Origin of the sequence: Streptomyces sp. SM11 (genome assembly GCF_002910905.1) — a bacterium.
In the GTDB taxonomy this organism is placed as follows: Bacteria; Actinomycetota; Actinomycetes; order Streptomycetales; family Streptomycetaceae; genus Streptomyces.
The window spans coordinates 69,983-152,119 of sequence record NZ_NEUE01000298.1; the positions used below are offsets into that span (position 1 = coordinate 69,983).

At 72.0% G+C, this 82,137-nt stretch carries 76 protein-coding genes and 10 pseudogenes (1 of these 86 running past the window's edge); 49 read left to right on the forward strand and 37 right to left on the reverse strand.

What is annotated here, in order from left to right; genetic code table 11:
• The 4 genes from B9S58_RS33480 to B9S58_RS39755 form a co-directional block, all read left to right on the forward strand.
• Positions 1-991: the 3' portion of a nitronate monooxygenase family protein gene (locus B9S58_RS33480; protein ID WP_103535650.1), read on the forward strand. 119 nt of this gene lie to the left of the window's left edge; 991 of the gene's 1,110 nt are visible here — the last part of the coding sequence; the start codon falls outside the window, past its left edge; its stop codon occupies positions 989-991.
• Positions 988-2,538, forward strand: coding sequence for an acyl-CoA synthetase (locus B9S58_RS33485; RefSeq protein WP_103535651.1), 1,551 nt, complete (start codon positions 988-990; stop codon positions 2,536-2,538). The genes B9S58_RS33480 and B9S58_RS33485 overlap by 4 nt, the downstream gene beginning before the upstream one ends.
• 205 nt (positions 2,539-2,743) lie before the next feature.
• Complete coding sequence (locus tag B9S58_RS39750) at positions 2,744-2,953, forward strand: hypothetical protein (protein ID WP_258045188.1); 210 nt, start codon at positions 2,744-2,746, stop codon at positions 2,951-2,953.
• A gap of 30 nt (positions 2,954-2,983) precedes the next feature.
• Positions 2,984-3,121 (forward strand): hypothetical protein, encoded by a 138-nt coding sequence (locus B9S58_RS39755; protein WP_258045189.1) that lies wholly within the window; start codon positions 2,984-2,986, stop codon positions 3,119-3,121.
• A gap of 240 nt (positions 3,122-3,361) precedes the next feature.
• On the opposite strand, the pseudogene B9S58_RS40095 reads toward B9S58_RS39755, so the two are convergent.
• Positions 3,362-3,758: pseudogene (locus tag B9S58_RS40095) on the reverse strand (penicillin acylase family protein); the annotation flags it as partial.
• Positions 3,759-3,847: 89 nt separating this feature from the next.
• Positions 3,848-3,916, reverse strand: a pseudogene (locus B9S58_RS40365) (hypothetical protein); the annotation flags it as partial.
• A 314-nt stretch (positions 3,917-4,230) separates the two neighbouring features.
• On the opposite strand from B9S58_RS40365, the gene B9S58_RS33500 reads away from it, so the two are divergent.
• Entirely contained in the window at positions 4,231-5,730 is a 1,500-nt protein-coding gene (locus B9S58_RS33500) for an acyl-CoA synthetase (protein WP_103535652.1), read from the forward strand.
• Between the two features lie 299 nt (positions 5,731-6,029).
• Here B9S58_RS33500 and paaK read toward each other — a convergent pair whose 3' ends face one another.
• Positions 6,030-7,325 (reverse strand): phenylacetate--CoA ligase PaaK, encoded by a 1,296-nt coding sequence (gene paaK, locus B9S58_RS33510; protein ID WP_103535653.1) that lies wholly within the window; start codon positions 7,323-7,325, stop codon positions 6,030-6,032.
• A 169-nt stretch (positions 7,326-7,494) separates the two neighbouring features.
• Between paaK and B9S58_RS33515 the strand changes: the two are divergent.
• Positions 7,495-9,017 (forward strand): annotated as a pseudogene (locus B9S58_RS33515) (alpha/beta fold hydrolase).
• Positions 9,018-9,213: 196 nt separating this feature from the next.
• The gene (locus B9S58_RS33520) at positions 9,214-10,176 is read left to right on the forward strand and encodes a helix-turn-helix domain-containing protein (protein ID WP_258045190.1); all 963 of its coding nucleotides are present in this window, start codon (positions 9,214-9,216) and stop codon (positions 10,174-10,176) included.
• Positions 10,177-10,380: 204 nt separating this feature from the next.
• Here B9S58_RS33520 and B9S58_RS33525 read toward each other — a convergent pair whose 3' ends face one another.
• A complete protein-coding gene (locus tag B9S58_RS33525; RefSeq protein WP_103535655.1) occupies positions 10,381-12,003 on the reverse strand; it encodes an acyl-CoA synthetase in 1,623 nt (540 codons plus the stop codon).
• A gap of 167 nt (positions 12,004-12,170) precedes the next feature.
• Between B9S58_RS33525 and B9S58_RS33530 the strand changes: the two genes are divergently transcribed.
• The 7 genes from B9S58_RS33530 (at position 12,171) to B9S58_RS33560 (ending at position 18,893) form a co-directional block, all read left to right on the forward strand.
• Entirely contained in the window at positions 12,171-12,971 is an 801-nt protein-coding gene (locus tag B9S58_RS33530) for a crotonase/enoyl-CoA hydratase family protein (RefSeq protein WP_103535656.1), read from the forward strand.
• A gap of 59 nt (positions 12,972-13,030) precedes the next feature.
• Positions 13,031-13,996 carry a Zn-ribbon domain-containing OB-fold protein gene (locus tag B9S58_RS33535; protein ID WP_103535657.1) on the forward strand — a complete coding sequence of 322 codons (966 nt, stop codon included), beginning with the start codon at positions 13,031-13,033 and terminating at the stop codon, positions 13,994-13,996.
• Entirely contained in the window at positions 13,997-15,049 is a 1,053-nt protein-coding gene (locus B9S58_RS33540) for a thiolase domain-containing protein (protein ID WP_103535658.1), read from the forward strand.
• Positions 15,042-16,208, forward strand: coding sequence for a thiolase domain-containing protein (locus B9S58_RS33545; protein WP_103535659.1), 1,167 nt, complete (start codon positions 15,042-15,044; stop codon positions 16,206-16,208). Before B9S58_RS33540 ends, B9S58_RS33545 begins: the two co-directional genes overlap by 8 nt.
• A gap of 76 nt (positions 16,209-16,284) precedes the next feature.
• Positions 16,285-16,785 (forward strand): hypothetical protein, encoded by a 501-nt coding sequence (locus B9S58_RS33550; RefSeq protein ID WP_103535660.1) that lies wholly within the window; start codon positions 16,285-16,287, stop codon positions 16,783-16,785.
• Between the two features lie 218 nt (positions 16,786-17,003).
• Positions 17,004-18,254 carry an MFS transporter gene (locus B9S58_RS33555; RefSeq protein ID WP_103535661.1) on the forward strand — a complete coding sequence of 417 codons (1,251 nt, stop codon included), beginning with the start codon at positions 17,004-17,006 and terminating at the stop codon, positions 18,252-18,254.
• 81 nt (positions 18,255-18,335) lie between these two features.
• A complete protein-coding gene (locus B9S58_RS33560) occupies positions 18,336-18,893 on the forward strand; it encodes a TetR/AcrR family transcriptional regulator (RefSeq protein ID WP_103535717.1) in 558 nt (185 codons plus the stop codon).
• Positions 18,894-18,972: 79 nt separating this feature from the next.
• On the opposite strand, the gene B9S58_RS33565 is transcribed toward B9S58_RS33560, so the two are convergent.
• The 3 genes from B9S58_RS33565 to B9S58_RS33575 all read right to left on the reverse strand — a co-directional run bounded on the left by B9S58_RS33565 (position 18,973) and on the right by B9S58_RS33575 (position 23,658).
• Positions 18,973-21,186: a Geosmin synthase gene (locus B9S58_RS33565; protein WP_103535662.1), complete on the reverse strand. Its 2,214-nt coding sequence runs from the start codon at positions 21,184-21,186 to the stop codon at positions 18,973-18,975.
• Positions 21,187-21,337: 151 nt separating this feature from the next.
• On the reverse strand, positions 21,338-22,012 hold the full coding sequence (locus tag B9S58_RS33570) for a transglycosylase SLT domain-containing protein (RefSeq protein WP_103535663.1): 675 nt from the start codon (positions 22,010-22,012) through the stop codon (positions 21,338-21,340).
• 509 nt (positions 22,013-22,521) lie between these two features.
• A complete protein-coding gene (locus B9S58_RS33575) occupies positions 22,522-23,658 on the reverse strand; it encodes an aminoglycoside phosphotransferase family protein (protein ID WP_103535664.1) in 1,137 nt (378 codons plus the stop codon).
• 231 nt (positions 23,659-23,889) lie between these two features.
• On the opposite strand from B9S58_RS33575, the gene B9S58_RS33580 reads away from it, so the two are divergent.
• The gene (locus B9S58_RS33580) at positions 23,890-25,380 is read left to right on the forward strand and encodes a hypothetical protein (protein WP_103535665.1); all 1,491 of its coding nucleotides are present in this window, start codon (positions 23,890-23,892) and stop codon (positions 25,378-25,380) included.
• 56 nt (positions 25,381-25,436) lie between these two features.
• On the opposite strand, the gene B9S58_RS33585 is transcribed toward B9S58_RS33580, so the two are convergent.
• Complete coding sequence (locus B9S58_RS33585) at positions 25,437-26,867, reverse strand: PP2C family protein-serine/threonine phosphatase (RefSeq protein WP_103535666.1); 1,431 nt, start codon at positions 26,865-26,867, stop codon at positions 25,437-25,439.
• 310 nt (positions 26,868-27,177) lie between these two features.
• On the opposite strand from B9S58_RS33585, the gene rpmG reads away from it, so the two are divergent.
• Together rpmG and B9S58_RS33595 are read left to right on the forward strand one after the other, a co-directional pair.
• Positions 27,178-27,342: a 50S ribosomal protein L33 gene (rpmG, locus tag B9S58_RS33590; RefSeq protein ID WP_103535667.1), complete on the forward strand. Its 165-nt coding sequence runs from the start codon at positions 27,178-27,180 to the stop codon at positions 27,340-27,342.
• Between the two features lie 25 nt (positions 27,343-27,367).
• On the forward strand, positions 27,368-27,667 hold the full coding sequence (locus B9S58_RS33595; RefSeq protein ID WP_103535668.1) for a type B 50S ribosomal protein L31: 300 nt from the start codon (positions 27,368-27,370) through the stop codon (positions 27,665-27,667).
• Between the two features lie 404 nt (positions 27,668-28,071).
• On the opposite strand, the gene B9S58_RS33600 is transcribed toward B9S58_RS33595, so the two are convergent.
• Positions 28,072-28,572 carry a tetratricopeptide repeat protein gene (locus B9S58_RS33600; protein WP_103535718.1) on the reverse strand — a complete coding sequence of 167 codons (501 nt, stop codon included), beginning with the start codon at positions 28,570-28,572 and terminating at the stop codon, positions 28,072-28,074.
• Between the two features lie 99 nt (positions 28,573-28,671).
• Between B9S58_RS33600 and B9S58_RS33605 the strand changes: the two genes are divergently transcribed.
• Both B9S58_RS33605 and B9S58_RS33610 read left to right on the forward strand, forming a co-directional pair.
• Positions 28,672-29,289 carry a VanZ family protein gene (locus B9S58_RS33605; protein ID WP_103535669.1) on the forward strand — a complete coding sequence of 206 codons (618 nt, stop codon included), beginning with the start codon at positions 28,672-28,674 and terminating at the stop codon, positions 29,287-29,289.
• A 112-nt stretch (positions 29,290-29,401) separates the two neighbouring features.
• Positions 29,402-30,190: a DUF4389 domain-containing protein gene (locus B9S58_RS33610; protein ID WP_103535670.1), complete on the forward strand. Its 789-nt coding sequence runs from the start codon at positions 29,402-29,404 to the stop codon at positions 30,188-30,190.
• Here B9S58_RS33610 and B9S58_RS33615 read toward each other — a convergent pair.
• Positions 30,187-31,185: a YafY family protein gene (locus tag B9S58_RS33615; protein WP_103535671.1), complete on the reverse strand. Its 999-nt coding sequence runs from the start codon at positions 31,183-31,185 to the stop codon at positions 30,187-30,189. The two genes, B9S58_RS33610 and B9S58_RS33615, sit on opposite strands and share 4 nt — an antisense overlap.
• A gap of 138 nt (positions 31,186-31,323) precedes the next feature.
• Here B9S58_RS33615 and B9S58_RS33620 point away from each other — a divergent pair, with 138 nt between their 5' ends.
• The 6 genes from B9S58_RS33620 (at position 31,324) to B9S58_RS33645 (ending at position 36,193) form a co-directional block, all read left to right on the forward strand.
• On the forward strand, positions 31,324-31,893 hold the full coding sequence (locus tag B9S58_RS33620; protein WP_103535719.1) for a DinB family protein: 570 nt from the start codon (positions 31,324-31,326) through the stop codon (positions 31,891-31,893).
• A 90-nt stretch (positions 31,894-31,983) separates the two neighbouring features.
• The gene (locus B9S58_RS33625; RefSeq protein ID WP_103535672.1) at positions 31,984-33,084 is read left to right on the forward strand and encodes a winged helix DNA-binding domain-containing protein; all 1,101 of its coding nucleotides are present in this window, start codon (positions 31,984-31,986) and stop codon (positions 33,082-33,084) included.
• A gap of 133 nt (positions 33,085-33,217) precedes the next feature.
• A complete protein-coding gene (locus B9S58_RS33630; RefSeq protein WP_103535673.1) occupies positions 33,218-33,922 on the forward strand; it encodes a DUF4230 domain-containing protein in 705 nt (234 codons plus the stop codon).
• A gap of 169 nt (positions 33,923-34,091) precedes the next feature.
• Entirely contained in the window at positions 34,092-34,766 is a 675-nt protein-coding gene (locus B9S58_RS33635; protein WP_103535674.1) for a TNT domain-containing protein, read from the forward strand.
• A 6-nt stretch (positions 34,767-34,772) separates the two neighbouring features.
• On the forward strand, positions 34,773-35,006 hold the full coding sequence (locus B9S58_RS33640; protein WP_103535675.1) for a hypothetical protein: 234 nt from the start codon (positions 34,773-34,775) through the stop codon (positions 35,004-35,006).
• Between the two features lie 158 nt (positions 35,007-35,164).
• Entirely contained in the window at positions 35,165-36,193 is a 1,029-nt protein-coding gene (locus tag B9S58_RS33645) for an alpha/beta fold hydrolase (RefSeq protein ID WP_103535676.1), read from the forward strand.
• Positions 36,194-36,220: 27 nt separating this feature from the next.
• Here the strand turns inward: B9S58_RS33645 and B9S58_RS33650 are convergent, their stop codons facing one another.
• Positions 36,221-36,586 carry an iron chaperone gene (locus tag B9S58_RS33650; RefSeq protein WP_103535677.1) on the reverse strand — a complete coding sequence of 122 codons (366 nt, stop codon included), beginning with the start codon at positions 36,584-36,586 and terminating at the stop codon, positions 36,221-36,223.
• An 83-nt stretch (positions 36,587-36,669) separates the two neighbouring features.
• Between B9S58_RS33650 and B9S58_RS33655 the strand changes: the two genes are divergently transcribed.
• The 3 genes from B9S58_RS33655 (at position 36,670) to lepB (ending at position 38,378) form a co-directional block, all read left to right on the forward strand.
• On the forward strand, positions 36,670-37,179 hold the full coding sequence (locus B9S58_RS33655; protein WP_103535678.1) for a DinB family protein: 510 nt from the start codon (positions 36,670-36,672) through the stop codon (positions 37,177-37,179).
• Positions 37,180-37,290: 111 nt separating this feature from the next.
• Complete coding sequence (locus B9S58_RS33660; RefSeq protein WP_103535679.1) at positions 37,291-37,581, forward strand: hypothetical protein; 291 nt, start codon at positions 37,291-37,293, stop codon at positions 37,579-37,581.
• 92 nt (positions 37,582-37,673) lie between these two features.
• Positions 37,674-38,378: a signal peptidase I gene (lepB, locus tag B9S58_RS33665; protein ID WP_103535680.1), complete on the forward strand. Its 705-nt coding sequence runs from the start codon at positions 37,674-37,676 to the stop codon at positions 38,376-38,378.
• A 23-nt stretch (positions 38,379-38,401) separates the two neighbouring features.
• Here the strand turns inward: lepB and B9S58_RS39765 are convergent.
• From B9S58_RS39765 to B9S58_RS33695, 6 genes and pseudogenes are all read right to left on the reverse strand, one after another.
• Positions 38,402-38,606 (reverse strand): annotated as a pseudogene (locus B9S58_RS39765) (protein phosphatase); the annotation flags it as partial.
• 60 nt (positions 38,607-38,666) lie between these two features.
• Positions 38,667-38,939 (reverse strand): HPr family phosphocarrier protein, encoded by a 273-nt coding sequence (locus B9S58_RS33675; RefSeq protein WP_030082147.1) that lies wholly within the window; start codon positions 38,937-38,939, stop codon positions 38,667-38,669.
• Between the two features lie 53 nt (positions 38,940-38,992).
• A complete protein-coding gene (locus B9S58_RS33680; protein WP_103535681.1) occupies positions 38,993-40,999 on the reverse strand; it encodes a fructose-specific PTS transporter subunit EIIC in 2,007 nt (668 codons plus the stop codon).
• A gap of 103 nt (positions 41,000-41,102) precedes the next feature.
• A complete protein-coding gene (gene pfkB, locus B9S58_RS33685; RefSeq protein WP_103535682.1) occupies positions 41,103-42,050 on the reverse strand; it encodes a 1-phosphofructokinase in 948 nt (315 codons plus the stop codon).
• Positions 42,047-42,808: a DeoR/GlpR family DNA-binding transcription regulator gene (locus B9S58_RS33690; RefSeq protein ID WP_103535683.1), complete on the reverse strand. Its 762-nt coding sequence runs from the start codon at positions 42,806-42,808 to the stop codon at positions 42,047-42,049. Before B9S58_RS33690 ends, pfkB begins: the two co-directional genes overlap by 4 nt.
• A gap of 206 nt (positions 42,809-43,014) precedes the next feature.
• Positions 43,015-43,263, reverse strand: a complete 249-nt coding sequence (locus B9S58_RS33695) for a DUF6296 family protein (protein WP_103535720.1) — start codon at positions 43,261-43,263, stop codon at positions 43,015-43,017.
• 197 nt (positions 43,264-43,460) lie between these two features.
• On the opposite strand from B9S58_RS33695, the gene B9S58_RS33700 reads away from it, so the two are divergent.
• On the forward strand, positions 43,461-44,243 hold the full coding sequence (locus B9S58_RS33700) for a PepSY domain-containing protein (RefSeq protein WP_103535684.1): 783 nt from the start codon (positions 43,461-43,463) through the stop codon (positions 44,241-44,243).
• A gap of 88 nt (positions 44,244-44,331) precedes the next feature.
• Here B9S58_RS33700 and B9S58_RS33705 read toward each other — a convergent pair whose 3' ends face one another.
• The 4 genes from B9S58_RS33705 to B9S58_RS39770 all read right to left on the reverse strand — a co-directional run bounded on the left by B9S58_RS33705 (position 44,332) and on the right by B9S58_RS39770 (position 48,653).
• Entirely contained in the window at positions 44,332-45,471 is a 1,140-nt protein-coding gene (locus tag B9S58_RS33705; protein WP_103535721.1) for a serine hydrolase, read from the reverse strand.
• A 274-nt stretch (positions 45,472-45,745) separates the two neighbouring features.
• On the reverse strand, positions 45,746-46,249 hold the full coding sequence (locus B9S58_RS33710) for a GNAT family N-acetyltransferase (RefSeq protein WP_103535685.1): 504 nt from the start codon (positions 46,247-46,249) through the stop codon (positions 45,746-45,748).
• 71 nt (positions 46,250-46,320) lie between these two features.
• Positions 46,321-48,354: a regulator gene (locus B9S58_RS33715; RefSeq protein ID WP_103535686.1), complete on the reverse strand. Its 2,034-nt coding sequence runs from the start codon at positions 48,352-48,354 to the stop codon at positions 46,321-46,323.
• A 131-nt stretch (positions 48,355-48,485) separates the two neighbouring features.
• A complete protein-coding gene (locus B9S58_RS39770) occupies positions 48,486-48,653 on the reverse strand; it encodes a hypothetical protein (RefSeq protein WP_258045191.1) in 168 nt (55 codons plus the stop codon).
• Positions 48,654-49,047: 394 nt separating this feature from the next.
• Here B9S58_RS39770 and B9S58_RS33725 point away from each other — a divergent pair, with 394 nt between their 5' ends.
• From B9S58_RS33725 to B9S58_RS33740, 5 genes and pseudogenes are all read left to right on the forward strand, one after another.
• The gene (locus tag B9S58_RS33725; protein ID WP_103535687.1) at positions 49,048-49,749 is read left to right on the forward strand and encodes an alpha/beta fold hydrolase; all 702 of its coding nucleotides are present in this window, start codon (positions 49,048-49,050) and stop codon (positions 49,747-49,749) included.
• A gap of 2 nt (positions 49,750-49,751) precedes the next feature.
• The gene (locus B9S58_RS33730; RefSeq protein ID WP_103535688.1) at positions 49,752-49,955 is read left to right on the forward strand and encodes a hypothetical protein; all 204 of its coding nucleotides are present in this window, start codon (positions 49,752-49,754) and stop codon (positions 49,953-49,955) included.
• 76 nt (positions 49,956-50,031) lie between these two features.
• Positions 50,032-50,571, forward strand: a complete 540-nt coding sequence (locus tag B9S58_RS33735; protein ID WP_103535689.1) for a hypothetical protein — start codon at positions 50,032-50,034, stop codon at positions 50,569-50,571.
• 168 nt (positions 50,572-50,739) lie between these two features.
• The gene (locus tag B9S58_RS38330; RefSeq protein ID WP_181009544.1) at positions 50,740-50,901 is read left to right on the forward strand and encodes a hypothetical protein; all 162 of its coding nucleotides are present in this window, start codon (positions 50,740-50,742) and stop codon (positions 50,899-50,901) included.
• A gap of 743 nt (positions 50,902-51,644) precedes the next feature.
• Positions 51,645-52,996, forward strand: a pseudogene (locus tag B9S58_RS33740) (ABC transporter substrate-binding protein).
• A gap of 150 nt (positions 52,997-53,146) precedes the next feature.
• Here the strand turns inward: B9S58_RS33740 and B9S58_RS40370 are convergent.
• Positions 53,147-53,380: a hypothetical protein gene (locus B9S58_RS40370; RefSeq protein WP_181009545.1), complete on the reverse strand. Its 234-nt coding sequence runs from the start codon at positions 53,378-53,380 to the stop codon at positions 53,147-53,149.
• Between the two features lie 146 nt (positions 53,381-53,526).
• On the opposite strand from B9S58_RS40370, the pseudogene B9S58_RS33750 reads away from it, so the two are divergent.
• The 4 genes and pseudogenes from B9S58_RS33750 to B9S58_RS33765 form a co-directional block, all read left to right on the forward strand.
• Positions 53,527-54,157, forward strand: a pseudogene (locus tag B9S58_RS33750) (carbohydrate ABC transporter permease); the annotation flags it as partial.
• A 148-nt stretch (positions 54,158-54,305) separates the two neighbouring features.
• Complete coding sequence (locus tag B9S58_RS33755; RefSeq protein ID WP_103535690.1) at positions 54,306-55,907, forward strand: glycoside hydrolase family 13 protein; 1,602 nt, start codon at positions 54,306-54,308, stop codon at positions 55,905-55,907.
• 194 nt (positions 55,908-56,101) lie between these two features.
• Positions 56,102-56,767, forward strand: coding sequence for a 1-acyl-sn-glycerol-3-phosphate acyltransferase (locus tag B9S58_RS33760; protein WP_103535691.1), 666 nt, complete (start codon positions 56,102-56,104; stop codon positions 56,765-56,767).
• 483 nt (positions 56,768-57,250) lie between these two features.
• Positions 57,251-58,048, forward strand: coding sequence for a VOC family protein (locus B9S58_RS33765; protein ID WP_103535692.1), 798 nt, complete (start codon positions 57,251-57,253; stop codon positions 58,046-58,048).
• 24 nt (positions 58,049-58,072) lie between these two features.
• Here B9S58_RS33765 and B9S58_RS33770 read toward each other — a convergent pair whose 3' ends face one another.
• The 4 genes from B9S58_RS33770 to B9S58_RS33785 all read right to left on the reverse strand — a co-directional run bounded on the left by B9S58_RS33770 (position 58,073) and on the right by B9S58_RS33785 (position 62,265).
• Complete coding sequence (locus B9S58_RS33770; RefSeq protein WP_103535693.1) at positions 58,073-58,939, reverse strand: endo alpha-1,4 polygalactosaminidase; 867 nt, start codon at positions 58,937-58,939, stop codon at positions 58,073-58,075.
• Between the two features lie 54 nt (positions 58,940-58,993).
• Complete coding sequence (locus B9S58_RS33775; RefSeq protein ID WP_103535694.1) at positions 58,994-60,331, reverse strand: sensor histidine kinase KdpD; 1,338 nt, start codon at positions 60,329-60,331, stop codon at positions 58,994-58,996.
• Entirely contained in the window at positions 60,331-61,002 is a 672-nt protein-coding gene (locus B9S58_RS33780; protein WP_103535695.1) for a response regulator transcription factor, read from the reverse strand. The genes B9S58_RS33775 and B9S58_RS33780 overlap by 1 nt, the downstream gene beginning before the upstream one ends.
• A 234-nt stretch (positions 61,003-61,236) precedes the next feature.
• Positions 61,237-62,265: a LysR family transcriptional regulator ArgP gene (locus B9S58_RS33785; RefSeq protein ID WP_258045192.1), complete on the reverse strand. Its 1,029-nt coding sequence runs from the start codon at positions 62,263-62,265 to the stop codon at positions 61,237-61,239.
• A 67-nt stretch (positions 62,266-62,332) separates the two neighbouring features.
• Between B9S58_RS33785 and B9S58_RS33790 the strand changes: the two genes are divergently transcribed.
• Positions 62,333-62,944: a LysE/ArgO family amino acid transporter gene (locus B9S58_RS33790; protein ID WP_103535696.1), complete on the forward strand. Its 612-nt coding sequence runs from the start codon at positions 62,333-62,335 to the stop codon at positions 62,942-62,944.
• A gap of 319 nt (positions 62,945-63,263) precedes the next feature.
• On the opposite strand, the gene B9S58_RS33795 is transcribed toward B9S58_RS33790, so the two are convergent.
• A complete protein-coding gene (locus B9S58_RS33795; RefSeq protein ID WP_103535697.1) occupies positions 63,264-63,902 on the reverse strand; it encodes a ScbR family autoregulator-binding transcription factor in 639 nt (212 codons plus the stop codon).
• Between the two features lie 156 nt (positions 63,903-64,058).
• On the opposite strand from B9S58_RS33795, the gene B9S58_RS33800 reads away from it, so the two are divergent.
• The 4 genes from B9S58_RS33800 to B9S58_RS33815 all read left to right on the forward strand — a co-directional run bounded on the left by B9S58_RS33800 (position 64,059) and on the right by B9S58_RS33815 (position 67,525).
• Positions 64,059-65,003 (forward strand): ScbA/BarX family gamma-butyrolactone biosynthesis protein, encoded by a 945-nt coding sequence (locus B9S58_RS33800; protein ID WP_103535698.1) that lies wholly within the window; start codon positions 64,059-64,061, stop codon positions 65,001-65,003.
• A 13-nt stretch (positions 65,004-65,016) separates the two neighbouring features.
• Positions 65,017-65,886, forward strand: coding sequence for an NAD(P)H-binding protein (locus tag B9S58_RS33805; protein WP_103535699.1), 870 nt, complete (start codon positions 65,017-65,019; stop codon positions 65,884-65,886).
• A gap of 296 nt (positions 65,887-66,182) precedes the next feature.
• Positions 66,183-66,893 (forward strand): ScbR family autoregulator-binding transcription factor, encoded by a 711-nt coding sequence (locus tag B9S58_RS33810; protein ID WP_103535700.1) that lies wholly within the window; start codon positions 66,183-66,185, stop codon positions 66,891-66,893.
• Between the two features lie 200 nt (positions 66,894-67,093).
• A complete protein-coding gene (locus tag B9S58_RS33815; protein ID WP_103535722.1) occupies positions 67,094-67,525 on the forward strand; it encodes a hypothetical protein in 432 nt (143 codons plus the stop codon).
• Here the strand turns inward: B9S58_RS33815 and B9S58_RS33820 are convergent.
• A complete protein-coding gene (locus tag B9S58_RS33820; protein WP_181009546.1) occupies positions 67,488-68,417 on the reverse strand; it encodes a helix-turn-helix domain-containing protein in 930 nt (309 codons plus the stop codon). The genes B9S58_RS33815 and B9S58_RS33820 overlap by 38 nt on opposite strands.
• A gap of 161 nt (positions 68,418-68,578) precedes the next feature.
• Between B9S58_RS33820 and B9S58_RS33825 the strand changes: the two genes are divergently transcribed.
• Positions 68,579-69,619, forward strand: a complete 1,041-nt coding sequence (locus B9S58_RS33825; protein WP_103535702.1) for an NAD(P)-dependent alcohol dehydrogenase — start codon at positions 68,579-68,581, stop codon at positions 69,617-69,619.
• A gap of 210 nt (positions 69,620-69,829) precedes the next feature.
• On the opposite strand, the gene B9S58_RS33830 is transcribed toward B9S58_RS33825, so the two are convergent.
• Positions 69,830-70,951, reverse strand: coding sequence for an AI-2E family transporter (locus B9S58_RS33830; RefSeq protein WP_103535703.1), 1,122 nt, complete (start codon positions 70,949-70,951; stop codon positions 69,830-69,832).
• Between the two features lie 89 nt (positions 70,952-71,040).
• Positions 71,041-73,254: an AAA family ATPase gene (locus tag B9S58_RS33835; protein ID WP_181009548.1), complete on the reverse strand. Its 2,214-nt coding sequence runs from the start codon at positions 73,252-73,254 to the stop codon at positions 71,041-71,043.
• 399 nt (positions 73,255-73,653) lie between these two features.
• Between B9S58_RS33835 and B9S58_RS39780 the strand changes: the two are divergent.
• A pseudogene (locus B9S58_RS39780) lies at positions 73,654-73,930 on the forward strand (polyketide cyclase); the annotation flags it as partial.
• A 32-nt stretch (positions 73,931-73,962) separates the two neighbouring features.
• On the opposite strand, the gene B9S58_RS33845 reads toward B9S58_RS39780, so the two are convergent.
• The 3 genes from B9S58_RS33845 to B9S58_RS33855 all read right to left on the reverse strand — a co-directional run bounded on the left by B9S58_RS33845 (position 73,963) and on the right by B9S58_RS33855 (position 75,706).
• Positions 73,963-74,175, reverse strand: a complete 213-nt coding sequence (locus tag B9S58_RS33845) for a hypothetical protein (protein ID WP_103535705.1) — start codon at positions 74,173-74,175, stop codon at positions 73,963-73,965.
• Positions 74,141-74,527: a hypothetical protein gene (locus tag B9S58_RS37665; protein ID WP_181009547.1), complete on the reverse strand. Its 387-nt coding sequence runs from the start codon at positions 74,525-74,527 to the stop codon at positions 74,141-74,143. Before B9S58_RS37665 ends, B9S58_RS33845 begins: the two co-directional genes overlap by 35 nt.
• A gap of 87 nt (positions 74,528-74,614) precedes the next feature.
• The gene (locus B9S58_RS33855; RefSeq protein WP_103535706.1) at positions 74,615-75,706 is read right to left on the reverse strand and encodes a MerR family transcriptional regulator; all 1,092 of its coding nucleotides are present in this window, start codon (positions 75,704-75,706) and stop codon (positions 74,615-74,617) included.
• Positions 75,707-75,798: 92 nt separating this feature from the next.
• Between B9S58_RS33855 and B9S58_RS33860 the strand changes: the two genes are divergently transcribed.
• Positions 75,799-77,346, forward strand: a complete 1,548-nt coding sequence (locus B9S58_RS33860; RefSeq protein ID WP_103535707.1) for a S9 family peptidase — start codon at positions 75,799-75,801, stop codon at positions 77,344-77,346.
• Positions 77,347-77,470: 124 nt separating this feature from the next.
• Here the strand turns inward: B9S58_RS33860 and B9S58_RS33865 are convergent, their stop codons facing one another.
• Positions 77,471-77,881: an Ohr family peroxiredoxin gene (locus B9S58_RS33865; RefSeq protein ID WP_103535708.1), complete on the reverse strand. Its 411-nt coding sequence runs from the start codon at positions 77,879-77,881 to the stop codon at positions 77,471-77,473.
• Positions 77,882-77,993: 112 nt separating this feature from the next.
• Between B9S58_RS33865 and B9S58_RS33870 the strand changes: the two genes are divergently transcribed.
• On the forward strand, positions 77,994-78,482 hold the full coding sequence (locus B9S58_RS33870) for a MarR family winged helix-turn-helix transcriptional regulator (protein WP_103535709.1): 489 nt from the start codon (positions 77,994-77,996) through the stop codon (positions 78,480-78,482).
• On the opposite strand, the gene B9S58_RS33875 is transcribed toward B9S58_RS33870, so the two are convergent.
• Both B9S58_RS33875 and B9S58_RS33880 read right to left on the reverse strand, forming a co-directional pair.
• On the reverse strand, positions 78,476-79,012 hold the full coding sequence (locus B9S58_RS33875) for a TetR/AcrR family transcriptional regulator (protein WP_103535710.1): 537 nt from the start codon (positions 79,010-79,012) through the stop codon (positions 78,476-78,478). The two genes, B9S58_RS33870 and B9S58_RS33875, sit on opposite strands and share 7 nt — an antisense overlap.
• Before the next feature lie 35 nt (positions 79,013-79,047).
• Positions 79,048-80,110: pseudogene (locus tag B9S58_RS33880) on the reverse strand (MFS transporter); the annotation flags it as partial.
• Between B9S58_RS33880 and B9S58_RS33885 the strand changes: the two are divergent.
• Positions 80,102-80,503, forward strand: a pseudogene (locus tag B9S58_RS33885) (hypothetical protein); the annotation flags it as partial. The pseudogenes B9S58_RS33880 and B9S58_RS33885 overlap by 9 nt on opposite strands.
• 28 nt (positions 80,504-80,531) lie before the next feature.
• Here B9S58_RS33885 and thpR read toward each other — a convergent pair.
• On the reverse strand, positions 80,532-81,161 hold the full coding sequence (gene thpR / locus B9S58_RS33890) for an RNA 2',3'-cyclic phosphodiesterase (RefSeq protein WP_103535712.1): 630 nt from the start codon (positions 81,159-81,161) through the stop codon (positions 80,532-80,534).
• A 222-nt stretch (positions 81,162-81,383) separates the two neighbouring features.
• On the opposite strand from thpR, the pseudogene B9S58_RS39785 reads away from it, so the two are divergent.
• Positions 81,384-82,137 (forward strand): annotated as a pseudogene (locus tag B9S58_RS39785) (IS3 family transposase); the annotation flags it as partial.

An 82,137-nucleotide genomic window follows, 5' to 3' on the forward strand; every position in this document is an offset into this window, starting at 1 on the left:
CCGCTACACCGCCCCCGAGGCCCTCGCGCGTGACCTGGACCGCCTGCACGAACACGCCGACGGCAAGCCCTACGGCCTCGACGTGGTCATGCCGGCCAAGAAGGTCGAGGGCATCACCGAAGCGGACGTCGAGGCGATGATCCCGGACGAACACCGCGGATTCGTGCGGGAGCTGCTGACCCGCTACGGCGTGCCCGAACTCGCCGAGGGCGAGGCGTCCGGCTGGCGTATCACCGGCTGGATGGAGGAGGTCGCCCGGGGCCAGCTCGACGTGGCCTTCGACTACCCGATCAAGCTGCTGGCCAACGCCCTCGGCTCCCCGCCCGCCGACGTCATCGGGCGCGCCCACGACCACGGGGTACTCGTCGCCGCCCTGGCCGGCAGCGCCCGGCACGCCCGGCGGCACGCGGAGGCGGGCATCGACGTCGTCGTCGCCCAGGGGTACGAGGCGGGAGGTCACACCGGGGAGATCGGCTCCATGGTGCTGGTCCCCGAAGTCGTCGAGGCCGTCGCCCCGCTGCCCGTGCTCGCCGCAGGAGGCATCGGCAGCGGCGAACAGGCCGCCGCGGGGATCGCCCTCGGCGCGCAGGGCGTCTGGCTCGGCTCCCTCTGGCTCACCACCGAGGAGGCCGACCTGCACTCCCCGGCCCTGACCGCCAAGCTCCTGGCCGCCGGCTCCGGCGACACCGTCCGCTCCCGCGCCCTCACGGGGAAACCCGCACGCCAGCTCCGTACCGCATGGACCGACGCCTGGGACGACGGGGCAGGACCCGGCACCCTGCCCATGCCGCTCCAGGGCCTGCTGGTCGCCGAGGCCGTCTCCCGGATCCAGAAGTACGAGGTCGGGGAGCTACTCGGCACGCCCGTCGGGCAGATCGTCGGCCGGATGACCAGCGAACGCAGCGTCCAGGCCGTGGTCGACGACCTGACCCGCGGCTTCGAACGGGCCGTCACCCGCATGAACCGCATCGCCGGAAGGAGCGCCACGTGAACCAGCCGCCAGGCGGCTTCTGGGCCCAGGCCACCGCCCACCCCGACCGCACCGTCCTGATCGCCCCCGACGGCGAGGAGTGGAGCGCGGGCCGGCTGCACGCCGACGTCAACCGCATGGTCCATGGACTGCGCGCGGCGGGACTGCGCGAGGGCGACGCGTTCGCCGTCGTGCTGCCCAACGGCGTCGAACTCCTCACCGCCTACCTCGCCGCCTCGCAGGCCGGCTTCTACCTCGTCCCCGTCAACCACCATCTCGTCGGTCCCGAGATCGCGTGGATCGTCGCCGACTCGGGCGCCCGAGTCCTGATCGCCCACGAACGCTTCGCGGGTACCGCGACGGCCGCCGCCGACGAGGCGGAACTGCCCGCCACCCACCGCTACGGCGTCGGCACGGCCCCCGGCTGTCGGCCCTACACCGAACTCCTCGAAGGCCACCCCGGCACCCCACCGGACGGCCGGACCCTCGGCTGGGTCATGAACTACACCTCGGGCACCACCGGCCGCCCGCGCGGTATCAGGCGCCCACTGCCCGGCCAACGCCCCGAGGAGACCTATCTCGGCGGGTTCCTCGGAATCTTCGGCATCCGGCCGTTCGACGGCAACGTCCACCTGGTGTGCTCGCCGCTCTACCACACAGCCGTCCTCCAATTCGCGGGTGCCGCGCTGCACATCGGCCACCCGCTGGTCCTGATGGACGGCTGGGCCCCGGAGGAGATGCTGCGCACCATCGACGCTCACCGGGCCACCCACACCCACATGGTCCCGACCCAGTTCCACCGGCTGCTCGCGCTGCCCGACAATGTGAAGGCGCGGTACGACGTCTCCTCCATGCGGCACGCCATCCACGGGGCCGCCCCCTGCCCCGACCACGTCAAACGCGCCATGATCGACTGGTGGGGGAGCTGCGTCGAGGAGTACTACGCGGCCAGCGAGGGCGGCGGAGCGTTCGCCACCGCCGAGGACTGGCTGAAGAAGCCCGGCACCGTCGGCAAGGCCTGGCCGATCAGCGAACTGGCCGTCTTCGACGACGACGGCAACCGGCTCGCGGCGGGCGAACTGGGCACCGTCTACATGAAGATGAGCACCGGCGGCTTCAGCTACCACAAGGACGAGGCCAAGACCCGGAAGAACCGCATCGGCGACTTCTTCACGGTCGGCGACCTGGGTGTGCTGGACGAGGACGGCTATCTCTTCCTCCGCGACCGCAAGATCGACATGATCATCGCGGGCGGCGTCAACATCTACCCCGCCGAGATCGAGTCCGCCCTGCTCACCCACCCCGCCGTCGCGGACGCCGCGGCATTCGGCATCCCGCACGCCGACCGGGGCGAGGAGGTCAAGGCCGTCGTCGAACCGGCCGAGGGCCACGTGCCGTCGGAAGCGCTTGCCGTCGCACTCCTCGCCCACTGCGAGGAGCGGCTCGCCGGATACAAACGGCCCCGGAGCCTCGACTTCATCACCGCCATGCCCCGCGACCCCAACGGCAAGCTCTACAAACGACGGCTGCGCGAACCGTACTGGGAGGGGCATGAGCGCCCCCTGTAGAGCCCCGGGTCCACGAGAGGGCCCCACCCGCCGCTCGCGGGCCCGGCGGTGCTCACCGACGCCGTCCCGCCCGGCGGACGGCAGTATGGGCGGATGGCGATGAGCGAGACGGAACTGCTGGCCCTTCTGCGTGAACTCGATGACCCCGAGCGGCAGGAGTGGCCGCTGCACTACGAACCCTCCGCATCCCGCCGCTCGCGGGCTCGTGCGCCGGCTCGGGACGGACTTCGGGGTCCCGTGCGAGTACGAGCACGACGCGCAGGACACCAGCGAGTACGGGCGCGTCCGTGTGCAGGCCGAGGGGACGGTCTGCGGGACGCGGATCGTGGTCTGTGTGAGCGAGTTCGGCTCCCTCGCCGAGATCTGTGCCGACAACCCGGGAGCCTTCCTCGGTACGGAAGACGCCCGGGAGTAGGGGGCGCTGGACCCCGCCGACCTCGCCACCGTGGAGCGAAGGCTTGCCGACCTCTGCTACGTGAACGTCCCCGAGGAACTGCTGGAACGCGACTACGAGGGACCCGGCGCACTTGAGGACTACGACGCGCGGTCCACCTGGTGGACACGGCCCTTCGGCATGACGTGATCCGCCCGCCCGGCGGGTCCTCGCAGTGAGATCCGAAAGAGCCAGCCCACGCCCTCCGGCCGGTCGTCGGGCAGCAGAGCGTGTGCGTCGCACGGATGCTCAGGGGAACGGTCTCCGGGGCCTTCGACGGCTCGCGGAAGACATCCCCCGGGAATGCTGTCACGACACGTCAGCGGCAAGGGCGCCCGCCGAGGCGGACGCCCTTGCCGTCGCGGCCGGGCGAATCCACCCGGTCACGCGCTACCGCCGCTCGTGCACCCGCAGAGCCGGCGAGCGTGCGATGTCCTTCTCGCGGAACCGGGACGTCACCCAGCGCTCACCCGCTGCCGTTCCGTACGACGAGCTGGTGCTCGCCCAGGGGCGCGTCGAGCGTGATGCCCGCCGCCCGCAGCTCCGCCACCGCGTCCGCCAGGTCCCTGCCCACTCCGGGCGAGGCGGTGTTCAGACCGCGCGGGGTGCCCACCGGGTCGGCCGGGTCGAACGGGGTCCTCGACAGTTCGGCGGCGGGTACCGCCGACGCCCTCCGCCAGAACCGGTCGAAGAGCAGCGCGCCCCGGCTGTCGCTGTCCACGCTCCGGTCCCAGTGCCGCAGCACCCGGCGCTCCGCCGACACATCGACCGGCGTTCCGTCCGCGCCCAGTGGGGACGCGCCCTCCCGTTCAGCTCGCCGGGGATGGTCTGCTGCGCCTGCCGGAAGCGGCGTCCGCCCTGCCACGGGTAGTGCGGGTTGCCGAGCAGCAGCCCGCGCCCGTTCGCCGTGGCGGAGCCGTCGAAGGCCACCGCGTTGGAACCCATGCCGGCGTTGCGCGCCGACAGCAGCCGCTGTGCCGCCGTCGCGGCCTCGTCGGGCGGGACCACGGCCGCCGGGGGATCGGCCGGCCGGCGGCAGCGAGGCCGGCGCGGTGAACAGGGCGAGACCGGCGACCCCGAGCAGTCTCGGACGGTTGCGTGACGTCAAGGTGTTCCTCCCCGCGGAACGGGTGGCACGGCGGCCGGTCCGGACCGTCCGGACAGCCACGCGCCACTCAGCCAAGGAGCCCGAGCTGTCAACCGTCCGGTCGGTATCCGGCCTCTTGACCCCCGGGGCCCGGGCCGCACAGGATCACGCCATGACAGGTGTACGCAGCAGCACAGTCGACGGCGTCCTCACCCGCAGCGCCCGGCGCATCCCCGCCCGGACCGCCGTACGGTACGCAGACCGGACCTGGACCTACCGCTCCCTGGACGCAGCCGTCTCCACGGCCGCCGCCGTCCTCACCGAGGAGCACGGCCTCACCCCCGGCGACCAGGTGGCCGCCTACGCGCACAACTCCGACGCCTATCTGATCGGCTTCCTCGCCTGCGCACGGGCCGGATTCGTCCATGTGCCGGTCAACCAGAACCTCACCGGCGACGACCTGACCTACCTACTCGACCAGTCCGGCTCCTCCCTCGTCCTGACCGACCCGGACCTCGCCGGGCGGCTCCCCACCGGACTCCCGGCGCGGGCTCTGCGCGACGCGCCCGGCTCGCTGCTCGACGCACTGGCCACGGAACGTTCCTTCACCCCGGAGCGCCCGCCCGCCTCCGACGACCTGGTGCAGCTGCTCTACACCTCCGGCACCACCGCCCTGCCCAAGGGTGCGATGATGACGCACGGGGCGCTGGTCCACGAGTACGTCAGCGCGATCACCGCGCTCGGCCTCGACGCCGCCGACCGGCCCGTGCACTCCCTGCCGCTCTACCACTCGGCACAGATGCATGTCTTCCTGCTGCCCTATCTGGCGGTCGGCGCCGACAACACCATCCTGGACGCGCCGGACGCCGCCTCGATCTTCGACCTCGTCGAAGGAGGCCTGGCCGACAGCCTGTTCGCCCCGCCCACCGTCTGGATCGGCCTCGCCAACCACCCGGAGTTCGCCACCCGCGACCTCGCGGGTCTGCGCAAGGCGTTCTACGGGGCCTCGATCATGCCCGTGCCCGTCCTGGAGCGACTGCGCGAACGCCTCCCGCACCTGGCCTTCTTCAACTGCTTCGGCCAGAGCGAGATCGGCCCGCTGGCCACCGTGCTGGGCCCCGACGAGCACGAGGGCCGGATGGAGTCCTGCGGCCGTCCCGTCCTCTTCGTGGAAGCCCGCGTCGTCGACGAGAAGGGCGCAGACGTCCCGGACGGCACCCCCGGCGAGGTCGTCTACCGATCACCCCAACTGTGCTCCGGATACTGGGACAAGCCCGACGAGACGGCCGGCGCCTTCCGCGACGGCTGGTTCCACTCCGGCGACCTCGCGGTCCGCGACGCCGAGGGCTTCCTCACCGTCGTCGACCGGGTCAAGGACGTCATCAACTCCGGCGGCGTCCTCGTCGCCTCCCGGCAGGTCGAGGACGCCCTCTACACCCATCCGGCCGTCGCGGAGACCGCCGTCATCGGCCTGCCGGACGACCGGTGGATCGAGGCCGTGACAGCCGTGGTCGTCCTGCGCGACGAGGCGAGCGACACCGAACTCATCGCCCACGCCCGTGAGAGGCTCACCACCTTCAAGGCGCCCAAGCGCGTGGTGTTCGTGGACGCCCTGCCGCGCAACGCCAGCGGGAAGATCCTCAAGCGGCAGCTGCGGGACGAGCTGGCCTGACCCGGTCTCCTGTTCGGTGCGCAGCGCCGTGGCCGTCCGGGTGAGGCTGGTCGTCCCCACCTGCGCGCCGAGCTTCACGTCACATGCCCGGGCAGCTGGGTGGCGAGCTCTCCGGGCGCGCAGGAAGCCGTCGCACCGGAGGCCTGGTCCGGTGTCTTCCACTCCGCCTGTGGGGCACCGCCCCTGAGGGCGGCGCGGAGGAGGTGACCGGGGACCGGTCGGCGAGACGCGCAGCGGGATTCCGCAGTGCCCGGCACACGGTGAGCGCGGCCCCCCCCCGACCTGTCCAGGGGGCGTGCTCACCGTGTGCCGGGCTCCCGCAGATCCACGATCCGCCGGATCTTGCCCACCGAGCGTTCCAGCGACTCCGGGTCCACGATCTCGACCCCCACCGACACCCCGACGCCGTCCTTCACCGCTGCCGCGATGGCCGGCGCGGCCTTCTCCCGATCGGCCGCGGTGGCGTCCGCCCGCGCCTCCGCACGGACGGTGAGCGCGTCGAGCCGCCCCTGTCGGGTCAGCCGCAGCTGGAAGTGCGGGGCGACGGCGGGAGTGCGCAGCACGATCTCCTCGATCTGGGTGGGGAAGAGATTGACCCCGCGCAGGATCACCATGTCGTCACTGCGGCCGGTGACCTTCTCCATCCGGCGGAACGTCCGCGCCGTCCCCGGCAGCAGCCGCGTCAGATCCCGGGTGCGGTAGCGGATCACCGGCATCGCCTCCTTGGTCAGCGAGGTGAAGACCAGCTCCCCCTCCTCACCGTCCGGCAGCACCTCACCGGTGATCGGGTCCACGACCTCCGGATAGAAGTGGTCCTCCCAGATGTGCAGCCCGTCCTTCGTCTCGACGCACTCCTGTGCGACCCCCGGTCCCATCACCTCGGAGAGCCCGTATATGTCGACCGCGTCGATGGCGAACCGGTCCTCGATCTCCCGGCGCATCCCCTCGGTCCACGGCTCCGCGCCGAAGATTCCGACCTTCAGGGACGTCGATCGCGGATCGACACCCTGCCGCTCGAACTCGTCCAGCAGCGTCAGCATGTACGACGGCGTGATCATGATGATCTCGGGCCGGAAGTCCTGGATCAGCCGCACCTGGCGTGCGGTCATGCCCCCGGAGGCCGGGATCACCGTGCAGCCGAGCCGCTCCGCCCCGTAGTGTGCCCCGAGCCCGCCGGTGAACAGACCGTACCCGTACGCCACATGGACCTTGTGGCCCGGCCGGCCGCCCGCCGCCCGGATCGAACGGGCCACCACGTCCGCCCAGGTGTCCAGATCTCGTTCGGTGTACCCGACGACCGTCGGACGCCCGGTCGTGCCGCTGGAGGCGTGGATCCTGCGCACCTCGTGCTCCGGTACGGCGAACATCCCGAAGGGGTAGTTGTCCCGCAGATCCGTCTTCGCGGTGAACGGGAACCGGGCCAGACCGGCGAGCGTACGGCAGTCGTCGGGCCGGAGCCCCGCACGGTCGAAGGCCGCCCGGTAGAAGGGGACGTTGTCGTACGCGTGCTGCAGTGTGGACCGGAGCCGCTCCAGTTGCAGGGCCTCCAGTTCGCCCCGGCCGAGCCGTTCCGCCGCGTCCAGCATGGCCGTCATAATGGCCCTTCCTCTCCCGAAGCGGGCGACCGATCATTCGGTCGATCTTCCAGGGAGCAGTAATTCAGGAGGCCGGGGGCGCTGGCAAGAGGGGCGCACGTATCACTCCGGATCAGCTCCCCGCGAAGTCCCGTGCGCCTGCTCGCGGGTTCCTGTTTGGATGGGGCGCATGCCGATCCTCTCCGCGTACGACACGACCCCGCTCGCCTATAACCTGGTGGGGGAGGGGGAGCCGCTGATCTGCCTGCCCGGCGGGCCCATGCGGGCGAGCGAATATCTGGGTGACCTCGGAGGGCTCGCCGCCCGGCGGCAGCTCGTCCTGCTGGACCTCCGCGGCACCGGCGACTCCGATGTGCCCGAGGACCCCTCGACGTACCGCTGCGACCGCCTCGTCGACGACGTGGAGGCACTGCGCGAACATCTGGGCCTCGACCGGATCGACGTACTGACACATTCCGCCGGGGCCGACCTTGCCCTGCTGTACGCGGCCCGCCATCCGGACCGGCTGCGCACCCTGACCCTCGTCACGCCCAGCACCCGGGCCGTGGGCATCGAGGTGAGCGACCGGGACCTGCGCGAGGCCGCCGAGCTGCGGCGCGACGAGCCCTGGTATCCCGAGGCCCGGGCCGCTCAGGAGGCGCTGCTCGCCGGCGGGCCGTTCGCCGAGCTGTGGCCCGCCGTCCGGCCCCTCACCTACGGCCGCTGGGACGAGACGGCCCGCGCGCACGCCGAAGCCTCCGCCGGGCAGACCAACGCGGAGGCGCGCGGCCAGTATGCCGGGGACGGCGCGTTCGACCCCGCCGCCACCGTCGCCGCCCTGCGCGAACTGGCCGTGCCGGTACTCGTCCTCGCCGGGGAGTACGACGGTCACCCGAGCCCGGACCGGGCCACGGAGCTCGCCGCGCTCTTCCCGGGTGCCGAGTTCGTCGTCCAGCGCGGCGCGGGCCACTTCCCGTGGCTGGACGACCCCGGTGCCTTCGCCCGGGCGGTGGAGGCCTTCCTCGACCCGGGGTCCTGAGTGTGCAGGCGGGCGGGGTCCGGCTGGCGTACCGGGTGTGGGGCGAGGAGGCGTCACCGGCCGTCGTCCTCCTGCACGGCCGGGCAGGCTCCAGCGGGACCTGGACCCGGATCGCGGAGGAGCTGGCCGCCGGTCACCGTGTGTACGCCCCCGACTTCCGGGGCCACGGGCTGAGCGACTGGCCCGGCCGCTACTCCTTCGAGATGTTCCGCGACGACCTGCACGCCTTCCTGGAGGCCCGCAACCTGGCCGGCGCGACCGTCGTCGGGCACTCCATGGGCGGGGTGGCCGCCTACCTCGTGGCCCAGCGGGAACCGGGCCTGATCGGGCGGCTGGTCATCGAGGACGCGCCGCCCCTCCTTCCGCTCGACCCGCCCCGGCCGCGTTCCGTCCGCCCGGAGGGCGCTCTCGACTTCGACTGGCCCGTCGTCCCCGACATCGACGCGCAGCTCAACGACCCCGACCCGGCCGTCCGCGAACGCTTCCCGGAGATCACCGTGCCCACCCTCGTCATCGGCGGCGGCCCCACCAGCCACATCGACCAGGGCCAACTCGCCCGGATGGCCGGAGCCATGGCGGACGCCGAGCTGGTCACCATCGACGCGGGGCATCTGATCCACACGGACCGGCCGCGGGAGTTCCTCGCGGCGATCAGGGCGTTCGGGCTCGCGTGACCCCGGGCCTCCGGCGTGGCCGGCTCCGGCACCGGTCCCGGCCGGGGTGATCAAGTCCACCACCAGCGGCGGCGGTGGTTGTCGAACCGGTAGCGATGAAAGATCCTGAAGGGGACGACCGCGCGGGGGGAAGCCGCGCGAGGCGCGAAGGGGGAGGCGGCACGTGCTGACCGAAGGACGGTTCCGGACCGATGCCATGCCGCGGAGTGATCGGTTCGCCGGCTGGCAGCAGTGCATGACCGACGTCGTCGCGCCCATGGAGATCACCAGCCCCCACGCCGACGACTTCTGGGCCGACCACCGGCTCCTGCGCATCGAGGACACCCTGCTGTGGCCCACCCGCCTGCACGCGTCCCGCTACCGGCGCACGCCCCGGCTGATCCGGCAGTCCGACCCGGGACTGCTCCACATGACGCTGGTCCTGCCCGGCTGCGGGAAAATGCTCGTCGAACAGGGCGGGCTGCGCAGCGCCGTCGAACCGCACGACCTCTACGTCCTCGACATGTCCAGGCCCTGCGACGTCCGGACCGATGACGAGCCGATCGTGGGAGTGGGCGTGGACATCCCCCGGTCGCTGCTGCGCCTTCCGATGAGCACGTCCCTGGACCACGTGCTGGGCCGGCGGCTGCCCGGCCGGCACGGCTTCGGTGCGCTGCTCACCCAGTTCATCACGCAACTGGCGGACCCGTCCGACGTCTACGGTCCAGCCGACGCGCCCCGGCTGAACCGGGTCCTGCTCGATCTGGCGGCCGGACTGCTCTCCCGCGGGCTCGACCGGGAGACGGCCCTTTCTCCGGAGACCCGTACCCGCAACCTCGTCCTGACCATCCGCTCCTTCATCGGCGGCAACCTCCACGACCCCCGGCTCACCCCGGCGGCCGTCGCCGCCGCGCACCACATGTCCACCCGGCACCTGCACCGGTTGTTCCGGCGGGAGGGCACCACGGTGGCCGCGCTCATCCGGAGCCAACGCCTTGACCGGGCCCGCCGGGACCTCGCCGACCCCGCCCTGGCCCATACACCGCTGCACACGATCGCGGCCCGGTGCGGCTTCGGCGCGCCCGCCCACTTCAGCCGGGTGTTCCGGGCCGCCCACGGCATGTCCCCCAGTGACTACCGCGAGGTCAAGCTCCGGGAGGGAGCGGAGCCGGTGCGCTGACCACGCTCCCGGACCTCGACCGCGTTCGCCGCCGGTCCCGTTTCCCGTACAGGTGTCAAGGCGCGACGGTGTGGGGCGCTCGGCGCACCCCCGTGGCACCGGGCACCCCGACGCCCACCAGTCTGCGGATCGATTCCCGCCCTGTCCTTGACGATCGGCGACGGGGCGTTGACGATCAGCGCCCGAGCCCGAACGGGCGGCCCCTCAACTCCTAGCGGCCCCCGCCACCACCGCTTTCGCCCACCGGTAGTCCGCCTTGCCGCTCGGCGACCGCTGGATCCGGTCGGCGAGCACCAGTGCGCGGGGGATCTTGTAGCCGGCGAGCCGGGACCGGCAGTGCGTCTGCAGCGCCTCCAGGGTCAACGCCTCTGCGCCCTCGCGCAGTTGGACCACCGCGGCCACCCGGTTGCCCCAGCGTGCGTCGGGGACGCCCGCGACGAGCGCGTCGTACACGTCCGGAAGGGACTTGAGTGCCTGCTCGACCTCCTCCGGATACACCTTCTCGCCTCCGGTGTTGATGCACTGGGAGCCCCGGCCGAGCACGGTGACGATGCCGTCCGCGTCCACGGTCGCCATGTCGCCCAGCAGTACCCACCGCTCCTCGCCCCTGCGGAAGAAGGTGTCGGCGGTCTTGGCCGGGTCGTTGTAGTAGCCGAGCGGGACATGCCCGCGCTGGGCGATGCGGCCCGGCTCGCCGGGTGCCACCGGCTCGAACGTCACCGGATCGACCACGGCCGTACGGGCGTTGACCTGAACCCGGAAGCCCTTCTCCGGTCCCGAGTCGGCGGTGGCCGTGCCGTTGAAGCCGGACTCGGAGGAGCCGAAGTTGTTCAGCAGCATCACCGTCGGCACCAGCGCCTGGAACTCCGCCCGTACCGAGTCCGACATGATCGCCCCGGAGCTGGAGACGGAGAACAGTGACGAGCAGTCCGTCCCGCGCAGTGGTCCGTTCAGGCAGTCGATCAGCGGGCGCAGCATCGCGTCACCGACCAGCGACACGCTGGTGACCTTCTCCTTCTCGATCGTTCGCAGTACCTCATCGGGTACGAACTTGCGGTGCACGACGACGCGTTGGCCGAAGTTGAAGCCGATGAACGCGGTGAGCGTCGAGGTCCCGTGCATCAGCGGCGGGGTGGGGAAGAAGGTGATCCCGTCGCCGCCGGCCGCTACCCGCTCCGCCAGCTCCTGCGGGGACCTCACCGGCTCACCGGTCGGTGCCCCGCCGCCCAGGCCCGAGAAGAACAAGTCCTCCTGACGCCACATCACGCCCTTCGGCATGCCGGTCGTGCCGCCGGTGTAGATGATGAACTGGTCGTCGGCGGAGCGGGGCGCGAAACCGCGCCCGGACCCACCCGACTCCTCCGCCTCGGTGAAGGACGCGACCGGCAGGGTCGGGGGAGCGGCGGGGGCGGGCCCCACCCGGACCAGATGGCGCAGGCCCGGGGCCTGCGGGGCGGCCGCCGCGACCCGCTCGTCGAACTCGCCGTCGAAGACCAGTGCCGCCAGGTCCGCATCCCGGTAGAGGTAGACCAACTCCTCTTCGACATATCGGTAGTTGACGTTCACCGGGACGATCCGGGCCTTGAGGGCCCCCAGGACCGTCTGGAGGTATTCGACCCCGTTGTAGAGGTGCAGCCCCAGATGCTCACCCGGCCGGATCCCCGCGTCGGTCAGGTGGTGGGCGATCCGGTTGGCGGCGGCGTCCAGCTCCGCATAGGTGAGCCGCCGCTCCGCGCCCGTACCGGGATGGTCGACGTACAGGAGCGCCTCGCGGTCGGGCACCGCGTCGACGACCGATTCGAACAGGTCGGCAAGGTTGTACTCCACCGTTCCTCCTGACCCCGGGTGACTGGCGACTCGGCCGTCATTAGAGCGCCGGGTGGCACAAGTGGGAAGGGGTGGCGTCGAAACAATCTGACGATCTGTCAGATAACTATTGAACTGCGTCCACTCCTCCTGCAACCTGTTCCGGGTCTGGAGAACAGGAGTCGGTCATGGGCGGTACGGAACACCTCGTCGTGCGGCGCGAAGGCGCCACGCTGGTGCTCACCTTGAACAGACCACAGGCCAGGAACGCGTTGTCACTGCCGATGCTCGTCGGCCTGTATGACGGCTGGCTCGCGGCCGACGCGGACGACACGGTCCGCTCGGTCGTCCTGACCGGCGCGGGCGGCGCGTTCTGCGCCGGCATGGACCTCAAGGTCCTCGCGGGCGGTGGAATGGCGGGGGAGGAGTACCGGGAACGGATGACGGCCGACCCGGACCTCCACTGGAAGGCGATGCTGCGCCACCACCGCCCGCGCAAACCGGTGATCGCCGCCGTGGAGGGCCCCTGTGTCGCGGGCGGCACCGAGATCCTCCAGGGCACCGACATCCGCATCGCCGGAGCGGGCGCCGCCTTCGGGCTCTTCGAGGTCCGCCGGGGCCTCTTCCCGATCGGTGGCTCCACCGTCCGGCTGCCCCGCCAGATCCCCCGCACCCACGCCCTCGAAATGCTCCTCACCGGCCGCCCGTACACCGCCGACGAGGCCGCCGCCATCGGACTCATCGGCAGGGTCGTGCCCGACGGAACCGCACTGGAGGAGGCCCTCGCCGTCGCCGAGCGGATCAACGCCTGCGGGCCGCTCGCCGTCGAGGCCGTCAAGGCCTCGGTCTACGAGGGCGCCGAGCTGACCGAGAGCGAGGCCCTGGCCGCCGAACTCAAGCGCGGCTGGCCCGTGTTCGCCACCGAGGACGCCAAGGAGGGAGCACGTGCGTTCGCCGAGAAGCGCCCCCCCGTCTACCGGCGCGCCTGAGCACCCAGCTCCCAGCCCTCAGTCCTGAGCCCTCGGCCCGAACCAAGGAGGCAGCAGCCATGACCGACGTCCTCAGCGCCCCGCTGGTGGTCGAATTCCCCTTCACCCGCTCGCTCGGGCCCGTCCAGAGCGCCTTCCTCACCGGACTGCGCGAAGGCACCGTCCTGGGCGTCCGCACGGAGGACGGCACGGTGCTCGTGCCGCCCGTCGAGTACGACCCCGTCACCGCGAACGAGCTCCGCGACCTCGTCGAGGTCGCCCCCACCGGCACCGTCACCACCTGGGCCTGGAATCCGGCCCCGCGCCGCGACCAGCCGCTCGGCACCCCCTTCGCCTGGGTGCTCGTCCGCCTCGACGGGGCCGGCACCGCGCTCCTGCACGCCCTCGACGCACCGGGACCGGACGCCGTGCGCACCGGGATGCGCGTCCGGATCCGCTGGGCCGAGACGCGCACCGGCGCCATCACCGACATCGCCTGCTTCGAACCGTACGGGGGTGACCCCGGCGGCTTCGAACCCGCGCCGCACACCGGCCTGTTCGCCGACCCCGTCACCGGCATCGTCACCCCGGCCCGCCTCGACTACGTCCACACCCCGGGCCGCGCCCAGAGCGCCTACCTCACCGCCCTCGAAGGACACCGCACCGTCGGCGAACGCTGCCCCGCCTGCAGTAAGGTCTACGTCCCGCCCCGCGGGGCCTGCCCCACCTGCGGGGTCGCCACCGCCGAACAGGTCGAGGTCGGTCCGCGCGGCACGGTCACCACGTTCTGCATCGTCAACATCAAAGCCGCTCATACGGCGAATCTCGATCTCGAAGTCCCTTACGTCTACGCCCACATCGCCCTCGACGGGGCCGACCTCGCCCTGCACGGACGCATCGCCGGAATCCCGTACGACCAGGTGCGGATGGGGCTGCGGGTCGAGCCCGTCTGGACCGGTGCTGGTCAGGGGCCCCGCCACCCCGACCACTACCGGCCCACCGGGGAGCCCGACGCCGACTACGACACGTACAAGGAGCTGGTGTAGATGCGGGACGTGGCCATCGTCGCCTTCGCCCAGACCGCGCACCGTCGGCGCACCGACGAACTCTCCGAGGTCGACCTGCTGATGCCCGTCCTCCACGAGGTCCTGGGTGTGACCGGCCTCAAGGCGAACGAGATCGGGTTCACCTGCTCCGGCTCCGCCGACTACCTCGCGGGGCGGGCCTTCTCGTTCACCATGGCGCTCGACGGCGTCGGCGCCCATCCGCCCATCTCCGAGTCCCACGTCGAGATGGACGGGGCCTGGGCGCTGTACGAGGCCTGGGTGAAGATCCAGACCGGCGAGGCGGACACCGCGCTCGTCTACTCCTACGGCAAGTCATCGCCCGGCCGGGTCCGCGACGTCCTCACCCGCCAGCTCGACCCCTACTACCTCGCCCCGCTCTGGCCGGACTCCGTCGCGCTCGCCGCCCTCCAGGCGCGGGCCCTCATCGACGCGGGCGCCACCGACGAACCCGCCCTCGCCGAGGTCGCCGCCCGCAACCGCACCGCCGCCGCCGACAACCCGCACGCCCAGCTCACCGGCGACGTCCCCGCCGGCGACTACCTCGTCCATCCGCTGCGCACCGGCGACTGCCCGCCCATCGGCGACGGCGCCGCAGCCGTGATCCTCGCCGCCGGGGACACCGCCCGCGCCCTGTGCGAACGGCCCGCCTGGATCCGGGGCATCGACCACCGCATCGAGGCGCACGGCCTCGGCGTCCGCGACCTGACCGACTCGCCCTCTGCGCGGCTCGCCGCCGAGCGCGCCGGAGCCTTTGAGCGACCTGTCGACACCGCCGAGTTGCATGCCCCGTTCACCTCTCAGGAGGTCGTCCTGCGCAACGCCCTCGGGCTGGGCGACAACGTCCTGGTCAACCCCTCCGGCGGGGCGCTCGCCGCCAACCCCGTGATGGCCGCCGGCCTGATCCGGCTCGGCGAGGCAGCCGCCCGCATCCACCGGGGCGAGTCCGACCGGGCGCTCGCGCACGCCACCTCCGGGCCCTGCCTGCAGCAGAACCTGGTCGCCGTCCTGGAAGGGGAGAGCGCTCATGGCTAAGGAGCCCGTCGCCGTCGTCGGCATCGGCCAGACCAAACACGTCGCCGCCCGGCGCGACGTGTCCATCGCCGGACTGGTCCGCGAGGCCGCCGTCCGGGCCCTGGAGGACGCCGGGCTGACCTGGAGCGACATCGACGCCGTCGTGATCGGCAAGGCGCCCGACTTCTTCGAGGGCGTCATGATGCCGGAGCTCTACCTCGCCGACGCGCTGGGCGCCGTCGGCAAACCCATGCTCCGCGTCCACACGGCGGGCTCGGTCGGCGGCTCCACCGCCCTGGTCGCTGCCAACCTCGTCGCCGCCCGCGTGCACCGCACCGTCCTCACCCTGGCCTTCGAGAAACAGTCCGAGTCCAACGCCATGTGGGGGCTCTCGCTGCCCGTCCCCTTCCAGCAGCCGCTGCTGGCCGGGGCGGGCGGCTTCTTCGCCCCCCACGTGCGCGCGTACATGCGGCGTACCGGAGCGCCCGACGAGGTCGGGTCGCTCGTCGCGTACAAGGACCGCCGCAACGCGCTGAAGAACCCCTACGCGCACCTCCACGACCACGACATCACCCTGGAGAAGGTCCGGGCCGCCCCCATGCTCTGGGACCCGATCCGCTACTCCGAGACCTGCCCCTCCTCCGACGGCGCCTGCGCCATGATCCTCATCGACCGGGACGGCGCGGCCCGCTCGCCCCACCCGCCCGCCTGGGTGCACGGCGGGGCGATGCGCAGCGAACCGACCCTGTTCGCGGGCAAGGACTTCGTCTCCCCGCAGGCCGGCAAGGACTGCGCCGCCGATGTCTACCGGCAGGCCCGGATCACCGACCCGCGCCGGGAGATCGACGCGGTCGAGATGTACGTGCCGTTCTCCTGGTACGAGCCGATGTGGCTGGAGAACCTCGGCTTTGCCGACGAGGGCGAGGGCTGGAAGCTCACCGAGGCGGGCGTCACCGAACTCGACGGCGACCTCCCCGTCAACCCCTCGGGCGGCGTACTGTCCACCAACCCCATCGGCGCGTCCGGCATGATCCGCTTCGCCGAGGCGGCGCTGCAGGTACGCGGGAGGGCTGGGGAGCACCAGATCGACGGGGCCACCAGGGCGCTCGGCCACGCCTACGGCGGAGGGGCGCAGTTCTTCGCCATGTGGCTCGTGGGAGCGGAACCCCCGCCGGGCTGAGGGAGCGCGGCGGGCCCGGTCCCGCGGGGGCCGGGCCCGGCTCCGCGGGGTGAGCCGGGACACGTAACATGGCAGCATGTCCTTCCTCCGCCGCCGTAGCGCCGCAACACCCGCGGGCCCGGACTTCGACGTCCTGGCCATGGACCCCGGGGACTGGCCCGGCAACCTCGGCGCCGGTCTGCTCCCCGCCCCCGACGGCAGCTGTCAGGGCGTCTTCCTCCGCTACGACCTGTACGGCGGCCGGGGCCCGGCGATGATCATCGGCAACCTCCCGGAAGGCTCGCCCGCCCGCGAGACCGAGGAGGGCCAGATCCCCTTCGAGGTGGCCCAGCTGCTCCTCGCCCTGGAGAACGACGAGCCGATCGAGGTCGTCAGCTCCGAGGACGTCCCCGTCATGCAGGGCGACAATCTGCTGATCGTCCACCGCGTCAAGCTCTCCGAGAGCCGTATCGCCTGCGTCCAGTTCGACCGCAGCGACGGCGTCCTCGTGACCATCGCCAGCTGGGACCGGCCGATCACCGACGACCTGTACACCCTGCTCAAGCCCCTGCCCGCGGAGCTGTTCCAGCAAGGCTGAAACGTCCCTGCGCTAGGCCGTCCGGATCCTTCCGGGCGGCCTTCTTCCATGCCCGTCCCCCTGCCCGGGCGACCCCGAGGGGCTGACCCCCGCCCTGAACGCGACGGGACTCGCGCGTTGACACGGATGGTGGGGGACCGACCGGTGAGAAAATGTAACGACTGTTCAATGTGTAACATTCGTTCAACGTCTTTCTCCCCGTTCGGAGGCCCATCCCCATGGCCAATCCCTATGGCACCCTCTTCACGACGCCGGGCTCCGTGGCCTTTTCCGCCGCGGGCTTCGTCGCCCGGATGCCCCTCTCGATGGCCGGCATCGGGATCATCACGATGCTGTCCCAGATGAAGGGGGAGTACGGCCTGGCAGGAGCCGTCTCCGCCACCTTCACTCTCTCCATGGCCCTCTGCGGCCCCCAGATCTCCCGCATGGTCGACCGTCGGGGCCAGAGCAAGGTGCTTCTCCCCGCCACCGGACTCAGCGTCATCGCCATGGGCGTGCTGCTGCTCTGCGCCCGCTACGACGCTCCCGTCTGGACGCTGTTCGGCAGCGCAGTGGTGGCCGGGACGATGCCCAACCTGGCCGCGATGGTCCGCGCCCGGTGGACCCACGTCTACCGCGGCTCCGACCGGCTGCACACCGCCTACTCACTGGAATCGGTCGTCGACGAGCTCACCTTCGTGGTGGGGCCCGCTCTCTCGGTCGCGCTGAGTACCGCGCTCTTCCCGGAGGCCGGACCCCTGGTGGCAGTGGTGCTGCTCACCCTCGGCGTCCTCATGTTCGTCCCGCAGAGGCGCACCGAACCGCCGGTGATCCAGCCGGCCGCCGACGGCGCCCCGAGCGTCTCGGCGCTGCGTGGCGGGCCGCTCGTCCTGCTGGCCCTCACCCTTGTCGCGGGCGGCACGATCGTCGGCACCGTGGACGTGGTCAGCGTCGCGTTCGCCGAGGAGCAGGGTTCCCCGGTCGGCGCGGGCATCGTGCTCTCCGTCTACGCGGTCGGCTCGGCCGGCGCCGGGCTGGTCTTCGGCGCCCTCAGGCTCACTACACCGCTGCCCCGGCTGCTTCTGCTGAGCACGGTCGGCACCGCCCTGACGACGCTGCCGCTGCTGCTCGTCGGCGACATCGCCACGCTTTCGGCCGCCGTCTTCTTCTCCGGCGTCTTCTTCGCGCCTACCATGATCGTGGTGATGGGTTTGGTGGAGAAGACGGTGCCGCCCACCGTCCTCACCGAAGGGATGACCTGGGCGATCACCGGCCTCAGCGTCGGTGTCGCGCTCGGCGCCTCGGTGTCGGGCGGTATGGTCGACCGCCTCGGCCCCTCCGGCGGATTCACCGTCGCCATCGCCGCGGGCGGCGCGACGGTGCTGCTGGCGCTGATCGCCCAGCGGCCCCTCGACCGCGGCCTGCGGGAGCGCGCCGAGCTGCCCGGGGGCCAACCTGCCGACCTGGGGCACGCGAAGTCCGCTCCGTAGCCGCCCGGGCCCAGCAGCCGCGGGGAAGGGGACGGCCCGCCGTTCCCGTCCCCGCTCCGACCACGACGCCCGGAGGGCATGATGCACCCACAGCAGACCGACGGACGCCTGCTCAAGGGCGAGCTCCGGCGGCAGGAACTCATTGAGGCCACCCTCCGGGTGGTGGCCCGCGAGGGCGTCGCCGGCGTCAGCCACCGGGCGGTGGCGCGCGAGGCCGACCAGCCCGCCACCGCCGCCGCCTACTACTTCAAGAGTATCGACGACCTGCTCACCGCCGCGCTCACCGCCTGTATGGACCAGGACGCCGAACGGCTGCGGCTCCTGGCGGAGAAGGCCGACGGCGGCCCCGAGGGTCTGACCGTCCTCGCCGATCTGCTCGCTGACGTCGTGTCGGGCCCCGGCCGCCTGCTCGCCGAGTACGAGCTCTACCTGCTCGCCGCCCGTCGGCCGGAGCTGCGCACCTCCACCGGGCACTGGCTGGACGCCATCGCCGGATACGCCCACCGCTACACCACCGATCCGGTCCGGGTGCAGGTCTTCAAGGGCGTCATCGACGGCCTGCTCCTCCAGGGGCTGCTGACCGACACACCGCCGACGGCGGCCGAGTTCGAGACGGTGCTCCGGCACGTCCTGCTCTGAGCCCCCGGCCAGGGCCGGTTCCGCTGCCGTCCGTGGCCCGCCGCGCGTTCCTCCGCACGGCGGGCCACCTGCCCGTGACCTACGCCGGGCTGCCCGCGAGTCGGGCCATCTTCCGGGTCACCTGCGCCGCCGACGTACCCATGCCTGTGGGGCCGCTCAGGCGCCAGGGGGCGGCGTGGCCGCCCCGCAGGTCCTCCTCACGGTAGCGACGGCAGCCCCGGTGCCAGATCAGGATCCCCGCGATCCAGTGCTTGAGCTCCTGCACATAGCCCGCCAGGACCTCCCGCGCCTCGGCGTCCAGGCCGAAGTCGTCGTACAGCACCGGGAGTTCGACCTCGGCGACATGCAGGAACTGCCGCAGCCGCGAGTTCATCAGGTCGTGCACGATCGCCACGCCCGTCGGATAGTCCACGCCGAAGAAGTTCTGCACGACCAGGACACCGTTGTGCACCTCTCCCTCGTACTCGATCTCCTTCTGGTACGAGAACAGGTCGTTCATCAGGCACGCGTAGTCCGCCGCCGCGTTCTCCAGGGAACGCATCGGACCGCTGCGGTAGACCTCGTCCGGAACCTTCCTGCCGTGCCCGAGCCGGCACAGGCTCATCGTCAGGTCCGAACCGAACGTCGCCCGTCGCATCTCCACGTAGTCCACCGGATCGGGGATACGGTTCTGCGCCTGGTTCGCCAGCTCCCACAGCCAGCTCTCGGTCATCGACTCGATCGCGGTCCGGAAGGTGCGCCGCCCGCTCATGTCCATCGGAGCGGCCGTCCTGCGCCACAGATCGGCCAGGCTCCGCTCCAGGGCGTTCACCGGCTCCGGCGTCCCCTCGCCGTCCAGCGGCATGAACAGCGACAGCCGTTCGTTGGCCAGGCGCGCCCCCGCCAGGTCCCGGGCCCGCCCGTGCACGACCGGGAACCAGTCGTCCCCGTACGTCCCCCAGGCCAGCCAGCCCGAGCCCAGGTCCAGTTCGTCCGGGGTCGCGTCCGGATGCAGGCCCGCCGCGCACAGCGGCAGGTCGATCGCGACGAGCCGCCGCTCGTCCCAGATGTGCGAACCCGGCACGCCCGGCTGAGCCTCCAGGATGCCCATCCGCCGCGCCCAGTCGACGATCCGGACCCGGGCCCCCTCCAGATGCGGGCTCAGCGTCGTCCCGAACGGCAGGTCGAAGTCCGGCAGCAGCGAGGGCCCCACGTGCTGGTACGGCACATGGCTGTGACTGCGGGCCCGGGCGGTCTCCGAGCGGAGCGTGAACCTGATGGAGGCGGCGGACATGCCGAAGCCGGACACGGCCTCGCCCGCGCCTCCGCCGTTCATGTAGCGGCTGGAGCGCATGTGCCATTCGTGGCCGCCGGACTGCCAGTCCTGGAGCCCCTTGACGTACGCCAGCACGGCAGCGGTCTGCGTGGGGTCCAGGCCCTTCTCGGCGCAGAGCGGGCCGAGTTCGGTCAGCGCGGTGTTCTCGAACTGCTGGAGCCGTGAGGTCAGCAGATCGTTGACGGACTCGGCGGCCTCCTGCGTGGGGCAGCCGAGGAACTTCTCCAGCACCAGCACGCCGTTGCTGTTCTCCCCCTCGTCCTCCACCTCACGCTGGTAGGAGAAGAGGTCGTTGCGCAGGTGCACCCCGTCGGAAAAGGCGTCCCGCAGCACCCGCAGCGGGCGGGCGTCGGCGACCGACGCGGGCACCTCGGCGTTCGCCGCGTACTCCACCAGACCCGCGGACCAGGGGGCACCGCCCACTTTGCGGCGCATCTCGATGTACTCGACGGGGTTCGCGATGCGGCCCTCGTGGATGTTGGCGAGCTCCCACAGGGACTCGTTGAGGAGGTTCTCCGTCGCCTCCGCGAACCGGGCCCGCCAGGCGTCCGACATCGCCGGGACCGTACGGGCCCACAGATCCGCGAGCCCCGCCTCGACGGGGTTCTCCGGCTCCGGCGTCGCCGCGCCCCGCTCCATCGGCATGAAGGCGGGGAGCCGGTCCAGATACCGCTTGCCGCCCTCCCGGTCGGGTGTGCGCTTGAACAGCTCCAGAAAGTGGTCGTCGAAGAAGAAGACCCACACGTACCAGTCGGTGACCAGGGAGAGCGCCTCGGCCGAGCAGTCGGGGTGGGTGTAGGCGCACAGGAGGGCGTAGTCGTGCGCCTCCAGGTCCTTCTCCTCCCAGATGCCGGACCCCTCCAGCATCCCCATGGAGCGGGCCCACGCCCGGGTGTGCGTGCGTGCCGCCTCCACGTGAGGGTTGAGCCGCGCCGGATACGGAACATAGAAGTCCGGCAGAGAGAAGGGCTGTGCCATGTGCGTCAGGCCTTTCCAGAAGCCTCCGCGCGGGGAAACGCGCGGACCGGTGATGTCCGCGCAGCACTACCCTTCGGCCATACGGAGCACGCACGACGGCGATTAGTCACATAATCGCGGCCCGGCCTGTACGTGCTCGGAAGTCGGTCGCTCAGTAGGCGGAGTCGACGTTGTCGATCGAGCCGTACCGGTCCGCGGCGTAGTTCGCGGCGGCGGTGATGTTGGCGACCGGGTCGGTGAGCTTCTTCGGGGTGCCCTTGACGTGGTAGGCGTCGAAGGTGGGCTGGATCACCTGGAGGAGACCCTTGGAGGGAATGCCGTTCCGCGCGTTGATGTCCCAGTCGTTGACGGCGTTCGGGTTGCCGCTGGACTCGCGCATGATGTTGCGGTGCAGCCCCTCATATGAGCCGGGGATGTTCTTCTTCTTCATGATGTCGAGCGACTCGCGGATCCAGCCGTCGAGGTTGTTCGCGAACCTCTTGGGCGTGACGGCCTTGCGCTCGGTGGAGCGGTTGGCGGCCTGCTTCTCGGACCGCTCCTTGGCGGCGTCCTTCTCCGCGGCGGCCTTGCGGTCGGCGACGGCCTTCTTCGCCGCGGCTTCCTTGGCGGCGGTCTCCTGAGCGGCCTTCTTGGCCGCCGCGTCCTTCGCCGTGGGGATGCCTGCGGCGGCGACCGGCTCCACGGAGATGGAGGACCGGGTCGCCGTGGTCTGCGCTTCGCTCGGGCTGCCGGTGGCGGCTATGGCGGTGACCGAACCGGCCGCGACGAGTACGGCGGTGGCGATCTTGTGCGAGCGGGTGATGCGCAGGGTGGAGATGCGGGGCATGCGTGAGCTCTTCCTGTGGGGGACGGGCTTCGCGGCCTTCGCGCCGCGTCGGCAGGAACCGGGGTGTCCGGGCCGCGGTCGCCGGTGGGCGATCGACGCTGGCTCGTACTCGGTGCTTGCCGGGATCCATGGTTAGCGCTGACCGACATAGGAAGCAATGACCGCCTTTACTACTCTTCATCGTGAGATGCCAATTTATGAGCCATATGGGCTGTTCGTTGCGCCGAACGGGAGGCCTCACGTCCACTATCGGAGGTCGTAGGTGACGTGGGTCTCGTGGCGGGCCTCACCCGCCGGGGACCCCGGGGCAGCACAGGGTCAACGCGTGATCACGGGGAGCCAGGGCCCGGAAGGGTGGTTCCGGACCCGCCGTACGGGCCCCGAACGCAGAACAGCGCGCTGCGGGACCGGTGTGTCGGCACCGGTCCCGCAGCGCGCTTCTTCTTCACAGTGGTCTGGTCACTGTGGTTCTCGACAGGCAGGCCGTTGGCCCGCGTCTCCGTCCCTGCTCAGCGGGTACCGACCGCCGCCCGCACCGCCCGCCGCGCCATCGCGCAGTCGTCGTGCAGCCTCCGCAGCAGCAGTCGCTGCTCCTCGCCCGAGGAGAGCGCACCGGGACGGTCCTGCCCCGCACCCACCGAGGGCGCCTCCCGCATGGTGCGCTGCACCGCCGTCTCGTAGTTGCGGATCTCGCGGGTCAGCACCAGCATCAGGTTCACCAGGAACGCGTCCCGCGCGGCCGGGCCCCTGGCCTGGGCCAGCTGGCTGATCTGGCGTCGCGCCACCGGCGCGTCGCCCAGCACCGCCCACAGCGTCGCCAGGTCGTACCCCGGGAGATACCAGCCGGCGTGCTCCCAGTCGACGAGCACCGGTCCGGTCGGCGACAGCAGAATGTTGGAGAGCAGCGCGTCCCCGTGGCAGAACTGCCCCATGCCCTGCCTGCCGCCCGCGTGTGCCAGGCCGTGCAGCAGTTTCTGCAGGTCACCGAGGTCACGGTCGGTGAACAGGCCGAGCTCATGGTAGCGCGCGATCCGCGAGGCGTAGTCCAGCGGCGCCTCGAACAGTCCGGGCGGCGGCCGCCAGGCGTTCACCCGGGCGATCGCACCCAGCGCGGCCCGGATGTCGGCCCGCGGCGGGGCCTCCGCCGGATGCCGGGTGAGAGCTGCGACCCGGCCGGGCATCCGCTCGATCACCAGCGTGCAGTTCTCCGGGTCCGCCGCGATCAGCCGGGGCGCCCGAACCGGGGGGCGGTGCCGGACGAACGCGCGGTACGCCGCTATTTCGTGCCGGAACCGCTCGGTCCACGCCGGCGAGTGGTCCAGTAAGCACTTCGCCACGGCGGTGGTCCGCCCGGTCGTTCCGACGATCAGGACCGAGCGGCCGCTGCGGCGCAGCACCTGGACCGGATTGAACTCGGGGCAGATGCGCTGCACGGAGGCGATGGCCATCCTCACCTGCGCGCCCTGCGGTCCGGACAGGTCGATTCTTCCGCTGAGCGGTCCGGTGCCCGGCCCCGGGGCCCTTCGGGCCCGGCCCGGACCCTGCGCCGGTGCGCCGGCGTGAGGAGCGAGATAAGGCCCGCCGCCCGCGCCCATCGGGCGGAGCGGACGGGGCGGGGCGGACACGGAGGACGATGCTGTGTACATGGGCGAGACAGATCCCTTCGTGCGCCGACAAGGTACGTGCGCCAACCCGGCCGACGGCCGTTCGGCACCCTGGGGAGTACCTAGGGCTGCCGGGCGGGGTGGCGCTTTCCTACCTGACACCGGAGCGCGGGTGGCAGACCATCTGGCGAACCCTGGCGAACCCTGGCGAATAGTCACAGCGCATCTGACAGGGGGTTAGTGTCAAGTCAGCCGAGAACCTGGGGGCTTGAAGTGACCGGAGAACCCAACACCCGCCTTTCTGATCTGTTCGGCCTGGCCGGCTGGTCCAAGGGCGAACTCGCGAGAATGGTGAACCGGCAGGCGGCGGCCATGGGCCATCCGCAGCTGGCCACCGACACCTCGCGTGTCAGGCGCTGGATCGACATGGGGGAGTCCCCCCGTGATCCCGTGCCCGAAGTGCTGGCGGCTCTGTTCACCGAGCGGCTCGGCCGTGTCGTGACCATCGAGGACCTCGGGTTCGGCCGACGCGGGCGTGTGGGGAAACGGCGAGACTCCGGGACGGAACACAATCCCGATCAATTGCCGTGGGCGCCCGAACGGACGGCAGCGGTCCTCACCGAATTCACGGGAATGGACCTCATGCTCAACCGACGCGGCTTGGTGGGTGCGGGCGCCGCGCTCGCCGCCGGCTCAACCATCGCCGGCCCCATGTACGACTGGCTGCACAGCGACCCCGTTCTGGCGGCCGATGTTCCACCTACCAACGACCTCCTGCACGCCGATCCCGCCGGTTTCGACCGGTACGAGGCCGCTCCGGTCGGCTCCGAGGAGATCGAGGCCCTGGAGCATTCGGTCGAGGTGTTCCGCGCCTGGGACGCGTCCCGGGGCGGCGGACTCCAACGCAAGGCGGTCGTGGGCCAGCTCAACGAGGTGGGCGGCATGCTCGCCTACCGCCACCCCGACCATCTCCAGCGCCGCCTGTGGGGCGTCGCCGCCAATCTCGCCGTCCTGGCGGGCTGGATGTCCCACGACGTCGGCCTCGAACCCACCGCCCAGAAGTACTTCGTCATCGCAGCCCACGCGGCTCGTGAGGGCGGCGACCGGCCACGCGCCGGAGAAGCTCTCTCCCGGGCGGCACGCCAGATGGTGCACCTCGGCCGGCCCGACGACGCACTCGACCTGATGAAGCTCGCCAAATCCGGCTCGGGCGACGAGACCCTGCCCCGTACGCAGGCCATGCTGCGCACCATCGAGGCCTGGGCACAGGCGTCGATGGGCCGGGGCCAGGCGATGCGGCGCACCCTCGGGGAGGCCGAGGAGCTCTTCGTCTCGGACAAGAGCGATGTGCCGCCGCCGAGCTGGATGCAGATGTTCGACGAGGCCGATATGCACGGCATGCAGGCGCTCGCCTTCCGTACGCTGGCCGAGTACGATCCAGGGGCCGCGATCATCGCCCAGCGCCATGCCAAGCAGGCGCTGGAGCTGCGGATCAACGGGCGCCAGCGGTCGAAGATCTTCGACTACATCTCGCTGGCCTCGGCCTGCTTCATCGCCAACGACCCCGAACAGGCCGACCGGTACGCCCGGCTCGCGCTGGTGTCGATGGGGGAGACCTCCTCGCACCGCACCTGGGACCGGCTCCGCGAAATGTACCGGCTCACCGGTCAGTTCGCCGGATACGCCGGGATCCAGGATCTTCGCGAGGAGATCGAGCTCTCGATGCCGTCGAGTCAGAAGAAGGCCAGGGGCACGCAGATCTGACCCGGCCCGGCCGCGCGGATCCGCGCTCCCTCACACCCTGACACGTCCGTGCTCCCTCACGCCCCGATACGGGCGACCAGCACGCACGCGTCGTCCGGGCGCTCGGTCCCGCCGAACTCCTCGACGACGCTCCGGACGCACTCCTGTGCCGTACGGGCCTCTGCGAACCGGGGGGCGAGGGCGAGCAGTGCCTCCGGGCCCGCACCCCGGTCACCGCGTCGTGTCAGGCCGTCGGTGTGCAGAACGAGCACGTCGCCGGGGAACAGCCGTACCTCGTCCTGCTCGAAGACGGCGTGGGACGCGGCGCCGAGCAGCATGCCGTCCGGCGGTGTCAGGAGCCGTCCCGAACCGCCGCGGAAGAGCAGCGGTGCGGGGTGTCCGGCCTGGGCCCAGGACAGAAGGGAGGTGCCGGGGTCGAAGCGGCAGCACAGGGCGCTGCCCAGGGCGGGCTGTATCGACGTTTCGAGGACCTGGTTGAGGTGTCCGAGGAGCGCGCCCGGCTCGATGCCGGCGACGGCCATGCCGCGCAGTGCGCCCAGCATCATCGCCATCGCCGAGGTGGCGGGGATGCCGTGCCCGGTGAGGTCACCGACGGTGAGGAGGGTACGCCCGTCCGGGAGCTCCATCGCGTCGTACCAGTCGCCGCCGATGAGCCCACTCGACTCGGAAGGGAGGTAGTGCGCGGCGATGTCCAGGGCGCCGGGACCCTGCTGCGGAAGGCGCAGCGATCCGCGCCACGGCGGCAGGACGGTCTCCTGGAGCTCCACGGCCATGCGGTGCTCGGTGCGCTCGATGTGCTCGTCGCGCCGCACCGACGCACGGCTCCTGCTGACGGCCTGCTCGCTGCGGCGCAGCTCGCTGACGTCCCGGAGGACCGCCCACATCGAGGCGGTGCAGCCCTCGGCGTCGAGCACCGGCTCGCCCGTCATGTGCAGCGTGCGCGTGCGGCCGTCGGGGCGCACGATGCGGAACTCGCCGTCCATCGGCCGGCCGTCGACGAGGCAGCCCGTCACCATGGCCGTCAGCTGCGGCTGGTCCTCGGGCAGCAGCACGGACGGCAGGTCGTCCAGGGAGAGGGGCGTGGACCCGGGTGGCCTGCCGAAGATCTCGTACAGCTCCTCGGACCAGCTGGACTCGTCGGTGAGGAGGTTCCACTCGGCGCTGCCCACCCGGTTCAGCAGGGAACCGGCCATCGGACCCTTTGGCGCCTCGTGGCTCCGGGGGGCGGAGTCCTCGGCGCGGGGACCCGGCAGGCCCGCCCTGAGCTGGCCGAGCTGCTCGTCGAGGTTGTCCAGGTGGTGCACGGCCAGCTCGCACAGGGCGCGCTGCCAGCGCAGCTGGGGGTCGTCCTCGTCGAACACGACGGCGTCCCGCCGCACGGCGTCCACGTCCCCCCGCAGCCGGCGCGCCCGGTGGATCAGGTCGTCGACGGCGTCATGCGCGGGAAGCTGTGGTGCGGGGCGGTCCGCGAAGAGGGGGGACGGCATCTCGTACTCCGATACAGGCGCGGCCTAGCCGGTCCTGAAGGGTGGACCGCCAACGACTGTCGCACAGGCCACGGTGGGCCGTAAGGGATTTGGCGACACTCGATGCGTTCTTGCGTCTGGTATATGCCAGCGGCTCTCCAGGGCGGCGGGAATCCGAACAGGCTTACGTTTGGGGTGAGTTGGCCACGTGGTTCGAGACGCATGGTGGGGCGGGAATGCCGCGGAGGCGGCTCGCGTTACCTCATCAACGCGAAAATGAATCCCATTCCTGATAAGGGGGTGGGGTCGGCAGAGGCATCAGGAGGCGCCCATGGCGCGCAGTGAGATCAGGCCCGTCGTCACCCTCCGGTCCACCGTCGGAACGGGTCGGAGCTATGTGACGCGGAAGAACCGCCGTAACACCCCCGACCGGCTGGAGCTCCGCAAGTTCGACTCCGCCGCCGGTCGGCACATCCTGTTCCGTGAGGTCCGCTGACCGCCCGGAGGAAGTCTGTCTCCCTGTGTGTCACCGCTGTCCGCGGTGCGGAAGGAACGCATCGAGGAAGTCCCGTATCCACCCCGTGTCCCGCCCCGTGGTCTTCCGTGACCGCGCGGTCGACGTCGCCTTCCTGACCCGCTCGACCGCCGACTCCGGCGAGCGGGTGGAGTGGGAGGACGGCAACGCCTACCCCGTCATCGACGTCGAGACCTCGTCGGCGAGCCACCCGTTCTACACCGGTGGCCGGCAGGTGCTCGACCCGGCGGGCCGTGTCGAACAGTTCCGTCGCCGCTACGGTGCCGGCGACACGTCCGGAAGCTGACCGAACGAGACCTGGCCAGGGTTGGAGTCCGGAACTCCGTGCCGTGGATCACATCCGCGGAGGCGGATTCCAGGGAACAGCCCGGGATGGTTTATCGTTCATCTATACGTGGGTGTGAGGGGGACAGTGTCCCCGGGCCTCGCCTATGGCCCACGGGGAAGACCGCACCGTCGAAACCCCGTGGAGCCTTTCGCCGAGAGGCGACCGCCCTTCACGCCCGCACTCGAGCCGCCCCGGCCGGATTCCCCCGATCCGGCCGGGGCTTCCCCTTGTCCGCGGCGTCACCCGTACGCCCATCGAGACCGCCCCAGCAGAACAGGTTCCCGGTCATCACCCGGCGAAGACCTGCCCCGCCGCTCCCGGACCGGCGCGCTCGGAACTCGCCGCTCCCGCCCCCGCACGGGTCACATGGTCTCGTGGAGGTCCTTCGCGTAGTGCTCGATCGCTCGCCGGTACTGCTGGACGTACGGGTCCTGGCTGGTCGTGGCCGTCAGCTCCAGCAGCAGCCGCATCGCCTCGTGGTGCTCGTCGGTGTTGAACAGGGCCATCGCCAGGAACGCCCGCAGCGCACCGTCGTCCGGGAACTCCTCGACGCCCCGGCGCAGCGTCTCCACCGCCTGCCCGTACCGGCCGAGGATCCGGTACGTACTGCCCAGGCCCAGGAGCGCCCCGCGCCGGTCCTCCACGGCGAGCTCCGGATTCGCCAGAGCGCGCTCGTAGTACGGCACCGCCTCCGACTCCAGGCCCAGCACGTCGTGGATCCACGCCGTTCGGTAGGCCACCTCCGCGTCGTCGGGGTACTCGGCGGTCAGCCCGAGGAGCCGATCGCGCGCCTCCTCGGGCCGGCCCTCCGTACGCAACCGATCGGCCTCGTCCAGCAGGTCCCTCTTCTTACGTGCGCTCATGCGCACATCGTCGCAGGCGCTCGCGGACGGCCGGGTGAGTTTCGGCTCCGCGCCCCGCCCGGGGTGTGTGTTCCAGTCGGTCGGGGGCATCCGTCGGCCATGACAGCAGAGGCGAATCCCCGTACAGGCCAGAGGACATGGGTACGTGTACTGGTGCGCGGGGCGGCCCTGACGGTGGTGCTGCTGGGTCTGGTGGTGTTCTCCGTGCTGCTGGCCAAGGTGACGCTCACCCCTTCACCGGCTTCCGAGGACCTCGTCACCTCCAATCTCCGCCCCGGCCGCTCGCTGCACCAGTACGCCGAGGACTACACCTTCCTCGCCGCGTGCGAACAGGCGGGCGGAAACCTGCTGCTCGGCGTGCCTTTCGGGCTCCTGCTGCCGTTCTTCGTGCCACGCCGTCTGCGCATGATCCGGATGATGATGCTGACGGCCGTCGTCATGGCCGTCGTCGAACTGATCCAGGGAGCCCTGGTCCCGGGGCGCGCCTTCGACATCGACGACGTCATCCTCAACACGGCGGGCGCGCTGCTGGGGTACATCGTGCTGGGCCGCCGGGCCAGCCACCGCTACTACACCTACGCCGACGTTCCCGGCCCTTCCGAACAGCCGGAGGAGCCCGAGGCCGAGCCGAAGCGCGCGCCGAGGAAGGCCGGTCGTACGAAGGCTGCGCGGACCAAGTCCGCCCGCTCCCCGCTCGACCGCCTCCGCAGGCGCTGAGCCGGGCACCCGTTCGGGCCCGGGCCGTTTGCGGGCGGCCCGGCCCGGACGCACGGTGGGGACACGTCCTGCGCGCGGATGCCGTACGGATCCCCTGCCGAGGAGGAGCGACATGGCCGAAGGCCAGTGGAGGCCGGGCCGCAAGGAGACGGACGCGGACGAGTTCAGGCCCGTCCTGGACATCGTCGAACCGGCACGCCAGCGACGGCTGACCGTACTCCTGCGACTCCTGCTCCTCGTCCCGCACTTCATCGTGCTGTTCGTCCTGCACATCGCGGCGTTCTTCACCGTCATCGTGGGGTGGTTCGCGGCCCTGGTGCTGGGGCGGCTTCCCGACCCCGTCTTCCGCTTCCTGACCGGCGTACTCGGCTACGACATGCGCGTGTCGGCGAGCGACATGCTGCTCATCGACCGCTATCCGCCCTTCGCACTGACCCCGCCGGCCGACTACCCGGTGCAGATCGAGGTGCGGCCCACCCCGCTCAACCGCCTGGCGGTGTTGTTCCGCGTCTTCCTGATGATCCCGGCGGCGATCGTGCAGAGCCTCGCCGTGTACGGGTGGTGGGCGCTGGCCTTCGTCTGGTGGCTGATCACGCTGTGTCTCGGCCGGATGCCCCGGCCGCTGTTCGAGGCGACGGCGGCCACCCTGCGCTACCGGATGCGGTTCTCCGCGTACGTCATGATGCTCACCCCGGCCTATCCCAAGGGCCTGTTCGGCGACGACGACCTCGCCGCGGCCCGCGAGGGGGCGCGCTCCGCCACCCGCCCGCTGGTCCTGAGCAGCGCCGCCAAGTGGCTCGTGGTGCTGTTCCTGGTGCTGGGTCTCGCGGGGCACATCACCACGTCCGTGACCACCTCGACGACCGACGACACCTCGGACACCCGCCTCGTCGGACGCTAGATCTCGCCGGGCCGCGTTCCCGCCGCCTCGGCATAGCGGCGGGCCAGGTGCGCGAAGGCTTCCCGGAGCCCGTCCGGCCCGACGACCTCGATGTCTACGTCGAACCTGCCGAGTTCGGCGGCCAGGCCGGGCCACGACCAGGCGCCCAGGACCACCCGGCAGCGGTCCGGGCCGTACTCCTCCACGATTCCGTTGCGGACATGGCCGGCCACCACGGAGGCGGGTGCGTCGAGGATCACCTCACCGCGACAGGGCCACCCCCCTGGGGACTCGGAGCCCTGGAACCGGGCGGCGACGAAGGCGGCCACATCGCCCCCGGGCACCTCGCGCGGCGTGAACAGGGGGCCCGTGGGAGTGCGCGGGGTGATCCGGTCCGCGCGGAAGGTCCGCCAGTCCTCGCGGTCCAGGTCCCAGGCGACGAGATACCAGCGTCCGCCCCAGGTGACCAGGCGGTGCGGCTCCACCCGCCGCACCGCGGGCGGGGCGTCGGCGGTGGCCGGCGCGTACGCGGGGGAGTGGTCGAAGCGCAGCATCTCACGGGCGTGCACCGCCGCACTGAGCGTCACGAGCACGCGCGGATCGGCCTGCGGCTGAATCCGCCCTCCCGTGCGCTCGACGGCGGTGACCTGGAGCGCGTCCACGCGATGGTGCAGCCGGGCGGGCATGACCTGCCGGACGGTGGTGAGAGCGCGGGCCGCGGCCGCCCCGATCCCGGCACCGGTCGCGGCGGCGGTCCGCAGAGCGACGGCGAGCGCGACGGCCTGATCGTCGTCGAACAGTAACGGCGGCAACTGTGCGCCCGCGTCCAGCCGATATCCGCCGTCGGGCCCCTTGAAGGCCACGATGGGATAGCCCTGCTCCCGCAGCCGGTCGACGTCACGCCGCACTGTGCGCGGACTGACCTCCAGTCGCTCGGCCAGTAACCGGCCCGGCCAGTCCCGGCGTGCCTGGAGCAGGGAGAGCAGCGCCAGCAGGCGCGCTGAAGTCTTCGGCATGGCGCCAGTATGAGCGGAGAAGAGGACACACCCTGGCCGCTTCCTTTGCGAAGGTTGATCCGTACCGCACGACGGAACCGCACGACGGAACCGCACGACGGAACCGCACGACGGAAACACCGGAAGGACCCGATCACCATGACCACCGCCTCCGCGCCTCTCGACGCCGAACGCACCGACCTGCTCACCGCCCTCGCCGCCGCGCGAGCCGCCCTCATCCGCTCGGCCGAAGGCCTCGGCGACGAGCAGGCCGGTGAACGTCCGACGGTCAGCGCGCTGTGCCTGGGCGGTCTCGTCAAGCACGTCACGGCCATGGAGGACATCTGGATGCGCTTCGCGACCGAGGGCCCGTCGGCGATGTCCTTCGCCCTGCCCGACGGCGTCACCTGGGACGACCTGGCGGCCGGCACCGCGCGCGAGCTCCCGAAGTGGGCGGTCGACCGGGACGAGGAGTTCCGGATGCTGCCCGGCGAGACGACGGCCGGGATCCTCCACGCCTACGAGCAGGTCGCCGCCCGCACCGAGAAGATCATCCTCTCGGTCCCCGACCTCTCGGCGGCGCACCCGCTCCCCGAGGCGCCCTGGTACGAACCCGGAGAAGAGTGGAGCGTACGGCGGGTGCTGGCCCATGTCATCACCGAGACCGCACAGCACGCCGGACACGCGGACATCCTGCGCGAGACACTCGACGGGCAGCAGGCGACCTGACCGACGGGGCGCCGGTGCCCCGCGCGAGGATGTGCGAGGACCGGGCGGACAGAGGACCGGGCAGACAACCGGGATGGGGAGAGCGACACGATGACCGTCCTCGACAACCGGGCGCTGAACCGCGCCATGCTGGGGCGGCAGTTGCTGCTCGACCGGGCCGACCTGCCGGTCGTGGACGCCGTGGCCCACCTCTGCGGCCTCCAGGCGCAGGAGCCGCAGGAGCCCTTCGTCGGGCTCTGGTCCCGGCTGACCACGTTCGATCCGAAGGTGCTCTCGGACCTGCTGACCCGGCGGAGCGTGGTGCGCACCCATCTCATGCGCCGCACGATCCATCTCGTCACCGCCGACGACGTACTCGCCTGGCGGGCCCGCCACGACGCGATGTTGCGCCAGCGGGTGCTCGGGGTCTACCGCGACGAGCTGAAGGGGGTGGACCTTGACGAACTCGCCGCGGAAGCGAGGGACGTGACGGCCGACGGGGAACCCCGCACCGTGGCCGAGATCGTGCGGGAGCTCGCCCCGGGCCGGCCCGGTCCGGGGCCTCGGGCCCTGGGGGAGATGGTGGTCGCCGCCCTCGTCCCGATGGTCCAGGCGCCGCCTCGCGGGCTGTGGCGCACGAAGGGCGGAGTGCGTAACGTCGCGCTTTCCTCCTGGCTGGGCCGCCCGGTCGACCCGCCTGCTCCCGACGGCTCCGACCCGGTCGGCCAGGCGTTGGTCCGGCGTTATCTGGCCGCCCACGGTCCCGCCGCCACGTCCGACCTGCGCGCCTGGTCCGGCCTGGCCGGACTGCCCGGCGCGGTGGCCGCCGTACGTGACGAACTGGTCCGCTTCCGCGACGAGCGCGGACGCGAGCTGCTCGACCTGCCCGAAGCGCCGCGCCCGGATCCGGACACCCCAGCCCCGGTGCGGTTCCTGCCGGCCTTCGACAACGCGATCCTCGGCTATCAGGACCGCGGTCGGACCATCGACGACGCCCACCGCGGCCTCTCGGTCGCCGGTGAGCGTGTCGTGCTGGTCGACGGCCGCGTGGCCGCCACCTGGAGCGTCACCGAAGACGTCGTCACGGTGGATCCCCTGCGTACCTTCTCCCGGGCCGACCGCGCCGCCGTGGCCGACCAGGGCCGGGAGTTGGCGTCGTTCCTCTCCGACGGCGAGAGCGACCGCGTACGGGTGGCGGCCTCGCCGCGCTGAGCGGACCCGGCCGCCGCGAGAGCGCGCTCGTGTCTGCCCGCCCGTACCGGAACAGGCTTATTTTGTGCGGGAGTTCGTTCGGCGGGCGGCGGGGGAGGGACTGAAAGCACCGGGCGCGGGTCACACGCAGGGCATGACGTCCAGCGACGTAACCACAGAGCCCGCGCCGTACGGCGACGGAAAGCGGAACGCCCGCCCCTCCCGAGGCCGGCTGAAGGTCCTCGGCATCGGCGCGGCCGTACTGGTCCTGCTGTTCGCCGACAGCCGGATCGCTCTGCTGCCGGGGCTCGACGACCTCTTCGGCGAGGATACCCACGACCGGTCGGGCCCCGCCGTGCTCAAGTCGATTCAGGACATGAGCGCGTACGAGGCCGCCTCGGGCAACTTCCAGGTCGTCGTCGATCTGGAGGAGGACGCGAAGTTCCTGCCCGACGCGGTGCGCGGCACCCGCACCCTGTTCGTCGGCGCGGGCACGGTCGGCGCCTCCGTCGACCTGGGCAAGGTCACGGGGAACGGCGTCGTGGTCAACGAGGACCGCACCACGGCCGACCTTCGGCTGCCGCACGCGGTGCTGGGCGAACCGGCGCTCGATCCCGATCGCTCCTACGCGGTGTCCAAGCAGCGTGGTCTCCTCGACCGACTGGGCGACCTCTTCTCCGACAACCCCGGCAGCGAGCAGGCGGTCAACAAGCTCGCCGCCCAGCACATCTCGGAGGCGGCGAAGGAGAGTGAACTGACCGCCCGTGCGGAGAAGAACACCGCCGCCATGCTGAAGGGGCTGCTCGGATCACTCGGCTTCGAGCGTGTCACGGTCCGGTACGGCGACGACCCGGAGTGATCGCGTCACCGCGCACCGTCCACCACGCCCGGTCACGCTGTTCCGCGGCCGGGGCGCGGTGCCGTTCCCGGTGGCCGGAAAGCGGCATGGCGCGGGAGGCTCACGTAGTCGAGCGGTTACCCTACGTCAGCTGTTCTGGTTGATCATCAGCGCTCGAGGGGACTCCTGAATGAACCGCATGCGTACCGTACTCGCCGCGCTCGGCATCACCGCCGGACTGATCTCCGCCCCCGCGGCGAGCGCCGCACCGGGGCCCGCCAGGCCCGCGCCCGCCGCCGAGCGCCACGAACCCTGCACCGGAGAGTTCCGCGGCGACGCGCGCCTCGGCCCCAAGTGGCTGCCGAACAAGCGGCTCGCCCCGGTCGGCCCGCTCCTGAAGGGCTGGCAGCGCACCGGCGACCTGAAGCCGAAGGACTTCCTGAAGAAGTACTGGGAAGGGCCCGCGGACACCGGCAGCTGGAAGTACCCGCCCAACGACGGCTTCGCCGAGGTGAACGGCGAGATCGACAAGGAGCCCGTCAAGCTCCGCACCGGCCAGCGCCTGGACCGCTTCGGCTCGGAGTACGGCGGCTACCTCGCCCCCGCGGGCGACGCCTACGCCGAACGCGCCCTGCCCCCGCAGAGCCTGAACACCCGTGACGCGGTCACCCCTTGCGACTACCGCGTCTACAAGGTCGCCAAGCCCTTCTGGGTCTGGCAGGGCGGCATCGCACCGTGGTTCGAGCAGCCCGGCGGCGGCCAGCAGATCAAGCTCGACGCCGTGTTCCTCGACCCGGGCGAGGGGCAGCGGCTCAACGTGAAGTGGCTGCTGGACAACGCCTACCTGACGCCCGCGGGCGCGTAACCCACCATGGACCGCCGGGCATTGCACGCCGCACTCGTCGAGGCACGGATCCCCGGCGGCTACTACCGGATCGAGGGCGTCCACGAGCCCGTTCCCACCCCGCCGGACTTCCTCTTCGTCCGGCGGGGTGGGAACGGCGGCTGGGAGACCGGGGTGTTCGAGCGCGGCACGTACGAAGTCGTCGCCCGCCACCCGGACGAGGCCGCCGCCTGCGCGCACCTGCTGAGCCTGCTCGTCTGAACCCTCCCCGCACGGTGTTTTGCCGGACCGGCAAGAATCCTTGTCCGGGCGGCCGCACCGGCCGAATGATCGTGACCGGGCGGCCGGGCTCCCCCGGCCCGGCCACCCGCCGAAGCGTCACGACCGCCCCGCCCGTGCGGGGCGCCCGAGGAGAAGCCATGCCGGAGCCCACCCCCGTAGCCACGCCGCCCCACGGCCGTGCCGCCCGCCCCTCCACCGTCCTCCCCGGCGCCACACACCGGACGGTCGACGTCCCCGGCGGCCGGATCCACTGCGTCGAACAGGGCGAGGGCCCCCTCGTGCTGCTCGTCCACGGCTTCCCCGAGTCCTGGTACTCCTGGCGCCACCAGCTCCCCGCCCTGGCCGCCGCCGGCTACCGGGCCGTCGCCATCGACGTACGCGGCTACGGGCGCTCCTCGGCGCCCGCCGCCACCGACGCCTACCGCATGCTGGCCCATGTCGCCGACAACACCGCCGTCGTCCACGCCCTCGGCGAGGACACCGCCACGGTGGCCGGACACGACTGGGGCTCGCCCATCGCCGCGAACAGTGCCCTGCTCCGGCCGGACGTCTTCACCGCGGTCGCCCTGCTCAGCGTCCCCTACGCGCCCCGCGGAGGCCTCCGCCCCACCGACGGCTTCGCGAGGACCGGCGGCGAGGAGGAGTTCTACGTCAGCTACTTCCAGACCCCAGGACGTGCCGAGGCGGAGATCGAACCGGACGTACGGGGCTGGCTCGCCGGCTTCTACGCGGGCCTCTCGGGCGACACGCTCGCCCCCGCCGACCACGGAAGCCTCTTCTTCGTGCCGCCGGGCGCGCGCATGGCCGACCGGTTCCCCACGGACAAGCTCCCCGGCTGGCTCGACGAGCGTGACCTCGACGTCTACAGCGAGGAGTTCGAACGTACCGGCCTGACCGGCGCGCTCAACCGCTACCGCAACGTGGACCGGGACTGGGAGGACCTCGCCGCCTGGGACGGAACACCCCTCACCCAGCCCTCGGTCTTCATCGGCGGCGCCCTGGACGCCTCCACCACCTGGATGTCCGACGCCATCGACGCCTACCCGCAGACCCTCCCCGGCCTGTCCGCCGCCCACGTCCTCGAAGGCTGCGGCCACTGGATCCAGCAGGAACGCCCCGACGAGGTCAACCGGCTGCTGACCGACTGGCTGCACAGCCTGCGCTGAGCACGTCCGGTGCGGATCGTCCCCGTGTCAGCACGCCGTGCCGCGGGTCGCCGCCGTCGCCCGCAGCAGATCCCGGACGAGCGTGAAGTCGATCTTCTGCGGGTCGCGGAAGCGCAGGCAGCCCTTGCCCATGTCGTGGGAGGCCAGCCGGTCCCTGAAAGCGTCACGGACGTCCGTGCGCAGCAGGTAGAACGAGATGTACTGCTTCTGGTCGGCGAAGGCGATCTCCCCCGTTCCCTCCCGCTCGTAGGCGGGCATGCCGTACGCCATCGCCTCGCGGAAGCCCGTGAGCTCCTCCCGGCACAGCGCGCGCAGCGCCGTGAGGGCCTCCCGTCGGGCCTCCGGGGCCTCGGCAAGGTACTGGTCGACATGCTGCGCGCTGCTCCGGACCATGAGGAGAGCGTACGGCGGCTCCCGACGGCCCCGGCGGTGTGTCGCGCCCCGGGGCCGCGGGCCCTTCGGGCGAAGGTGGGCGGATGAACACTGCAGGCATGCTGGCCGAAGCGTTCGCCCGGGTCGGGGAAGCTGTGCACGCGGCGGTCGAAGGACTCCCGCCCGACGACCTCAACGCCCGTGTCGACGCGGGGGCGAACTCGATCTCGTGGCTGGTCTGGCATCTCACCCGCGTCCAGGACGACCACATCGCCGACGCCGCCGGAACCGGACAGATCTGGCTCACCGGAGGCTGGGCCGACCGCTTCGCGCTGCCCTTCGACGAGACGGCGACCGGCTACGGGCACACCGGCGACGAGGTCGCCGCCGTCCGGGTGGACTCCGCCGAACCCCTCCTCGGCTACTTCGACGCCGTGCACGAGCGGACCCTGGGCTTCGTCGCGGGACTGGAGGGCCACGCGCTGGACCGGATCGTCGACGAGGGCTGGTCGCCCCCGGTGACGTTGGGTGTCCGGCTGATCAGCGTCATCGCCGAGGACCTGCAGCACGTGGGCCAGGCCGCCTTCGTCCGAGGGATGCTGGAACGCGCCTGAGAACCGGCAGCAGGGCAGGGTCCGCGCACACCCGTGCACAGTCCCACCGGCGGTGCCATACTCGGAAGAAGCTGGCTGGACAGGCTTGCCATCGTCCGAAAGGTGACCGTCATGAGCTGGGCATCTTGGACGACCAGCGGAGTGTACGCGGGAACAGGTGGGGTACGCACCGAAGAAGCGGGCATCCTGAGCGGCGACCTCACGGTGCATACGACCTGGTCAGACGGACAGGCGTCGGTGGCCGTGCAGTACAGCGGCTCCTCCGACTGGTTCACCCTCACCGGCAGTCCCGTGCCGTGCCCCTCCGAGGAGGAGAGCCGCACCTTCCACCAGAGCGTGGTCGAAGCCGTCCGCGCCGGCGAGGGCGCGACCACCCCACCGGTGGGAGCGGAACCCGCCTAGCGTCCCTCACCGCACACCGCGCCCCATAGAGTGGATCACCTGATCCGTTCCCCCAGGGAGGGCGGGCGGTACACGGGGCGAGGAGCGGTGCAATGGGGCGTGCGGGCGAACGGCGGTCGAGGACGCGGAAGAACCGGCCGTTCTGGGTGGAGCTGCCGCTTCTCATCGGCGTCGCCCTGGTGCTGGCGCTGCTCATCAAGACGTTCCTGGTGCAGGCCTTCTCCATCCCCTCGGACTCCATGCGGAACACCCTCCAGCAGGGGGACCGGGTCCTCGTCGACAAGCTGACGCCCTGGTTCGGGTCGGAGCCGGAGCGGGGTGAGGTGATCGTCTTCCACGACCCGGCGGACTGGCTCGCGGGCGTGCCCGTGGACGAGCCCAACACCGTGCAGAAGGTACTGAGCTTCGTCGGTGTGATGCCCTCCGCCGAGGAGAAGGACCTCATCAAGCGCGTCATCGGCGTCGGAGGCGACACCGTGGAATGCGAGGGCGACGGTCCGGTGAAGGTCAACGGCACCGCCCTGGACGAGCCGTACGTCTTCCCCGGCAACACCCCCTGCAGCAACGACGAGGACGGCGGCCGGTTCAAGGTCACCGTGCCCGACGGCAAGGTCTGGGTGATGGGGGACCACCGCCAGGCCTCCGCGGACTCCCGCTACCACCAGGACGACCCGAACCAGGGAATGGTCCCCGTCGACGAGGTCGTCGGCCGGGCCGTCGTCATCGCCTGGCCGGTCGGCCGCTGGAGCACCATGCCGGTGCCGGAGACCTTCAAGAGCGTGTCCGACAAGTCCTGAGGCAAGTGCTCAGGGGTGCCCGGGCGCGGCGCGAAGTTCCGGAAGCCCGGCCACCGCAGCCACCGCGACTCCCGGGCGACCGGGGGCGGGGTGCGCCCCAGGAGGTGGACGGCGAAATCCGGTTCGGGGCCTGCGGGCCAAGGGCCCTCGCAGACCCCGGCCGCGTACCGGCCGTCCGGAGGGAAAGGCCAGGACGGCCGGGTCTTGGGCGCTCCGCATCTCGGTCACGTGTCCCGAATGGACGACCCGGCAGCCGCCGGTGGTACGCATCGTGGGAGAGGACCAGGGTCAGACCGCGGCGTCGAGATCCTGCGCGAGCAGCTCCGCCAGCTCCTCGACCGCCGCCCGCGCCCCGTCGCCCTCGGCGCTGAGCACCACGGTCTCCCCGTGCGGGGCAGCCAGGGCCAGTACCGCGAGCATGCTGCGGGCGTCGACCGGGTCGCGGCCCTCGCGGGCGATGGTCACCTTGACCGGCTGGCGGGCGGCGGCCTTGACGAACAGAGACGCCGGGCGGGCGTGCAGCCCGCTGCGGGAGGCTATGGCGACGGTCTGCTGGTGCATGGATCATTCCTTGGGAAGGGACGGACGTGGGGGAGGGGTACGTGTGCGGTCGTTCAGGCGGCGACCGTGACCCGGGAGTCGCCGGGGCCGGTGGCCCCCGCGTCCCTGGCCGGGTCCGGTGTCGTCCGGCGTGCGCCCTTGAGCAGGACGACGAGCGCGGTCGCCACCAGCGTCCCGGCGGCGATGGCGAGCAGGTAGAGGAACGGCTCACCGATCAGCGGGACGACGAAGACGCCGCCGTGCGGAGCGCGCAGGGTCGCGCCGAAGGCCATCGACAGGGCGCCGGTGACCGCGCCGCCCGCCATCACCGACGGGATGACCCGCAGCGGGTCTGCGGCGGCGAACGGGATCGCGCCCTCGGTGATGAACGAGGCGCCCAGCACCCAGGCCGCCCGGCCGTTCTCGCGCTCGGCCTTGGTGAACAGCTTCCTGCGTACGGTGGTGGCCAGCGCCATCGCCAGGGGCGGGACCATCCCGGCGGCCATGACCGCGGCCATCACCTTGAGGCTGCCGTCGGTCGGTTCGGCGAGACCGCCGACCGCGAAGGCGTACGCCACCTTGTTCAGCGGGCCGCCCATGTCGAAGCACATCATCAGCCCGAGGACGACGCCGAGGATCACCGCGTTGGAGCCCGAGAGGCCGTTCAGCCAGTCCGTGAGCGCGCTCTGCAGCGAGGCGACGGGCTTGCCGACCACGATGAACATCAGGAAGCCCACGACCGCCGACGCGATCAAGGGGATCACCAGGACCGGCATGATGCCGCGCAGGGTCGCGTGGACCGGGACCCGCTGGATGGCCATCACCACGGCACCGGCCAGCAGACCGGCGACCAGACCACCGAGGAACCCGGCGTTCACCGTGAGCGCGATGGCACCACCGACGAAACCGGGCACCAACGCGGGCCGGTCCGCCATTCCGTACGCGATGTACCCGGCCAGCACCGGTACCAGGAACGCGAAGGCCGCCGAGCCGATCTGGTTGAGCAGCGCGGCCCAGCTGTCCGCCTCGCCCCAGACGAAGTGGTCGGCCACCGACGTGGCGCTCGCTGTCTCGTAGCCGCCGATGGCGAACGACAGGGCGATCAGCAGACCGCCCGCCGCGACGAACGGCACCATGTAGCTCACGCCGGACATCAGATACGTACGGAGCCGGACGCCGAAGTGCGCGTGATCCGCGCCGGACGCGTCTCCGGCACCGGAGTCCGCGTCGCCGTCGCTCCCGGACACGGCGGTGATCTCCCCGCGTTCCGCCTTGCGGCGGGCCTCGGCGATCAGCTCGGCGGGCCGGTTGACGCCCGCCTTCACCCCGACGTCGACCAGTGGCTTGCCCCGGAAGCGGGCCTTCTCCCGGACCTCCACGTCGTGCGCCCAGATCACGGCGTCCGCCGCCGCGACGACGGCGGGGTCCAGCTTCCTGAAGCCGGCCGAGCCCTGCGTCTCCACCACCACCTCGACACCTTCGGCGCGGCCGGCGGCGGCCAGGGACTCGGCCGCCATGTAGGTGTGGGCGATACCGGTGGGGCAGGAGGTGACGGCGACGATCCGGAAAGGGGTGCCTTCGGCCGCTCCGGTGGCTTCCGTATCCGTATCTGCCTGCTCCTGGGCGGGTTCTTGTGCCGGCTTCTCGCCCCGGATCAGCGCGGCCACCGCCCGCGGGTCCGTTCCGGCGCGCAGGGCGGCGGTGAACTCCGGGTCCATCAGCCTGCGGGCCAGGCCCGACAGGATGGTGAGGTGCTCGTCGTCGGCTCCGGCCGGGGCCGCGATGAGGAAGACCAGATCGGCCGGACCGTCGGCCGCCCCGAAGTCGATGCCCGCCGTGCTGCGCCCGAAGGCCAGCGTCGGGGCGCTCACATGCTCGCTGCGGCAGTGCGGAATGCCGATGCCGCCGTCGAGGCCGGTCGGCATCTGCGCCTCGCGGGCCGCGACATCGGCCAGGAAGCCGTCGAGATCGGTGACGCGGTGCGCGGCCACCATCCGCTCGGCGAGCGACCGCGCGGCGGCGTCCTTTGTTGCGGCGGACAGATCGAGGTCGACCAGTTCCGCGGTGATCAGCTCACTCAACGCGGTGCTCCTTGCTCGGGGACCGCCGTGCGGCGGCTCGGGGGGACGGGGCGACAGGCTCGTACGGGTGGGGTCCGTACGGGAGTTGCGGGGGTGCGGGGAGTCATGGGGCGGGCTCCCCCAACGCGCGGTCCAGCGGCACCTCGGAGGTCACTCCGACCGACGGCAGATCGAGGTCGGCCGGGGCGGGCATGAGGCTTCCGGCCAGCTGCACAGCCGCGGCCCCGTGGGCGACGGCCGAGATGAGCGCCTCCGGGCCCTGCCCGCCCGCCGCCAGGAAGCCGGCGAGAGAGGCGTCCCCGGCGCCGACGTCGCTGCGTACGGCGGCCACCGGGGCGGTGGCGAAATACGTGCCCGACGCCTCGACCAGCAGCTGCCCGTCCGCGCCCAGGCTCGCCAGCACCGACCGGGCGCCGCGCTCGCGCAGCTCCTCGGCTGCCCTCAGCGCGTCGCCCACCGTGGCGAGCGGCCTGCCGACGGCCTCGGCGAGCTCCTGGGCATTGGGTTTGATCACGTCGGGCCCCCGGTCCAGGGCCGCGGTCAGCGCCGCTCCGGAGGTGTCCAGCGCGATCCGCGCACCGGCCCGGTGGCTCCGCTCGACCAGCTCCGCGTACCACTGCGGCGGCAGTCCCCGTGGCAGGCTCCCGCAGCAGGCGATCCAGTCGGCGGCCGACGAGCGGACCCGTACCGCTTCCAGGACGTCCTCCGCCTCGGCCGGACTCAGCTCGGGTCCCGCCGCGTTGACCTTGGTGAGGGTGCCGTCGGGTTCGACGAGCGTGACGTTGATCCTGGTGTTCCCGGCGATGGGCACACCGGCGGCCTCGATGCCGAGATCGCCGAGCAGCCGGGCGAGCAGCGCGCCCTCCGGGCCGCCCATGGGGGCGACGGCGACGGTGCGGTGCCCGGCCGCGGCGACCGCGCGGGAGACGTTGACGCCCTTGCCGCCCGGGTCGACGCGGTCGGCCGTGGCGCGCAGCACGGTGCCGCGGGTCAGGCCGGGCAGCTCGTAGGTCCGGTCCAGGCTGGGATTGGGTGTGACGGTGAGGATCATGCGCGTACTACTTCCGTGCCCCGGCTCTCGATGGAGCGGGCGTCGTCGGGGCTGAGGCCCGTGTCGGTGATGAGCAGGTCCACATCGGTGAGATCGCCGAAGCGGGCGAAGTGCTCCTGCCCGAACTTGCCGGAATCGGCGAGCAGGACGACCCGGCGGGCCGCCTTGATCACGGCCCGCTTCACCGCGGCCTCGGCGAGGTCGGGCGTGGTCAGGCCGCTGTCGGGGGAGAAGCCGTTGGTGGCGAGGAAGACCACGTCGGCGTTGATCTCGGCGTACGAACCCAGCGCCCAGGCGTCGACCGCCGCGCGGGTACGGTGCCGGACCCGGCCGCCCACCAGGTGCAGGGCGATGCCGGGGTGGTCGGCGAGACGGGCGGCCACCGGCAGTGCGTGCGTCACCACGGTCAGCGTCGCGTCGACCGGCACGGCGGCGGCGAGCCGCGCGGTCGTGGTCCCGGCGTCGACGATCACATTGCCGTCGGCGGGCAGCTCGGCGAGGGCGGCCTGCGCGATGCGGTCCTTCTCGTCGGCGGCGAGGGCGTCGCGCTCGGCGAGGTCGGGCTCGAAGTCGAGCCTGCCGACCGGGATCGCCCCGCCGTGCACCCGGCGCAGCAGTCCCGCCCGGTCCAGGGCCTTGAGATCGCGCCGAACGGTCTCGGCCGTCACCTGGAACTCCTCGGCCAGGGACAGCACATCGACCCGGCCGCTCTCCTGGGCGAGGCGGAGGATCTCCTGCTGACGCTCCGGTGCGTACATGTGGTTTCGTTTCCGTTCCATGCCCGAGTCTGTGGTTTCGCGCTCAGGTTACGTCCGAGGTGTGGGAATGTAAACACAACCGGGCGAAGAGTGGGCATGAACGGAAGGCCGGGCTCGTCGGCGGACCTGCGCGCACAGTCGGGAAGGGCGCACCCATGCACGGTGCGCCCCGCCCGGCGGGTCCGGTCACTGCGTACCGGGTCCGGCTACGGCGTTCCGGGTGCGTCCTCGCTCAGGGCGCGGGCCAGCAGGGGAGTCCCGGGAACCTGATGGCCGCCGCTGGCGAGCATGCGGACCTCGCCCCGGTCGCTGATCTCGGCGCGCACGATCCCCGTCTCGTCCTCGTACACCGGGGATCCGCCCGCCCCCAGCCGGTCGGTCAGCCGGACGGAGACCACGTCGTCCGCGGCGCCGGACAGCTGGAAGATGAGTTCGTAACGCTCGGTGTGCACCATGTGATCCATGACGGCCTCCCGGCCGGGCGCGGAGAGTACGGCCCTGCCGCCATTGTTTCGCACCCCGGCGCCCGCCGCCCGGGGAGCGACGGCCAACGGGCGGAGCCGCCCGGTCGATCGGGTGACTCCCCGATAGGACAACATGACCGATGGCCCGGAGGGCTAGGCATGCGTGCATGAGACTTGAGCCTCGACGAATGAACAGTGCCTCCTCCCGTTCCCGCACCCTCAAGGCGGTCGGCGCCCTCGGCGTGGCCGCCGCCACGGCCATGCTGATGACCGGATGCGGTCAGAGCTCGGACAGCGCGACGAGCGCGGCCACCTCCGAGGCTGCGAAGGTCGTCCCGCAGAAGCAGACGACGTCGCCCTCGGCCGACGCCGAGCTGACCGAGGACCAGCGGGAGCGCAAGGAGGTACTCGACGCCACCAAGGTCACCTTCGACGACGCGGCCACCACCGCCGCCGGCGAGGTCGCCAACAGCAAGCTGGTCGACATCGACCTGGAGGGTGTCGACGACGACCGCGACGAGAGCCCCAGCCCGACCACGACCGGGAGTCCGACGGGCACGGCCAGCCCGACCGGAACCGCGAGCCCGACAGGCTCCGCCAGCGCGAGTCCGGGTGCCGAGGGCCCGGTCTGGGTCGCGGAGGTCGCGGAGAAGGACGGCACGATCCACACCGTCCGCATCAACGCGGTCGACGGCAAGGTGATCGAGGCCCGTGTCGACGCGGATCAGGACGCCGACGACAAGAAGCAGACGGCCGACCGGCTCGCCCAGGCCACCCAGACCCCGCAGCAGGCGGCCAAGGTCGCCACCGAGAAGAAGAAGGGGACGGTCACTTCCGTCAGCCTCGACGACAACGAGGGCAACGGGGGCATCTGGCAGGTCGACGTGGTCGGCTCCGGCTGGAAGAGGACGACCTTCGACGTGGACGCCAAGAACGACACCATCGTCCGCGAGGAGACCGACAAGTACTGACCGCCGCCGCCCTGCCAACGCGTGAAGGGGCACGCCGGACACCCGGCGTACCCCTTCACGTCTTCCCGTACGGGCGCTGGAACGTGTCCTAGCGGACGCCGACCGGCTTCCGACGGTCGAGCAGCCGGCAGACGAAGTCTTCCTGGAGCTCGCGGAGGGTGGCCAGCAGTCGCGGATTCGTCGCGCTGTTCACCTGGGAGGTGAGGGAGACGGTCAGCGACCGCTTGCCGTCCTTGGTCCCCGCGGCCAGCTGTGTGTAGCCGGGGAAGTTGCCGGTGTGGCCGTACACGGTGCCGCAGCGCGTCGCGTAGGAGAACACGGCGAGACCAGCCCTGTTGCGTCCGGGACCGGCGGGTTCGGAGCTGCCCGCCACGAAGTACAGCTGCTCCCGGCGGACCGCCGGGCCGAGACCCAGCCCCCCGGCGTAGCCGCGCATGAAGGCCTCCAGATCCCGGGGCGTGGAGACGATGCCGCCCGACGCCCATACCCCCGAGGCGCCGAGCGCCGTGCTGACGTCCTCCGGTGCGCCCGGCCGGTCCACCGCGTAGCCGTGCAGATAGGGCCCGGGCAGCCGGTAACCCTGCGGGAGGCTGGTGTCGCGCAGGCCGAGCGGCCGGTACACGAGTTCGGCGAGGAGCCTCTCGTACCGCTGCCCCGTCGCAGCCTCGGCCATCAGCGCCACGGCGATGTTGTCGGAATTGGAATAGCGGTACGCCGAGCCCGGCCGGAACCGCAGTGGGTCCCCTGCGACGTACTCCAGCAGCCGGCGGGAGTCGAAGTGCCAGCGCGGGTCGGCCGTCAGCTCGGCGATGAACGTGGGGGCCTCGGTGTAGTCGGGGAGCCCGCTGGTGTGGTTCAGGAGCTGGCGGAGCGTCACCCGGTGCCAGGCGGCGGGGAGCTCGGGCAGCCGCCGGCCGATGGTGTCGTCCAGGCCGAGCGCCCCCCGCTCGGCCAGCTGCAGGGCGACCGAGCCGCTGAACGCCTTCGCCGTGCTGGCGATCCGCATGTGGTCGGTGGTCCGGGGCGGACGCCCGGTGCCGAGCTGCGACGTACCCGCCCGGTACACCTCGCTGCTGCCGCCCGTCGTGAGGACGGCGATGGCGCCGGGCGGCCCGCCCGGGGTGTCCACGAGCGCCTGGAGCCCGCGCTGCAGCGCGCGGTCGATCGGCCCGTGCGGGCCGCCCCCGTTCCCGCCGGCTTCTCCGCCCGCGTGGGCCGGGCCGGTCATCGGGCCGGCGAGCGATGCGGCCGCCAGGGCCGCGACGACGGCTCTTCGCCGCCGGGGCCGACCGTGGGGGAGCGGGGCGTCCGGAACGGAACGAGCGGGCACGGGGCCTCCTGAAGGCGGTGGGCGTCGGTGCGCGGAGCGGACTGTCCGCTCCCGCGAGCCCCAGCATCGGGCGGCCGGACGGGGCTTGCCTCCGAGGTGGACCGTCCGGCCGATCACCGCCACACCGCCGCCGGGCCGCGGCCGTCATCCGCCGCATCCTGCCGTGCCCCGGTCAGCGGGCCGGAGGAGCGCCCCCGCTCAGGTCCAGGACGTACCGCCGCCCCGGGCGCGCGCCGAACAGCACGTCCTCCAGCGGCTCGAACCCCGTACGAGCCAGCACAGCGCGGGATCCCGTGTTGTCCAGCGTCGTCTCCGCGTGCAGCGCGGTGAGCCCGTACTCCTGGACCGCCAGCACGCAGACCTGCTGGACCGCCCAGGTGGCCAGCCCCCGCCCCGCTGCCTTCTCCGCTATCCGGTAGCCCAGCTCGGCCGAACCGTCCCGCACCCCGAGGAGGTTGATCCGGCCGAGGACGCCGCCGTCGTCGTCCTCGATGAGGTGGAAGTGGTGCAGCCCCGCGTCCTGCTCGGCGAGCAGCACGCGGTGGCGTTCGGCGAACGCGGCGAAATAGTCCTCGCCCCGGTCGGGAACGGAAGCGGCGAAGTAGGCCCGGTTCTCCCGCTCGAAGGCGAGCAGGGCCTCGGCGTGGTCGGGGCGGAGCCGGCTGATGGACGTCATACCGGGATGCTAGGCGGTGTCCCTTCGAGGTGTCCGGCGACCGCTTGGCGGAGCCGGGGCTGTGGCTCCGGCTATCCGGGATACCCGCGCTCCAGCGCGTGGGCCAGGCCGCTTTCGGCGTCGTCGGCCGAGGCGCGCCGGTAGGCCCGCTCGTACGCCGAGTCGCCCGCCGCCTGCCGGGCCCGGAGCTCCCACTGCTGGCGGATCGCCCCGAGCTCCGGCGTGCCCCGGTGCGGGTGGCCGATCATGCGCCAGTACGTGTGTCCCGTACCGGAGGCACGGGCCGCGGCCACCCCGTTGCCCTGGGCGGCGATGGCTCCGGCGAGCAGATCGAGCCCGAGCGCTATGCCAAGGCTGTCGTGCAGCTCGTGCTTGCTCGCGAGCATCGCGCGCGCGTGGCTCTCGGCGTGCCGGGGTCGCCCCTGGAGCAGGTGGATGAGGGCCAGTTGGTGATCGGCGTAGGCCCGTGCCCAGTGCTCGCCGAAGCGTAGACTGATCCGCTGGAGCCGCATGGCCTCCTCGTACGCCTCGTCCAGCCGGCCGAGCGCGGACAGGGCGAACAGCCGTATCACCCGGCAGCGCAGCTGCGAGGGCGCGTCGGCGGGGTCGCCCGGGTGGTGGCGCAGCGCGCGGTCGCTGACGGAGTGCGCGGTGAGCGGCCGTCCCATCATCAGATACGTGAAGCTCATGGAGTGGGCCGCGAGGAGCACGGCCTCGGGGTCCTCGTCGCGGCGGGCCGCGTGCCGGCATTCCTCGCCGGTGCGGCGGGCCGCCTCGTGGTCGCCCTGCAGGGTCAGTGTGATGCCCAGGGCCCAGAGCGCCCGGGTGCGGTGCGGGCCGGCGGAGAGCGGCAGGGCGAGCACCCTTCGCAGATACGTACGGGCCTCGTGCAGATGGCCGCAGCAGCTCCAGAAGAGGCCGGCGCATCCGGCCATCTCCATCGCCATCTCCGGGTCCTCGGCCAGCAGATGGTCCAGGGCCGCGCACAGGTCCGCGTGGGTGTCGGCGATCCGATGGTACCAGAGGACCTGCGACGGCCCCAGCCAGCCCGTGTACGCCTGGACGGCGACATGGGCGAAGTGCCGGGCGTGCCGGTCCGAGAGGAGCACGTCCTCCGCCAGCTCGGCCAGCCACATCGCCCCGTACTCGCGCAGCGTGTCCAGCATCCGGTAGCCGTCCCCGGTCCGCCGGAGCACGGACTGGTCGGCCAGGCGTTCCAGGGCAGGGGCGATCGCCCCGGTCTCCAGCGGCCCGCCCGCGCACACCGCCTCCGCGTCCGCGGTCGTGATGACGCCGCGGAAGACGGAGAGCCGCGCCCACAGCAGCCGCTCCAGCGGTGCGCAGAGTTCGTGGCTCCAGCCGATCGTGGTGCGCAGGGCCCGGTGGCGGCGGGGCCAGAGGGTGTCGTCGGTGAGGTTCTCCGTCCGGGAGGCCAGCCGCCCGGTGATCTCCCGCACAGTGCTCCGGCGGAGCTGGGCGCAGGCCAGTTCGACGGCGAGCGGTATGCCGTCGAGCCGGCGGCAGATCTCGGCGACGGCGGCCGCGCTCCCGGGGTCGTCGAGCGAGACTCCCGGGGCGACGGCGGCCGCGCGCTCGTGGAAGAGCCGGACCGCCTCGTCACCGTCGTCCCCCGCGGACAGCGGGGGCACCTCGACGCACATCTCGTCCGCCGCGCCCAACGGCTCCCTGCTGGTGGTCAGGACCGTCAGACCCGGGGCAGCGGCGAGCAGTTCGGCGACGAGCTGCCCGCAGGGGCCGACGATCCGCTCGCAACAGTCGAGCACGAGGAGCAGATGCCGTTCGGACAGCCATTCACCGAGCGCGGCCACCGGCCGCCGGGGGCTGTGGTCCAGGAGCCCGACGCCGTCGCAGACCGTCGTGGCGAGCAGTTGCTCGTCGTGCAGATGGGACAGGTCGGCCCACCAGACGCCGTCGGCGTAGCGGTCCCGCGCACACTCGGCGGTGCGCAGGGCCAGCCGGCTCTTGCCGACCCCGCCGGGGCCGGTGAGCGTGACCAGCCGATGATCTCGAAGTGCCCGTTCGACGCTGACCAGTTCGCTGTCGCGGCCGACGAAGCTGGTCGTCACGACGGGGAGGTTGCCCATCACGGGGACATCCTGCCTCGCTGTGGCCCACCGCCTCCGTTCATAGCGAAAAGCAGTCAGAAACGGCTGACAATGCATCCTGTTCGATCGACAAGTGGCGTGAATCGAAAGGCGATGGGTGGCCAACGCCCTTAGGCGTTGAGAACGGTGGCCAGTGACTCCAGGGCCCCCACCGGGTCGGGGACCGTCGGGGCGAGGATGGTGTCGGTGACGCCCGCCGCCCGCAGTCCCGCGAGGCGGGCACGGGCCTCCTCCGGAGTCCCGGCCACGGCGAGCCGCGCGACCCAGTCGTCGGGCATGCGCCGGACGAACTCATCGCGGCTCGCGCATCCGGCTCGCAGCTCCACCCGTTCGCCGCCGAACGGGAGCGGGGCGATGTGCGCGTGCCAGTCGGGCTCGCCGATCCACTCCGGACCCGGGCGGGCGGCGGCCTGTGCGGCGTGCGGATCGGCGTCGACGGACGCGATGTCGTACGCGACCAGCCGGTGCGGGCGGCCGGTGCGGGCGGCCGGCGGCGATGTGCCCGGGTGCCGCCCGCGCGTACGTCGGGGGCGACCGGCTCCGCGAGGACGGTCCCGTCGGCCACCTCGCCGGACACGGCCGGGGACTTGGGGCCCCGGACGCCCGCCAGGATGTCGGGCAGCGCGCTGGGGTCGAGCCGTCAATGTCAGACCCCTGCACTACGTTGCTGCCATGACGCATTTCGTACTCGTGGCAGGGGCCTGGCTCGGCTCGTGGGCATGGCGCGACGTGGAGCCCGGCCTGCGAGCGGCCGGTCACGGGGTTCACCCGCTGACCCTGTCGGGCCTGGGCGACAAGCAGGAGGCGGCAGGGCAGCAGACGCACGTCCAGGACATCGTCGAGGAGGTCGAGCGCCTCGGCCTGCGCGATGTGGTGCTGGTCGGGCACAGCTACGCCGGCATCCCGGTCGGGCAGGCGGCCGAGCGGATCGGCGACCGGCTCGCCCACGTCGTGTGCGTCGACTCCAGCGTCCCGGCCGACGGCGAGTCCTTCGTCTCCGGCTGGCCGGAAGGCCGGGCCGGGGTGGAGGCCGCCATCGCCGCCAACGAGGGCTTCTGGCCGCCGCCGGTCGCCGCCGACTGCGCGGACCAAGGCCTCACCGACGAACAGGTCGCCCGGTTCGTCGGCGGCTCGACACCGCACCCGGGCGCCACCCTCACCGAGCCCGCCGCCCTGACCCGGCCTCTGGGTCTGCTGCCTGCGACGTACGTCACGTGCCTGCTCGACCGGCCCGAGCCGAGCCGCGAGGTGGCTGAGCTGCTGACGAGTGAGCGGTGGCGGCTGGTCACCATGGACACCGGCCACTGGCCGATGTTCTCGCAGCCGCGCGAGCTCGCCCGGATCCTGCTGGACGCCGCAGGAAGGGACGCGTGACGATGCCGACCTCACCCGGCCCGGAGCGGCGGTCCCAGGAGACAGCGGCTGCGGAGCACCCGGAGATCACGTACATCGGATGCGCGCGGTGCGGCACCCTGATCGCGGGCCTCGACGGACGGTACGCCTGTTCGGGCTGCGGCTGGGTCAACGAGTGGACCGAGGGTCACCGGCCCCTGCCCACGGCCCGGCGGCGACGCGCCTGAGGCGCCCCAGCCCTTTCGCGCCACCCCTCGCCCACAACCCGGACCCCGGCCACCGGCCGCAGGAGGAGAGCACGACATGTCTGTCCAGTACGGCGCCGGCGTCATCCGCACGTCCCTGGCCGGGATCGCCGTACTGCTGGCCCCGGCGCATCCCACCGTGGCCGAGGAGGTGCTGCGCGCCCACGACAGCCCGCACGACTACGTGAGCGCCTTCGCGGGACGCCTGGCGGGTCGGGGAATCGACGAGCCGGTGGACAGCCTTGCCCGGATCGCGCTCATCGACGCGCTCGCCGCACACGGTCTGCTCGCGGAGTTCGACTGGAAGGAGGACGCGCAGGAGATCCGGTCCCAGCTGCAGCAGCTGGAGCCACGGCCCTCCGTGGATCCATGGGCGCTCTTCGAGGCCGAGGAGATGCTCCTGCCGACCGAGAAGTTCCTGCACGCCTGTGGCCGCCGCTACCGGGAGGTCGGCGCGGCGCTGGCCGTCCTCGACATCGAGTCCGACTGCTGTCCGGTGGTGGGCCTGTGGGCGGCGCGTGCCGACGAGCTGACCGCGCTCGCCGCCCGTGCGGGCCTTCCCGTGCAGCACCTCGGCGCGGCCCGCCGCGGGCGGTGACGGAGCCGACGCCCGCAGCCGCCGGGGTGAGGAACCGTTCCAGCAGGTTCGGGGTGGTCCCGGCATCGGATATGGAATCGCCCCCGCCGCCGTCCACCACGTACACTCGCCCCGCCTCCGCCGACCGGCCGGGGCTTTTCGCATCAGACAGACGGGGAAAGAAACCGTATGAGTTCCGCAGACAGCACCGAAGCACCGATCTACGCCGGCCTCGTGGAGGAGCAGGGCGACGTGCCCGCCGAAGTGCGCCGGGTGGCCGAGGAAGTCCTGCGCGAGGCCGACCTCGCCATCGACTTCGGCGCCGTCCGGACGGCCGCCGCAGCCCGCTAGCGACGAGCCGGAACCCCTGGACTCAGCCCCCTCAGGGCGGACATGTCCATCATGGGACGATAAGCGTCCTGCAGCTATTGCCATATTCTTGCGTTCGCGACGCGATGGTTTGCAGAAGAACCGTCGCCGGCGACAGCGGGTGAGGCCGCGGTAGGCCGAGCGTCCAAAACGAGGCGCCCGACGCCACCGCGGCCCCCGGCCACCTGTCGCGACCGCCCCGGCGGCCGTGCTTCGGTGAGCGGTCCATGCAGCCGTGTGGAGAGCGCTCCCAGCCGGCCGCCGAGGAGCGGAAGGTCGCTGGGGCGCCGCTGTTGGGCGTCACCGGCCGGACCTTCGCCCTCCGGGGCCTCCCGAGCGGTTTCCCGGGTGCTTCCCGTGGCCTCCCTCCCTCGTTGCCCGCCGCCGCTGCCCGTGCTCGCGGGTGTCTCTTGCGCGCGTTGCGCGCCCCACCGGGCGCCACTGGCGACGACTGTCCTGCCTCTCCACCTTCCGGAGCCCCCTCCCGCGCGCGTGTGCCGCGACCTGGCTGTGGCGCGGTTCGTCGAGCCGCCGGCCGCCCTCGCCCGGGCCTCCTCCCCACGGGGTTCCGTCGGCCGTCGGATGCCCTGACGGATATGGGGTGTCAAGGAATTGCGGAATCGACGTGACATACTGCGGGCATTCGTCGGCGGTGGTTGAGTGTGGGTCGCCGCACAGCTCAGGGCTGTGGGCTTTCAGCACTCCTGCCCTGGAGGGGGCCACCGATGAGAAGTTCTGTCCTTCGTCGTACCTGCGTCACCACCGTCGCCACCGCACTGGCCATCACCGGCCTGGCCGCCTGCACCTCCGAGGGCGACAGCGCCGCGGACGGCAAGACGGGCATCACGGTCAACTGCTGGCCCCAGCCGAGTGCGAAGATCGACCACCAGCGGTTCGACGAGGACGTCAAGACGTTCGAGAAGCAGAACCCCGCCATCGACGTCACCGCGCACGACGCCTTCCCGTGCCAGGACCCCAAGACCTTCGACGCGAAACTCGCCGGCGGTCAGATGGAAGACGTGTTCTACACGTACTTCACCGACACCGAGCGTGTCGTCTCCATCGGCCAGGCCGCGGACATCACCGAGTACGTCAAGGATCTCAAGACGTACAAGGACATAGCCCAGCCCCTGCGCGACGCCTACACCGTCGACGGCAGGATCTACGGCATCCCGCGCACCAACCACTCCATGGGCCTGCTCTACAGCAAGCCACTCTCACCAAGGCAGGGCTCGACCCGGACAACCCACCGGCCACCTGGGAGGAGGTCCGGGCGGCGGCCAAGAAGGTCGCCGCGCTCGGCGACGGCACCGTCGGCTTCGCCGAGTACAGCGCCCAGAACCAGGGCGGCTGGCACTTCACCGCCTCGGTCTACTCCCAGGGCGGTGCGGTCGTCAGCGATGACGGCAAGAAGGCCACGGTCGACACCCCCGCGGGCAAGGCAGTCCTGCAGAACCTCAAGGACATGCGCTGGCGCGACAACTCCATGGGCGCCAAACAGCTCCTCATCATCAACGGCACCCTCCAGATGATGGGCTCCGGCAAGCTCGGCATGTATCTCGCCGCGCCCGACAACGTCCCGCGCATCGTCAAGGAGGCCGGCGGTAGGTACGAGGACCTCGCCTTCGCCCCGATGCCCGGCGGCAAGGGCACCCTCATGGGCGGCGACGGCTACATGTTCAACAAGAAGGCCACCCCGGCGCAGATCAAGGCCGGCCTCAAGTGGCTGGAGTGGACCTTCCTCACCCCGGGCCAGGGCTTCATGAACAATTACGCCCGCGCAGCCGAGGACAGGTCCCCGGTCGGCCTGCCCGAGCCGCGGCTGTTCACCGGCGCCACCGACGCCAAGGACCAGGAACTGAAGAATGCGTCCGCCAACGTCCCGGTCGAGAACTACCAGGCCTTCATCGACGGCGGCCAGCAACTCGACATGAAGCTGGAGCCCAGGCACGGCCAGCAGATCTACGCCGTCCTCGACGGCGCCGTGTCGGCCGTCCTGACGAAGAAGGACGCGGACATCGACGCCCTGCTGAGGGACGCCCAGTCCAAGATCGACGGAATCCTGGCCCGAGGCTGACAGCCATGAAGACCACCTCCCAGCCCGCATCGCCCGCGAGGCCGCGGTCCGCCGGTGCGACGCCTCCCCCCCCGGGGGGGGGGACGTGCGCCCGGCGGGCAGCGGGCCCCTGGGCCCGCTGCGCCGGAAGATCGCAGACCAGGCCACCGCCTACGGTTCCCTGATCGGCGGTCTGCTCTGCTTCATCCTGTTCTCCTGGTATCCGGCCGTCCGGTCGGTGATCATCGCGTTCCAGAAGTACACCCCGGGCTCGGACCCCGAGTGGGTCGGCACCGCCAACTTCACCCGGGTCTTCCAGGACCCGGAGTTCACGGCGGCCTGGCGCAACATGCTCACCTTCACCGTGCTCGCCCTGGTCATCGGGTTCGCCGTCCCGTTCGTCATGGCCCTCGTCCTCAACGAACTGCGGCACGCCAAGGCGTTCTTCCGGGTCGTCGTCTACCTCCCCGTGATGATCCCGCCGGTGGTCAGCGCCCTGCTGTGGAAGTGGTTCTACGATCCGGGCGCGGGCCTGGCCAACGAGGTGCTCGGCTTTCCTGTGGAACACCGTCGTCCAGGCGACCGGCGCCTGGGTGCTGCAGATCGTCTTCTGCACGGCCGCCGCCTACGCCCTGTCCGAACTCAAGCCCGCCTTCGGCAACGTGGTCCTCGGCGGCATCCTCGCCACCCTCATGGTCCCGGTGCAGGCCCTCGTCGTACCGAAGTACCTCACCATCGCGGACATGCCGCTGATCCACGTCAACCTGCTGAACGACCCGCTGGCCATCTGGCTGCCGGCCGTCGCGAACGCCTTCAACCTGTATCTGCTCAAGCGGTTCTTCGACCAGATCCCGCGCGATGTCCTGGAGGCCGCCGAGATCGACGGGGCGGGCAGGCTCCGCACCCTGTGGTCCATCGTCCTGCCCCTGTCGCGACCCGTACTCGGCGTCGTGTCCATCTTCGCGCTGGTCGCCGTGTGGCAGGACTTCCTCTGGCCCCTGATGGTCTTCTCCGACACCGGGAAACAGCCGATCAGCGTGGCGCTCGTGCAGCTCTCGCAGAACGTTCCGCTGACCGTGCTGATCGGGGCCATGGTCATCGCGAGTTCCGATGGTCCTGATGTTCCTTGTCTTCCAGCGGCACATCATCGCCGGAATCAGCGCCGGCAGCACCAAAGGCTGACCGCGCCGGACGGCACGACCCCGGACCCTCCGCCGCCCCCGGCATCCCGCCCCGTTCCGGGGCGGCGGCGTCAGAACCTCCCGCCCCCTGTTGCGCGGACCGGCCCACCCCGCCGGCGACCGCGCCCCACCCGAAAGGAACCCGCCCCATGGAAGGCAGCCAGCTTGCCGCCGACGACTGGTGGCGCTCGGCCGTCATTTACCAGGTCTACGTCCGCAGCTTCGCCGACGGCGACGGCGACGGCACCGGCGACCTGACGGGTGTGCGGTCCCGGCTGCCCTACCTGGCCGAACTGGGCGTCGACGCGCTCTGGTTCACCCCCTGGTACCTGTCGCCGATGGCGGACGGCGGATACGACGTCGCCGACTACCGGACCGTCGACCCCTCCTTCGGCGATCTCGCGGAGGCCGAGAAGCTCATCGCCGAGGCCCGCGTGGCGGGCATCCGCACCATCATCGACATCGTCCCCAACCACGTCTCCGACCAGCACGTCTGGTTCCGGGCCGCTCTGGCGGCGGGCCCCGGTGCCCCGGAGCGCGAACTCTTCCACTTCCGTCCCGGCCGCGGCGAACACGGCGAATTGCCCCCCAACGACTGGGAGAGCGAATTCGGCGGGGTGCCCTGGACCCGCGCCGAGGACGGTGAGTGGTACCTACACCTCTTCGCCACCGAGCAGCCCGACCTCAACTGGGCGCACCCGGCCGTACGGCAGGAGCACGAGGACGTCCTGCGCTTCTGGTTCGAGCGCGGCGTCGCCGGAGTCCGCATCGACTCCGCCGCCCTCGTCGCCAAGGACCCGGCGCTCCCGGACCTCGAAGGACACCAGGGGCCCCACCCGTACCTCGACCGGGACGAACTGCACGCCATCTACCGGGGCTGGCGGGCCATCGCCGACGCGTTCGACGGCATCTTCGTCGGCGAGGTGTGGCTGCCCGATCCGGAGCGCTTCGCCCGCTACCTCCGCCCCGACGAACTGCACACCGCCTTCAACTTCACCTTCCTCAGCTGCCCCTGGGGCGGTGGACGGCTGCGCCGTGCCATCGACGACACCCTCGCCGAACACGCCCCCGTCGGCGCCCCCGCCACCTGGGTCCTCTGCAACCACGACATCACCCGCACCGTCACCCGTTACGGCCGCGAGGACACCGGCTTCGCCTTCAAAGCCAAGGCGTTCGGCGTCCCCAGCAACCCGGAGCTCGGCACCCGCCGCGCCCGCGCCGCCGCCCTCCTCTCGCTCGCCCTGCCCGGCTCGGTCTACCTCTACCAGGGCGAGGAACTGGGCCTGCCCGAGGCCGACGTACCGCTGGACCGCGTCCAGGACCCCATGTACCTCCGCTCCCCGGGCCGGGCCCCCGGCCGCGACGGCTGCCGTACCCCGCTGCCCTGGGCGGCCGACGAACCGTTCGCCGGCTTCGGCTCCACCGTGGAACCCTGGCTCCCGCTGCCGGCCGACCGGCCTGCCCGAGCGGCCGACCTCCAGGCACAGGACCCCGGCTCCATGCTGGCCCTCTACCGCGAGGCCCTGCGACAGCGCCGCTCCCTGACGGCTCTGCACACCGAACCGCTGCGCTGGCTGAGCGAGGAGCCCGACCTCCTGATGTTCGCCCGCGGCGAGGGCCTGGTCTGCGCCGTCAATCTCGCCGAGCGCCCCGCCGGGCTCCCCGCCCACACCGAGGTCCTGCTCGCCAGCGGCCCCCTGGACGCCGAAGGCCGACTGCCCCGGGCCACGGCGGTGTGGCTGGCCGTCTGAACCGGAACGGCACACCGCCCGGGGAGAGCCCCGGTGCAGGGGCGATCGCCCCAGAGGGCCTGAGTACCCGCACTCAGGCCTCGCGCCCCGGCCGCCACGACGATGAGGGCGTGGCGGGCGAAGCCGAGGAAGGCCGGCCCCGACCGCACCTGCCGTCACCAGGACGGCCACGCCCGTCGGCCCCAGGGAGAACCGTGCTCAGCCGCATCGCCGCCGCAGTCGTCCCCTCGCTCGGACGCCTCACGGTCACGTCCGACCACGCCACGGCCCCGGCCGCCGGCAGCATCATCGTCGCCAACCACACGTCCCTGGCAGACCCGGGCATCGTCCTCGCCGCACTGCTGCGCCTCGGCGTCGAACCCGTCGTCATGGCCACCGCGGGCCTGTGGCGCATCCCCGTGCTCGGCCTTCTCCTGGAGCGCGGCGGTCACGTGCCGGTCCACCGCAACACCCACCGGGCGGCGGACGCCCTGGACGCGGCGGTGGCCGCGCTCGGGGACGGCCGGCATCTGCTCGTCTACGGCGAAGGGCGGCTGCCGTGCCGTACGGACGCTGCGGAGGCCCCGCCGGAGAGCTTCCGCAGCGGCCTCGCCCGCCTCGCGCACGCGACAGGGGCGCCCGTTGTGCCGCTCGGCCAGGCGGGTGCCCGCCGGGTGACCTCGGGCCCGTGCGTCAAGCAGATCTCCGGGCTCCTCACCGCTCCGGCCCGCCGCCCCCGGCTCCACGTCCACGTCGGCACCCCCCTGCACCTCCCGCCGGAGGTCGGGGCGGCGACCGCCACGGCCCGTGAAGCCGTCACCGCCGCCTGGCGCACCGCCGCGCACCACCTCGGCGAACCCGGGGCGCTCACCGGACGCTGAACGGGCGGCGCAACCCGGGGGAGCGGCTGCCCCGGCGCCTCCGCCTCCCGTGCCACCAGCTCCAGGCGCCGCCGGTACTTCTCCCACCAGGCGCGGTCGCCCGGCGGCAAGTTGTCGGTGCCGGACCGCAGCCCGACCGTCCCGTCGACGAGCTCCCGGACGATGTCGGCGTGCCCGGCACGCCGCTGGAGGGCGGCCTTCGGCTGCGAAGCGGTCATACGGGCAGTCTGTCGCCGGGCCCTGACACATGGCCTCGTCGGCGCGGCGGACGCCGCGGGGGCACCCCACACCCGTCTGTTCCGGGTGGCGGCCCGGGTGGCGGCGGTGACCTCTGCGGCGTAGGTATGGAGGCGGGCCGCTCCGGAGGACGCATGACGCCACGGAGCGCACCGGCCTGCGAACGGCCGGTGACCACCAGGCCCATCCGCCGGGCCGACGCCAGTGTCCGGTGGCTCACCACCGGGGACGAGGAGACGGATCCCGATGACCGTGGCAGAGCAGAGCACCCCTGTGCACGGGATTCCGTGCTGGGTCAGCCTCATGACCCGGGACCTGCGGGCAACCCAGGACTTCTACGGGACCGTTCTCGGGTGGACCTTCCGCTCCGGCACCCTCGGCGAGGGCTTCTCCGTCGCCCACGTCGGCGCCCTGCCCGTCGCCGGGATCGCACAGATCGCCCCCGGTCTGCCGACAACCGTCTCCTGGACCCCGTACTTCGCCGTCGCGGACGTCGACACCACCGCTTCGCGGGTCCGTGAACGGGGCGGCACCATCGCCGTCGGCCCGATCCGGCTGGGCCCCGGCCGGGGAGCGGTGGCCGCCGACCGCGAAGGGGCCGGATTCGGCTTCTGGGAAGGCCGGACCCCGCCCTGGTCGTTCGGCCGCGGCAACGTGCCGGCCTCCCTCGAACTGCGCACCAGCCACGCCTTCGACTCCGCGATCTTCTACGCCGGGGTGCTCGGGTGGGCCTCCGAGGAACCCGGCGGCTGCGAGGTCGGCTACGCGTACCAGCAGGACGCGGTCGTCGTACGGCAGGGCGGCCGCACCGTGGCCACCCTGCGTGGCGGCGGGGACGCGTCGTCCCCCGACCCCCGGCTGCGCCCGCGCTGGCACGTCCGCTTCCAGGTCGCGGACCTGGAAGCGGTCACCGCGGCGGCACGCGCGGCGGGCGGAACGGCGGGCCCGCCGGTGGACTCGCCCGCCGACGGAACCGAAGTGGTGATCAGAGACCCCGGCGGCGGCATCTTCACGGTGTGCGCCCACCCGCCGGACACTCCCTGAGGCCTGCCCGCCCCCGAGGGATCTTCAGCAGGTGCGGAACACATACCCCGGCTGTCCGGCCGGCCGGACGTGGAGGTCCCGGCGCACCACCGACACCTTCGCCCCCACGGACGAACACGCCTTCGCGAAGTCACCGTCGGTGTACTCGACGACGAAGACCCTGTCGTCGAAGGCCGAGGCGTAGTCGGCGCACTCGTCGTACCGGCCGCACTCCTCGGCGACAGCGAAATCGAACCCGCTCTCCCCCCGCTGTTCCAGCAGATCGGCGGTGTTCTTCTGGCTGATCGCCAGCCCGGCGGCATGGGCACGGTCGGCCAGAAGCTTCGCGAACGCGGCGTTGTGCGCCCGGGTCAGCAGGCCGCCGGAGCGCTCGAAGGAGTCCAGGTTGTCCGGCTCCACCGCCTGGAAACCGGACTCCGAGCAGCCATCGATCCAGCCCCCGACGATGTCTGCCAGCCGGGTGCGTCCGCCCGCGGTCGAGGTGTCGAGCAGCACCTCGTCCCAGGCCTCGTCGTTGACCGTGTCGCCGTCGCCGTCGCCGTCGCGCAGCAGCAGATCGGGGTGGTTCTTCCGCCACCAGCCCAGCGCGTCGGGCTGGGTCTGGAAGGCGTTGACGTAACAGATGTTGTACAGGCCCTCGGCCGGCCGGTCGCCACGGTCGCGGGAGACGGCCCCGACCCCGGCGGGTCGGGTGTACGCGCCGCCGATCTGGTAGTCGAAGCTCACATTCGCCGTGGGCGGCGTGGCCTCGGGCGCGGCCTCGGCCGTGGATCCCGTGGCGAGGGCGTGGGACAGGAGCAGTCCCGCTCCCGTCGCGACCGCGACCACGCCGGCCAGACCGGCGAGCGTGCTTCCGCGGCGGAGGAACGGAGGGACGGCGTGCTGAGGCATACGTGACTCCCGGGGGTGGGCTTCGCAATCCGCCCCCGCATCATGGACGGCCGATCATGAGCGAATCGTGAGCGTCCGCCCCGTGCGGCGTCGGCGCTCGCGCCGCGACCCGGCGGGGGCGAGCCGCAGGACGAACTCCGCGCCGCCGCCGGGGCGGTCCCGGACGGCGAGTGTTCCCCGGTGGGCCTCCGCGACCCGCCGCACCAGCGAGAGACCGATGCCCGTTCCCCCGCCCGGCGAGCTGAACCGCACCATCAGTTCCGGCAGCCGGGCCGGATCCACTCCCGGACCCCGGTCGGCGACCCGTACCTCCGGCCCGCGCACGGTTACCAGCAGGTCGGCCCGGTCCGGCGCACCGGGCGTGCGGCCGTGCCGTACGGCGTTGTCCAGCAGGTTGCGCACGGCGACCCGCACCAGGGCCGCGTCGGCCCCGGTCACCGACTCCTCCAGCCGCAGCTCCAGACGGTGTCCGCACTCCGGCAGCTCCGCGCACACCTCCTCGACGATCTGGTCCAGACGCAGCGGCTCCGCCCGTACGAAGTCCACGTCGGCCTCCAGCCGCCCCCGGGCCAGCAGGTTCTCCACGACGTCGGCCATCCGGTCCGCCGCCCGCCGGATCCGAGGCAGGTGCGCCTCCAGGCCGCCCGGAGCTCCGGCTGCCATCTCCACCGATCCGCGCATCACCGCGACCGGGGTCCGCAACTCGTGCGCCGCGTCGGCCAGCAGCCGTTCCTGCTGCTCCAGCGCCTGCCAGGCCGGCCGCATGCTCCGCCCGGACAGCACATGCCCGGTCAGCGCGGCCAGCGCCGTCAGCGCGCCGGCCCCGACGACGAGGGAGAGAACCAGACTGCGGTGCCCGGCCGTGCCGCGTTCCGGATCGCCGACCGCGACGGCCGCGCCCGCCACCTCGTCGGTGGCGTCGTGGTAGAAGGGCACGGCCAGCAGACGCACGGCCTCTCCCGTACGGTCGCGCGCCTCGGCCCGCACCGGCCCCTCCTCGTCCATCGTCGACCGGGTCAGCGCCCGGACCGCCCCGGCCGGCACGGCGAACTGTGCGGTACGGCCCCGGAACACGGTGACCGGATCACCACCGGGCCGGGCCTCCAGCACCAGGATCTGCGGGGTTCCCGCCGTCGCCTCGTCGTCATCGAGCCCGTCCAGACGGATCCGGTCGTCCTCGTAGTAGACGAGCGAGGCCGCGACGGACGCTCGGCGGCGCATCTCGTCGTACTCGGCGTCCTGCCGCGCCCGGTCGTCGGTACGGATCACCAGCCAGGACAGGCAGGCCAGCCAGACGACGGTGATCAGTGTGTACGCGGCGGTCAGCCGCAGCCGCAGCCGGTGCAGCCGCCACCTGGCCGGGGAGCGGCGCCGCCGCACGGGCTTCCCCATCAGGACGGCCCCGGCTCCGCCGACAGCAGGAACCCCTGACCGCGCACGGTGTGCACCAGGCCGGGGGAGCCGAGCTTGCGCCGCAGGCCGGCGACGACCGCGTCGACCACGTTGGAGACCGGGTCGGCCATCTCGTCCCAGCAGTGCTCCAGCAGCACGGTACGGGTGACGACGGCATCCCGGTGGACGAGGAGCTGCTGGAGCACGGCGTACTCCTTCGGGCTCAGCGACAGCAGCACGCCGCCGCGCCGTACCTCGTGCCGCGCCACGTCCATGACCACGTCCGCACAGTTCAGGAAGGCGGGGAGGCGGGCCGGCGCCCGCCGGCTCAGGCCCCGGACCCGCAGCACCAGCTCGCGCATCGCGAACGGTTTGGCCAGGTAGTCGTCCGCCCCGCGCTCCAGCCCCCGCAATCGCTCGGGCAGGGTGTCCAGGGCGGTGAGGCACAGCACGGGCACGGACCAGCCGGCCCGGCGCCTGCCCTCCAGCGGGGCGAGGGTGTCGCCGAAGGGCACCATCCGGTCCAGCACCACACAGTCGTACGCGGTGACGTGCAGCAGCACGTCCGCCTTCGGCCAGTCCGACGCGCAGTCCACGGCGAAGCCCCCGTCACGCAGCCCGGACGCGATCAGGTCCCGCAGGTCGTCGTCCTCCACCAGCAGCACACGCACGGGGAGGATGCCTCCGATTGGCTTTTCCGGGGGAGAGACCCGCCATCCTAAGCTGTCCCGCGCACTCGCCCCGAGGCGGGCTGGCAGGCCGGTCAGGCCAGTGTTGCCTCGATGATCCGGAGGACGTCGGGCGCGGGCAACACGGCGTCATGCCCCGAAGAGCGAAGCCGACAGCTCGCGGTGCTCCCCGGGATGGCCCGAGAAGTCGGTCCCGCAAGCACGTCGGAGTTCGGCTCACCCGGTCCGATCCGGTCGAACATCCCCAACCGCACTACTGTGCCGAGCGCTTGGGCGGCCATCCGGCCGCGCGTGAGCCGAGGGGAGGGGCCTTGCACCGTCGAGTGCCTCGGCGGCCCCCGCGGCCACTGCCCCGGCCACGGTGGCCAGGGCAGGTGAGTCCAGCTTCCACTGCTGCCAGTACAGCGGAACGTCGACGGTACGACCCGGGGCGTCGTCCGGCGCATCGCCCGTAACGAGCCGTACCAGCCGGCCGTCACTCAGCAACGGCTCCGCCTGGACGTCGGGCACCATGCCCCAGCCCATACCCGCCGCCACGGCGTTCACGAACCCCTCCGACGTGGGCACCAGATGACGCCGGGCGCTCGCCCGGGGCCCGGGGCCGAGCCGGCGCAGGAAGGCGTCCTGAAGATCGTCGCGCCGGTCGAAGGCGATCACCGGGGCGTCGCCGATCAGCTCCCGCAACGCGATGCCCGCGTGCCGCCCCAGCCACCGGTCGGCGAAACCGGGACTGGCCACCGGCAGATACCGCATCCGGCCCAGCCTGCGCACCGAGCAGCCCGTCACCGCCTCCGGCGACGAGGTCACCGCCGCCATCACCAGACCCTCCCGCAGCAGGGTGGCCGTATGGTCCTGGTCCTCCCGGCGCAGCTCGTAGCAGAGGCCCAGCTCCTCCGGCACGCGCCGCAGGGCGGGCAGGAACCAGGTCGCCAGCGAATCGGAATTCACCGCGATCGGCAGGGGAGTCGGCTCGTCCGGCCCGGACATCCCGAGCGCCGCCCGCGCATCGCGCTCCAGCCGGGCCAGCTGGCGGGCGAAGCGCACCACGACCTCCCCGGACTCGGTGGGCCGCACCGGCTTCGTGCGCATCAGCAGCACCCGGCCCGTGCGCTGCTCCAGTGCCTTCACGCGCTGGCTGACCGCCGACGGCGTCAGCCGCAGGGCGCTCGCCGCCGCGTCGAACGTGCCCTCGTCGACGACGGCCAGCAGCGTCCGCACCTGGTCAAGAGGAAGCTCGGACATCATGACAGCTAATGGTACGTAAGAATCATTAGCTGGACATCGGATTGCCCCGCTCCGTGGCGTCGGCCGCATGACGAACGCCCTGACCGCCGCGGCCGCCGGATTCGGTACCGGCCTCTCCCTCATCGTCGCCATCGGCGCCCAGAACGCCCTGGTGCTGCGCCAGGGCGTGCGTCGCGACGGAGTACTCGCGGTGGTCGGGATCTGCGCCCTGTCCGACGCGTTGCTCATCGCGCTGGGGGTCGCCGGGGTCGGCGCGGTCGTCGTCGCCTGGCCGTCGGCGCTGACGGCGGTGGGGCTGCTCGGCGGCCTGTTCCTGATCGGCTACGGGCTCCTCGCCGCACTCCGCGTCCTGCGCCCGTCGGCCCTGCACGCGGGGGACGCCCCTGCCACGTCGCGTCGGGGCGTCGTGCTGACCTGCCTGGCGATGACCTGGCTCAACCCGCACGTGTACCTCGACACCGTGTTCCTGCTCGGGTCCGTCGCCGCCGACCGGGGCCCCTTGCGCTGGACCTTCGGCCTCGGCGCGATCCTGGCCAGCGTGTGCTGGTTCGTCGCGCTCGGGTACGGCGCCCGGCTGCTGAGCGGGGTCCTCGCTCGGCCTTCGGCCTGGCGGGTGCTGGACGGTCTGGTCGCCGTGACGATGATCGGCCTCGGCGCGAAACTGGCGCTGGACGCCTGAACGGCCGGCGCGCCATGAGGACGAGCTCGCCGGTGGTCCGGCCCGTCTCGCCCAACGCGTGCGCCTTGGCCGCCTCGGCCAACGGGAGGGCCGCCGGCGCGGGACGTCGAGCGAACGTGCCGAGGGCGGACCGAGAACCATGTCGGCATCCCTCACCGCGTCCCCGACGTACGCCCCCGGCGACGTGGCGATCCGGGCGGTGGGGCCGACACCGTAAGGGCAGGGCAGTATGCCGCGGGTGCCCGGTCCGGCGGACGGCGGCACGGCCGCGACCCGCGACCGGACGCGGGCGACGGCATGTGCCCCGCTCCCGGCCGGTTCAGCCGATGGGGGGCAGGAGGCTGAGCCGCTCGGCGCGCTCCGGTGTCAGATCGAGGGCGGTGAGGATGGAGGGCGTGGCGATACTGGGGAGTATGTGCTGCTGCAGTGTGATGTGGCGGCGCTGCAGGTCCCGGTAGTCGGTGAGAGTCTGGGAGACCGCCTGCGTTCCCGCGAAGGCGGCCACGTACAGGTCCGCCGTCTCGGTGGGGTTGACGTGGGGGAGTAGCTCGCCCTGGAGCTTGGCCTGGGCGAGGAGGTGATGGGTGGCTTCCTGCCAGCGGATGAACGGACCGCTGCGGTCGAGGCCCTGGGCCTGCTGGTCCATGGAGAGGCGGACGCCCGCGCGGGCGAGGAGGCTGGTCTGCAGGCGGTGGCTGAACAGCATCCCCAGGTCGATGAGTTGCTGGAGTTTGAGAGCCTGGTCCGGAACGGCCTGGGGCGGCTCCTGGGCATCGAGAACACCCAGTGCGAGATCTTCCTTGGACGGAAAGTGGAAGTAGAGAGCTCCTTTGGTGACGCCGGAGCTTTTGAGTATTTCGGTGATCGTCGCGGCTTGGTAGCCGTATTTCTCGAAGGCCTGCGCCGCTGCCATCAGGATGGTCCGGCGGGTGCGGATCGCCCGGTCCTGCTTGGCCATCCTGTCTCCTTTGCTGGGCGAGGGCCCGGGAAACGGCCGGGACGTTGTGGGGGGACGGCCCTGCCGGGGATAGAAAAAAAACCGCTTAGTCTGTATCTTATCAGCGCACGTGCATCGCAGGAATGGCTCGCCATCACATGACCCCTGGGGGGAGTTATGCCCGAAGCAGCAGTCTTGACCGATCCGGTGCCGGCTACGGATTCGGAGGCCGAGGTGGTGCATCCCGTGGGGATCGACATGGTGCACCGGACCAGGTCGGAGGACGCTTTTCCGCGTAACTGGGTGCGCCTGGCGCACGATCGGTTCTCGGTGGCGGCGACCCTGCCGGACGATCATCCGTTCTTCGCCCCGGTGGGCGGCGACCGGCACGACCCGCTGCTGGTCGCGGAAGCGATGCGGCAGGCGGCCATGCTCTCCTTCCACGCCGGGTACGGCGTCCCGCTGGGCTATCACTTCCTTATGGCGGACCTGGACTACGTGTGCCACCAGGACCACCTGGGTGTCGGCGGCGCCCCCACCGAGATCGACGTGGAGGTGTTCTGCTCCGACCTGAAGTGGCGGGGCGGACTGCCCGTGCAGGGGCGTGTGGGCTGGGCGGTGTACCGCGACGGGGATTTGGCGGCGACGGGTGCCGGCGCGACCCGCTTCACCAACCCCAAGGTGTACCGGCGGATGCGCGGCGAGGCCCCCGCCGAGGGGATATCGATACCGGAGGCGGCACCCGTCTGCGCCGCCCGGGCGGGCCGGAGCAGGACCGAGGACGTGGTGCTGTCGGAGACCGGCCGGGACGGGCTGTGGGAACTGCGCGTGGACACCCGGCATCCGACGCTGTTCCAGCGTCCCAACGACCACGTCCCGGGCATGCTGCTGCTGGAGGCGGCCCGCCAGGCGGCCTGCCTGGCGGCGGGTCCCGGCGGAGTCGTTCCGGTGGAGGCGAGTACCCGGTTCCACCGGTACGCCGAGTTCGGCAGCCCGTGCTGGATCGGGGCGGCGGTCCTGCCGGGGGCGGCCGAGGATACGGTGTCGGTCCAGGTGACAGGTCATCAGGACGGCGAGCCGGTGTTCTCCACGGTCCTGTCCGGCCCGCGGGCCGACGGCTGAGAGGTTTGGTCGAGTGATTCTCGTGACGGGTGCGACCGGAGCGGTGGGCCGCGAGGTCGCCGGACAGCTGGCGGCGGCGGGCCCCGTGCGGATTCTCGCGCGCCGTCCCGAGCGGCTGACGGTACGGGGAGGCGAGGTCGAGGTCGTCGAGGGAGAATACGGGGACCGCCCCGCCCTCGACCGGGCCCTGCGGGACGTCACCTCGGTGTTCCTGGTGACGAACAGCCCCACGGAGCCCGACGACGAGCGGGTCGCCGCGGCCGCGGCCGCGGCGGGCGTCCGTCACCTGGTCAAGCTGTCCATGATGGCGGTGGAGGAGCCGGGCGCCGACGACTTCATCACCCGGCGTCAGCGGGAGAACGAACAGGCCGTCAGGGAGTCCGGGGTTCCGTGGACGTTCGTCCGCCCCAGGACGTTCATGTCCAACACGCGGTCCTGGGCACCGGGCATCCGGTCGGCGGGAGCGGTGCGCGCCCTGTACGGCGATGCCCCGGTCGCGTGCGTCGACCCGCGCGACGTCGCGGCGGCGGCCGTCGCCGTTCTCACCGGTACGGGACACGAGGGCAGGGCGTACGCCGTGTCGGGTCCGGAGGCGATCACCGCGCGGGAGCAGACGGCCGAGCTCTCCCGGCTGTTGGGGCGGCCGTTGCGCTTCGAGGAGCTGGGCGTGGACGCCGCGCGCACGGCCCTGCTGGCGAAGTACCCGCGGCCTGTCGCGGAGGCCTTCCTGGAGAGTGCCGAGCGGCAGCGGGTGGGTGCGAAGGCGGCCGTGGTGCCCACGGTCCGGGAACTGACGGGCCGTCCGGCGAGGCCGTTCCGTATCTGGGCGGCCGATCACGCTGACGCCTTCGCGGTGGATTTCCGCCGTTCCGCAGGCGAGTAGGGCGAGTAGGGCGCGTTCACGGGTGAGCGCGGCACGTCAGTCCTTTCGGGCCTCGAACAAGTGCGACAGTGCGCCTTTCCTCTTTTCGGGTCCGGTTCCGTGGGCGTGGAGAAGGCGAGGCCGGAAAGGGGCGCAGAAGCCTCCGCCGTATTCTTCTGTTCCCTGGAAATGAAACCGGTAAGTTGGTTTGATAACTCCATGACGCCGTCACGCTGCTCCGGCGGGGAGCCCTCGAACGGAGCCGGCTCCCTTTCCAGTCCCGTATCCGGGCACGTCTCCCCCGCGGGGAGGCCCGGGTGACCAAACAGGAGCGGGCCACCCGGACCCGCCAGGCGCTGATCCACTCCGCCGCCACCGTCTTCGAGCAGCACGGCTACGCGCAGGCTCGGCTGACGCTGATCAGTTCCGGCGCGGGCGTCAGCACGGGCGCGCTGCACTTCCACTTCGAGAACAAGGCCGCGGTCGCGGAAGCGGTGGTGGCGGAGGCGTCCCGAGGGCTGCGCGACATGTCCGGCGCGATCCGGCGCAGGACGGACACCGCCCTGCAGGCACTCGTCGACAGCTCGCACGCTCTCGCCGAACGGCTGCGCGAGGACCCGGTGAGCCGGGCCGGATTTCGGCTGAGCTGCGACGGCGAGAGAGCCACCGCCCCGGACCTGAGGCTGGAATGGCACCACCGCGTGCGTGAACTGCTGGAGGAGGCGGCCGCCGCCGGAGCGCTCGCCGAAGACGTCTCCCGCGAGGACGCGGCGGCCGCCACGGTCGCCGCGACGGCCGGGTTCGAGGTGCTCGGCCGGCACGATCCCACGTGGCTGTCCCCGCGCATGCTCACCGGCTTCTGGCAGTTGCTGCTGCCCCGGCTCGCCGCCGCCGGGACCCTGCCGCACATGGACCCGGCCGGCACGGGTACGGCGCCGTCGACCCGAACTCCCACGCTCGCGGCGTTCGCCGTCGGCCAGGCGGAGGTGACGGCGGACGTGGAGGCGAAGGTGGCAGAGGTCAACTGACCGGCCGCCCGCAGGTGGCGTACGGCATGAGCGCCACCGAAGCCGGCCTCGCGCTCGACCCGTACGTCATTGACTTCCTCGTCGGCTCCGCCGTCACCGGCGGAAAGGCGGGCGCCGACGGCGAGACCGAGGACCACGACCCGGCCCGCCCGGCGACCGAACCCGGCCCCGCCCGAACAACCGCAGCCCCGGCGGGGCGGATGCCTCTCGGGCCCGGTACCACACGCCGCAAGGCCGACGAGATTTTCGTGGATCCCCGGCCGGCCGCTCTCTACGGTCCACTCGATCCCGACCGGGGCGACCTGGACCCGTACGTCCGCCTCGTCGAGGAGTTCGGCGCGCGGCGGGTGCTGGACATAGGCTGCGGTACGGGTGTGTTCGCTCTGACGCTGGCGGATCGCGGTTTCGAGGTCGCCGGGCCGCTCGTGCCGTTCCGCTGGAGCTACGTGCTCGCGGCCGGCGGGCAGGTCCTCACCTCCGACTCCACCCTGCGGTTCCGTGAGCGTCAGGCGGCCGAGGCGGACCTGACGGCACTGGGGTTCGCCGTGCGCGAGGTGCGCGACGCACCCGACCGGCCCGGCCAGGAGTTCGTCTTCATCGTTCGTCGGCCGGACCCCGCGCCGCGCCGCTGATCACGTCCGCCCGGCCCGCGTCGGCTCCCCAGCTCGCCAGCAGGCGCAGGGCCTGGGCGGACTCCGAGCCCGGCTCCGCGTGGTAGGTCACCAGATGCTGCTCCTCGTCGTCCGGGAGGTTCAGCGTCTCGTACGACAGGGTCAGGTCCCCGGCGAGCGGATGTCGCAGCAGCTTGATGCCGTGGCCCTTCTCCTTGACGTTGTGCGTGGCCCACAGCCGACGGAACTCGTCGCTCTTGACCGAGAGTTCGCCCACCAGCGCCGACAGCTCCGGGTCGTCGGGATGGCAGCCCGCGTACAGCCGCAGATAGCTGACCATGTCCGAGGCCTTGGAGTCCCTGTCCATGAACAGGTCCCGGTAGGCGGGGGAGAGGAACACGAGCCGCGCCCAGTTGCGCTCGCCAGGCGGCAGCGCGCCCCAGTCGCCGAACACCGCGGCCGCCATCGGATTCCACACGAGGATGTCGGAGCGGGCCCCGGTCACGTATGCGGGGACGCCGTCCATGCTGTCGAGGAGATACAGCAGCCCGGTCCGCACCCGCTGCGCCCTGGCCGGCCGGCGCTTCTTCTTGTGCCGTGCGGGCCTGGCCAGGTGGGTGAGATGCGCGTGCTCGGCGTCGGTGAGCCGCAGCGCACGCGCGATCGAGTCGAGCACCTCGGCCGACACGTTGCGCCCGTTGCCCTGCTCCAGGCGCGTGTAGTACGCCACGGACACCCCGGCCAGCTGCGCCAGCTCCTCCCGGCGCAGACCGGGCACCCGGCGGTGCCGGCCGAAGTCCGGCAGCCCCACGTCCTGCGGCTGGAGCCTGGCCCTCCGGGTGCGCAGGAACTCGCTGAGCTCGGCCCGCCGGTCCAGCGGCTCGGGGGCGGCGGCCTCTGACTGATCGTCCATGGTTTCCATTATTCCTGTGTTTCCTGGTCGTACGCGCCGGAGCCTGTCCCCGTCAGTAGTAGGACCGCTGGACGTAGGCAAAGCGGTGACCTGGGTAAACATCCGTCGCGGCGTGATGCTGGCAGACGTTCCTACCGCATCACCAGAGGAGAACCTCCGGCATGACCACCGTTGCCGCCTACGCCGCTCCCCGTGCCAAGGCCCCGCTGGAGCGCACCACGATCGAGCGTCGCCCGGTGGGCGAGTTCGACATCCTGATCGACATCAAGTTCGCCGGAATCTGCCATTCCGACATCCACCAGGCCCGCGACGGCTGGGGCGAGGGCATCTTCCCGATGGTGCCCGGCCACGAGATCGCCGGGATCGTCGCCGAGACCGGCTCCGGTGTCACCCGGTTCAAGGTCGGCGACCGGGTCGGTGTCGGTTGCATGGTCGACTCCTGCGGGCAGTGCGACGCCTGCCGGACGGGCCGCGAGCAGCACTGCGTCGAGGGGAACACCCAGACGTACAACGCTCTCGACCGCGGTGGCGAGCCCACCCACGGCGGCTACTCGACGCACATCGTCGTGACCGAGGCGTTCGCCCTCTCCATCCCCGAGGGCATCGCCCTCGACGAGGCCGCGCCGCTCCTTTGCGCGGGCATCACCACGTACTCCCCGCTCAAGCGCTGGGGCGCGGGCCCCGGCAAGAAGGTCGCCGTCGTCGGCCTCGGCGGTCTCGGCCACATGGCCGTCAAGATCGCGCACGCGCTCGGCGCCGAGGTAACGGTCCTCTCCCAGTCGCTGCGGAAGAAGGACGACGGGCTCAAGCTCGGCGCCGACCACTACTACGCGACCAGCGATCCGCAGACCTTCGAGGAGCTGGCAGGCTCCTTCGACGTCATCCTCTCCACGGTCTCGGCCCCGCTGGACTTCGGCGGCTACCTCGGTCTGCTGCGGACCGACGGCACCCTGGTCAACGTGGGCGCCCCCGAGGAGGCGATCTCGCTGAACCTCTTCTCCCTGATCCTGGGCAACAAATCGATCGCGGGTTCGGCGATCGGCGGGATCGAAGAGACCCAGGAGATGCTGGACTTCTGCGCCGTGCACGGGCTCGGCGCCGAGATCGAGGTGATCGGCGCGAGCCAGGTCAACGAGGCGTACGAGCGGGTTCTCGCGAGCGACGTCCGCTACCGCTTCGTCATCGACACGGCGACGATCTGAGCCGTCGCCCGCCCGGCGATCCCCTTGGCGCACGCCTCCGCCCCGGTCACCGCAGGTGCCCGGGGCGGACGCCTTCCCATGTTTGGCCCGTACGGCTGCGCACCGGCACGCCGCACGCCAGCGCCTGACCACCTACCGTGCCGCGCGGCTCCGGGGCGCGCGGCCGCTCCCGGCGGACTCCTCCCGAGGCCGTCCTGGACGGGACGCCCGCTATGACGGTACGGGTGAATCGCCGGGCAGATCCTCGGGCCCGGACACCGGATCCCGCGGCTCCTCCACGAGCTGCTCGCGAAGGTAGTTCCAGGCCACCGCGAGCAGCGCGGCCACCGGCACGGCGAGCAGGCTGCCCACCACACCGGCCAGGCTGCCGCCCAGCGTCACCGCGAGCAGGATCGTCGCCGCGTGCAGACCCAGCCCCCGGCCCTGGATCATGGGCTGGAACACATTGCCCTCCAACTGCTGCACCACGACGATGATCGCCAGCACGATCAGGGCGTCCATCGGCCCGTTCGAGACCAACGCGATGACCACCGCCACGAATCCGGCGAACAGCGCCCCCACGATCGGCACGAACGCGCACACGAAGGTCAGCACCGCCAGCGGCAGAACCAGCGGTACTCCCAGGATCCACAGACCGATCCCGATGAAGACCGCGTCCAGCAGACCGACGAACGCCTGCGAGCGTACGAACGCGCCGAGGGTGTCCCAACTGCGGGAGGCCACCTCGGGGATGTCGGTGGCGAGCCTGCCGGGAAGCTGACGGGTGAGCCACGGAAGGAACCGCGGGCCGTCCTTGAGGAAGAAGAACATCAGGAAGATCGCCAGAACCGCCGTGACCAGTCCGTTGACCACGGTGCTCACCCCGGTGACGGCGGTGGTGACCACACTGCCGACGCTGTCCTGCAGCCGGGCGGTCGCGGTGTCGAGGGCACCGGTGATCTGGTCGTCGCCGATGTTCAGCGGCGGACCGGCCGCCCACGCGCGGAGCTTGTCGATGCCCTCGACCACCCGGTCGGCCAGTTCCCCGGACTGGTCTGCCACCGGCACCGCGATCAGCGCCACGATGCCCGCCCCCGCGAACAGGGCGAACACCGTCACCACCGACGCGGCGAGCGCGGGCCGCCAGCCGTGCCGGCGCAGGAAGCGGGCGAGCGGCCAGGTCAGCGTCGTGAGGAACAAACCGACTATCAGCGGCCATACGACCGACCACATCCGGCCCAGCACCCACAGCGCGACCGCTGCCGCCACGAGCACCAGCAGCACCTCTGCGGAGACCCGTGCCGACGTGCGGAGAGCGGCCGTGGTCTTTGTCGAACTCAATGGCGAAGACATGGCGTCACCCTATGGGTTCGACAACCGTGTTCCGGCCACTCCCGCGGCCCGCCGACGCCGACCGCGAGGAGGGCGGCCCGCCGGTCCCGTCAGCGCAACGCCGGGGGCAGTTCCTCCCGGTGGACGATGCCCAGCCGCTGCGTGGCACGGGTGAGTGCCACGTACAGATCGCTCGTGCCGAACCGGGCGGGCTCCACGACCAGCACATGGTCGAACTCAAGGCCCTTGGCCTGGCGCGGATCCAGCAGCACCACCGGGTGCGTGAGGTCGGGGGCCTCACCTGCCGTGACCCCGTCCAGCGGCGCGGCGATCTCCTCGTGCAGCGCACGCGGCGCGATCACCGCGAGCCGTCCCTCCCGGGGCGTCAGCTCGACGACGGCCCCGGCCACCGCGCCCGCCAGGTCCTCCCCGGCGTCCCGCTTCCACGGCTTCTCGCCGGTCGACCGCACGGAGACGGGGGTGGTGAACGAGGGGTCCTTCTCCCGCAGGACCCCGGCGGCCAGCTCCATGATCTCCGCGGGCGTACGGTAGTTGACCTCCAGCGTGACGTGCTCGAAGCGGTCCCCGACGTACGGCCGGAGAATGTTCTCCCAGGACCCGACGCCCGCCTCCTCCGAGGTCTGGGCCGGGTCGCCGACCAGGGTCAGCGAGCGGGCCGGCGCCCGGCGCATCAGCAGCCGCCACGCCATCGGCGAAAGCTCCTGCGCCTCGTCGACGATGATGTGCCCGAACGCCCACGTGCGGTCCTCGGCGGCCCGCTCGGCGGCGGTGCGGTGGTCGGCCTCCTCGTGCCGCTCCGCCATCCGCTCGGCGTCGACGATGTCGTGGGCGGCGAGGACCTCGGACTCCTCGTCCTCGAACTCGTAGCTCTCCGAGCCGCGCGAGAGTTCCAGCACGCCCTGCGCGTAGCCGACCCGCTCCTGACGGGCGGCCTCGGCGGCCGCCCTCTGAGCGCTGTCGTCGATGCCGAGCAACTCGGCTGCCTCGTCGAGCAGCGGTACGTCGGCCGGGGTCCACGCCCCGGCGTCCGCCGGGCGGCGGATCGCGTCGGCGTCCTCCTCCGGTACGTACACCGGGTCGGCCAGATAGTCGGCGAGGAACCCCTGAGGGGTCAGCGGCGGCCACAGCTCGTCCACGGCCGCGTGCACCTCCTTGCTCAGCGCGACGTCCCGGCCCAGCTGGGACATGTCGTCGGGGCCGAGGAAGTTGGGCCCGCCGTAGGGGTCCGCGCCGATGCGCTCGACGAGCTGCGCGGTGAGCGCGTCGATGACGCGGAAGACGAAGTGGGGGCGGGCGAGATTGTGCGGCAGGCGGGTGTCCCGGGCCGCCTGCCGGGCCTCGTAGGCGATCTCCCAGTCCAGGATCAGATCCCCGCCGTCCTCGTGCGGGATCACCATCGCCGCGCCGGGCTCCGGCAGCCGCTGCCGGTCGCGTACGGCCAGGGTGAGGGCCTCGGCCATCGGCTCGCCGCCCTTGACGGCGGCGGCGCGCGGGATGTCCGTACCGGTGGCGTGAACACCGGGGAACAGCTCGGCCTGCGTGGCGAGCAGCACCCCGGTCTCGCCGAGCCCGGGCAGCACCTCCGCGATGTAGCGCAGGAACGCCGGGTTGGGGCCCACGATGAGCACGGCGCGCTTGGCGAGCAGCTCGCGGTGCTCGTACAGCAGGAAGGCGGCCCGGTGCAGCGCGACGGCCGTCTTGCCGGTGCCGGGGCCGCCCTCGACTACGAGGACGCCGCGGTGCGGGGCCCGGATGATGCCGTCCTGCTCGGCCTGGATGGTCCGCACGATGTCGCCCATGCGCCCGGTGCGCGCGGAGTTGAGCGCCGCGAGCAGCACGGCGTCACCGTTCGGATCCTCGAATCCGGTGCGGTCGCGGTCCCCGAGATCCAGGATCTCGTCATGGAGCTCGGTTACCGTGCGGCCCTCGGTGGTGATGTGCCGGCGTCGGCGCAGCCCCATCGGCGTGTGCCCCGTGGCGAGATAGAAAGGACGGGCCACCGGCGCACGCCAGTCGATCAGAACAGGAGTGTGCTCGGTGTCGTCCTCACGGATCCCGATACGGCCGATATGGTGCGCGAGCCCGTCGGCGCGGTCGATGCGACCGAAACACAGGGAGCCGTCCACCGCGTTGAGCGCGGCGAGCAGCCCCGAGCGCTCCGCTACCAGGATGTCGCGCTCCAGCCGTGCCTGCTGGCCCGTCCCGACCGGCGTCAGCGCGTGCTCGACACCGTCGGCCGCCACTCCGCGCAGGGCGTCGACCCGGGCATGGAGCCGATCGATGAATTCCTGCTCTTCCCGCAATTCGTCGCATTCCCGGTTTGACAAAACGGCTCCCCGCCAGATATATTCGTACTCATAAGGCCCCCGAGCGGGGCCTTTCTGCATGAGCGCAGAAGAATCCAATATACGCGGGACAATCCCCGGACCGCAATTACGGTCCGGGGATTCTTCGCGCCCGACGGCCACGTCCCGAACGTGGCGGCCGCGACGAGGCGCTGAGCACGGCCGTCCCCCCGCCGGTGGCCGCTCCCGTCGCATCTCCCGCGCGTGCCGTCGTCATGACGTGGAACCACCTCACCCTTCCGGCCGGAGCACGGAATCCGCCGAGGCGGAGCACTGCCTCGTACGGAATCGGGCGAGGTTCCGCTCCCCGGCAGACCGGAGAGAGCCACGAGCACACGGTGCGAAGCCACGGTCGGCATCGACCGGCCCACCGAAGAGGTCTTCGCCCCACCTGGCGGACGGTGAGCACGACCCCGAGCCCAGCCCACGGGTGCAGCGCATCGAGAACTCACCGAACGGTCCGACCCGTATCCGCTGGCAACCGTCCAAGAACCCCATCACCGCGGCCACGCCGGACGGCGGCACCCAGGTGAAGCTCTTCAACGTCCTGGAGGGCCACGGCGTCGGCAAGCTGCTGGTCGGCTTCGCGGGAAGCGCGGCACGCAAGGACGTCCCGGCGTTCGGACAGTGCATCACAGGGAGCCGTCAAAGCACCCTGAGCCGACGTCAGTCCGCCAGGGGGACGCGGATGACGGGGTCGAAGGGGTGCTTGTTGAAGCCGCTGCGCACGTTGCGGCAGCTCGGCGCCCGGCACATGAAGAACTCGTCGACGCTCCGGCGGCCCGTCCGGCCCCGGAGCCAGGTCTTCTCGTCGGCGGTGAGGGAGCGGTGCTGCTCATCGGAATCACACGTGTAGCAGTACATGGTGCGGGCCGGCACGGGACCTCCTGAAGCGGGCGAACAGGCAGAAGGCGAAGCATATGAGGCCGCCTCGGACGAGGGCGGGGTCCGGCGCGCCCGGTTGCGCTGATTTCGGCCCGGCAGCCGGCGGCGTGACGAGAGACCCAAGCCGCAGGCCGAACGGGATGAGCGGCACGGACGCGGCCACGACGCCCTTGAGCAGCGCGGGGCCCGACCTGATCCACACCGGTGCGACGATCAGGGCGACCACCAGCAGGGTGATGGCCCGCGGCGCGAACCGGGCGAGCGCGCTGACGGTCCGCACGGAGTGGGCGGTCCCGGCGAACTCGTCCTGCGCCCCCTCACGACCGCGCTGCGTCGGCCCGTGCACGTGGCCCTGCCCGACGCGCCGTTCCCGGCGGCCCCGACCCTGCGGGAGTTCCCGCACGGAGCGGTCGCGGAGCGCCAACCGTCCCGTTCACCGGGGTGAGACGGCCTGCGCCCCGTCCGGTGCGGGTGAGGGGGCGGCGGAATCCTGCCCCGCACCGGCGGACCCGCTTCCCGTAACGGCACACCCGTCCCGCGCACCGCCGGGGCCGTCCGCCACCTCCAACTGGACGCCCAGCGCCGCCAGAAGCCAGTCGTGCGCCGACCCCGGGGTCGGTTCGGGGCGGCCGACCGGAGCGCTGATCACCTCGGCCGTCAGATCCCAGTACCGGTCGATGCGCGGATCGGCCGCGAGCCGGCCGGCCAGCAGGCGCCGGAATGCGGGAGTGTCGTGGGTGCCGTACGTGCTCGCGTACGCGTCCACGAATCCGTCCAGCGCCTCACCGGGAGCGGGCACCGCACCACGGCGCAGTTCCCAGCCCGCCAGGTCGTACGCCGCGGCAAGACCCGCGTACAGCACGGCCGGCGCGCGTGCCCCCGTGACGCCGTGCGCCTGAGGCTGGCAGGACCCGTCGCCCCCGTCGTCGCACGGACGGGTCACGAAGGCGTGCAGCCGGGCGAAGGCGAGGACCTGGGCCGGCCGGGGGTCGTCGGGCGGGTGCGGCACCGCCGCCTCCAGGAACGCGGAGACGGAGCGGGCGGGCATCCGGGGCGGCAGCCAGGCACGCCAGAAACGGGCCAGCGAGGCGGTGCTCGGCGGGGCTGCGACCGCCCCGACCAGCCGCAGCCGGCCGGGCCGTTCGGCTGGCGGGCACTCCTGCACCAGCCTGAGCGCGGCCTCCCGCCAGCGCAGCGCCGCGAGCTCGGACCCCAGGGTGCGCAACCGGCCGGCCACGGCATCCTCCAACGCGCCGCCCGCACCTTCCGCCCCGGCCCCGTTCCCCTCGTCCTGCTGGTCGAGGATGCGGCGCACTTCGAGAATCGGCAGGTCGAGGCCGCGCAGGGAGCGGATCATGGCCAGTCGCTCCACGGCGTCCGGGGCGTACCTCCGGTGCCCGCCGGCGCTGCGGGAGGCTTCCGGCAGCAGTCCGCGGTCCGAGTAGAAACGGACGGTCTTGACACTGACGCCCGCGTGTCCGGCCAGTTCACCGATGGTGCACAAGCCGTCGTACGACGAGAACACTTGAACCTCCACCAGGGGGAGTTCCTACGGTACCGGCGAGCGCTGCCGGGGGATCGGGCCGGTGCGCGGAGACACAGTGACGAGGAGGGACCATGACCGTATTCATCCTGGTGGCCGGGGCGTTCACCGGCCCGCACGTGTGGCGGGACACCGCCGCGCGGCTGACGGCGGACGGCGCCGAGGTGCGCGTTGCGGCGCTCACCGGACTCGGTGGACGCCCCGGCGACCCCGGTGGTCCGGGTGACCCCGGCGGGGACATCGACCTGGAGACGCATATCGCGGACGTGCTCGCGGTCGTCGACTCGGTGGCGGCGGAGCCCGGCCGGGAGATCGTGCTCGTCGGTCACGACTACGGCATCCACCCGGCGCTCGGCGCGGCCGACCGGCGGGCCCGGTCGATCGCCCGGATCGTCCACCTGGACGCCGGGATGCCGAGGGACGGCGTCCCCGCCCTGGCCGCCGTACCCGACGGGCGCCTGCGCGCGGAGGTTGCGGAGCGCGCCGCCGGAAGCGGTGAGCAGGCCACCGGCGGTGAGCTGCCGCCGCCGGCCCGGGACGCCTGGTCCCGCTGGGGGAGCACCGCGGGTCTCTCGGAGGCGGCGCTCGACGGGCTCGCCGCCCTCGCGGCGCCGCAGCCGCTGGGTACCCTGCTCCAGCCGCTGCGGCTCACCGGCGCCGTGGCGGCGGTGCCCGTGACCGGGGTGCTGTGCACCGGCAACGGACCGGGTATCGAGATGTTGCAGATCATGGTGGACGTCGGCGATCCCGCTCTCCGGGCACTGGCCGACGCGCGGGTGGCCTTCTTCGAACTGCCCACGGGGCACTGGCCGATGCTGTCCTGCCCCGCCGAACTGGCCGCGACCCTGATCGAGGCCGCGTCCGGCGGGGGCCACAGGCTGATCTCGGCCGATGCCTCACACCCGCCGGCCCATCTGCGGCCGTTCCTCCTCGACGTACCCGAACGGCCCCGTGAACGGACCGGGAACACCGACCTGTATCTGCCGGACGGCCCGGGGCCGCACCCGGCCGTGGTGTTCGTGCACGGCGGTCCGGTGCCCGCCGAGGCACGGCCCACGCCCCGGGACTGGCCGACCCTGACGGGATACGCGCGCCACGTCGCCGGTCAGGGAGCCGTGGGCGTGACGCTCGACCACCGCCTGCACGCCGTGACCGACTACGAGCCGGCCGCGGCCGACGTGGCCGACGCGGTGGAGCGGGTGCGCGCCGATCCGCGGGTGGACGAGGAACGGGTCGCCCTGTGGTTCTTCTCGGGCGGGGGCCCTCTCGCGGCGGACTGGCTGACGAAGCCCCCGGCGTGGCTGCGCTGCGTGGCGGCGAACTACCCGATCCTCTCGCCGCTGCCGAGCTGGGGACTGGCCGACGCCCGCTTCCATCCGGTCCGGGCGGTCTCCCGCGCGGATCAGCTGCCCGTCGTGCTGGTCCGCGCGGGGCGCGAGATCGCCGAGATCGCCGCGACCGTCGAGGAGTTCCTGACCGAGGCCGCCCGCTGCGGAGCGAACGTCGAGGTCATCGACGTACTGGACGGACGCCACGGCTTCGAGACGCTCGACCCGACCGACGAGGCGCGCGAGGCCGTGCACCGCGCGGTGGGCTCGGTCCTGGCCCGCTTGAAGGCGTGACATCTCAAGCGGGTGAAGGGGGTGACACCTCGATGAGCGGAAAGGCCGGCCGAAGGCACTCTCGGCCGGCCCCCGCCGGGCGAAAACGGTGGGATCGCGCTGGGCGCGGAGCGGAAGGCGGCGTCTACTCGATGACCAGTTCGACGTCGATGTTGCCCCGCGTGGCCTTGGAGTACGGGCAGTAGGCGTGAGTGGCCTCGACCAGCTTCTGCCCGGCCTCGCCCGCGAGGGAGTCCGGCAGCTCCACACGCATGACCACCGCGAGCCCGAAGCCGCCGCCCTCCTTGCCGATGGAGACCTCGGCGGTCACGGAGGCGTCCTTGGTGTCGACCTTCATCTCGCGACCGACCGCGGCCATCGCGCTGGCGAAACAGGCCGCGTAGCCGGCGGCGAAGAGCTGCTCGGGGTTGGTGCCCTGGCCGTTGCCGCCGAGAGCCGGGGGCATGGCGAGGGGCAGGTCGATCCGGCCGTCCGAGCTCACGGCACGGCCCTCGCGCCCGTTGGCGGTGGCGGCGGCGGTGTACAACGCGTCCATGGGTGACCCTTCTCTGGAGCCCCGACCGGGATGGTCGCGGCCACGGCCATAAAGATTGCACACAATTGAATTGTGCACAACTTAATAACATGGTCGGCGGTACGCTGGTTCCATGACCACTGCTCCGAGCGCCTCGCCCGAACTCCCGGCGGTCCCCGACGCGGAACTGCTGCGGCTGGACCACCAGGTCTGCTTCTCGCTGCACGCCGCGTCGCGAGCCTTCGGCGGCTACTACCGGCAGGCGCTGAAGGGCCTCGGTCTCACCTACTCGCAGTACCTGGTCATGCTGGTCCTGTGGGAGCACGGCCCGCAGCCGGTCAAGGCCATCGGGGAGCGTCTTCAGCTGGACTCCGGGACCCTCTCGCCGCTGCTGAAGCGACTGGAGGCGGCCGGGCTGGTCCGGCGCGAACGCAGCCGCGAGGACGAACGCTCCGTCCTGATCGACCTGACCGACGAGGGCGCCCGACTGCGTGACCGTGCGCTGACCGTTCCCCGCGGCGTGCTGGCCGCCACCGGCCTGTCCCTGGACGAGGTCCTCGGGTTGCAGGATGTCCTGGGACGCCTCACCGCCGCCCTGGGCGAGGCTGCAGACGCCTACTGATCCAGGGCGTCGGCGATGCGCTCGGCGACGGCCCGCCGCGTGGCGGGGTCCAGTCGTTCGGAGGTGAGGGATTCGTAGAGCCACAGGCCGTCGGCCGCGAGGCGGATGGTGAACGGGTCGAGCGCGGCCGGGTCGTCGGCCGCCGACGCCGGGGACGGTGTCCCCCGTTCCGTCACGGCTTCCCAGACGGCCGTGTGTGCCGTGTTCGTCGATCCTTCGAGCATGAGCAGCAGCTCCGCCCGAGTGGCGCTCTGGACGGCGACCCGGGTGTAGGCGGCCAGCCGTTCGTCCCGGGTGGCCTCGGCAGCGGGCTTCCCCGCCGCCGCGACAAGGTCGGCCTCCCACCGGTCGGCCAGGTGCTGGTGGATCGCCTGGACGAGGTCGTCGCACGAGGCGAAGTGGTAGAGGAGGCCGCCCGTCGTCAGTCCGCCTTCCGCGGCGACGGAGTCGAAGGTGACGCTCTTGACGCCTTCGTGCCGCACGACCCGGGTGGCGGCTTCGAGGATCTGGGTTCGTTTACTGGTTCGCATCGCTCCCGTGTCGTCGGGCCGGTGGCGTGCGGAGCTCAGTGGTGTTCGGGGCCGGACACCGCCGAGCCGGGGCCGTGGTGGCGCAGCAGGATGCCGGTCACCAGGGCGCCGACGGCGAGGGCGGCGGCGACCACGATCATCACGGCGAGATACGCGCCGTCGAACGCCTCGGACGCGGCGGTGATCAGCGGGGTGTTGGTCCGTGCCCCCTCGCCGGCCAGTGCGAGCGCGCTGTCGAGACTGTCGCGCGCCCGGTCGGGCACCCCGGCGGGGAGGTCGATGGTCGCGGAGTACACGGCGGTCAGCAGGCTGCCGAGGAGGGCGACCGCGACCAGGCCGCCGAACTCGTAGGAGACCTCCTCGACGGACGAGGCCATGCCCGCCCTGCGGGCCGCAACATTGCCCATGATCGCGCTGGAGGCGACGGACATGGCCGCGCCGAGGCCGCTGCCGGTGACGATCAGTCCGGTGACGAGGAGGCCCGTGCTGGTGGCGAAGTTCATCAGGACCAGCACGGTGCCTGCGGTCCCCAGGGCGAGGCCTCCGGTGATGAGCGGCAGCAGGCCGACGCGGTGGAGGACCGCGCCCCCGAGTATCGCCGTGGGGAACGCGCCGACGGCGACGGCCGCGACGAGGAATCCGGCCCGCAGCGGCGTGAAGCCCTCCACGAGCTGGAAGCGCTGGGTGGTGACGAGCTGGACGCCGGCGATGGCGAACAGGGCGAATCCGGCGGCCAGCACCCCCGCGAGGAAGGCCCGGTTGCGGAAGATCGCGAAGTCCAGCAGGGGGTGGGGCAGCCGACGCTGGCGTCGGGCGAACGCCCACCCGCCGGCCGCGGCCGGCGAGGACGGCGGCGGCGATGACCGCCGGAGCGGGGTCGATCTTCGCCGTCTCCTTGATCGCCATGACGAGGCCGACCAGGGCGACGAGCGCCAGGAGCGAGGAGGCGAGGTCCCACTGCTTGGAGGGGGCCGGGGCGTTCGGGGGAGCGAGGGCGGGCGTGGCCACGATCGCCGCGACGACGACGGGGATGTTGATGATGAAGACCGACCCCCACCAGAAGTGCTGCAGCAGGATCCCGCTGATGACGCGCCCGATGTGCAGCTGGCGATGCTGCGGTCGCTCTACGAGGCGAAGAGGTCCGTCGACCGGCTGGCCGAGCGTGCGGCCACCGTCGCCGGACGTGGCGGATCCAGTTACGCGCAGCTCGGCGCGGCCCGGGGCGACATCAAACGCCAGTCGGCCCGCCTCAAGTGGCCTCACGCGGTGCCCAGGAAATCCGCCAGCGAGTCCATCCCGCTCCACTACGCGGGCGGCGACGCCGTCATCCACCACGATCCGGGCGCCGACGCCTGGTGGTACACCGCCACGGGCGCGGACCTGCAGGAGGACGAGTCGGAGGCTGTCCACGGCACGTCCGCCGAGGCCATCGCCCGGGCGACCGAGTTCCTGCTGACGCACGACCGGCCCGCACGGCACGAGAGCGCGTGACCCGGGGCGGCACGCTGCATCCCGGAACTCAGTTTCCGGCGGCCCCGCGGCGGAAGTCCCAGGCATCGATGTCGCGGTAGTGGATCGGCCCCGGGCCACGGCCGATGTTGCTGCCGACCAGATGGAGGCGCCCGGCCTCCCAGCTCCGGCCGGCGAACGCGGCGAGCCCGGCGGCGGCCTCCACCGTGGCCGCGTGATCGCCCCGGCGGGACCGGGCCAGGGTCAGATGAGGCCGGAGGGGCCGGTCCGGGAAGGGAACACCGAATTCCCTGACAAGGGTGCGTACGTCGGTGGCGAGGCGGTGCAGTCCTTCGAGGTCCCCCGTGACCCCGGCCCACAGCACCCGCTCGTCGAAGTGCCCGCCGCCGTGCAGCTCCAGCCGCAGGGTCTGTTGCCGCGCCGCGAGCCCGGAGAGCGGAGGCATCAGGGGCGGCACAGCGGTGACCGGCAGCTCGCCGAGGAAAGCCAGGGTGATGTGCCAGTCCTCGATACGGTTCCACCGCATGCGAGGGTACGCGTCGTAGGCCGGACGCAGCGCCTGCACCAGCTCTTCCTTCGCGTCGTCGGGCGGGGCGAGCGCCAGGAACACGCGGGTCGTCGTAGCCCGGACGGGTCCGTCCGCAGAGGTGCCGGTCACGGCTTCGAGCGGTTCGTTCACCTGCCGTACCGTACGCGCCGGCCATGCCCCCGCCGCAACGCGGGGCCGACGACGGACTCGGGCGGGCCGCCGCCGTACCGTGTGGCGCGAAGCGGCAGAGGCCGTGCGCTGCGGGAATGGCCGCGACCGCCCGGCAACGACTCGTCCACCGGCTCGGGGGGCCTTGTCCCCGAGTGGTGGACACCTCTGAGCCCGGCAGGGGCCGGGTAGGAGGGATCTCTTATGGTGATGAAGGTCTACTCGCCCGAGTTCAAGGCGGACGCTGTCGCGCTGTACCTGTCGGACCCGAGCCACACCTTCGAGGGCATCGGCAAGGATCTGGGGATCAGCCGCGAGACGCTGCGTAACTGGGTACGGGCTGAACGGGCCCGCCACGGCGGTGGCAGCAGGACGAGCACGAGCACGGAGATGAGCACGGTGGATTCCCCGCCGACGGCCGAAGAGCTTCAGGTCGAGAGCGAGGCCCTGCGCCGGGAGCTGGCGGCAGCGCGCAAGGAGATGCACAAGCTCGCCACCGAACGTGACATTCTCCGCAAGGCGACGAAGTTTTTCGCACAAGAGATGACCTGGTGATCAACCGCTTCCAGTTCATCGAGGACCACCACCGCGCCTGGGGCGTGAAGCGGTTGTGTCACGTGCTGGAGGTCGCGCGCTCCAGTTTCTACAAGTGGCGGGCGGGCCGCGAGGCCCGTGCCACACGCGAGCGGGCCGACGCCGCTCTCGCCGAGCGGATCAGGGCCGTGCACACCGAGTGGGACGGAACCTACGGCCGCCCGAGGATCACCGCCGAGCTGCGCGAGGACGGTGAGCACGTGAACCACAAACGTGTCGGGCGGGTGATGCGGAAGTTCGGTATCGCCGGGCTGCGGCTGCGCAAGCGCCAGGTCACCACGGTGCCCGAACCGTCCGCCACGCCGGTGCCGGATCTGTTGGATCGTGACTTCACCGCGAGTGCGCCGAACACGAAGTACGTCGG

Coding starts and splice junctions, on each gene's coding strand:
- B9S58_RS33785 (WP_258045192.1), bottom strand. CDS start 62,265: ATGATGTCCGAGCTTCCTCTTGACCAGGTGCGGACGCTGCTGGCCGTC.
- B9S58_RS33695 (WP_103535720.1), bottom strand. CDS start 43,263: ATGGTGCACACCGAGCGTTACGAACTCATCTTCCAGCTGTCCGGCGCC.
- B9S58_RS33865 (WP_103535708.1), bottom strand. CDS start 77,881: ATGGACGCGTTGTACACCGCCGCCGCCACCGCCAACGGGCGCGAGGGC.
- B9S58_RS33640 (WP_103535675.1), top strand. CDS start 34,773: ATGGACCGCCGGGCATTGCACGCCGCACTCGTCGAGGCACGGATCCCC.
- B9S58_RS33725 (WP_103535687.1), top strand. CDS start 49,048: ATGACGCATTTCGTACTCGTGGCAGGGGCCTGGCTCGGCTCGTGGGCA.
- B9S58_RS33615 (WP_103535671.1), bottom strand. CDS start 31,185: ATGCCGAAGACTTCAGCGCGCCTGCTGGCGCTGCTCTCCCTGCTCCAG.
- B9S58_RS33630 (WP_103535673.1), top strand. CDS start 33,218: ATGACGTCCAGCGACGTAACCACAGAGCCCGCGCCGTACGGCGACGGA.
- B9S58_RS33555 (WP_103535661.1), top strand. CDS start 17,004: ATGGCCAATCCCTATGGCACCCTCTTCACGACGCCGGGCTCCGTGGCC.
- B9S58_RS33675 (WP_030082147.1), bottom strand. CDS start 38,939: ATGCACCAGCAGACCGTCGCCATAGCCTCCCGCAGCGGGCTGCACGCC.
- B9S58_RS33800 (WP_103535698.1), top strand. CDS start 64,059: ATGCCCGAAGCAGCAGTCTTGACCGATCCGGTGCCGGCTACGGATTCG.
- B9S58_RS33700 (WP_103535684.1), top strand. CDS start 43,461: ATGAACAGTGCCTCCTCCCGTTCCCGCACCCTCAAGGCGGTCGGCGCC.
- B9S58_RS33500 (WP_103535652.1), top strand. CDS start 4,231: ATGACAGGTGTACGCAGCAGCACAGTCGACGGCGTCCTCACCCGCAGC.
- B9S58_RS33565 (WP_103535662.1), bottom strand. CDS start 21,186: ATGGCACAGCCCTTCTCTCTGCCGGACTTCTATGTTCCGTATCCGGCG.
- B9S58_RS33735 (WP_103535689.1), top strand. CDS start 50,032: ATGTCTGTCCAGTACGGCGCCGGCGTCATCCGCACGTCCCTGGCCGGG.
- B9S58_RS33660 (WP_103535679.1), top strand. CDS start 37,291: ATGAGCTGGGCATCTTGGACGACCAGCGGAGTGTACGCGGGAACAGGT.
- B9S58_RS33605 (WP_103535669.1), top strand. CDS start 28,672: ATGACAGCAGAGGCGAATCCCCGTACAGGCCAGAGGACATGGGTACGT.
- B9S58_RS33610 (WP_103535670.1), top strand. CDS start 29,402: ATGGCCGAAGGCCAGTGGAGGCCGGGCCGCAAGGAGACGGACGCGGAC.
- B9S58_RS33600 (WP_103535718.1), bottom strand. CDS start 28,572: ATGAGCGCACGTAAGAAGAGGGACCTGCTGGACGAGGCCGATCGGTTG.
- B9S58_RS33535 (WP_103535657.1), top strand. CDS start 13,031: ATGACCGACGTCCTCAGCGCCCCGCTGGTGGTCGAATTCCCCTTCACC.
- B9S58_RS33710 (WP_103535685.1), bottom strand. CDS start 46,249: ATGACGTCCATCAGCCGGCTCCGCCCCGACCACGCCGAGGCCCTGCTC.
- lepB (WP_103535680.1), top strand. CDS start 37,674: ATGGGGCGTGCGGGCGAACGGCGGTCGAGGACGCGGAAGAACCGGCCG.
- B9S58_RS33775 (WP_103535694.1), bottom strand. CDS start 60,331: ATGGGGAAGCCCGTGCGGCGGCGCCGCTCCCCGGCCAGGTGGCGGCTG.
- B9S58_RS33770 (WP_103535693.1), bottom strand. CDS start 58,939: ATGCCTCAGCACGCCGTCCCTCCGTTCCTCCGCCGCGGAAGCACGCTC.
- B9S58_RS40370 (WP_181009545.1), bottom strand. CDS start 53,380: ATGACGAACGGGACGGCGAACCCGATGACCAGGGCGAGCACGGTGAAG.
- B9S58_RS33540 (WP_103535658.1), top strand. CDS start 13,997: ATGCGGGACGTGGCCATCGTCGCCTTCGCCCAGACCGCGCACCGTCGG.
- B9S58_RS33730 (WP_103535688.1), top strand. CDS start 49,752: ATGCCGACCTCACCCGGCCCGGAGCGGCGGTCCCAGGAGACAGCGGCT.
- B9S58_RS33690 (WP_103535683.1), bottom strand. CDS start 42,808: ATGTACGCACCGGAGCGTCAGCAGGAGATCCTCCGCCTCGCCCAGGAG.
- B9S58_RS33860 (WP_103535707.1), top strand. CDS start 75,799: ATGACCGTATTCATCCTGGTGGCCGGGGCGTTCACCGGCCCGCACGTG.
- B9S58_RS33870 (WP_103535709.1), top strand. CDS start 77,994: ATGACCACTGCTCCGAGCGCCTCGCCCGAACTCCCGGCGGTCCCCGAC.
- rpmG (WP_103535667.1), top strand. CDS start 27,178: ATGGCGCGCAGTGAGATCAGGCCCGTCGTCACCCTCCGGTCCACCGTC.
- B9S58_RS33530 (WP_103535656.1), top strand. CDS start 12,171: ATGGGCGGTACGGAACACCTCGTCGTGCGGCGCGAAGGCGCCACGCTG.
- B9S58_RS33705 (WP_103535721.1), bottom strand. CDS start 45,471: ATGACCGGCCCGGCCCACGCGGGCGGAGAAGCCGGCGGGAACGGGGGC.
- B9S58_RS33765 (WP_103535692.1), top strand. CDS start 57,251: ATGACCGTGGCAGAGCAGAGCACCCCTGTGCACGGGATTCCGTGCTGG.
- B9S58_RS33545 (WP_103535659.1), top strand. CDS start 15,042: ATGGCTAAGGAGCCCGTCGCCGTCGTCGGCATCGGCCAGACCAAACAC.
- pfkB (WP_103535682.1), bottom strand. CDS start 42,050: ATGATCCTCACCGTCACACCCAATCCCAGCCTGGACCGGACCTACGAG.
- B9S58_RS39770 (WP_258045191.1), bottom strand. CDS start 48,653: ATGCCCGACGACTGGGTCGCGCGGCTCGCCGTGGCCGGGACTCCGGAG.
- B9S58_RS33585 (WP_103535666.1), bottom strand. CDS start 26,867: ATGCCGTCCCCCCTCTTCGCGGACCGCCCCGCACCACAGCTTCCCGCG.
- B9S58_RS33560 (WP_103535717.1), top strand. CDS start 18,336: ATGCACCCACAGCAGACCGACGGACGCCTGCTCAAGGGCGAGCTCCGG.
- B9S58_RS33550 (WP_103535660.1), top strand. CDS start 16,285: ATGTCCTTCCTCCGCCGCCGTAGCGCCGCAACACCCGCGGGCCCGGAC.
- B9S58_RS33820 (WP_181009546.1), bottom strand. CDS start 68,417: ATGGACGATCAGTCAGAGGCCGCCGCCCCCGAGCCGCTGGACCGGCGG.
- B9S58_RS33790 (WP_103535696.1), top strand. CDS start 62,333: ATGACGAACGCCCTGACCGCCGCGGCCGCCGGATTCGGTACCGGCCTC.
- B9S58_RS33815 (WP_103535722.1), top strand. CDS start 67,094: ATGCCTCTCGGGCCCGGTACCACACGCCGCAAGGCCGACGAGATTTTC.
- B9S58_RS33645 (WP_103535676.1), top strand. CDS start 35,165: ATGCCGGAGCCCACCCCCGTAGCCACGCCGCCCCACGGCCGTGCCGCC.
- B9S58_RS33570 (WP_103535663.1), bottom strand. CDS start 22,012: ATGCCCCGCATCTCCACCCTGCGCATCACCCGCTCGCACAAGATCGCC.
- B9S58_RS33875 (WP_103535710.1), bottom strand. CDS start 79,012: ATGCGAACCAGTAAACGAACCCAGATCCTCGAAGCCGCCACCCGGGTC.
- B9S58_RS33620 (WP_103535719.1), top strand. CDS start 31,324: ATGACCACCGCCTCCGCGCCTCTCGACGCCGAACGCACCGACCTGCTC.
- B9S58_RS33625 (WP_103535672.1), top strand. CDS start 31,984: ATGACCGTCCTCGACAACCGGGCGCTGAACCGCGCCATGCTGGGGCGG.
- B9S58_RS33715 (WP_103535686.1), bottom strand. CDS start 48,354: ATGGGCAACCTCCCCGTCGTGACGACCAGCTTCGTCGGCCGCGACAGC.
- paaK (WP_103535653.1), bottom strand. CDS start 7,325: ATGACGGCCATGCTGGACGCGGCGGAACGGCTCGGCCGGGGCGAACTG.
- B9S58_RS33635 (WP_103535674.1), top strand. CDS start 34,092: ATGAACCGCATGCGTACCGTACTCGCCGCGCTCGGCATCACCGCCGGA.
- B9S58_RS33650 (WP_103535677.1), bottom strand. CDS start 36,586: ATGGTCCGGAGCAGCGCGCAGCATGTCGACCAGTACCTTGCCGAGGCC.
- B9S58_RS33655 (WP_103535678.1), top strand. CDS start 36,670: ATGAACACTGCAGGCATGCTGGCCGAAGCGTTCGCCCGGGTCGGGGAA.
- B9S58_RS33795 (WP_103535697.1), bottom strand. CDS start 63,902: ATGGCCAAGCAGGACCGGGCGATCCGCACCCGCCGGACCATCCTGATG.
- B9S58_RS33825 (WP_103535702.1), top strand. CDS start 68,579: ATGACCACCGTTGCCGCCTACGCCGCTCCCCGTGCCAAGGCCCCGCTG.
- B9S58_RS33755 (WP_103535690.1), top strand. CDS start 54,306: ATGGAAGGCAGCCAGCTTGCCGCCGACGACTGGTGGCGCTCGGCCGTC.
- B9S58_RS33575 (WP_103535664.1), bottom strand. CDS start 23,658: ATGTACACAGCATCGTCCTCCGTGTCCGCCCCGCCCCGTCCGCTCCGC.
- B9S58_RS38330 (WP_181009544.1), top strand. CDS start 50,740: ATGAGTTCCGCAGACAGCACCGAAGCACCGATCTACGCCGGCCTCGTG.
- B9S58_RS33520 (WP_258045190.1), top strand. CDS start 9,214: ATGCCGCGGAGTGATCGGTTCGCCGGCTGGCAGCAGTGCATGACCGAC.
- B9S58_RS33830 (WP_103535703.1), bottom strand. CDS start 70,951: ATGTCTTCGCCATTGAGTTCGACAAAGACCACGGCCGCTCTCCGCACG.